We start from the raw sequence: 115,343 nt of genomic DNA, 5'->3' as shown, positions 1-115,343 counted from the left end.
AGGTTTTAAAGGAAATGAACATTGCCGATCAAACGGCTGTCCGAAGAATGATTGTGGGCGGGGAAAACTTAAGCACCCGGTTAGCCCGCAGCATTCACGAACAGTTCGAAGGCCGGATTGAAATATGCAATGAGTACGGACCGACGGAAACCGTTGTCGGCTGCATGATTTACCGTTATGATGCCGCAAAGGACAGGCGGGAATCGGTACCGATCGGAACCGCTGCGGCAAACACGAGCATTTACGTTCTAGATGAGAATATGAAACCCGCACCGATCGGTGTCCCGGGAGAAATCTATATCAGCGGCGCCGGTGTGGCAAGAGGATATTTGAACCGTCCCGAATTAACGGCGGAAAAATTTGTCGATGACCCGTTTGAACCCGGAGCGAAGATGTATAAGACCGGAGATTTGGCGAAGTGGCTGGCGGACGGAAACATTGAATATGCGGGCAGAATAGATGAACAAGTGAAAATCAGAGGCTATCGTATCGAATTAGGCGAGATCGAGGCGGCACTGCTTCAAGAAGAAGCGATCAAGGAAGCTGTCGTTACAGCCAGAGAGGACGTCCACGGATTTAAACAATTGTGTGCATATTACGTGAGCGGCGGGCAAACAACGGCAGCCCGGCTCCGGAAACAATTGTCTCAAACCCTTGCAAGTTATATGGTTCCGGCTTATTTTATCGAGCTTGATGAAATGCCTTTAACTTCTAACGGAAAAATAAACAAAAAAGGGCTGCCTGCTCCGGATTTCGAGCTGCAGGACAGAGCAGAGTATAAAGCTCCCCGAACAAAAGCGGAAGAAATATTAGTTTCTGCCTGGGAATCGGTATTAGGCGCTGAAAACGTCAGTATTCTTGATAATTTCTTTGACCTTGGCGGAGATTCCATTAAGTCCATTCAAGTATCCTCCAGATTAAATCAGCAAGGATACAAAATGGAAATCAAAGACTTGTTTCAATATGCAACAATTGCAGAATTGAGTCCGCATATCAAGCAGAATCTGCGTATAGCCGATCAAGGTGAGGTCAAAGGAAAAGTCAGCCTGACTCCTATTCAGCATTGGTTCTTTGATCACATAACGACAGATCAGCATTATTACAATCAAGCCGTCATGCTGCATGCGCCGGAAGGTTTTCAGGAAACGCAGCTTCGTCAAACCCTGCAAAAGCTTGCTGAACATCACGATGCGCTCCGCATGACGTTCCGGACTACAGAAAATGGCTGTGAGGCACAGAATGAAGAAATCGCCCAAAGCGGACTGTACCGCTTAGACGTCCTGAATCTGAAAGAAGATTCCGATCCGGGACGGACAATTGAAGCCAAAGCTGATGAGATACAAAGCAGTATGCGTTTAAGTGATGGGCCGTTAATGAAAGCCGGGTTGTTTCAATGCGCAAATGGAGATCATTTGCTCATTGCCATCCATCATTTGATTATAGACGGGATTTCATGGCGCATTTTACTGGAAGATATCGTTAGCGGCTACAAGCAAGCCGAGAACGGGCGAGTGATTCAACTGCCGCAAAAAACAGACTCTTTCCAATTATGGGCTAAGAGACTTTCAGAATATGCGCAAAGTGAAACCATAAAACAAGAACAGGAATATTGGACAAAGATCGAACAAACCGAAGTCAAACCGCTGCCTAAAGATTTTCATGAAACCCATACAACTGCAAAAGACAGTGAAACAGCAACTGTGGAATGGACGAAAGAGGAAACGGAGCTCTTATTAAAACAAGCGAATCGCGCTTATAACACGGAAATAAACGATTTGCTCTTAACTTCTCTGGGTCTTTCCATATCGCATTGGTCAGGACTGGAACAAATTCCGATTCATTTAGAGGGACACGGCCGAGAACAGATTATACAGGATATAGATATCTCCCGCACGGTCGGGTGGTTTACAAGTCTGTATCCGGTTGTGCTGCACGCGCAGCCGGGCAAAGAAATCTCTGATTATATCAAGACGACCAAAGAAGGATTGCGTCAAATTCCGCATAAAGGGATCGGATATGGAATAGTAAGGTACTTAAGCGGCGGAATGCCATCGAAACTCAATCCTGAGATCAGCTTTAACTACCTGGGACAGTTTGACCAAGATTTACAGCAGCATGGGGTTCAATTATCTTCTTATTCTTGCGGTTCAGACTCAAGCGGAAATCAAGAAAGACCGTATGTATTGAATATAAACGGAATGATCACCGAGGGCCGGCTGAAGCTTACGATCAGCTACAGCAGCAAACAGTACGCAAAAGAAACGATCATGCGGTTATCGGAAACGATTCAAAGCCGCATGCGGACCATCATTACGCATTGCGTTCATAAAGAACAATCGGAACTGACGCCAAGCGATATTTTGTTAAAAGGCATGTCCATTGACGAATTGGATCAGCTCCTCATTCAACTGCCGCATGCAGGTGAGGTTGAAAACGTGTATCCGCTCACTCCGATGCAGAAAGGAATGCTCTTCCACAGCCTGCTGGACGAGGCCTCAAGTTCTTATTTTGAACAAGCATCGTTCGATTTGCAGGGAGAGTTAAAGACTGATTGGTTTAAAGCAAGCCTTGAACGATTATTTGAAACATACGCCGTGCTCAGAACCCGTTTTTACAGCGGCTGGAACGATACTCCTTTACAAATTGTCTATAAAACGCAAACACCGCAAATTCATTTTGCAGATTTGCGTGACATAGAGGAGCACCTGCGCGAGGATGCAATCGCAGCCTATCAAAGAGAAGATAAGGCAAAAGGATTTGACTTGGCTCGGGATCGGCTGATGCGGATAGCGATTTTCCGTATGGAAGACCGCAAATATCATTTGATTTGGAGCTTCCATCATATTGTGATGGATGGCTGGTGCCTGTCTCTTATCACGAAGGAAGTGTTTGATCATTATAGCGCCTTACAGGAAGGCAGGGAACCAGAACCGTCATCGGCAGCTCCTTACAGCGACTATATCGAGTGGCTTGACCGCCAAGATCAGGGAGCGGCAAAGCGGTACTGGAGCGGGTATCTTGAAGGATATAAAGGTGAAACCACGCTTCTTCATAAAATAGAGCAGCATGAACAAAAAGAATACGCCTATGCCAATGTGATCTGCCGATTTAATCACGAACAGACAAAACAATTACAGCAGATCGCAAATCAGCATCAGGTTACATTAAATACATTGATCCAAACGTTATGGGGAGTTTTATTACAGAAATACAGCGGGTCCGCAGACGTTGTCTTCGGCAGTGTTGTGTCGGGAAGGCCGGCGGAAATTCCTGATGTGGAACAGATGATCGGCCTGTTCATCAATACCATTCCGGTTCGCATCCGCTGCGATGAAGACAGCACTTTTGCTGATACGATGCAAATGGTTCAACAAAACGCGCTGGCTTCCCAATCGTACGATACCTATCCTTTATACGAAATTCAGGCCCAAACGGAACAAAAGCAAAACTTAATTGATCATATCATGATCTTTGAAAATTATCCGATAGGGCAGCAAGTCGAAGAGGGTCATGATGCTGCGGATTTAAATATCGTGAATTTCCATATAGAAGAACATACTCATTACGATTTTAATGTAGTTGTCATCCCTGGCGAACAACTCACCATTCATTTTGATTTCAATCAAAATGAATATGGACAATCAGAGGCAGAGCGGATTCGCGGACATTTTGAACAGCTCATTCACCAAATTTTGCAGCAGCCGTCTGTCAAAATAGAAGAAATGGAACTTCTGACGCAGCAAGAAAAAGAACAGCTGCTCACTCCGCTTTCCGGGGGAACAGAGAAGCCTGAATATGAAACGATTCATACTATGTTTGAACGCCAGGCGGCACAAACGCCGCAAGAAATCGCAATTCAATACGAAGGGGCGGAGATTTCTTACAAAGAGCTGAACGAAACGGCCAATAAACTGGCGCGGATTCTCCGTAAGCGAGGTGTGAAGCGTCAGGAGCCGGTGGCTGTGATCGCCGGGCGTTCACCATCATTAGCGATTGCTGTTTTAGGCATTTTAAAAGCGGGCGGTGCCATTGTTCCGATTGATCCGAGCCATCCTGCCGAACGAATCCGCTATATCATTGAAAACAGCAGCTGCACTCATGTTGTGACAGAGAAAGACCGGTCAGTCCCCGAGGCAGCAACGCAGATTGTCACATTCATAGAAGAAGCGGAGACAGAACCGGACGGGAGCAATGTGCAGACGATAAACACGGCGGAGGATCTGCTTTACGTTATTTATACATCAGGAACGACGGGGAAACCGAAGGGTGTGCTGCTTGAACATAGAAATATGGCCAATTTGCTGTATGACCAATTTACAAACTCAGGCATCGATTTCAAAACCAATGTGCTTCAATACGCATCTCCGGCATTTGACGTCTGCTATCAAGAGCTGTTTTCAGCCCTGCTCAGCGGCGGCACACTCCACATCGTGCCTGAATCAATAAAGCGGGACGCGGCTCAGCTGTTTTCGTTTATTAATAAACATCAGACGGACATCGTCTTTTTCCCGACTGCTTTTGCCAAAATGCTTTTTAACGAAGAGAGCTATGCATATTCATTTCCGCGCTGTGTGAAGCATTTGATTACAGCAGGAGAACAATTGACAGTATCCCGTTTATTTCAGCAAGTGCTCCGCACACACGGCTTGCATTTGCACAATCATTACGGTCCGTCAGAAACTCATGTAGTGTCGACGTATACCATTCAACCGGGAGATGATATTCCTGAATATCCGCCGATCGGCAAACCGATATGCCATAACAATATGTATGTCATCAGCAAGAACAAACAGCTTCAGCCCTTGGGCATTGCGGGAGAACTGTATATTTCCGGAGCAAATACCGGGAGAGGCTATGTGAATAACCCGGCTTTAACGGGAGAGAAATTTTTGCCTGATCCGTTCAGAGAGGGAGCCGTTATGTACCGCACCGGAGATTTGGCAAGGCTGCGTGAGGACGGGCAAATCGAATACCTCGGCCGCATTGATGATCAGGCGAAAATAAGGGGCTACCGGATCGAACCGAAAGAAGTTGAGGTCATATTGGCCAATCACCCGGCGGTGAGAGAAGCAGCGGTCCTTATTCAAAAAAACGCTTTGGGTGAAAATGAATTGTGCGCGTACTGCAGCGTCTCAAAAGCGACTGATCCTTCAGCATTACGGAAAGATCTGGCCAAAAACCTTCCTGACTATATGATTCCCGTGAAATGGGCTTTTGTTGAATCGATTCCGCTCACGGCAAACGGAAAAGTCGACCGCAAAGCATTGCCAGAACCAGAAGGAGGCGTGCAAACGGGGGGCGAATACGTTGCTCCCCGTACAGCGGCGGAAGCGCAGCTGGCGCATATCTGGAAAGAGGTGCTTGGACTTCCGCGTATCGGCGTGAAAGACAACTTCTTCGACATCGGCGGTCACTCGCTGCGGGCAACGACTCTGACGGCGAAACTGCACAAAGAGATGGGGGGCAGCCTGCCGCTGCGGGAAGTGTTCCGATCGCCAACAATTGAAGAAATGGCAGAAACGATTACCGGAATGAAACACACAGCATATACATCGATCCCGACCGTTGAAGCAAAAGAATACTATGCCGTCTCCTCGGCGCAGAAACGGCTGTACATTTTGAATCAGCTGAAAGGCGGAGAACTGAGCTACAACATGCCGAGTGTCATGAGAGCCGATGGAGCTCTGGATCGGGAACTTGTCGAGAAGGCGATCCGCAAGCTGATTCAGCGCCATGAAACGCTGCGTACCGGCTTTGAACTGATAGATGGAGAACCGGTGCAGCGGATTTATGACGACGTCCCATTTGCAGTGGAATTCACTCAGGCGAAAGAAGAACAGGCGGAAGCCCTCGTTCATGGGTTTGTGCGGGCATTTGACTTGGAGAAAGCGCCGCTGCTGCGGGTAGGACTGATCGAGCTTGCAAAAGACCGCCATTTGCTGCTGTTTGACATGCATCATATCATTTCCGATGGCGTATCTATCAAGAATTTGATTGAAGAGTTCGTTTCATTATATGAAGGAAAAGAATTGCCGCCATTAAGGGTTCAGTATAAAGATTATGCGGCGTGGCAGCTGTCGGATATGCAAAGCGAACGGATGAAGAAACAGGAAGCGTACTGGCTGGATGTGTTCAGCGGAGAGGTTCCGGTGCTGGATATGCCAACCGACTACGGAAGACCGGCTGCGCGGAGCTTTGAAGGAGGACAAATCGAGTTTGTCATCGGACCGGAGTTGACGGAACAGCTGAAAGGCTTGGCGGTGAAGAGCGAAAGCACGCTGTACATGGTGCTGCTGGCTGCTTATACGACCATGCTGGCCAAATACAGCGGGCAAGAAGACATCGTAGTAGGCAGCCCGATTGCCGGAAGAACCCATTCGGATTTGGAAAGCTTAATCGGCATGTTCGTGGGCACACTGGCGATACGAACGAATCCGGTCGGGGAAAAAACATTCCGGGAATACGTGCAGGAAGTCAAAGAGCATACATTAAAAGCGTACGAAAACCAGGAGTATCCATTCGACGAACTGGTGGACAAGCTGAATGTGTCCCGGGATTTCAGCCGCCATCCGCTGTTTGACACGATGTTCATATGGCAAAACACAGAACGGGGAGAATTGAGCCTCGATGATGTGCGTTTTACCCCTTATCCGGACAACCATGCGATGGCGAAGTTCGACCTGACGTTCCAAGCAGCAGAAAATGAAGACGGAATTACAGGTATGATCAGTTACGCGGCAGCGCTGTACAAGCAGGAAACTGCGGAACGCATGGCAAAGCACTTTATCCAATTGATCGAGGCGATTGCGAATGATCCGAAGGCGCCGCTTTCATCGCTGGAGATGATCACCGCGAAGGAGAAAGAGCAGATTGTGGAGAGATGGGGTCAACCGGCGATAGACTGCCCAAGGGACAAAACAATTCACCAATTGTTCGAGGAGCAGGCGGAGCGCACGCCGGAACATACGGCCGCAGTTTACGAGAAAAGCCGATTCACATACCGTGAGCTGAATGAGCGGGCCAACCGCCTGGCGCGGATTTTAAGAAGCGAAGGCGTGCAGCCTGACCAGCCTGTGGGTATTCTGGCAGAACGTTCTCTGGAAATGATCGTGGGGATTATGGCGATCCTGAAAGCCGGGGGCGCGTATGTGCCGATGGATCCGGACAGCCCGCAGGAACGCATCCGCTATATTCTGGAGGATTCAGGAGCAAAGGTTCTGCTGGCACAGCCTCATTTACAAGATCGTGTATCCTTTGCCGGAGAGATTTTACTGCTGAATGACGAACGAATGAACAGCGGGGACGGCTCGAATCTGGTGACGGCAGCCGGACCGGATCACTTGGCGTATGTGATCTACACATCAGGCACAACCGGCAAGCCAAAAGGCACGCTGATTGAGCATCGCCAGGTCCTTCATTTGATGGAGGGGCTCCGCGGACAAGTGTACGGTGCTTATGATTCGGGATTGCGTGTGTCTCTGTTGGCACCGTACTATTTCGACGCATCGGTCAAGCAAATTTTCGCGGCACTGTTAGGGGGACATGCACTGTATATTGTCCCTAAAGCATCAGTATCAGACGGTTATGCCTTGTCAAACTATTATCGCACCCACCGCATTGACGTAACAGACGGAACACCGTCACATTTGCAATTGCTTATCGCTGCAGACAGCCTTCATGGGGTAACGATCCGGCACATGCTTATTGGAGGAGAGGCGCTCCCGCAGGCGACGGTGGCGCAATTGCTTGAATTGTTCGCTTCGAACGGGTCATCAATGCCGCTCATAACCAATGTATACGGTCCGACGGAAACCTGTGTGGATGCATCGGTCTTTCATATCGTACCGGAGATGTTGGCATCCGCTGACGACGGCGGTTACGTGCCGATCGGCAAACCGCTGGGCAACAACCGTGTGTATATTGTTGATTCCCATGATCGAATGCTGCCTATAGGTGTAAAGGGTGAGCTGTGCATCGCCGGAGACGGAGTAGGACGAGGGTATCTGAACTTGCCTGAATTAACGGGGGAAAAGTTTGTGGCCGATCCGTTTGTAATCGGAGAGCGGATGTATAAAACAGGCGATCTTGCCCGTTACCTGCCGGATGGAAACATTGAATATGCCGGAAGAAAGGATCATCAGGTCAAAATTCGCGGTTACCGGATCGAACTTGGCGAGGTGGAAGCCGCTCTTCTCAACATCGAGCATGTACAAGAAGCGGTGATCCTGGCCAGAGAAAATGCAGAGGGGCAAAGCGATTTGTATGCCTATTTTACAGGGGAGAAGTCACTGCCGATCAATCAGCTTAAAGAAAAACTCTCCGATCAAATACCAGGCTACATGGTTCCTTCATACTTGATGCAACTGGAGCAAATGCCGTTAACCTCCAATGGAAAAGTGAATCGCAGCGCGTTACCGCTGCCTGAAGCAGGCTTGCAGACCGGGATTGACTATGTTGCTCCAAGGACAAAACCGGAAGAGCAGCTGGTTCACATCTGGAAAGAAGTATTGAAGGTAGAACAAGTCGGCGTCAAAGATAACTTTTTCGATCTCGGCGGGCATTCGTTACGGGGGATGACGCTCGTTACCAAGATCCATAAGCAATTCGACAAAAGCATTTCATTGAGAGAAGTGTTTCAATACCCGACGATTGAAGAAATGGCGAGGGTCATTGCAGGCGCGGAAACCAGCGGACCGGATGAAATCCCTGTTGCAGAAGCCAAAGATGTTTATCCTGTATCTTCTGTACAAAAGATGGTTTACCTGTCTACACAAATTGAAGGCGGAGAACTAAGTTACAACATGCCGGGGATTTTGACATTGGAAGGCAGGATCGACATGAATCGTTTACAATCTGCGTTCCAAAGTCTGATCCAGCGCCATGAATCGCTACAAACCGGATTTGAAATGGTCCGCGGAGAGCTGGTGCAGGTGATCAAGCCGCAGGCGGATTTCTCTATAGAAAGGTACAAAGCAGCTGATGAGCAGGTCGAGGAGCTGTTCCGCAATTTCGTGCGGCCTTTCGATCTCAGTCAGGCTCCGTTGCTTCGGGCCGGACTCATCGAATTAGAACAGGACAGACATGTTTTCATGTTTGACATGCATCATATCATTTCAGACGGCGCTTCTATGAATATTTTTGTTGAAGAACTGATTCAATTGTATGACGGCAAAGAATTAACCCCGCTCCGGATTCAATACAAAGATTACACTGTATGGCAGCAGCAGGCGGAGCAGAGGGAACGCATCAAAAGGCAGGAGAACTATTGGCTGAACGTATTTCATGAGGAACTCCCGCCATTTGAGCTGCCGAAAGATTTTGCCAGACCGCGAATTCGAAGCTTTGAAGGCAAGCGATACAATTTCGCTCTCGATGAGACCGTGGTCCAGGGGATAAAACAGATGGAAGAATTGACCGGATCGACCGCTTACATGATCTTGCTGTCAGCCTATAACATACTGCTGGCCAAATACAGCGGTCAGGAAGATATCGTCGTCGGTACGCCTATTGCGGGAAGAATGCATGAAGATTTACAGCATATTATCGGGATGTTTGTGAATACGCTGGCCATCCGTACGGCCCCGGCTGGAGAAAAGACCTTTATGGACTATGTAACGGAAACAAAAGAAACGATGCTGAAAGCTTATGAAAATCAAGAATATCCTTTTGAAGAATTAGTTGAGAAATTGGGAGTGAAACGGGACTTAAGCCGTAGTCCGTTATTCGATACGATGTTTGTTCTGCAAAATACGGAACAAACGGATATCGAATTGGACTCTCTCGCGGTGAGACCATATGAACAAACAAATACGGCGGCCAAATTTGATTTGCAGCTGACCTTCGTGATGAATCCGCACGAGATACAAGGAAGCTTTGAGTACTGCACGAAGCTGTTCAAACAGAAAACCATCGCTACGCTGAGCAAGGATTACGCCATGATTCTGTCGGCGATCATAAAAGACCCATCGATTCCTTTAAAAGAAATTCAATTAAGTGAGAAAGTAAACAAAAGTGAACACTTTGCAAGCGAAATCGAATTGAATTTCTAAAAACGGCCGGTACCGGCTGTCCCCGGCATGGTGTTTTTACGGGGACAGCCATCAGCCGGCTAAAACTTACTGGAGGGATATTAATGTCAGAATTTAAGCAACAGGAGTTGTTCTGGAGCAGCATGTTCGATGCGGAAGATCGTCCCAGTGCAATCCCTTCGTTTCAAATGTCGGACTCAACAATAGAGCACGATGTGTCGAGTGCACCCAACCGTATTCACAGTTCATTGAGCTCCGATGTATCCCTGCGCATCATGAAGATGACGAATAAATCGCCAATGGCCGTTTATATGGTTCTCCTGGTCGGAATCGAGTGTCTTTTATACAAATATACGGGGGAAGAGGGCGTTATTGTAGGTGTTCCGACCTTTGAAGACGAAACCGATGAAGACCTTCGTTTAGATCAAGTCATGTTAATCAAACAAAACATAAATGCGGACGGCACATTTAAATCCATATTTAATGAATTCAAGCATACGCTGAACGGAGCCATCTTACATCAGCACGTTCCTTTCGATAAAATGGCCGGTCCATTAAATCTGAACTACGATTCAAATCATTTGCCAATGATCCACACGATCGTATCACTAGATCAGCTTCACCCCATTCGTTTTATAGAAACGGCCGCTGCTGATACGTTATTTCAGTTTTCCATAGAAAATGATTCGATTCATTTAAAGTTAACTTATAATGAACAAGCTTATGATCGTCAGTATATGATGCAAGTGATCGAACATGTAAACCGGATTTTTTCGATCTTGTTATTCCAACCCGACCTTATGATCCGCCAGCTTAATATTCTGTCAGACTCAGAGACAAATCAACTCATCGCCTATAATCAAACGGCTGCAGAGTATCCAAGAGAAAAAACGATTCATCAATTTTTGGAGGAACAAGCGGGACGTACCCCTGATCAAACGGCTGTTGTCTACGAGGATAGCCGTCTGACGTACCGTGAATTGAATGAAAGGTCGAATCAACTCGCTCGGACACTGCAATCTGAAGGCGTGCAGCCGGATCAGCCGGTCGGGATTATGGCCGAACGCTCCCTGGATATGATTGTAGGGATCTTCGGGATCTTGAAAGCCGGCGGGGCGTATGTACCGATTGACCCGGGCTATCCCGAGGAACGGGTTCGATACATATTGGAGGATTCGGATACGAAGTTGTTACTCGTGCAGAATCAATCGCAAGAGAGAGTACCTTTTACGGGAAAAGTGCTGGATATGAAAGATCCGCAAAACTTTTGTGAAGACGGGTCGAATGTAGAGCCGGCTGCTGGTCCGGATCATCTGGCCTATGTTATTTATACATCGGGTTCAACGGGCAAGCCGAAAGGGGTTATGGTTGAGCACCGGTCGGTCATCAATCGGCTGGTGTGGATGCAGGAAAAATACCCTCTCGATGAGCGGGATGCGATTCTGCAAAAAACTGCGATCACCTTTGATGTATCAGTGTGGGAACTGTTCTGGTGGACGATGGCAGGTTCTAAACTGGTGCTGCTGCCAAGCGGAGGAGAAAAGAATCCCGAGCTGATTTTAGATACAATTGCACAAAAAGGTGTCAGCACAATGCATTTTGTACCGGCGATGCTGCATGCCTTCCTGGAATCCATGGATCAGAAGCCAAGCGGGATGTTGAAACAAAAATTAGCGTCATTAAGACATGTGTTTGCAAGCGGGGAGGCTTTGAAGCCTGTACATGTCGCAGGCTTCAAACGCATCATCACGTCGGTGAGCCAGGCTCAAATCATCAACTTGTACGGACCGACTGAGGCAACAATTGATGTATCATACTTTGATTGCCAGACGGAAGAAACGTATGCATCGATTCCGATAGGCAAACCGATTTCCAACATTCAATTGTATATATTACACGCTGATTTGGAACATATGCAGCCGATCGGTGTGGCGGGAGAACTGTGCATAGCGGGCGATGGGCTTGCAAGGGGCTACTTGAATCGTCCCGAACTGACGGCCGAGAAGTTTGTAAACCATCCGATTGCAGCAGGAGAACGGATATACCGGACGGGAGACTTGGCAAGATGGCTGCCGGACGGCAATATCGAGTATTTGGGCCGGATTGATCACCAGGTGAAAATCCGCGGTTACCGCATTGAAATCGGCGAAGTCGAAGGCGCTTTTTTTCAGCTGCCGGCGATCAAAGAAGCCATCGTTATCGCCCGGGAAATCGATGGGGAAACATCCTTGTGCGCCTATTATACCGCACAACATGCTTTAACTGCAGGCGAACTCCGTGAAGAGCTGTCCCGGCAGCTTCCATCCTATATGATACCTGCGTATTTCGTTCAGCTGGAAGAGATGCCGCTTACTTTCAACGGGAAAATAGACCGTAAATCCCTTCCTTCTCCAAGAGAGAATCTTACAGGCATGAACTATGAAGCTCCTCGAACAGAACTGGAAAAAATACTGGCCGCGGTGTGGGAGTCGGTCTTAGGCTTAGAACGGGTCGGAATCTCAGATCATTTCTTCGAATTGGGGGGCGATTCCATTAAGTCGATTCAAGTGTCCTCAAGATTATACCAAGCCGGGTATAAGTTTGAAATCAAACACTTGTTTAAATACCCAACGATCTCCGAGCTTGTTCCATACGTAGAGCCGGTAACCCGAATCGCAGAACAAGGAGAAATTAAAGGCCGGGCGCTGCTGACACCGATTCAGCATTGGTTTTTTGACCAGAAATACCCGGAATTACACCATTATAATCAAGCGGTTATGCTTTATTGGAAAGAGGGACTGGATGAATCAAAGCTTCGGGACGTCATGAAGAAGATTACAGAGCATCACGATGCTTTGCGCATGGTCTATGTTCCGACAGAAGATGGATATGAAGCCCGAAATCGGGGGATCGAAGAAGGTGATCTGTTCAGCCTTGAAGTGATCTCATTAGGCGAAGAAAAAAATGTGTCCCAGACGATAGAAACCATTTCCAATGAGATTCAGCAATCCATTCATTTAGCCGAAGGACCGCTCATGAAACTGGGATTGTTCCGGTGTCAAGAGGGAGATCATTTGCTGATTGCGGTTCATCATCTGGTCATCGACGGCGTATCGTGGAGGATTTTACTTGAGGATATAGCGGCAGCTTATGAGCAGCTCCAAAACGGCGAAGCGATCCGGCTTCCGAAGAAAACGGACTCTTACCTGTTATGGGCTGAACAGTTGAATCGTTATGCAGAAAGTCAGGAATTCGAAGCGGAAAATCAATACTGGTTCAGACAGAAACATAATCCGCAGCATACATTGCCAAAGGACAATGAACAGGAGACCGGTCTGGCCAAAGACCGGGAAACGGTCATCGTTCAATGGACCGTTGAGGAAACCGAACGTTTATTAAAAAACGCTCACCGGGCTTATTCGACCGATATGAACGATTTATTACTGACCGGTCTGGGAATTGCTATTCATCGTTGGACCGGACATGAAGACATTCTCATTGATCTTGAAGGACACGGCAGAGAGCCTATCATTCCGGATCTCGATATTTCGCGTACGGTGGGATGGTTCACAAGCCTATATCCGGTTTCGCTTCAAATCAAAGCTGATCAGGATATCCCGCAGCGGATTAAAACAGTGAAAGAAAATTTGCGTCAGATCCCCCAAAAAGGAATAGGTTACGGCCTGATCAAATATTTGTCCGATCACCCGAAGGCACATGAATGGACCGGACATCCGGAAATACGTTTCAATTATTTGGGTCAATTTGATCAAGATGTCCGGAACGGCAAGATGGAGGTATCCCCTTACTCAAGCGGGAAAACAGCCAATCGTCCCTTGACCTATACACTTGATATCAACGGCATGATTTCAGACGGCCGATTGTCGCTGGCCATCAGCTATTGCGGTAAACAATATCAGAGAGAAACAATGGAAGCCTGTGCCGATCTCTTAAAAAACAGCCTGCAGCAAGTCATCGCACATTGTGATGCTCAAGATCAAATTCACCTGACGCCAAGCGACATTTCGTTAAAAGGTATAACGATCGGTGAATTGGATCAATTTGTGCAGCAAACGAGTCATCTCGGTGACATTGAAAATATATACCCATTAACCCCGATGCAGAAAGGAATGTTGTTCCACAGCTTGATCGATTCGGCTTCCGAAGCTTACTTTGAACAAGCCGCTTTTGATCTGAAAGGATTCTTGGATATCGATGCATTCAGGATGAGTTTGGCGCATCTGGCCGAAAAATATGACATTCTTCGGACTCTTTTTTATACAGAATGGAAAGATCAGCCTTTACAGATTGTATTCCGGCAAAAGCCGATTGAAACGGCCGTTGAAGATATTCGCAGCATGAACAGTCATCAGCGCAGCGAGTTTATTGCCGATTTTGCAAGAAGAGATAAGGCGCGGGGATTCAATCTCACCCGGGATGCTTTAATGCGCGTATCGATCCTGCGGACAGAGGAAGACCAAGCGCGATTGATATGGAGCTTTCATCATATTTTAATGGACGGCTGGTGTTTGCCTCTTGTTACGAAAGAAGTGTTTGAAACCTATTATGCGATACTCGAGCAAAGGCAGCCGAAGCGGGGAGCCGTCACTCCATACAGCCGATATATCGAATGGCTGGATCAACAAGACCACAAGCAGGCGTCAGCCTATTGGCGTAACTATTTAGAAGGTTATGAAGGGCAGACTGTTTTGTTACAAGAACAATCTTCCGGCCAGGCGAAAGGATACGAAAAAGGTGAGCATGAGTTTCGTTTAGGAAAGCGGCTCACAGACGAAATAAAACGGGCCGCAAGCCGCCAGCAAGTCACCGTCAATACATGGATACAAACCGCATGGGGCTTATTGCTGCAAAGATACAACGGGAGTCAGGATGTCGTCTTCGGCACGGTCGTATCCGGCAGACCGGCAGAAATTCCGGGAATTGAAACCATGGTCGGTTTATTTATCAATACCATTCCCGTACGTATTCATACGCAGCCTGAAATGACAGCTGCACAAGTATTGAAAATGAATCAGGAGCGGGCACTGGCTTCTCAAAAATATGATACATTTCCGCTGTATGACATTCAGGCTCAAACTGAGCAAAAGCAGCAGTTGATCAATCATATTATGGTATTTGAGAATTACCCGGTTGAGAAACAAATAGAACATATGAAGCAGGATGACAACGCATTAGACATTCTCGATTTTCATATGGAAGAACATACTCATTACGATTTTACTTTTATCGTGATGCCGGATGGAGAAATTGACATTCGTTTTGTATACAATCGCGATGTTTTTGATCAAGCAAGTGTCGAACGGATGCAGACGCATTTCATGCAAATCATGAAGCAAATGGCGGACGATCAGGAAATTCGCGTTCAAGACCTTGATATCGTAACAGCGGATGAACGTTCGCTCCTGATAGATAAGTTCAACGATACGGCGGCGGAGTATCCAAAGGAAAAGACGATTCATCAATTGTTTGAAGAACAAGCGGAGCGAACGCCGGAGCACGTGGCGATTGTTTTTGAAGATAAGAAGCTGACGTATCGGGTAGTAAATGAACGCGCCAATCAGCTGGCCCGAACCTTGGTTGCCAAAGGACTTCAGGCCGAGGATCTTGTCGGCATTATGGCGGAACGTTCACCGGAGATGGTGATAGGCATCCTTGCTATTTTGAAAGCCGGGGGCGTTTATGTACCGATCGATCCGGATTATCCGAAAGAACGCATCCATTATATGCTTGAGGATTCTAACGTCTCTATCTTATTATTGCAGCATCATCTTCTGGAAGATACCGATTATCAAAGTCATACTGTCTTCCTTGACGATCCGTCATCATACGGCGCCGAAGCATCTAATCTCAATCTGAACGTGATGCCAAATCAATTAGCCTACGTTATTTATACATCAGGAACAACGGGGAATCCGAAAGGCACGCTCATTGAACATAAAAACGTGGTTCGTCTGTTATTTAACAACAAAAATGTTTTTGATTTTAACGCATCGGACACTTGGACTTTGTTTCATTCCTTCTGCTTTGATTTTTCAGTATGGGAAATGTACGGAGCGCTGCTGTATGGGGGCAAATTAGTGATTGTTCCGAAACAAATAGCAAAAAACCCGGAAAGGTATTTGCAATTGTTAAAATCGGAAGCTGTGACCATTTTAAATCAAACGCCGAGTTATTTCTATCAACTGATGCAGGAGGAGAGAGAAGATCCCGAATCCAATTTAAACATCCGAAAAATCATATTTGGCGGAGAGGCGTTAAATCCATCCTTCTTGAAAGACTGGAAGCTTAAATATCCTTTAACCCAATTAATCAATATGTACGGCATCACCGAAACCACCGTTCATGTCACATATAAAGAAATCACGGAACGAGAAATCGACGAGGGCAGAAGCAACATCGGACAACCTATTCCTACTCTGCAAGCGTATATTTTGGACGAATATCAGCGCATTCAGGTAATGGGCATACCGGGCGAGCTCTATGTGGCAGGAGAGGGACTGGCCAGAGGATATTTGAACCGCCCGGAATTAACGGCTGAGAAATTTGTTGAACACCCGTTTGCCGCAGGCGAAAAAATGTACAAAACGGGAGATGTCGCCCGGTGGCTGCCTGACGGCAATATCGAGTATTTGGGAAGAATTGATCATCAGGTGAAAATCCGGGGCTACCGGATTGAAATTGGCGAGGTCGAAGCGGCTCTATTGCAACTGGAATCTGTCAAAGAAACGGTCGTCATCGCAATTGAAGAAGAGGGCTCAAAGCAGCTGTGCGCCTACTTGTCAGGAGACGATTCATTAAATACGGCGCAGCTGAAGCGTCATTTACTGAACAAACTGCCCGCTTATATGATACCGGCTTACTTTGTACAAATGGAGAAGATGCCGATAACCGCAAATGGAAAAATCGATCGAAAAGCTTTGCCGGCTCCTGAGGGAAATAGACTCACCGGAACCGAATACGAAGCGCCCGGAACGTTAATTGAAAAGCAGCTGGCCAAGATATGGAAGAACATTTTAGCACTCAGTGACCCGGGAATTAAAGATAACTTCTTTGACGTTGGCGGCCATTCGCTCAAAGTATTGCAAGTTATTCATCAAATCAACGACCGTATGGGAATCAAAATGCATTATCAAGCCGTATACGATTTTCCTACCATCGAAACAATGGCACGCGCCATTCAAGCGGCAGTTTTCGAGTCCAAGACGGATAACGTATTCGTCAAGATGAATCAGAACGGTTCAATCCCTGTGTTCTGTTTCCCGCCTTTAATCGGGTACGGGCTGGTCTATAATGAAATGGCGAAAAGACTTGACGGCCGCTGCACCGTCTATGCCGCTGATTTCCTAGAAGAGCCGTCTTACGAGCAAGAGATCGTTGACCGGTATGCAGAAAGCATGATAGGCATTCAGGAACAAGGGCCCTTTGTTTTACTCGGTTACTCCTCGGGATCGAATTTGGCTTTTGAGGTCGCCAAAGCCTTGGAGAAGCGCGGACGCATCGTATCGGACATTATAATGCTTGATTCTAAAAGAGCCGTTTCGGTGAATTATTTTTCGGAAGAGGAAACCGAAGAGATCATTCATCGGAATCTGGATATCATTCCGGATTATTATAGAGAATTATTAACCATTCCTTCCATTAAGGATAAAATCAGAAGCTATCTCACATATCACAATAAACTGATCAATTCCGGCGCGGTGAACGCCAACATTCATCATTTTCTATGCGGCGAGTTGACCGATAGAGGATGGAAGCAATCAACCGCACAGCATTACCTTGAGTACAAATTAAAAGGAGACCATGTGACGATCTTTGACCCTCACAATATCGAAGAAAATACCGATGCAATTCGATCTATTATCAAAAGGATTGAAGAACGGCATCATCACGGACTTGTTCTTGAAGAACAACTGTCAATAGGATCGTTTGCTGGCGACACGAAGTTTGACAAAATGTAAATGATCCAGGGCAAAATGCCGCTGACTGCAATCAGCGGCATTTTTCATAAAAGAGGGTCAGATATTTGCAGCGTTTTCACTCTAAAAATCATTCATTTTACACATTCTTCATGACCTGTTGTTATCATATTTTTTAAAAACCTAATATGCGGAAACAGGAGGATGTTAAGCTGATGAAAAAGTGCAGCGTATGTTTATTGATTCTTGCTTTATTATTGAGCTGTTTACCTGGGGAATATGCGAATGCGGTAAGCACTCCAATTGCAAAACATGCCGGGAATTCAAATCCGCTTATCGACCATCATCTGGGCGCAGATCCGTTTGCGCTGACCTATAACGGAAGAGTCTATATCTATATGTCAAGCGATGACTATGAATATAATAGCGACGGCACGATTAAGGATAATTCATTTGCCAATTTGAATAAAATATCCGTCATATCTTCAGCGGATATGGTGAACTGGACAGATCACGGAACGATTCCCGCAGCGGGTGCCAATGGGGCGAATGGCGGCCGGGGGATTGCCAAATGGGCAGGAGCATCATGGGCCCCGTCAGCCGCGGTGAAAAAGATCAATGGTAAGGATAAATTTTTCCTTTATTTCGCAAACGGCGGCGGCGGAGGTATCGGGGTTCTCACCGCAGACAGCCCGACCGGCCCATGGACAGATCCGATCGGAAAAGCGCTGGTAACGCCAAATACGCCAGGAATGTCCGGTGTTGTATGGCTTTTTGATCCGGCAGTATTCGTAGATGATGACGGTACCGGTTACCTATATGCCGGCGGAGGCGTTCCGGGCGGTTCAAATCCCGCACAGGGGCAATGGGCCAATCCTAAAACGGCAAGAGTCATGAAATTAGGGCCTGATATGACGAGTGTTGCCGGAAGTGCGTCTACGATTGATGCGCCTTTTATGTTTGAAGATTCGGGAATGCATAAGTATAACGGAAAATATTACTATTCCTATTGTATCAATTTCGGGGGCGCGCACCCGGCCGATAAACCTCCAGGTGAGATCGGCTATATGACCAGCTCAAGTCCTATGGATTCTTTTTCGTATAGAGGGCACTTTCTGAAAAATCCGGGAGCATTTTTCGGAGGCGGCGGGAACAATCACCATGCTGTTTTCAATTTTAAAAACGAGTGGTATGTGGTGTATCATACTCAAACTGTCAGCTCCGCTCTTTACGGGGCCGGCAAAGGATACCGTTCTCCCCATATTAATAAGCTTGTGCATAATCCAGATGGCTCCCTGCAAGAGGTAGCGGCAAATTTTGCAGGTGTCAAACAGCTATCCAACTTGAATCCGTATCACCGGGTAGAAGCGGAAACGTTTGCCTGGAACGGACGGATTTTGACAGAGGCATCCTCAGCACCCGGCGGGCCGGTCAATAATCAACATGTCACAAACATTCATAACGGAGACTGGATTGCTGTTGGAAATGCAGACTTCGGGTCAGGCGGTGCCAAGACGTTCAAAGCAAATGTAGCGTCCGCTCTTGGCGGAAAAATAGAAGTGCGGCTAGACAGTGCAAACGGTAAGCTTGTCGGAACCTTGAATGTCCCTTCGACAGGCGGAACGCAATCCTGGAGAGAAATAGAAACTGCGGTAAGCGGCGCATCCGGTGTTCACAACGTATTCTTTGTATTTACCGGAACTGGTACAGGAAACTTGTTTAATGTTGATTACTGGCAGTTTACACAAAGATAAGCAAAGGGAGACAAAAGTACGTTTTCTATGTCCATAAACGACATATGAAGGAGAGGGAAAAATGATGTCGAGCGTAAAAAAAACAATTTGTGCATTATTGGTATGTTTCACAATGCTGTCCGTCATGCTCTTAGGACCGGGAGTTACTGAAGTTTCAGCAGCAAGTGATGCAACAGTTAATATATCTGCAGAAAGACAAGTGATTCGCGGTTTTGGAGGAATGAACCACCCGGCTTGGATTGGAGACTTGACTGCAGCCCAACGGGAGACCGCTTTTGGCAATGGACAGAATCAGTTAGGTTTTTCGGTCTTAAGAATTCATGTAGATGAAAATAGAAACAATTGGTACAAGGAAGTGGAGACTGCAAAGAGTGCGATCAAACATGGAGCAATCGTTTTTGCTTCCCCTTGGAATCCGCCGAACGATATGGTTGAGACTTTCAATCATAATGGTGACACATCAGCTAAGCGGCTGAGATACGATAAGTACGCCGCATACGCGCAGCATCTTAACGATTTCGTTAATTTCATGAAGAGTAATGGTGTGAATCTGTATGCGATTTCTATGCAAAACGAACCTGATTACGCTCACGAATGGACATGGTGGACGCCCCAAGAAATCCTGCGTTTCATGAGAGAGAATGCCGGTTCGATTAATGCCCGTGTGATTGCGCCAGAATCATTTCAATACCTGAAAAATATATCGGACCCCATTTTGAACGATCCGCAGGCGCTTAGGAATATGGATATCCTCGGAACCCACCTGTACGGCACTCAGGTCAGTCAGTTTCCTTATCCTCTTTTCAAACAAAAAGGAGGAGGGAAAGAGCTATGGATGACGGAGGTATACTATCCGAATAGTGACAACAATTCAGCGGATCGCTGGCCTGAAGCTTTAGGTGTTTCAGAGCATATTCATCATTCAATGGTAGAGGGAGATTTTCAAGCTTATGTGTGGTGGTACATCCGCAGATCATACGGCCCTATGAAAGAAGATGGGATGATCAGCAAACGCGGATACAATATGGCTCATTTCTCAAAATTTGTGCGCCCTGGCTATGTAAGGATTGATGCAACGAAAAATCCTGAACCGAATGTTTACGTGTCAGCCTATAAAGGAGACAATAAAGTCGTGATTGTTGCCATTAATAAAAATAACACAGGGGTCAACCAAAACTTTGTGCTGCAGAATGGAACTGCTTCGCAAGTATCCAGATGGATCACGAGCAGCAGCAGCAATCTTCAACCTGGAACGGATCTCAAAGTAACGGACAATCATTTTTGGGCCCATCTTCCGGCTCAAAGCGTGACAACATTTGTTGTAAAGCGTTAAAGGCATCAGCATCGCAATAAGCCAATTTTCTTACTCGAAAAAGAAAATTGGCTTATTTTCTGTGGGAGAGAAGTGTTGATTTTTTTAACGATACACGGACATTGGGTATAATAATGACAATGACTTCAAGGAGTGATCAATATATGTCACGGCTTCACAGCAAAGTATTAATCATAGACGATGAAAAAGAAATTTTGGAACTGATCAAAACCGTATTAATAAGAGAAGGCATTGATCGCGTAGTGACCGCTTCGACTGCCCGTGACGGATTGGCTCAATTTCATCAAGAAAATCCCGATCTGGTGATATTGGATATCATGCTGCCAGACGGTGAAGGCTATGATATCTGCAAGCAAATAAGAGACATTTCAAACGTTCCTATTATCTTTTTGTCTGCAAAGGGGGAGGAAACGGATAAAATTGTAGGACTTGCCATCGGCGGGGACGACTACATTACAAAACCCTTCAGCCCTAAGGAAGTTGCATATCGAGTCAAAGCGCAGCTGAGACGGGTCTCTTACTTACAGCCTTCTCAAACCGGAACCGTGATAAAAAAAGGGCCATTTGAATTAAACCAACAACAAGCCGAGCTCACCAAAAATGGAGCGGCTATTGAGTTAACACCTAAAGAACTTATGCTTATGACCTATTTTCTGCAGCATCCCAATCGGGTGATCAGTAAAGAAACACTCTATCAAGCTGTATGGGGAGAAGATTTCTTCGGTTCTGACAACACGGTGATGGTTCATATACGCAGGCTCCGTGAGAAAATAGAAAACACCCCATCAAAACCAGACTTTCTCGTCACTGTGAAAGGTTTAGGCTACAAATTTGTTGTAAAGGATGCGTAAGGATGAATTGGCGATTAACAGGCAGATACATGGTATCTGTCATCATAGTGACCATCATTACAGTCTTCATTAATTTATTTATTTTTATGTTTTGGCTCGTTTTCCAGGCGAACAGCCAACATGACGAAGAAAGTACACCGGAAACTTTCACAAGATCATTCCGGCAATATGTCACGTTATCGAACAATGGTATCACAGTAAACAAAGAGGGCCAAAAAGCTTTAAAAGAGCAGAATGCATGGATTCAAATATTAGATGAAAACGGACAGGATGTTTATCATGATAGAGAACCTAAAGGACTGAAGAAAAAATATACGCCTATTGAAATTGTAAATTTACATAAATATAAGGATGAACAATTATTATCAACCATTTACGCCGGCGGAAAAAAAGTGAACGGCAAGGAGTACAGTTATTTTATAGGGTTTAAAAATCCTTCTCTCGGAAAGTATGTCCTCTCATATGATACCAAGGAATTTGTGACGAAGTTCAATGCAGGGACCATCATATTATTATCAATAGATGCATTGATCGCGTTACTCATCGGCTATCTATTCAGCCGGCAGCTCACAAAACCGCTCGGCCGTGTCATTCAAGGAATCCAGCGGTTAGCTAATGGAGATTATACGATCAAAATGAAATCCAAAGGCATTTATAAAGATGTCTTCTATAATGTCAATCATTTATCGGAACAACTATCTTCAAGCAAAAAAGAAAAAGATAAATTAGAGCAAATGCGTGAAGAGTGGATCAGTCATATTTCTCATGACATTAAAACACCATTAGCATCTATTCAAGGCTATGCAGAAATCATCCAAGATCCGAATTACCATCTCACAGTCGAACAGATCAGAGAGTACGCTCAGATCATTGAGAGTAAATCCCTCTATATGAAAGATGTGATGGAAGATTTAAATTTAACGACAAGGCTGAAAAACAACGATGTGATGTTACATACAGAGCGGGTAAACCTTGTATCGCTGCTGCGGGAAACGTTAATTGATATGTTAAACGATTCTAGATATGCGGATAAGTCCATTGAGCTTCAAACGAACCTGGAAAAGCTGATGCTGAATCTTGATGCGATATTGATTCGGAGAGCGGTCACGAATCTCATTTTAAATGCCCTCGTTCACAATGATCCTGATGTGAAGATCGTTGTACGGCTTCAACAAAAAGAACGGACTCATGTGATAATTAAGGACAATGGCAAAGGGATAGAAGAAGAGGAGCTGGAAAAAGTGTTTGATCGCTATTACAGGGGGACAAATACAGGAACGACGCATGCAGGCTCTGGTCTTGGAATGGCCATAGCAAAGGATATTATCCAAAAGCACGGAGGGGACATCACCATTCACAGCACCGCGGGAGAAGGGACAACGATAGATATACAATTATCATAATGGCTATACAAAAAAAACGGTTCTGCTGATTAATAACAGAACCGTTTTTTCCTATTGCTCCGAAAATACTTTGATTCCTTTGACAATGTTCCAAATGAAAAAATAGATCGCCACAAGGAATGTAACAGCATACGTCGCAAGCAGGAAAGGCCCGGCGTGCCTGATGTCATTCATACCAAGTAAACCTGAAGCGATGATGCCAATTCCAAAAATCAAATAAGGAATCAGATGCGTCCACAAAGATTTTTTCGCATGATATTTCACATCGTCCTGACCTAAGAAATAGACGATAATCGGAAACAGAAACGGCGCAAAAAATATACTGAAGTAACATAATGAAGACAAAATTTTATTTTCTCTCAAACCTTTTCACCTCTATGATTTATTGAAGGGGGAATTCTTCTGGCTGAATCCCTCACTGAAGTACAATCTTATTGTACAACTCCAACCTTAACCCGTATTAATCCAAACCTTACATCAACCTTACATTAACAAGGACGGGCAAGGGCTCGTCTTCTTACAGCAATCATAAGATTCAATGCCATATTGAGACTCATCACATTCAGCGTGTCTACGTTGGAAATACATTTAATTTTTCGATTCGATTGAAAAATGACGTGTAAAGTCCCGATTCAGTCCGGTTTTCTTTGTTCTATATGTGTCAGGTGTGTCTTATTCAATAGAGATAGAGCAAATTGACAGGCTTTTACACCTCTCAAAAACAAGAAATTAGGTTGATAGACAATCATGAGAAAGATTTTTACAATGAGTTCGAGCTCATAAGAAGTGAAGAGCCAAAATGATGCGAAGGAGGAAAAGATCAGATATGAAACGGTCAATTTCTATTTTTATTACGTGTTTATTGATTGCGGTATTGACAATGGGCGGCTTGCTGCCTTCGCCGGCATCTGCAGCAGGGACAAAAACGCCAGTAGCCAAGAATGGTCAGCTTAGCATAAAAGATACACAACTCGTAAACCGAGACGGCAAAGCGGTACAACTGAAAGGGATCAGTTCACATGGATTGCAATGGTATGGCGATTTCGTCAATAAAGACAGCTTAAAATGGCTGAGAGACGATTGGGGCATCACCGTTTTCCGCGCGGCGATGTATACGGCAGATGGCGGTTATATTGACAACCCGTCCGTGAAAAATAAAGTAAAAGAAGCGGTTGAAGCGGCAAAAGAACTTGGGATATATGTCATCATTGACTGGCATATCTTAAATGACGGCAACCCAAACCAAAATAAAGAGAAGGCAAAAGAATTTTTCAAGGAGATGTCAAGTCTTTACGGAAACACGCCAAACGTCATTTATGAAATTGCAAACGAACCAAACGGTGACGTGAACTGGAAGCGTGATATTAAACCGTATGCAGAAGAAGTGATTTCCGTTATCCGCAAAAATGATCCAGACAACATCATCATTGTCGGAACCGGTACATGGAGCCAGGATGTGAATGATGCTGCAGATGATCAGCTAAAAGATGCAAACGTCATGTACGCGCTTCATTTTTATGCCGGCACACACGGCCAATCTTTACGGGATAAAGCAAACTATGCACTCAGTAAAGGAGCGCCTATTTTCGTGACGGAATGGGGAACAAGCGATGCGTCTGGAAATGGCGGTGTATTCCTTGACCAATCGCGGGAATGGCTGAATTATCTCGACAGCAAGAACATCAGCTGGGTGAACTGGAATCTTTCTGATAAGCAGGAATCATCCTCGGCTTTAAAGCCGGGAGCATCTAAAACAGGCGGCTGGCCGCTTACAGATTTAACTGCTTCAGGAACATTCGCAAGAGAAAACATTCGCGGTACCAAAGGTTCGACGAAGGACGGCCCTGAAACGCCAGCACAAGATAACCCCACACAGGAAAAAGGCGTTTCTGTACAATACAAAGCAGGGTATGGGCGTGTGAACAGCAATCAAATCCGCCCGCAGCTTCACATGAAAAATAACGGGAATACCAAGGTTGATTTAAAAGGTGTCACTGCCCGTTACTGGTATAACACGAAAAACAAAGGCCAAAACTTTGACTGTGACTACACGCAGATTGGATGCGGCAATCTGACCCACAAATTTGTGACGCTGCATAAACCTAAGCAAGATGCAGATACCTATCTGGAACTGGGGTTTAAAACAGGAACGCTGTCACCGGGAGCAAGCACAGGGAATATTCAGCTTCGTCTTCACAATGATGACTGGAGCAATTATGCACAAAGCGACGATTATTCCTTTTTCCAATCAAATACATTTAAAACAACGAAAAAAATCACATTATATCATCAAGGAAAACTGATTTGGGGAACAGAACCCAATTAGTAAGCTTTAGGCGGACATCAGCAACGATGTCCGCTTTTATCATCTTAAACAGCAATACAAGGAGGTTTACGTGGCGGATGAAACTCTGAAACAGCATATGGGCCTGTACAAATGTTGTTAGCAATCTCAAGAAAGCCAAGGAGTAGATGTGATTCACTGAACATATGATGTAATGAAAAGCGTTTGTAGCGCAATGTATGTATTTCACATCCGCCACTTTTATTACGTAAGGGGGAACAAGAGAATGAAAAAGTATGACGCATTTCCAGAGCCAATTGGCGGCTATACTGTCGGCCGAACCCAGATGGATTTTGAGTACACGGCATCAGATCATACAAAAAGAGAACTGACGGTGTTTGTGTACTATCCGTCCGACAGCAGCGAAGGGAAGGCTACATCAACGTACATGTTTCCTGAAGTCTGCGAAATGCTTGATGAGCAGCCGCTTCTCACTGCGTTGAAGGATGCTTACTCTATAGATATCAAGACCCAATGTTACGACGACCTTGCTCTCTCCGGGAAGGAAAAGCGCTATCCGGTGTTATTCTATGTTTGCGGCGGGGGCGGTTCTCCAGAATGGGGTACAGTGATCTGTACAGACTTGGCAAGCATGGGATATGTTGTGGTAAGCATCGGCCATCAGAATAGCACGATGTATAAGCGTAAAGATGGGCGAATGTTTAATGTATCAAAGGATTTTTCGGATGTCATTATGGCGTTTTCTGAAGATCCGGAGATGATGGCTTTGGCTGGTAAGATGGAGATGCGGCCCGACGATGAAACTGCCATTGAGATGTGCCAAAACGTGCTTACACTTCCGATACTTGACAAGTTAACAGAGTATAGTGAATTACAGGCAGAAGAAGTAAAGTATGTAGCCGATTATCTTGTCAAACTGGACTCTGGAGAGCTTAATTCCATCTTTAAGGGCAGATTGTTGCTTGACATCGGCATGGGCATAGTCGGACATTCTTATGGAGGGCCTACGACGGCGATTGTTTGCCGGGACGACGAACGGTTCACCTGCGGGATTGGCTTGGATAGCGGTGCGTTCGGCCTTCAGGGCAGCGACCTTAAGAAACCCTTTTTGCTGCTGTTTTCTGAACCTAACTACAACATGAATGCGATCATTGGCGCTAACAATAGCATGGATACCTATTATTTCTCTGTTGATCGTGCTGCGCATTTAGATTACTGCGACATCGTGTTTACCAGTGTGAATGAGGAACTTAGAGGCGAACGGGATGCCATGGAGATGCGAAATCTTGTTACAGACTATACGAAGAACTTTTTTGATCATTACATACTGCAGAAGGCTGCAAGTGTGGAAAGTCTAGCATACGATGGCGTGGACTTGATCAAGAAGACCAGCAACAAGTGACATAACCGATTAAAATACTCAAACTGAAAAACCTTTATGACCAATTTAATTTATTAAGGACGTAGAGGTTTTTTAATATTACACTACAAAAAGGGAATGCTGTTAGAATAGATCTACTTTTATATTCTCTTCACAATTCCTAGTTTACATAATATATATTCTAGGAAGTTAAATCTTTAATGAAAATTCTGTCTCGTTATCTTAAGTATACTTAGTTGATGAGACAGAATTAAAAAATAGGATGTATTACGATAGTTTTGCCATTGGATAATCTTGTGTACACATAAACCCAATTTTCACCGTCTCTTTTGAAGTAATCAAAATCGTAAGCATTCGGATATTTATCTCTTACCCAAATTAATCCTGGCAGAGTCTCCGCCATTGCTGGTGATCCAGATACTAGTATGGCGCCGACAAGTGCTGTAGCTCCTACTATCTTTTTGAGTTTACTTTTTAACATTTTTATTGCCCCCCTTTTGATTTGTTGCCTGCTGCTAACTCACTTAGCAGGTAATATGATTTTATCACCTTGCAAAGAGGAAATTTGTCATATTTTGTATATAGAACTGTTATGTTCGGAAAAAATACAAAATTATGTTAATTATTTTCCCATTCTTGAATTCTGAAACTTTTCGGAGGGCTTCTGATAGCGATCCTCTTTGCAAATGTGCTTACATAAAAAAACCGGCGTGTTGGCCGGTCCTTTCTTCTAGACAACATGTACCCTTCTTGATTACTTCGTGAGGAAGCATTAAAGCCTTTATTAAGCCTCGTAATTTCTGCTGTTTGATCCTAAATTCCTAAAGAGTAAAGAAGAAAGCAGAGCTAACACAAAATAAACAACAACGAATCCACCCCAGAAGATTATTGCTTGATCAAAAGGTAAGCCAAACATTCTAAAGATTACTCTGTGAACGATTCCTGTAATAATAATCAGGACACTTGTAGACAGTGCAAAAGTAATATGTTTCATTTAGAACCTCTCCTTATGAAAGATTGATCACTCTATCCGAACCATTGGCGATTTCTTGATCATGAGTAACACAAATAATCGTTTTCCCCATACCTTTTAACTGATGGAACAAAGACAAAATAATGCTTTTGTTATATTTGTCTAAGTTTCCTGTCGGTTCATCAGCCAGAATAATATCACAAGGCTTCAAAATAATTCTTGCGATAGCCACACGCTGCTGCTCTCCGCCACTCAGTTGATAAACCTTTTTCTTTAAAAAGCTTTTATCCAGGCCAACCATTTCTAAAGCTTCTGTCAACTTTTCTTTCTTAAAGTCTTTTGCATAAGCCGTCGAAAGCTGTAAATTTGTTAATACTGTTTCATTGTCCATAAGCACGTAATTTTGAAAGATATACGCTAAGTTCTCTCTCCGTAGTTTCATCACGTCGTTAGATTTAGGGTTTCGAAAGCCTAAAATTTCAATATCTCCTGAGTGTGGAGTATCAAGAAGACCTATGATATTTAGAAGGGTTGTCTTTCCTGAACCACTCTTACCAACAATTGAAACAAATTCATTTTCTTTTATCTGAAGAGAGAAATTCGAAAGAACAGGTTTTTCATCAAACGTCTTTGATATGTTGTTGAGTGTAATCATATTCTATCTCCTTTTAAGATCCTATTCATGTTTTTCCTGTTCAAATAGACACTCAGAAAATAAAGAATAAGCAGCTCGATTACAATAAACAGCGCGATGAAAATTGTTAATTCAAAGATTTTGTAATAAATACTGCATCCTAAACCTATAAGGCAATTGGTTAAAAGGGAAAAGATGATTAAATTTTTATTTCTGGCCCAATATGAATATCCAAAAAGCTCTTTAAGGTACAGCCGATATGCATTTGCGCTGTAATACGACCAAATATAAGCAACAAGAAAGGCTATGGAGAGGATAACTGTTATTGTTAGTCCAATTAAATTCTGCAAGAATTGATTCTGAATTCTTGCTATACCGTCGCTTAGCTCTTGATAGACCGAAATTGATGAATCAATTAGATCTCTCGTATTGGTCTTCTCCAAATAAGGAACTATGCGGTCATACGCCATGCCTTTTGAAGAATCTGAAAAGAATAAACATGAGGTTGAGTAAGCACCTATAACAGATGGATCAACGTTGTCCGTGAAAATTGCAGCTATTGGATCAACAATGTTATTTTTATTGCCGGCATCACCAAGCTCACTATTAAAGGTGAAATACTCCTGCCTATTTTTAGTATAAATGATGTTGATTTTCAATTCATCTTTTTTAATGGTGTTTAATGGTTGCTTCATCTCCTTGTTATACATATTATCTAATTCAACTTTATCAAAGAAAAAGTGATCCCTATATGCTTCTATGATGTCTTCTTTATATTTTGCATACTTTTGTGGCACAAGCAGGTTCAATGTATTTGAATCAACCCTTAATTGCTTTTGGCTTATGGCTTCCCCATTAGCGCTGATAATGGGATTCACCTTTAAATAATTAGGGCTGATTGTAATGCTTCGTCCAGAAGGAGAGTAAATTTCATTTTTCTTTGTCGTATTTAAGGTGTAAAAATAAACAGGTTTTTTTCCATCTTTCCTTAGTACAGCATAGTTATGTGCATCAATGACGAACGCGTTCTTATGCTTCTCTAATTGATGATACAACGCGCGAACTCTAACATTTTTCTCCCTGTCTAATTTTAAATCACTATAGTCTATCCCGGTATATGCAAAGCTTGTTTTATAAGTGTTTTGTGTCTTTTTCCAGTACGATTGATTATCAAGCTGCTGTTTGAGATCGAATACGTTAGAAAGTGAAAACGCAACAATATTGAAAAGCAATATCGTGATAACAATTTTAAAGCCTACAGATAACCATTGGAATTTTTTAATCGGTGTGCTGCCTTTGATCGAGCCACTAATGTCGCTGTTGTTATACAAGACGAGGGTAACCATGATGGTGTATACCATCATGATAAGCGCGCCAATCACCGCGTTTCTAATGTAAATTCTAAGATATACAGCCAACCAGTCATTTAAACTGAAAGAAAAGGCTAGCAAAGCCACAATAATTGCGCCGCAAAATATGATTATAATTAGAGGCTTCAAAAACATTGCTGGGTAAGAAAGCAGTGTTTTAACCTTGGAATACCCCCATAACTTTTGCAGCAGAAGCCGCTTGCGATTTTTAATTACAAAATAAAGGATGCCAATAAACAAAATCAGCATAGAAAGCAACACTAGCATAAGCAAAGTTTTGTTAAACATAAAAGCAGTATTCTCAGTGATGTCCTCATAACTTACTTCACCATAGTCAGCAAAAAGATTTTGTGCTTTTTCCAATACCTTTTCATCGTTAGACGAAATATAAAATTTGCTTCCTATGCCTATATTCTTTATTTGATTGAAATCAAAATATCTGATTTTCCATGTCGAAAGTGGAAAGGTAATGCTGCCGATCATCTTCTGCTCTGAATGGCCTCTTAGAAAATTTGACACAAGTTTATTGCCGTTATGTATTGATGGTTCATTTTCAGGGCTAGTAGAATAGATGTTTAAGCTCTTTTCATCCAAGAAATTGTATTGAGAAATGTTCACTTTGTTTTCTTTGGAGAAGGCGACCAATCTCTTTATAAAGTCCTCACTTTTAATTTCTGAGGTATAAACGATTATCAATGCTTCTTTATTGGAGAATAAAGTGTAATAGATTTGTTTGTTAAGAGTGTAATGATAGCTTGACATATTCATTGAGAGCAAAACCAGAATGAACAATAAATAAATCGTTTTCTTCATTGGACAGCCTCCATAAAAAGAAATCCGGTGCTGTCTTGTATTCAAGTTTGACCACACCGGAAGAAAAATTTAAAAATCACTTTGCTTTATTTTGTATTCAAAAAGCCTTGTTTCCGAAAAGGGTTTCATACACAGAAGCGTAAGTATACCCTTCATCTTTTTTCTTCCATTCGGTTACCTGCGGAAGCGTGAGTGATCCGATAATGTACAGTTAAAAATTTCAGTCCGAACAGCCACATATGATGAACGGCCTTCAGGCTTGTTTCGCTCTGGGCTGAAATAAGAAATGTCTCTGCCAGCGGAAGATGACACGCCCCCCATTTCGTCTGGAGATAAATCCCTTCATCACCCGCTCCGCTTTTTCGCCGTCTGCTTGTCAAAATAAGATTCTGCTTACGCGCATAAGGTTTTAAAATGCCCGTCATTTGGCCGTACGGCAGCGGAAGAGAGATATTCATGTATCCTTCCCCTTTTGACCTGTACGCTGAATACAGCGCAGTAAAAACGGTTTCCTGCTTTTCATTTGTTCTGATCCACGCACGGACATTTTTTCTGCCGTCTTTGTCAGAGTCAACGCCTATGATATCACTGTGCATAATATACCAATCCGGATTCATGGACAGGTGAATCTGCCCCGCTCTTCTGCTGAACGGCTCGTACACGCGCGCGAACGGACGAAACCATCTGCTCCACGTCACTTTTGCCATGATGTCATAATCAATTGTCTCTTCATAAAAGGAAATAACGGCCGGCGCCAGTTTTTCAGTTGAAAAGTCTTCAGAATGCAGTTCTCTCATCTGATCCAGAAGGCCGGTATAATGGATGTCATTTGCTGCATGAATATCAGTCAAAAATTCTTTGCCTATCGTTCTCTTCCCGTAAATACGGCTGAACGTTCTATCACTGCCCTCATCAAACGGTCTCGGATTTTCCAACCTCCACCCCGCCAAAGCCGGCAGGATAACGCCGAATGCATTGACGGCCCCGTGAATCCAAATCATCTGGCTGATCGTGAGCGTTGCCTCCTCGCGGTAGACACCGTACGAATATATCAAAGAAAAAGCAATTGTGATCATTAACACAGCCGAAGAACTCCTGATCAAGATCCTGCCTGTTTTCGTAACAAACGGCGCCTTAAAGACGAGATATGCATTTACATACAGACCCGCCAGATACAGAGCGACAGCAATCACATCAAGTGTCTTTGAAAATGTAATCCCCAAGGCAATAAGGATCGGCGAAATCAAAATAATGACCGTGCTCCACCGGTAAAGTTCGCGTTTCTCCCGTATGATCCTGCCGAGCAATCCGTTAAAGATCGGAATGAGAAAAGCGGAATAGTGAAAGTGCACCGCCGTCAGCAGAACGATAAGCGGGCCGAAATTCATGACGGGAATCTCAAGGACATATGCGAAGAACCAGAATCCGCCCCCGGCCAAATAAATGAAACCCGCCATAACAGACATCTCTTCTGTTCTGTGAATATTTGTTTTCATCAGCCGCCGGACAGCATACAGTGCCAGCCCAAACGTATAAATGAGCCACACAACGGCAAAAAAACTGAAGTCTGTGACAAGCGCAAGCACCGCACATAAAGCGGCAACAGGATAACTCCGTAACAACACATTCTCTAAGGTCTTTGACGGCCGAAAAGCAAAATCGAATACAGCAGGAACGAAAAAAAGTACAGAAAATAAAACAAACGTCTCAGCAGCTGATATATGCGGAGCTTCAGCCGCCGCAAATCCCAAAAAGCAAATCACGCTTACCATGAGATGACGCTTCAGCATGTTTCTCCCTCTGTTTCCCGGAAAGTCCCCCGGTAAGAGAAAAGCGTGCCGAGTATCCGATTTTTCACATGAACCTTTATGCTGAAGCTATTCATTTCCTCATCATAAGCCTCATAAACGGTTGAACTGCCGCACAGCCATGCCGGAAGCGGGATTTTCTTTCCGCCTATCAGGAGCCACTGCCTTCCGGATGTAATAACAAGCCCTCCTTCTGAAGACGCTTCTAAATGCAGTTCAGACAGTAGGATGTGAGGTTTGCCGAAGTAATCAAGAATTCTGTTTTCCCGCTCATCATATTCCATGACCGCATCAAAAAAACGCGTTTTGCCTTTAAAGAAAAAGGTACGATTCCATTCCACGCCATTTTGCCTGTTTTTGTTTTCGATAGTGAAAGGGATATCGTTTCCCCTCTCTGAGAAAAAACATCTGAAAAAAACACCTGTCTTTAAAAGCATTCTGACAAGAAAAGAACCTCCCTTTATTTCTGACATAACGCCTTCTCCGCAAAACGTGCGTGATCCGTCAAATCTGTACCGTTTCTGCAGCATCGGGTGCAGTGATTGATAATGAGTAATCGCTTTTTCATACATTGAATCCGTCATTTCACTTCTCTCTTTCGTTTTGTATGCCAGGCGCTCGGCAGCTTGAGCTTAAGAATCATGCCGGCTATCGTAAGCACTCCTAATGAGATCACGAATCCGCCGCCGGAATATAGCAGTGCCGTTACACAAAAGAAGACTGACTGCCCGGTGTGAATCAGCCACTTTCTCCGCATGGGAAGCAGCCATAATACCCCTAACCCTGTCTCCAGCGCTCCCCTCACGATCTCTGCATCGGCACAGCCATCATGAAAGCCTTGAAGAAACCAATACAGACTGAATACGAGACACATACAGACATAGACAAATCCGAAACGGACTGATATCTTCGGATGTCTGTTTTGTTCTATCCAAAGCCGCAACGCATCAAAGCTCCATGCGGTAGCCCAGCTTAGCAGAGGACGAAATAAAAACCGGTCTATCCAACTTCCCGGCAGACCGCGGGCCGTTTCATATTGATATTGAGTCAAAAATGCGGTTTGTCCGTTATCCCGCTCTATATACTTCCAGTAGCCCCTGCCTTCTTTTATAAGTGACAGCGGATGATCAGAGGCAAAAGCGAGCGAAGACACTCTTTCTGACGAGCGAGGCCTTATGTCACCTATTGATTCGCCCGTGCCGGATACCTTCAGCCCAAAACCGATTCGTGTTTCATATAGAAATCTCTGCGGTTCATCTGGCAGCCTATGAAGATATGTAATGTCAGAAAAACGCAGATCCCATTCCTTATGAAGATGCGGGGTTTGCGTATATTCCCAAAGTGTTTCTATATCAGATGCAATATTGATTTCGACATATATCGGCTTCTGTTTCATGCCCCCTCCTCTTCCCTTCTTTTGTAAACAATTCCTATATTATCATAGGAACAGATCAAGCGGCAGAACGAAAAGGCCATCCCGTTATCGGCAGGACAGCCTCAGTGGCTTTGATGACTTACGAATAAGGTCATCGGGATATGCTGCTCATGCGATTGAATCTCCGCTTTCATTGCCGGGGCGTCTTCCGTCGGCACCGGCCGTTCTTTGACAAATTTAAACCAGATGACCGCCCAGACTAAACCGATAATCATGATCAGGACAAAGGAAACTTTCCAGCTGAACGCCACAGCAATCATCCCGACAATCGGGCCGGAGATCGCTCCGCCGAGCGGCGTTCCGCTGTTTGTCAGGCCGATGACCGTGGCGCGCTGAGACGGAGGAAACCAATTGTTGACCATTTTGCTTATGGCAGCCGACAGCGGCCCCTCCCCCATACCGAATAAAACACGGATAATCAAAAGACTTACAAATCCGAAAGCAAGCGCAACCGCTCCGCTGAAAAGAGACCAAACGATCATCGCCGTACACAATGTCAATTTAGCCCCGTACCGGTCAGATGCAACACCGCCGAGAAAGTTAAACACAGCGTATCCGACAGAGAAACTGCTGAAAATCAGCCCCATTTGGGTTGCCGACAATGTGAGATCCTGCTGTATGAACGGCGCTGCAATAGACAGCGCTGAGCGGTCTAAATAGTTAATCACCCCGGCTGAAAATAAAAGAAGAATAATAGGGAATCTATCCTTTGAGAACATAAAATCCCTCCCTCTTATTTCTTAATATTCAGATATTAAAATTGCCGGAGTAAACCGGTTTATGCAATGAAACCGGTTATCCGGATTGCCTTGCGAGCAGTGCCGGTTTATAGCGGTGAATCCGTTTTTCACCGCTATCTTTTTCTTGTATCTGGCGAAGAAGAAGGCTTCCCGCTTTTCGCGCCATTTCTGCCGCAGGCTGAACGATCGTCGTAATCGGAGGAGTAAAAAAACCCGCAAAAGGAACTTCATCAATTCCGATGACGGCTGCCTTATCCGGAATTGTCATATCATGCTCCTTCATATACTTCAGCACCTCAACAAGAACGATATCGTTTGCCGCCAATATCGCTTTCGGAGGCTCCTGAAGTGAGAACAGCTCTGACAAAACATTGGAAATATCAGCCGCATCGGCTGTTTTGATATATTCGTTCCGCACCATCATTCCGTGGCGGTCAAGCGCCTTCTTATACCCCTCAATCCTTTCTACCCTCGGACTGATTTCCCGAATAATGGACGTCGTAATAATCGCGATTCTCTTTATGCCGCTTTCGATAAACCGGTCAACGGCAAGACCGGCTGCATGATGATTATCAAGCATCACTGTCGGAATCCCGAGTTCTTCAATGGTTCTGTCCATAAACACGACCGGAAACGTATCGCGTTTCATCTTTTCATATAAAGAGAGATTTTCGCCCGTCGGAAAAATAATAATTCCGTCCACCTGCTTGGCCCGCAGCATTTCAATATATTTCTTTTCTTTTTCCGGTTCATCATCCGCATTGCAGACAATAATATGAAATCCTTGTTCATGAAAATAGTCTTCCACCGCCCTGATGACCTGAGTGGAAAAGGTGTGAAGAATATTAGCCACCACCACACCTACTGTAAATGTTGATTTCTGTTTTAAGCTGCGGGCGACGAAATTCGGCTGATAGTTCAGCTCTTGAATGGCCGCTTCTATTTTTTGTTTCGTTTTCTCGCTCATATAGTCATAGCGCTGATTTAAAAATTGAGATACGGTGCTTTTAGATACGTTTGCATATTTCGCCACATCAGAAATTGTAATGGTTTTCATAGACTCATCCCCGTCTGTCTTCATTTTTCACTAGTATAAGTCAGAAGTAAATAGTTTACAATCTGACAGGGACATGGATTCTGTCACACTCCGGAATAAGCCATAAAACCTCCGTCGACGGGAACGGTGACCCCTGTGACAAAGCCTGAGCATGAATCATCCGAAAGCCACAGGAGCGTTCCCAGAAGGTCTTCCGGTTTCCCGAAACGTTTCATCGGTGTATGTGCCATAATCTTATTGGATCGGTCTGTCAGACTTCCATCATCCTGTAATAACAACTCACGGTTTTGCGCTGTCAAAAAGAAACCCGGAGCGATGGCATTCACCCGCATCCCTTTTTTTGCGAAATGAACAGCCATCCACATCGTAAAATTCTGAATCGCCGCCTTGGCCGCGCTGTAGGCAGGCACCTTTGTCATCGGTGTATACGCACTCATAGAAGAAATATTAATAATCGCGGGACATTCCGCCTTCAAAAGGTCTTTTCCAAACACTTGCGATGCCAGAAATGCACCGGTAAAGTTGGTTGAAAATACGCTGGAAAACCCCGTTTCGTCCATATCAAAAAATGATGTGCCCTGCTCATCCTCTTCATACGTCTCACTGGCAGTGATCGCATCAGGGTGATTTCCCCCGGCTCCGTTAATTAAAAGATTGACAGAACCGAACCGGCTGATAATCTCGTCTTTTGCCTTTTCGAGCGAATCACGGGCTGAAACATCAGCCGGTACAGAAACCGCGGTTCCTCCAGCGTCAGCAATCTCGCCCGCCGCACGCTCTGCTTTATCAGCATTCCGGCTGACGATCGCAATTTTCATCCCCTGCCGTGAAAGCTCCTTTGCCATTGCTGAACAGAGAACACCGCTCCCGCCTGTTATGACAGCGGTTCTTTCTGATAAACGTTCATGAATCGGTCTCATCTCTTCACCCCTTTCTCATGAGACGAGAACGCATCCCACAGTCCGTTCAAGTACATAATTCCTAAGGCGCGATCATATAAACCATAACCCGGCCGGCATTGTTCGCCCCAGATATGACGGCCGTGATCAGGCCGTACATATCCTTTATAGTCTTGGCCGTGCAATTCTTTTACCACACCGGTAATATCAATGGACCCATCACTGGTAAGATGCGAAGTTTCCGTAAAATCACCGTTATCGCAGATTTTCACATTTCGTATATGGGCAAACGGCGCAGCTCCCGCATAGTGTTTGGCGATCTTCACCATATCATTGGCGGGATCCGCTCCCATCGAACCCGTGCACAACGTAATACAATTGGCGGGTGAATCTGAAATCTCTCGCAGCTTTTCGTAGCTTTTCTCACTGGTGATAATACGGGGCAGGCCAAAAATTGACCAGGGCGGATCATCCGGATGAATGGCCATTTGAATGCCGTGTTCCTCCGCTACAGGAAGAATTTCATGTAAAAAGAACTCAAGATTGGCCCAAAGCTGTTTTTCATCAACCGTTTGATAGGCCTCAAACAGTTCCTTGATCCGGGCCATTTTCTCCGGCTCCCACCCGGGAAGCGTCAAATCAGAAGATTCTTCAACCGTGCGGATCAGTTCCTCCGGAGATAGACTTTCCACTTTCTCTTTTTCAAAAAACAGTGCGGTTGACCCATCCTCCAGCGCGCGGAACATATCGGTACGCGTCCAGTCAAATATCGGCATGAAATTGTAACAGATGACTTTCACGCCGAATTCGGACAGATTGCGAATGGTCTGTTTATAGTGTTCAATATATTGTCCGCGTTCTTCATGACCAAGTTTAATGGCTTCATGAACATTCACGCTTTCCACGACCTCTGCATGAAACCCATAGGATTGAATGACTCTGACTTCCGCTTCAATGTCCTCCTTTTCCCATACTTCGCCCGCGGGCTTCTGGTGAAGAGCCCAGACGATGCCTTTGACCCCGGGAATTTGTCTGACATGTTCAAGAGTCACCGTATCATTACCTTGGCCATACCAGCGAAACGTGATATTCATGTTACACCCCCGTATATTCGTTTTTTCGGCAGACGTATTCTTTGCTGAGGGATACGGCAGCTTCATAGCCGCCCTTTTGATATGCTTTTGTCAAGTCGCTTCCCACACCGACCGCGACCGCTCCGGCAGAGAGCCAGTCATTCATGCTGTTTAATGAGATGCCCCCGGTCGGCATAATGCGGACATTCGGCAGAGGACCGTTGACCGACTTGATAAATGAAGGGTCAAACGAATTAGCGGGGAACAGCTTTACCACATCACATCCGGCTTCGAGCGCCAAAGCCATATCAGACACGCTCATGCATCCCGGAAGATACGGTACGCTGTACTGGTTGCATAGAGATGCTATCTCTTTTACAAAATGAGAGCTGACGATAAATGAGGCGCCTGATAAAATGGCGTGTCTCGCCGTTTCTGTATCCATTACAGAGCCGGCTCCAAGAAGAATATCTTGATGCCGGAGTTCCTTAAAGACATCTTCCACTTCAGGAGTTGTGTATGTAAGCTCAATGGCGCTGATACCTCCTGAAATGGCCGCTCTTGAAACTTCAAGCGCCTCTTGGCTGTTTTGTCCCCTTATGACAGCCACCACTTGTGCATGCAGAAGTTTTTCGTAAATAGCGTACTTAGGCAGCATTCTCGCTCCTCCTTTAATCAAACGTAATGATTGCTTTTCCCACCTTGCCCGGGTGCTGTTCGATCAACTGAAATGCTTGATGGACGTCATCTGCTGAAAATGTATGTGTAATAAGACCGCCGTGCGTTAACAGGCCTTTATTCAGTAAGTCTGTAATGTACGGAAACTGATTCGTCTGCAATCTTGAACCGGTTATCGTGACTTCCTTTTTTGTGATCGGAAGCTGAGAAATGCCGGCAGTCCTCTCATCAAAACCAAGCACAACCACATGACCGGCCGGAGACACCGCGTCAATAGACGTTTCAAACGTTGAGGGGAGACAGACGGCATCAATGACGACATTGGCGCCTTCATTTTTTGTCCATTCGTTCACCCGCAAAACGGGATCTTCTTTTTGCGCGTTGACGGTAACGTCCGCACCGTTTTTTTCGGCGAATGCCAAGCGTTCATCATTCAAGTCGGTTATCATGACGGAAGCGCCTTTGAACTTTGCCATTTTTAATATGCAGATTCCGATCGGTCCCGCCCCCTGAATCAAAACGGTATCTTCCTTCTCGACACGGCCTCTCCAAACGGCCTGGGCGCCGATCGTATATGGTTCTGCCATGACCGCTTCCTCCCAGGGCAGATCGGGCGAAACGGCATGCAGCTGCTTTTCCGGAAGCACGATATATTCCCGCATCCCGCCATCTTCATGAACGCCGAACACCGAAAGCGCTTTGCAGACGTTCGGACGTCCTTTCCGGCAGGCATAGCATGTTCCGCAATAAGATATCGGTTCAATCACTACCCGGTCACCCGGCTTGAAACGCCGGACAAGAGAACCGGTCTTTGCGACTTCCCCTGTGACTTCATGACCGATTACTCTCGGCAGGGACGCTAACGGATTTGTCCCATGATAAATATGCAAATCTGATCCGCAAATTCCGACCCGCTTCACCTTGACAAGAACATCATCCGCATGGGCAACAGACGGTTTCTCACATTCCGTCACCACCAGATCAAATGCTTTCCGTACTAGAACCGCTTTCATTTTCTCACCCGCTTTTTAAGTTGTGCTTGCTAACGTTCAATCACAGTCTCTTTGTTTACAAATGACAGAACCTCTTCTAGATAGGGAAGCCCTTCATTGTCACCGGAAACTGTGGTGACGAGCGCACCGACCGCATTGGCAAACTCCAGACGTTTTTCCGGTTCAAAACCATGCAGATAACCGTACAGGTAACCGGCATTAAAGCCGTCACCCGCTCCTACCGTGTCAACAGGCGCAACCGGGAAAGCCTCTTTGTGAACCCACTTATGATCATGATACAGCGCAGAACCTGCTTCACCGTCTTTTATGACAAGCTGACTGATTGAATAGGTCTCTGCAAACCGGGCTAATGCTTCATTTTCCCCTAGACCTGTCAGCTGTTTCATTTCGCCCCGGCCCGCCAGAAGAATATCAGTATGCGGAAAGATTTGATGAAATGCCGCACGCGCCTCCTCAATCGTCCACAGCTTCAGCCTGATATTCGGATCAAAAGATACGGGAATCCCCCTTGCTTTGGCGATGGAAAGCACCCTTTCAGCAATTTCAAGGTTTTTCTTATCAAGCGCGAGGAACACACCGGTAAGATGAACGATGTGAATGCCGGCAAACATATTCTCTGTTATATCTTCCGGTGCAAGAGTCAGAATTGGTGAATTGAAACGGTAATAAAACGTCTTGCCTGAACCGTCATTTCTGATCTCTTTGACATTTAAAGATGTAGGAAAGCCTTCAACATAGGAGACGTCAGTCACATCAATTCCTTCTCCTTTGGCAAACTGATAAATCACTCTGCCGAACTCATCCTTCCCCAGTCTGCTGACCCACTTTGAGTGCAGATTCAATCTGGCGCACGCAATCGCAAAATTCAGTTCAGCTCCTCCTGCTTTTCGTTCAAAATGGGTAACAAAACGCAAAGGCCCTGTGCTTGCGGGATTTAAGGTGATCATCGCATCACCGATCGTAAAAATGCCATAATCAGAAGCCACATTAATACTCCTTTCCTTTAAGACTAAATCGGTTTGGTAAACCGGTTTAGTTAAACTTTATATGAAAGCCCTTACACACACAAGAGAAAAATACAACAAATTCAAAAAAATCTGTTTTCGGCAAAAATAACCCGGTTTTTCACATGAAAAAACCCCTCACAACAAAATGTAAGGGGTTTTTTGAAAATTGTATGCATGTTTCCTCAGTTAGCAGTCTTACGTTCGGGGCTTGTACCTTCTTCTTCCGCCCATGTTTCAATATGCCTGAGCTCCGGCGTATTCTCGGCTTTGAATACAGGATCAAGACCTTTTTTGCGCTGAGCGGCATAATCCTTATAGATCTTGTAGGCTACATTACTCAGCAGTAAGATTGCCACTAAGTTAATGAGAGCCAAGAGTCCCATAAACAAGTTTGCCATGTCCCAGACGATCTGGAAGTCAGCCAAACATCCGTATACCACCATCACTACAACGAATACGCGGTAAATATTAAGCCATGTTTTGCTTGTTTTAATAAATTCAATATTCGTTTCACCATAGTAATAGTTGCCGACGACAGAACTGAATGCGAATAAAAACATCGCAATCGCAATAAATGTCGGCGCCCATCCGCCGAGGTGGTGCTGCAGTGCGGCTTGCGTCACTTGAATGCCGTCTCCTTTAGGCGTAAAGCTGTACAATAAAATGATAAAGGCAGTCGATGTACAAACGATAAATGTATCAAAAAACACGCCGAGCGTCTGAATTAATCCCTGCTTAGCCGGATGCGACACATGTGCAGCCGCTGCGGCATTCGGCGCGCTTCCCATACCCGCTTCGTTTGAAAACAGGCCGCGCTGCGCACCGATAATAATGATGCTTCCTAAGCTTCCGCCGACGATCTGTTCAAGACCGAACGCATTTTTCACAATCGTAACAAACAGCTCAGGTACCGCTGTAATATTTACAATCACGACATACAGCGCGATCAGAATATACATACCCGCCATGACCGGAACGATTAATTGCGAGACGGAAACAACACGTTTCAGACCGCCGAATATAATGAAAGCCGTTAATACAGCTAAAATGATTGCGATAACTGTTTTATTCACATGGAATGCTTCGTCAAACGCGACAGAAATCGTATTTGACTGCACGGCGTTAAAGATAAGTCCGAAAGAAACGGTAATCAATACGGCGAATAAAATACCGAGCCAGCGGGCGCCCAGTCCCTTTGCCATGTAATATGCCGGACCGCCGCGGAATTCGTCACCGGAACGCACTTTATACAGCTGCGCCAAGGTGCTTTCCACAAAGCTGGAAGCCATACCGACAATCGCTACGATCCACATCCAAAATACTGCGCCGGGACCGCCTGTTGCAATCGCCAGCGCGACGCCGGTCAAGTTTCCGGTTCCGACACGAGAAGCGGCTGAGATAAAGAATGCCTGCATTGAAGACACTCCTTTATTTCCTTGCGGCTTCTCCCCGACGATTCTAAACATTTCTATAAAGTATTGGAATTGAATAAAGCGAAAACGGAACGTAAAGTACAAACCGATCCCGACTAAAATATAAACAAGATACTTCCAAATAAAATCATTTGGAACATTTATGATTTCACTGATGAAAGCCTCCATGTTTAACCTCCCTTTTACATATCTTTTACTGTCATTTTTGCTGCATATGTTAGATCTTTTAACACAACGAGTATTATTATATCACAACAACAGTGGTTGAGAAGTTTTTTTAAGAAAATGTTTCGGTTTCTTCATCACGTCTTTTGCTGTCATGCCCCGTTTTTTATCTTACAGCCCGAAAAATGTTGTCACGTCATAAGGAATGCGTGCATATCATAACAAATAGGTCTTTAAGAAAAAAGAGATGAAAAGATGGATGAAATGGTATATACTTAACCAGGATAATAATTTTTTAAATTTAATAAATATGTTTACTTTACATTTAAATTAGGGTATTATAATAAAAATATTCAGAATTATGAAGGGGGGAGAACATTTGAAAAAAATCTTGTTTTTAAAAGCTTCTATTTTATTTTTAGCGATTGCAAGCTTTCATTTGCTCTCCATTCCCCATGCGTTTGATACTGCTCATCATTTTAAAGCGGTAGCCGACCAGCAGGAAATGCACGAAATGAAGGCCGGCCAAAATGCTGATGATGAGAAAAAATCGCTGACGGGCTCATATATCTTGACGGCGCTTTTTGCCGCTTCTGTCTCACTGATCGTGATATCAGACAGGAGACGCCCCGCTTCCCGGAGAAGACAGCGAAAGAAAAGCTTTTTAATCGCTAAATTTTATCAGTCCTCGTATTTCGATGAGCTTCATGTTCAACATCGCCTATCTATGTAACATAAAATGAGGAGGTTGTTAAACATGTTGTTTATCTTACGAATGGTGATTTTAGGGTTGTTTTCATTCACTGCATTGAATTTATTTGTATGGCAGGGAATCGAAGTCATTCACGCTATCACCGACTTATTCGGCAGCCATGAAAGCTAAATAGTAAAACCTCCGCTCAATGAGCGGAGGTTTTTTTATTTTATTTTTACTCTTAAACATCAGACGCGGGGATACGCCATACATCTGTTACCGGCCCTGTCTCAGCTTCATCGGTAAAGAAGGAACCGTTGCTGTATCGGTCATTCGCCCGCAAGGACTTCACGGCGATTTCGATTCTCTCGCCTTTTTCTGTTTCCGCAGCGATCATGTCGGCTAAAGCGCACGCGAATACGCCGACTGCGCGATGCGGGTTCTTTTTAAGCTCACGCAGCATGATGACACCGCGCTTCGCCCTGGATGTTTTTTCGAATTCAGATAGGTTCATCCGCTTGATTGCTCCCCGCTGTGTGACGAGGACAAGCGAATCTGTCTCATGCAGGATTTGTCCTGATACGACGGTATCACCGTCTTTTAGATTTATGCCCTTTACGCCGGCCGCACGGGCACCGACTACATTTACTTCATCTTCACCGAACCATAAACCGTACCCGAGGCGGGTGGCGATAAACAGCTGGCTGCCGCCGTCTGTGACATGAACATCAATCAGCTCGTCGTCCCCTTTCAGATTAAGGGCAACAAGCGCTTTCGAGTAACGCTGCGCTTTGTAATGCGTCATTTCAGTTCTTTTCACCATGCCGTTTTTCGTCATAAACAATAAATATGAAGATGGATCAAACTCTTTTACCGGTATAGCTTTCACGATGGTTTCATCACGGTCAATCGTGATGATGTTCGTTACGTGCTGCCCCATGTCTTTCCACCTGATATCGGGAAGCTGGTGAACCGGACAATAAACATAGCTTCCCTTATTGGTAAAGAGCAGGAGAACATCCGTTGTATTCATTTCAAATTGGTGAATCAGCCTGTCAGTATCCTTCATACCGAAATCCTGGCCGTTAGAAGCGGCAAATGACCGCTGGCTTGTTCGTTTTACATAGCCGTCTTTTGTGACTGTCACATATACGTCCTCAGAGGCTACCATGACTTCAAGATTGATTTTAATTTCCTCAATCTTTTCTTCAATGACAGACCGTCTGCTGTCAGCATAGGTCTTTTTCAATTTTTTCAAGCTGCTTGTAATGACTTTTAACAGCTTTTTATCATGACTTAAAATGGCTTCGAGCTCCTGAATTTTCTTGCTGAGCTCTTCCGCTTCCTCTTTTAACGCCGTAATATCCGTGTTTGTCAGACGATACAGCTGCAAGGATACGATCGCTTCAGCCTGCGGCTCCGTAAATGCGAATTTAGACATTAAGTTTTGTTTCGCATCTTTCTTGTCGCTGCTTGCCCGGATGACCGCTATGACCTCATCTAACACAGACAGTGCCTTCATCAGTCCTTCAACGATGTGATGCCGCTCTTTTGCTTTTTGCAATTCAAAGACGGAGCGGTTTGTCACTACTTCCTTCTGGTGGGAAATATACGCATCCAGGATGGCTGTAAGACTCATCAGCATCGGCCGGCGGTTATGTATGGCGACCATATTAAAGTTATATGTTGTCTGCAGATCAGTGTTTTTATATAAGAAATTCAAAATGCCTTTTGCATCGGCTTCTTTCTTTAACTCAACGACCACCCGAAGCCCCGTGCGGTCAGTTTCATCCCGGACTTCAGAAATGCCTTCGACTTTTTTGTCTATGCGGTACTCGTCCATTTTCTTTACGAGATTGGCTTTGTTTACTTCAAACGGAATTTCTGTAATGACGATCTGCTCCCGTCCGCCTCTTACGGATTCCACTTCAGCCTTGCCGCGGATAATAATTTTGCCTTTCCCGGTTTCATAAGCCTTCCGAATGCCGTCGACTCCTTGAATAATGCCTCCTGTCGGAAAGTCAGGCCCTTTAATCACCTGCATCAAGTCATCGACGGTGCAATCCGGAGATTCAATCCGTTTAATGACGGCATCAATGACCTCACCCAGATGATGAGGGGGAATATCAGTCGCATAGCCCGCTGAAATCCCGGTTGATCCGTTGACAAGCAAGTTAGGGAACATGGCGGGGAAAACAACCGGTTCTTTACTAGTGTCATCAAAGTTCGGAACGAATTCAACCGTATTTTTATCAATATCACGCAAAAGCTCTGACGCGATAGAAGATAATCTCGCTTCCGTATAACGCATGGCAGCCGGCGGATCACCGTCAATGCTTCCATTGTTGCCGTGCATCTCAATCAGCACATTCCGCACTTTCCAATCCTGGCTCATCCGCACCATCGCTTCATAAACGGAGCTGTCACCGTGCGGATGATAATTACCGATAACGTTTCCGACCGTTTTCGCCGCTTTACGGAAATTTTTATCGAATGTATTTCCGTCTGCGTGCATGGCGTATAAAATTCTCCGCTGCACCGGCTTTAAACCGTCACGAGCGTCGGGCAGCGCCCTGTCTTGAATAATGTATTTACTGTAGCGTCCGAAACGGTCGCCGATTACTTCTTCTAACGGTAAATCATGAAATAATTCTGGCTGTGCCACTATTAAACCTCCTCAGCGACCGACAAGTTTTCATTTTCTAAAATATTGCTTTCCTCATCTAATCCGAAGGCAACATTCTTTTCAATCCATTTTCTTCTCGGTTCTACTTTGTCTCCCATTAATGTCGTTACACGGCGCTCTACCCTTGCCGCATCGTCGATCTTGACTCTGACGAGAGTTCGCGATTCGGGATTCATCGTCGTTTCCCAGAGCTGGTCTGCGTTCATTTCTCCCAGACCTTTATAGCGCTGGATGGTATACCCTTTGCCGACTTTCTTTAAAACGCCGTCCATTTCTTCGTCGGACCAGGCATATTCAATAATCTCTTTCTTACCGCTTCCTTTGCTCACTTTGTAAAGAGGCGGAAGGGCGATGAAGACTTTTCCGTGCTCGATTAAAGGTTTCATATAGCGGTAGAAAAACGTTAACAGCAAGACTTGAATGTGCGCGCCGTCGGTATCCGCGTCCGTCATGATGATGATCTTGTCATAGTTGATGTCGTCTATATCAAAATCTGCGCCGACACCGCCGCCGATCGCATGAATAATCGTATTGATTTCTTCATTTTTGAAGATGTCTGCAAGCTTTGCTTTCTCTGTGTTGATGACCTTTCCGCGAAGGGGCAGCACGGCTTGGAATTTCCGGTCTCTTCCCTGTTTTGCAGAGCCTCCCGCAGAGTCTCCCTCCACCAGATACAATTCATTCTTCGCCGGATTTCTGGAACCGGCCGGTGTGAGTTTTCCGCTCAGCGTCGCTTCTGATTTTTTTCGCTTTTTGCCGCTTCTCGCTTCTTCTCTCGCTTTACGGGCCGCTTCACGGGCCTGGCTTGCTTTAATCGCTTTTTTGACAAGCAGGGTCGCCGTATCGCGGTTTTCTTCCAAGAAATAAGCAAGATTCTCGGAAATGACGGCATCCGCGGCTGATCTCGCCTCACTTGTGCCAAGCTTCCCTTTCGTCTGGCCTTCAAATTGCAGCAGTTCCTCCGGGATACGCACGGAAATGATTGCGGACAAACCTTCCCTGATATCGGCGCCTTCAAGGTTCTTGTCTTTCTCTTTTAAAAGGGCAACCTTTCGCGCATACTCGTTAAACGCTCTTGTCATTGCCGTTTTGGCTCCTGATTCGTGGGTGCCGCCGTCCTTTGTTCTGACGTTATTAACGAATGACAGCATATTTTCTGAATACCCGTCATTAAACTGAAACGCGAAATCGACTTCAATGTCATGATGCTCGCCTTCAAAGGAAACCACTTCGCATAAAGCGTCTTTTTCCTCGTTTAAATAAGCGACAAATGCTTCAATTCCGTTCTCATAATAAAATACTTCTTTTACGCCGTTCCGTTCATCAATTAATTCTATTTTCAAACCTTTTAACAAGAAAGCTGATTCGCGCAGACGTTCTGACAGCGTGTCAAAATTATAAACCGTTGCGCTGAACATTGACGGATCAGGTTTAAAATGGGTAAGCGTTCCCGTTTTTTTGGTCGTTCCGATTTTTTCAAGTGAAGTCACGGGCTTGCCGCCGTTTTCAAATCGTTGTTTATAAACATATCCGTCACGCTCAATAGTAACTGTCAGCCACTCCGATAACGCGTTTACGACAGATGCGCCGACACCGTGCAGACCGCCGCTTGTTTTATAGCCGCCCTGTCCGAATTTCCCCCCGGCATGCAGCACGGTGAAAATAACTTCCGGCGTCGGCTTTCCGAGCTTATGCATCCCGGTCGGCATTCCGCGTCCTCTGTCCTGTACAGAGATGCTGTTGTCCTTATGTATCGTTACGATAATATGATCTCCGTAGCCGGCAAGAACTTCATCGACGGAATTGTCGACGATCTCATATACCAGATGGTGCAGGCCGCGTGCGTCCGTCGAACCGATGTACATTCCCGGTCGTTTTCTGACGGCTTCCAGGCCTTCAAGCACCTGTATGGCATCTTCGTTGTAATCAAATTGCTGTTTTCTAGCCAAACGTACAAACCCCTTTCAAAAAACCTGCTCTTAATCATTCTCTTTTTTAAATGTTTTCATGTCTTTGTTTTTCAGTATGCGCAAGCTTCGGTCCAATTCTCCTCGGACTCACAATTATAACCAATATGCTTGATTTCGCAACATATTTAAGCGAATGGCTCGTTTTTTAGGCCGCAAGACATACATTCGAACGGCTTTTCATCTTTTTGGTGCCCTTTTCGGCGGATAAGAACATGAGTTCGCTTTCTATTATATAGCTTTATGCCGGCCATCGCAAACAGACTGTAAACCCCTGTATAAAGGGGTTTCTAAAAAAGCTGTTCATGCTTTATTGTATCTGTTTCATCATCATACGCAAAGAGTATTCTTTCAATAAAAAAGCAAAAAACCCCTGATTTGCCAAGGATTTTTGCCTTTTTTGTTCCTATTTTATAACAGCGCGGGCGACTTTTATACATAAATCCATAACAGCCGTCCGTCCTTTGTCTGTAATCATGCGATACGCTTCTTCATTTGCAAGACCCTGCTGCGCCCAAAAAACGGGAGCGTCCGTCTGTAAAAATTCTTCAGCGACGCCGGGAAGCTGCTCAGAGCGTCTGAACACATTCACGATATCAATCGGTCCCTCCACGTCTTTTAATGAAGCGACGGCTTTAACGCCAAGCGCCTCATCAATCGTTGGATTGACGGGAATAATTTCATACCCTTCATCCTGCATCGCTTTGGAAACCATGTAAGAAGTCCGGTCGGGACGGTCTGACAGCCCGACGACTGCGATCCGTTTGCTCCGGTCCAGAATTTCTTTAATCTCTGATTTTGAAGGATTTTGCATCTTTACCATCTCCTTTTGATATATTGTACATGACCGCTTCGCCGGAATCAAAAAAAGCGCTTTGTCAGCTTAATTCTCAAAAAACTTGTCATCAGACGGTAACAACTCGTGTTAAAATAGAGTGAAGGGACATTGAAAAGGAGAAATGTAGATGTTGATTGCTTTATTGATTATTTTGGCCTATGTAATAGGCAGCATCCCGTCAGGTTTAATCGTAGGCAAACTTGCGAAAGGGATCGATATTAGAGAACACGGAAGCGGCAATTTGGGCGCCACAAATGCTTTTCGCACGCTTGGCGTTAAAGCGGGATCTGTCGTCATCGCAGCCGATATTTTAAAAGGCACCTTGGCCGCGGCGCTCCCATATTTGCTGCACGTCCCCATTCATCCTCTTCTCGCAGGGGTGGCAGCAGTAATCGGCCATGTATTCCCCGTGTTCGCAAAGTTTAAGGGAGGCAAAGCCGTAGCCACATCAGGGGGCGTCCTGCTGTTTTATGCTCCGCTGTTATTCGTTACGATGGTTGCAGTATTTTTCGTATTTTTATTCCTTACGAAATTTGTTTCTCTGTCTTCAATGTTAACAGGGATTTATACGATTATTTACTGTCTGTTTGTAAAAGACCCTTATTTATTAATCGTAGTGACGCTCTTGACCGCGTTTGTTATCTACAGACACAGGGCAAACATCAAACGGATTATAAACAAAACAGAACCGAAGATCAAATGGTTTTGATGAAACTTCAATTTTGACATCAAAATGCCATATGCGTTTATAATAGAGATAATTTCTTTATATGAGAAACAAAAAGGGAGTGTTCCGGATGAACATGAAAGTAACGAAAGGCGCGCTGGATTGGTACAAAGAAGAGCTCGATCTGGAAACAGGCGACCATGTCCGTTTCTTTGTCCGTTACGGGGGATGCAGCAACGTTCAGAAAGGCTTTTCTCTCGGCATTTTAAAAGACCGGCCGATGAACATCGGCACCAGCACGGAAGTTGAAGGCATTACCTTTTTTATTGAAGAAAGCGACTTATGGTACTTTGATAATCACGATTTGTCAGTCACATATTCAGATCAGGCAGAAGAGCCGGTATTTGATTATGTGTAAAAAAAAGAACGCAGCGGATGCGTTCTTTTTTTTTACAGCCTGAACCTTTTGAGATGATCAGTCAGATGTTCTTTTTCTAATATGCTTCTTTGCGTATCACCGAGCAGGTCAAAGTGGGGAAATTCATTTTTATGGTGAATCCACTCCGGCTTCAGCCCGTACTCCGCTCCCCATCTGATCAGTTTATTGAGATCGCTTGAACCGGCCTTCGTCACGGTCTTAGCCTCCGGAAAGCGGTCGTCCAGCCAGTAATGCGTTAAAAAAGCGATTTTCCCTTCCGATACATCCCGCTTCCATCTTTCCAGTTCCTTACGCGTAATTCCAAATGCCATAACTGCAGCCGCTCCTTATTTTTTTGCCTTTTGGTAAGCGGCATGCCAATCAGGAAAAGCCTTGCGAAACTGAATCGGTTTGAAGCTCTCTTTATCAACGCATATATGAGAGGATGTCGCTTTGATGGCAAGTTCTTGATCCGGATTATAGATGTGGTAGCCGTAAACGGTTTTAAATCCGTTATATTCTTCAATCCAAGTATGTACGACAGCCGTTTCTCCGTAGCGGAGCGGCTTTTTATAAGAAATGCTGATATCCAATACAGGGGACAGCACTCCTCTATCTTCCATATCCTTGTAAAGGAATCCGAGTTCCTTAATCAGCGCCGTTCTGCCGACCTCCATCCAGACTAAGTAATTGGCATGATAGACGATGCCCATTTGATCTGTTTCCGCATAACGCACTTCTATTTCTTTTTTTGACACATGCAACGTTCTCTGCTCCCTTATTATCAGATTAGCCCCATTTTATCACAACGAGCCGGAAAGAGAAAAAAACCAGGTTTCCCTGGTTTTTATTATGATTGATAGCCGTTTTCTCTTGCAGCCGATTCATCCTGGATTTCACTGCGGAACGATTCAATGCTTTCATTGCGTCTGGCATTCTTCTCTTGAATGCGCTGTTTTTCCTCATCTGTCGCAAATTCCATTGATTCTTTGGCTTCTTCTATATTTTCAATTGTATTCTGCACCATATCCTGCAGCTTTTCAACGTTATCGGAACGGTCATCCGGATTCGGTTTTTGATAATTGTTTGTCATAATGTCTGCTCTCCTTTGATGATGTTATTCGCCTTTCGTCTGCATGACAATCGGATGTCCGTTTGACTTGTCATGAAACTTTTCCCCTTTGTTGCGTTTATATTTAACGGGTTTTGTCCCTAAGTGGCTCGGAGCGTATTGCGGCTGGCCGTCTTTCTTGTTTATGCCCATGTTCATCCCTCCTTAAGAGTATATTTTGCAAAAGGAGGTGCAAACATGACTGCAAATTAAAGGTTATTTTTGTTTGAACCGCTGCTCCAGCTTTTCTTCAAGCTGATTCAAATATTCCGTATTGGTCATCAGCTCACGTTTATTTTCCATAACCAATTCATGAAAAGAACGTTTTCGCATTTTTTTCAATCTTCTCACCTCCGTGTTTTCATTCATTTTTTCCAATTTTTCAAAACCTAAGTCCTCCATAATAAAAAAACTGAATCTCTATTTGAGATCCAGTTTTTCTTTCATTTCTTTTTTTGTCATCGTGCCTACGCGAATATGCTGAATGGTTCCTTTTTCGTCTAATATGTATGTTGTCGGATAAGAAAGCACGTTGAAATCTCCGTTAATTCCGCTTTTGTCAATCAGAATAGGAAATGTCAGCTGATAATGATCAGCAAATGATTTCACAGCCTGTATATTTTTTTCAGAGGACGTAAAATTAACGGCTGCTACCGCAATATCAGGATATTCTTTCTGCAGCTCCTGCATATCGGGCATTTCCATTCGGCACGGCTTGCACCACGTCGCCCAGAAATTGAGGAGCACTTTTTTTCCTTTATAATCAGAAAGGGAGATGCTTTTTCCTGACAATGTATCAAGTGTAAAGTCAGGGGCTTTCATCCCTTCTTCTGTCCCTTCTTTCGGACTTTTTTGTACAGAATAAATGTTCCAGCCCGCATACACTAACAACCCGATAAGTAATATTCCGCCCAGCCATTTCGCAAGCATCTTAAGGCCTCCCGCATAAAAAGAGAGAAAGCAGACTGCTTTCTCTCCTTTGTTCATTCTGCTACTGTTTCATTTTATCGCGAAGCACCATTTGTAAAATGCCGCCGTGGCGATAGTAATCAATTTCCACTTCACTGTCAAAACGGACAACAACTTCAAATGTTTTTACCGTACCGTCTTCACTGATTGCTCTGACAGTCAGCAAGTCGCGCGGACGTACAGATTCATCAACATCCACCTCGATGACTTCCTTACCGGTTAAGCCGAGTGTATCCGCGTTTTCACCCTGTTTGAACTGAAGCGGCAGCACACCCATGAAGACGAGGTTGCTTCTGTGAATTCTTTCAAAGCTTTCGGCAATGACTGTTCTGATGCCGAGCAGGTTTGTTCCTTTTGCAGCCCAGTCACGTGAAGAGCCCATTCCGTAATCTTTTCCGGCCAGGACGACAAGACCCGTTTTATCTTCTTTATACTGCATGCAGGCATCATAAATAGATGTCACTTTCCCGGTAGGCCAATGTGTTGTGTATCCGCCTTCTGTACCCGGTGCGATTTGGTTTTTAATGCGGATATTGGCGAATGTTCCTCTCATCATGACTTCATGGTTTCCGCGGCGTGAGCCGTAAGAGTTAAAGTCACGAGGAGAAACGCCTTTTTCCTGCAGGTATTTGCCCGCCGGTGTGTCTTTTCCGATCGCTCCGGCCGGAGAAATGTGGTCAGTCGTCACGGAATCGCCGAATTTGCCGACAACGCGAAGTCCTCTTAAAGGCTCAACTTTTCCCGGCTCTACAGACATTTCCTCAAAGAACGGCGGGTTTTGAATGTAAGTGGAATCCTGATCCCACTTGTACAGCGCTTCATCCGTCGTTTCGATTTCGTTCCAGCGCTGGTTGTCGTCAAATACCGTTTCATACTCTTTGCGGAATAATTCCGGCGTAACAGTCTGTTTAACGAGAGAATTGATTTCATCCATGGACGGCCAGATGTCATCGAAATAAACATTTTGTCCGTCATTTCCGACACCGATCGGATCCGTTTTCAGGTTGATATTCACAGTGCCTGCTAATGCGTATGCGACAACAAGCGGAGGTGACGCAAGGTAGTTTCCTTTGACAAGCGGATGGATCCGGCCTTCAAAGTTTCTGTTACCCGACAAGACAGAAGTGATCAAGAGATCATTTTTAGCAACCGCTTCTTCAATCTCTGGAGAAAGCGGGCCGGAGTTCCCGATACATGTCGTACAGCCATACCCTACGAGGTTAAAGCCGAGCTCCTTCATGTAAGGAAGCAGGCCTGAGTTGACTAAGTATCCAGTAACAACCTTAGACCCCGGTGCAAGTGACGTTTTAACATAATTCGGCACTTTCAAGCCTAATTCTACCGCTTTTTTGGCTACCAATCCGGCACCGATTAATACATAAGGGTTTGATGTATTCGTACAGCTTGTAATAGCGGCGATTGCAATCGCCCCTGTTTTCATAACCGCATCTTCGCCGCTGTTAAGTTTAAATGAAATTTCTTTGTTCTCTTCAGCAGCATCCGCTCCGAATCCTTGGTTGCCGGCCGGGCTGACAAGATGTTTTTTAAACGTTTCCTGCATAACGGAAAGCGGGATTAAATCCTGCGGACGTTTCGGTCCTGAAAGGTTCGCTTCGATTTTTGACAGATCAATTTCCACAACGTCTGTAAAAATCGGCTCTTCCGCGTCAGGCGTATAGAATAAACCGTTGTTGCGGCAGTATGCTTCCACAATATCGATCTGCTCTTCTTCACGGCCGGTCAGACGCAGGTAAGAAAGTGCTTCCTCGTCAACCGGGAAGAATCCGCAAGTCGCTCCGTATTCCGGCGCCATATTGGCAATAGTCGCACGATCCGCAAGCGGAAGCTCAGCAACACCAGGACCGAAGAATTCAACAAATTTATTGACTACGCCTTTTTCGCGCAGCACTTGAGTGACTTTCAGCGCCAAGTCAGTCGCCGTCGTTCCGTTAGGCAATTTTCCGACAAGTTTCGCGCCGATGACCTCAGGAACAGGGAAATATGAAGGCTGGCCGAGCATTCCCGCTTCCGCCTCAATACCGCCGACACCCCAGCCGAGGACGCCGATTCCGTTAATCATTGTTGTATGGGAATCTGTTCCCACCAATGTATCAGGATATGTCACAAGTTCTCCGTCTTCCTCTTTCGTATGAACGACACTTGCCAAAAACTCAAGGTTTACCTGGTGAACGATACCTGTTGCAGGCGGAACAGCCTGATAATTGTTAAACGCTTTCTTTGCCCAGCTTAAAAATTTATAACGTTCTGCATTTCTTTCGAATTCTAAGTCCATATTAATGGCTAACGCGTCTTCCGTACCGGCTTTGTCGACTTGTACGGAGTGGTCAATGACCAGGTCAACCGGAATTTCAGGATTGATTTTATCAGGGTCTCCGCCGACAGAGGCCATGGCTTTTCTTAAAGATGCCAGGTCAACTACGGCCGGAACGCCGGTAAAGTCCTGTAGAATAACCCGTGACGGTTTAAACGGCACATCGATATCTTTTAATTCAGCAGTACCCCATCTTGCTAAATTTTCAACATGTTCTTTTGTAATGACACGTCCGTCTACCTGACGCAAAACAGATTCCAAAAGAACCTTAATAGAATAAGGAAGTTTTGAAACATTGCCGACCCCTGCGTCTTCCAATGCTTTTAATGAATAGTAGTTGTATGTTTTCCCATTTGAAGAAAATGTTTTTCTTGCTTGGAAAACGTCTTGTGTTGCGACTTTTTGCTGATTTGTCATTCTCCAAAATCCCCCTTCAATGATCAAGATCGTTCTTTAGATGAATGTTCACATTCCATCACAATTTTCTCACAATTTCATCTTAGTATAAAATCATACATAAGTAAATATCAATGTTTTTATTAAATACAATAAGATCGTCTTATCAGTATGATTTTCGGTAAATTTTGTCCGATTTTCCGCCTCATACAACAGGCTGTAAAGAGCCATATTAATGTTGAGGTGATGATCATGGTAAAACGGAAAGCCAATCATGTAATTAACGGCATGAATGATGCGAAAAGCCAAGGCAAAGGCGCGGGTTATATAGAAAATGACCAGCTCGTCCTGACGGAAGAAGAACGGCAGAACAATAAAAAAAGAAAAACAAACCAATAGCCGGAACACCTTAAAAAGGAGGCTTTAACATGACAAATAAAAATACGAGTAAAGATATGCATAAAAATGCTCCGAAGGGCCATAACCCCGGCCAGCCGGAACCGCTGAGCGGAAGCAAAAAAGTGAAAAACCGCAACCATACAAGACAAAAACATAATACAAGCCACGATATGTAAAACAGACCCCGGTGTCTGTTTTTTTGTGCCATTCACCCATTCAAAGCTTCTGCATACGTTATAGCAAGGCTTTTTAATATGGAGGGATGCTTCCATGAATCACTCAAAAAACGCTGAAGAATTTGATGATACGGAAGAATGGCTGCGGCAGTTTTACGAGGACCCGTATGCTTGGTATGACGAGACGCTGCCGATCGATCTATATGAAACAAGCCGTCAATATATCATTGAAGCCGACCTGACGGCGCTGAAGCAGGTGCAAGCGATAACCGTCACTCTTTCGGGAAATGAGTTTATGCTCTCTGTTAAAACGCTTGAACGGACGTTAAACAAACAAATGATGCTTCCTTTTTATCTGAATGACAAACATATTTTCACTGATTTCACCAACCATATTCTGACCGTCTCCATGAACAAGGAGCCAAATGAGACTCCTGCCTCTTTTTCCTTTCAATTTCCTCTATAACATAAAAAAGCCGCTTTCATCCCTCAATGGAAGCGGCTTTTTTGTCCGGTCATATCAGTCATATACCCTCAAAGTGAATCTCCCATGGCCAAATAGCAGAATCACTATACGATAGAATATGTTCTAGCAACCGGAATGACTGGACATCTATCATTTTTTCTATTCTTTTTTTCATGTGTTCTTCTATTCTGTCTTCGTTTACAATATGGTTAAAGTAAGGAGGAGATAGAACAATGCTGGAAGGCTGGTTTATGTGGTTTATTTTATTTTGGGTCATCGTGATGATCGGATTGCTGTCTATCGGCGGGTTTTTTATGTTTCGAAAATTTTTAAAACGCTTACCGAAAGAAGACGGCCGGTCAGAACTGGATTGGCAGGACTATTATATTGAAAAAAGCAAGCACTTATGGAATGAGGGTGACAAGGCGTTTTTGGATGAACTGGTCGCCCCCGTGCCGGAGCTCTTCCGGGATGTAGCCAAAGCGAAAATCGCCGGAAAAATCGGTGAACTTTCCTTAGCGGAGGAAGCTGAACAAATAAACCGTGATTTAATCATCAGGGGTTACATACTGGCCACTCCTAAGCGTGATCATCAATTTTTAAAAAAGCATCTCCGTGAAAAACAGATTGATCTTACTCCTTATCAAGCCCTGCTCAAATAAAAAACCTTTCCGGCGGACGGAAAGGTTTTAATTCATCTGAATATCAGCGGTCTTCAGTTCATTCGAAAGTTTGCGGTAAGACAAAAACATCGCGATGCGCCACGGGACAATCATTCCGAAAGCAAGAATCCAAAACATCCCGCTTAAAGCTCCGTAATCAATCGTCGTGCTCAAAATGGATTTCATAGCGATTCTGATAACCAGCAAACCAATCAGGATAAACACAAACGCTTTTGACCGTTTTAAATAGATTTCATTATTTTTAATCTCAAATTTAGATGTTTTAATCAGAAAAATAGAGAAGATTACGCCCAGCGTAATGGCTTCCAAAAATTCTTCGCCCGTCACTCTGAAAATCGGAAAAAGGAACATAAGCGCTCCCGTACTCATGAAAATCGGCGGGAGAATTATTTTTTTAGGTGAAGCGGGCTTGTCGGAGGATTTAATCCTGACGATCATCACGGAAATTGCCATGGCCGCTGCAATAACGGATGAAATTATAATCATCATCTTTATCATTCCTTTGCTTGCACGGAGTTTGATACTATATACTATACTCCAAAAACATAAAAAAAACCAATTTGAAAAGAGAACACGTTTACGTTCCCGTTACCCGCCCTACTGCTTCCAGCACTTTAGATGCTTCAAACGGTTTAACGATAAAGTCTTTAGCGCCTAATTCAATCGCTTCCAGAACGATCCGCTGCTGCCGCATGGCGGTGCACATGATGATCCGGGCTTTCGGGTCAAAAGCTAAAATATCCTGCAGCGCCTGTATACCGTTTCTGACCGGCATGGTAATATCCATTGTCACCAGGTCGGGACGGATTTTTTGATATACTGCCAGAGCTTCCTCACCGTCAGCCGCTTCCCCGGCCACTGTGTAATTCGCCGATTCCAGAATCTCTCTGATTTTCACCCTCATGAACTTGGCGTCATCTACAACTAAAACTCGTGTCATATTCCCCTCCACATATTTAACATTAACTAGTCTTATTGTACCAAAAACAAAAGGGTATATAATAGTTCAAAAGTTATTAATCCGTTACAGACCCGTAAATCCTCCGAAAAGATTTGACAGAACGATCAGAATGTAGCTCATCCAGTTAAAAAACAGCATAACTCCGATCAGAATCATAAGAATGCCGCCGATTTTCATGATAAGCAGCTGATGCTTGCGAATCCAATTCATTCTGGTAATAAAAAATGAAAGAACAAGAAAAGGAATCGCAAATCCGAGAACATATAAAAACATATACGGCACTGCTGAAGAAGGATTTGTATTGGCCAGCGAAAATACCGCTCCTAAAATGGGCCCGCTGCACGGCGACCAGCCGGCTGCAAACGCAAGACCGATCAGAACCGAACCGATAAACCCCTCCGGACGGCGCTTAAAGTGAATGCGCCGCTCTTTCATCATGAATTTCGGCTGAAACACACCGGCAGTAATCAGCCCGAAAAGGATCAGCATGATAGCGCCAAACTGGCGGATCGCTTCATGATATTGGGTAAAAAAACTGCCGATAAACGAAGTTCCATATCCCAATGCGATAAAAATCACGGAGAAACCAAGCAAAAAACAAAGTGTATGCACGAGGCCGCGCTTTTGCAGCATCACTTTTTCTGTTTTCACCTCGTCCATACTGACACCAGTTATGTAAGATAAAAAGGCGGGGTACAACGGCAGACAGCATGGAGAAATGAAAGACAGAAATCCGGCCCCAAACGTCAGAAAGTAATTAAAACTCACGATGACACACTCCCTTCGAGTTATGACAAAATCATTTCATTTTTTTAACACTTTCCCGAGAAGGATTACTTTTTATAGAAAAAGCTTATATAATTTAATTTGACATCGAGATATTATACTCCTTCTTATTTGAAAAACAGTATAAATGTGGATATAATAATAGCGACTCAGGTGAAAGATTTATGTATGAAAGGATATATCCCTGTGATTAGAGAGCATCTATTAAATGAAATTGAAAAAAAACGGGCAGAGCTGCTTAAAATCGTCATGACAAACGGAATGACATCAAACATTACGATAGAACTCAGCCAGGAGCTTGACCACCTTCTCATACAATACCAAAAAGAACTGCACACCGGCAGTTGGGGTGAAACATGACGCCAAAATAAAAAACCCTCTCCGGGTTTTTTATTTTTATAACCATGTATCTCTATATCATAATCTGTACGTATTATTTCGCTTGATTATTCATGGCTTTCATCATTTGATTAATTTTCTTTTGAGAAGGTTTCATTCCCATTTGCATCATCATCATGCGTAACATTTGTTCATTAATAGGCGGATTCTTTTTCAAATAGCTCATCATATATTTACGAGCAATAAAAAACCCGAGTGCAACACCTATGAGCAATGCGACAACGCCCACTAGGATGCCAACCCATAAAGTCATTTTATTTCCTCCTTCATGTTGTCTAGTTTAAAGTGTACTAAACCAAAGGCTATTATACAACATTTACATCTCTTTTTCCTCGTTTTTAGACAAAATTTCTTTCTCTGACCGGATTTAACCACCCGTAGCGCCGTGTCTTGAAATCCATTGCAAGAAAACAGGGGCTGATTTTACGCAGAATCTCAAAGAAAATCGTTTCCGCCTCATAATCTCCCGAAGCTGCAATCTCAATTAAACTGTCTTTCATCATGAAGGTGGCGCGGCCCTTTTCTCCGGGCAGTGTAAGCCGGTAAATGGAATCCAAACGGCTGTAACTCATTCGGTTTAAATGCAGCTGGAGACGCTGATGCATATGTATCACCGGAATCGGTTCCGTTATATATTGAACTTGCTTTTCTGTCATTTGATATTCCTGGGGTGTCAGATCTGTCCAATGATAGTCTCGAAACAACTCAAACATAGCCGTTTCCCGCCCGAAGTAGTGGTTCGCAAACTCATCCTTTATCAGGTGCGTATAGTAATGACGTTCCATTTCCTCATCCCCTTTTACAGCGCTTCGTTATTGCTTTCTATTATACAAAAGGAGAAAAGAAAGAATTGTCTATTACTGTTACGCCGCCCCTTCTATTTTTGTCACATAAACAGGAAAAAGAGGATGATTTGACTCATCCTCTTTTGTCTCGTTATTTGTTTAAAAGTTTTTTCACGCGGTCAACCACGTTTTCTGCAGTAAACCCGTATTCTTTCATAATTGTTTCTCCCGGAGCTGAAGCACCGAAACGGTCAATTGCGAGAACGTCTCCTTCAAGACCGGTAAATTTGCCCCATCCGAAGCTTGAACCCATTTCGATCGCAAGACGTTTCGTCACATTCGGAGGAAGCACGCTGTTTTTGTACTCGGCCGATTGTTTTTCAAAGCGGTCCCAGCTCGGCATGCTGACTACAGATACGTGAATGTTTTCTTCAGCCAGTTTCGCTTGAGCTTCGATCGCAAGTCCGACTTCAGAACCTGTCGCTAAAAGAAGAGCGGCCGGTGATTCTGTTTGGGCTTTGGAAACGATATAAGCCCCTTTATCCACGCCCGCATACGCTTCTTCAGCCTGCTGATCAATCGTCGGCAGGTTTTGGCGTGTCAATACAAGAGCTGTCGGATGATCTTGGCTTTGAACGGCAACCTTCCATGCAGCTGCGGTTTCATTTCCGTCAGCAGGTCTGATCACAGAAAGGTTAGGAAGTGCGCGTAAAGAAGCAAGCTGCTCAATCGGTTCGTGAGTCGGCCCGTCCTCTCCTACGGCAATACTGTCATGTGTGAATACATAAGTGACGGGAAGACCCATCAATGACGCCAGACGAATGGCAGGTCTTAAATAATCAGAGAACACAAAGAATGTGCCGCCGAATACGCGGAGGCCGCCGTGAAGCGCCATTCCGTTTAATGCAGCGCCCATCGCAAATTCACGGACACCGAACCAGAAGTTTTTCCCGGCGTAGTCTTTGGCCGTGAAGTCTCCTCCATTTTTGATTGTCGTTTTATTTGAACCAGCAAGGTCAGCAGATCCCCCGACAAAGAAAGGAATTTTCTTGGCGATCCCGTTCAGCACCTCACCTGAAGATGCGCGGGAAGCAAGGCTGCTGCCTTTTTCATAAACGGGAACTTCCTGATCCCAGTCTTTAGGAAGCTCGCCTTTCATGCCGAGTGACAGCTGTTCAGCAAGCTCAGGATATTTTTCTTTATAAGCCGCGAACAGTTCATTCCATTCCTGTTCTTTTTTCGAGCCGGCTTCTTTTACAGCTTGATTGAAATGCCCGTATACTTCTTCCGGAACATAAAAATCTTCTTCAAACGTCCAAGCATACGCTTCTTTTGTCAGCTTGCTCTCTTCTTGTCCTAACGGAGCGCCGTGAACGCCGGATGTGCCCGCGCGGTTTGGAGAACCGAAACCGATTGTCGTTTTCACTTCGATCAATGTCGGTTTTTTATCATTCTGGCGCGCTTTTTCAATTGCAGCCGTCAATTCAGCGATGTTGTTTCCGTCCTCAACATAAAGAACTTCCCAGTTCATTGCTTCAAAACGCTGCTTTACATTTTCAGAGAAAGAACGGTCTAAATCGCCGTCTAAGGAAATGTCATTAGAATCGTATAATACGATCAGGCGGCCTAATTCAAGATGGCCTGCAAGAGAAGCTGCTTCGGAAGAAATGCCTTCCATTAAATCGCCGTCTCCGCAAATACTGTATGTATAATGATCAACTACGTTGAATGAATCACGGTTATATGTCTCAGCCAGATGGCGTTCTGCAATTGCCATTCCCACTGCCATTGCAATACCCTGTCCAAGCGGCCCGGTCGTAGCGTCTACTCCGCCTGTGTGCCCGAACTCCGGATGTCCCGGTGTTTTGCTTCCCCATTGACGGAACTGTTTCAAGTCTTCAATGCTGAGGTCATATCCGCTTAAATGCAGCATGCTGTATAAAAGCATTGAACCGTGGCCTGCTGATAAAACAAAGCGGTCGCGGTTAAACCAGCCCGGATTCTGCGGATTTACATTCATAAATTTCGTCCACAATGTATATGCCATCGGAGCGGCTCCCATCGGCATGCCCGGATGTCCGGAATTCGCTTTTTCAATTGCGTCTATAGATAGTGTACGAATGGTGGCAACTGATTTCTTTTCAATTGTATCCATTATAATCCCCTTCCTTATTGTTGTACCTTTTCATCATAAAGCGATGCTGACTTTTTCTCAACTCTTTCAGCTTAAATTTGAGATAAACTTGTTGAAAATTGTCGTAAAGCACATCCTGATATTAGTATATACGAAAAAAGAATACGTATTGCCGTATTCTTTCTGTTTAATGAAGATTATTTTTCTGTTGTTCTCTTTTTAATTTTTCCGGGGTGACATCGTTGCCTTCCGGATCAATCACTTTTACGCTCTTTAACGTATTTTTCATTGAGGAGCGGAATCCTTTCAAATATTCCTGGCGAAGCTTTTGCTGTTCAGCTTTTTCCTCATCCGTTATTGTGTTTGATTTAGCTTTTTGAGCCAATTCGTTAATTCTTGCGATTTTTTCTTTAGAAATCATAATAAGCTCCTTTGGTGCGTGTTGATTATATACTACTAAAACGCAGTCTTTTTTACAACTGATGCGCGTCAGCTGCCTTCTGTGTCTGCGGTATATTCCTGAAACCGCCGGTGAACCGTGGCTTTGGACACATCATAGCCGAATCCCCTTAAGGTCGCTGCGATTTCTGCAAAGGTAAGCTTGTTGGCTCTCAGCCTGATAATTTCCGAAACCGGAACCTCTTTTTTTTCTTTTCCGCTGTTTTCATGTCTGTTTTTCAGATTCCGTTCAGGTTTGTAGCCGTTTTTCACGGCTCTTTTCATTCCCCGCCGGATTTTCATATTGTGAATTTTCCTTTGATATTCCTCAACAATACTGACGATTTCAAGTACCATCGTATCAGCTTCGGAAAGCTCCAGTTCACCTTTATGAGCCGTCGTATATATCTTTACGTTCTCCCTGTAAATGCAATGCAAAAGCGCTATCTTGGCGTTTCCTCTTCCCAATCTCGTTTCGTCCTGCACCAATATCGCGTCAATATGTGATTTTTTAATTTCATCAAGCATTTCAAATACTCCGTCGCGGTCCATTTCGTAACCGCTGGCTTTCTCAGAAATGACTTTCACGACTTCCATGCCGTTTGCAGCAGCGATCTCACTGAGCTCCTCTTCCTGTCTTTTTAATGACGTTTGCTGCTGTTCTTTGTTTGTGCTTACGCGGGCATAAATGAGCGCCTTCATTTCTCTCTTTCCTCTCTAATTGACAATGGCCAGCTGATATACGGCCGGATGCTTCTTCTTAACCGGAAGAAAAAGTTCGTCTCCAGGCTTTATATCAGCAGTTTGGAGATGATTATTCTCCGTCACCCACTCAATGAAATCTTCTTTATTAATGTGTTTCTTTTCTGCTACATGATCCGCAAGTGACCAGAGTGTATCGCCGTCCTGAACCTTTATTTTAACATATTGGCTGAGGGACTGATCATTTCCCGCACATGAGACAAGTAAAATAGCGGCACTTAAAATCGCAGTAAACAGTCCGACAAATATGATAGATTCTTTCGCCATGTAAACAACCTCCAATAAGAATGTTTGTTCGCTTTTTATACCTTTCAGTATATACGAACAAACGTTTCTGTCAATCGTTTTTTTCGAACCTATGTTTGTACTGTCAGGAAAATCATGCTATAATCTACTTAAAATCGACGTTTTGAGGTGCGAAATATGACGAAGCTATCAAAAAGGCAGCTTGATATCCTGCGTTTTATTAAAGAAGAGGTAAAAACGAAAGGATATCCGCCTTCTGTAAGAGAGATAGGAGAAGCAGTAGGACTGGCTTCCAGTTCAACCGTGCACGGCCATTTGGCGCGGCTGGAGACAAAAGGCCTGATCAGACGGGACCCTACTAAACCGAGAGCGATTGAGGTATTGGATGAAGAAGAAGTCCAAATTCCGAAAAGCCAGGTCGTAAACGTTCCGGTCATCGGGAAAGTGACGGCGGGTATTCCGATTACGGCTGTTGAAAATATCGACGAGTATTTTCCGCTTCCCGACCGGATGGTTCCTCCCGGCGAACATGTCTTTATGTTAGAAATCATGGGAGAAAGTATGATTGACGCCGGCATTTTTGACAAAGATTACGTCATCGTCAAACAGCAGAACACGGCCAATAACGGAGAAATCGTCGTAGCTATGACCGAAGATGATGAAGCGACGGTCAAGCGCTTCTATAAAGAAGACAATTATGTGCGGCTGCAGCCGGAAAATCCGACGATGGAGCCGATTATCCTGCAAAACGTAAGCATTTTGGGGAAAGTTATCGGCGTATTCAGAGCCGTACATTAATTCTATTAAACTTCATTTATCGTAAAAAACCCCTTACAGAGGGGTTTTTTTGCATAAAAAAAGCAGATTCGCCCTGGCTTAAGAAACGAATCTGCTAAGGAGGAAAAACTTACATTCTTATTATCCGACATCACACTTTTGAAGTCAACTAATAATGTTTCCCTCAAGAAACTTTTCATCCATTTTTCAACTTTGTATATTTGTGCGTTATGAATTTGTTTTTGTTTATCTTTTCTTTTGGGCGGGTGCATCAAAATTTATATATGAATATTTAGTACATAGTACAATAAGTTATATTTAAATATAAAAAAACCCGCTGCCTTTAGCGAGTATCTATTTTCAATCAAAATGATAATATTCTACACCGTATAACCCTTTAATATAGACGGGGCCACAGACGTTTGAAGAACTTTCAACCAGAATCCTGTATTTGTGATACGGATCAATTGATTTTTTATCCTGGGCACTGAGGTTTAACCAGCTGCCGCTGTAGTTTTTAGAACTTAATGTATAAAAATTTCCGTTCAGCGCCATCCGCTGGAGTTTCATGCTTAAACCGCACGAAGAGTTGTTCATTATGGTGAACTTATATCCTAAAAAGTAATCGTCGGCAGCTACAGCCCCAGGATTTTCAATATGAAACTCTTTTGCATTTCCCTCCAAAGTGAAGCTTGTTTTTGATCCGAATTCAGTGGTAGCCGCTTTAGCTGAGTGTATTCCGCTAAAACATAATAAAAAAACAGCAATACAAATCCAGTATTTTTTCATTTGCATCCCCCTTTTTACATATTTTAACTTGTGAATCCTGTGATGTCTATTCACATTTTATTAAAACGTATACTTTATAACCACTATATACCAGTTTAAAAATTTGCGGATTGCTTACAATGAAGACTAAACGAAATAACGAAGGTGGTTCAAATGAAACACGTAATTGCTTTCGCTTCTAAAACGGCGCTCACACTTGCTTTACTGTACATTGTTCTGGATCTTATGTACCAAGTAACCTTTTTAAACGTTCTGTTTATTACAGTGATCTTAAGTTTAATCACTTATTTTGCGGGTGATTGCATGATTCTGCCGAGAACAAGCAATTTCACAGCCGTTGCAGCTGATTTCGGAATTTCATTCATTGTATTATGGATATTCCTTATGAACATTGGCGGATTTAATGTCTCGCCTGCCGCGGCATCGGTTATCTCTGCACTTTGCATTTCTGTTTTTGAGGCATTTTTTCACCGGTATTTGCAGCAATATGTACTTCCCGAAGATTATCAGGACACAACAGAGACGGATAGCACGCTATGGAGCTATCAAACCGAGGCGTCTGAAGAATTAGTGCCGGAAAAAGACCCTCAGGAAAAAACATAAAAAGGAGGCAATCGCCTCCTTCTCTTTTTATTTTTGCTTCTGATCGTCCAGCGGCAGCTGCAGCAGTGAGTCTGTGCCTGTCGCTTTCGGCGTTTTTCCGTCCCATTTTTCAATCCATTTATATTTGATCATTTCATCGGACATTGATTTCTTTATGATTTCGTTATAATCAGCGATCCCTTCCGCTTCAATTTTTTTCTTTTTCGCTTCAGCTTCGGCTATTTTAATTTCAGTTTGTGTCCGTTCAAGTTCCTGTGAAGACTTCACCCTTGCATCGATGGCTTCCTGTGTGGCTTTATCCGGCTTCGGTACGCCAAGCGTCAGATCATCAATTAAAAATCCAAGACTCTTCATATCATCAGCAAATCTCTTTTGAACATCGGCAGCGGCTTCTGCAGATTTTTGCCCGTATGTGTCAATAACCGAGTATTTGCTGATTGATTTTCGCGCCGCATCCCACAGCCTTGTTTTTAAATATGTATTTTCAATCGTTTCAACGTTTACCGCGCCGAATTTGTTAAACAGATCGACTACTTTATCAGGCTGCACGACATAGTTGTAAGCGATATCCATTTCTATATTTTTACCGTCTGAGGTTGCCACTTTTATATTTTCATTATTCACTGTCTGCATACGCACCGGATATTCCGTTACTTTATTAAATAAACCGACTAAGTGCCAGCCTTGGTCCAATGTGTCGGATTTTACCCCGCCATTCGGTGAGTATACAACCCCGACATAACCGTTCGGTATTTTTTCAATGAATAGTGACGCTGTAACGCCCGCAATTAAAAGGGCTGCACCTATAATCACACCGCCGAGAATTTTTTTTGTGTTTCCGCGCTTATTTTCGCTCATGCTGATCTTCTTCCTCCCATGACTTTTTGAATTTTTTGGCTCTGCTTCCCACTTGTTTAAAGATTGGACTAAGCATCAGCCATAAACCGAATCCGATGATGACAAGAAGAATGATAGACCCGATCATCACTTTCATTTGCCCACCTCTTTTCTTTCATCCTGTCAATTATGTATACGATCTTAAGAACTTAAAGTTTCATAAATTTCAAAAGAAAAAGCCCCGCCGACAAAATAGGCGTGCTTATTCATAATTGTCACTGATAAAATCAGAAATCGTTTTTGTGAATTGATAAAAGGTCCCGTTTTGTGTGGATGCTCTGCTTTTCAGCGTAAAAGTGTCAAATAGTGATTTTCTGAAGCCGGTGCTCATTTCGATTTGAATACTCAATCCGGATGAAGATTGATTGGCAAGGTTGTTCGGACTGACGCCTGCATATTTATCATTTATGCCAAGAAGAACGGCAGGATACCCGTGCCGTTTCAGCACATCGGTCAAAAGTTCGGCCCGTTCTCTGTCTGTACCGCCGATTTTTATCTTTTTATCATCACTGCCGTAACCGTGCAATGAAATGACATTAGAGTGCTCTTTCACCATTTGCACGGCCTTAGGTTCATCGAAATGCGAACTTGTCAAATGCAGAGCCGCATTACCGGCTGATTTTAACCCTTCAAATAAATATAAACTCCGGTTTTCGGCAATTTCTCTGGCTAACTCACTGGTCCCCGGCTCTATGCCTCCGCCGTGTATAGCTAATATGAGGACAGAAGGGTTATGCTCTCGCGTTGAAATGGAAAAATCGGAAGGATTTTCATTCAACTTTAATTCCTCGAAACTGCCGTAAATATCTGAAGCGGCATTAGCCCGAAAGAACGGCAGAAGCAAAAATGGTAAAATCAAAACTAAAATTCCTTTTTTGGTTATTGATGGCATTTGTATGTTTATGTTACAATACAAATGCTTCAGCCTTTGAAGCGAACGGCAGAACAGGGTGACTTTGGACGGTTTCTTCTGCTCTGCCTCTTTGCCAGCTGCTTTATGGTCTACTCTTCTAACCCTTTTTGCCATAACATCATCCTTTCTTTTGTTTACACTTTTGTCACAATATTATATACGTTGGACAAAACCTCCGTTCATCTTGAAGAATAAAAACATCAAAACAACTTCTATCCTTTAACCTAAAAAAGTCTTTCTGTTCAAAGAGACGGAAGGCTTAAATATTTGCTCTTGGCATAGACGGTTACGGAGCGGCCGCTTATTTCGAAGTCAAATTCGAACGTGACGTATGATTTCCCAATTCAAGAATCCCCGAAACAAATTGAATGTTACTGCTGTTTCCATAAAAAAAAGACTGCTGTTAAGCAGTCTTTTTTCGTTTTATTTCGTGCCTGTTGATCCCAGTCCGCCGCGGTCATTGTTCCCGAGCTTGTCTACTTCGATCAGCTCCACTTCAGGCATTTTCTTCATGATTCTGAATTGGCAGATCCGCTCCCCCTTGGAAATGTCGGTATCCCGAAGCGCGAATGCAGGAAAAAACCAGAAGTCATTGTCGCCTTTATATGATTCATCAATGACTCCCATTGAATTTGTCTGAATGATACCGAAATGCTTATATGTACTTGAACGCGGAACGACATGGGCCTCATATCCTTCCGGCAGTTCCATCGCAACTCCAAGCGGGATAAGTTTGAATTCACCTTTTTTGATTGTTATATCTTCAGCTGCCCGCAGATCAATCCAATCGCCCTGTTCAATTTTACTGATTCTCGTTTGCGTATCATCTGAATATTTAATTTTGATTTGTAAAGTCATGTTCGCTGCTCCTTTTGCTTCCCTATTTCAGTCGTATTAATGACCAATCCGTGCCCCATTATACCATTTAACTGATAAGAATGTTGATTTTGGTGTATATGCAGCCGAAGAGGAGGCACGGCGAAGTCAATGAGAATAAACCTAAAATGAGGGCCCTTCCTATCAGTTTTTTCCTCCATTTTCACATGACAGCTTCACTTACAACAATGCAAAGCTTTATATCCGTTCTTTCAACAGAGCTTTTTTTAAATTTCACCTTGGTTTCAAAAGGAATTTCGTTCTGAATAAAGAATTTGAAGAATAAGCGCTTTAAAGGGCGCGCGACTCTTTTCTGTCCCCTGCCTCAGGCGCTTATATCAAAAGAAAGAGGTGTCTTTAGAATGGTTCAATTTAAAAACTTTCCTGATCCGTCTTTAAACGCCCCATTGCAGTCTCGCCCTGCACATCCCTCTGAATTGGAGCATCTCAAAGCAAGGATGCAGAATTTTATTAAGCATTCCGCAACGGATGATAATCTTGAGATCGCAGATGCCCGGGTGACGGCGGAAGGAATGGTCACCTCACTTTTAAAAGAACGGCTTGATACAGAATACGAAATGCTTATGAATAAAATCACCCGGGAAGTGAATGTGGAGGACTACGGAGCGGTCCCTGACGGCCGGGACAATACGGAAGCCTTTCGGAGAGCGATCGGGAACGGCCGGGTCAAAGTAAATGTCCCCGCAGGAGAATTTTTGGTTCAAGGGATAAAACTCCCCTCATGGACTACCATTTCCGGTGAGGGACAAGGGATTACCGTGCTTAAGCTTCATGAGGACACTCCCGCATACGAATGGGTCATTACTAACGATGATTACGATAATGGAAACCGTAATATTTTTGTCCAGAACATGACTTTAGACTGGAATCCTGATCGTCAATGCGGGGTCAGGAACCCCGGAGGACAGTTTTCCAGCTGTTTAACGTTTGCTAATGTGCAATACGGCTGGATTAAGAATGTTGAAACGGTTAACGCGGGTCTCCATGGTATTGATATTACATCTCCGACTTACGATCATTTGCCTGAAACAGAATGGACGAAAGACGGCTGCCGATATATATGGATTGATAACTGTGTGGCATACGGCGCCGGAGACGACGGCATTACCACCCATTACAGCGAGTATATTTTCATTTCCAACTGCCATTCCGGAAACCCCCGCGGCACAGAGCATGCTGAGGGCAGCGCAAACTCGAACGGCATTGAAATTGACGACGGCTCTAAACATGTATGGCTTTTAAATAACTATACGAGCGGAAATATCCGCGGGATTGAGGTAAAGGCGCACAGCCTGTGGCCGGCTTCTCAAAATGTTCATATTATCGGTCATGTTTCGTATCGTGATGTACGTTCATTTGATATTCGTCATATCGGCCATCATCAGGCCTCAGACCCCGAAAGCACGACGGCTTATGATGTTACTTTAACCGATTGCACCGCGATTGAACCGGTATTCAATGCTCTCTATGACGGTGTGACCCCGAGGGCGCTGGTCATCTCTGCCTATAAAAACGTTAATGTAAACGGATTCACAGCTATTGGTGATCCCTCATACGACTATGGCGGGAATCCAGTCGTGGCTCTTCAATACCGCAGTCAAAATATTACGATTAACGGCATTAAAATACGCGGCTTTACACAAGCCGGTGTTGACATCAATATATCCGGCGGATCAAATAAAACCGATTATGTTAAAATTTCAAATTTTGATATATACAAGTCTTCTCCTAAAGGCATCTCAATCGGCGGAGGCCAATATAACGTAAATATTATGAACGGTACGATGATCGGAGACGGCGGTTCCGTCGGAATTACGTCCCCTAACAGTCAGGCCGTCATTCTCGGGGTGCAAGCGGAAGGTTACAGCGCGGCCGCATCTATAAAAGGACAGACTTATGAGCAGATCCCCGTCAATTTAAAGGGAGGCGCACAGCTCGCGACCAGCTCCGGTTTTGCATTCAACCCGACAAGCGCCGTTATTGCGGGAACAGGCGATATTACGGCCAGAGGTGACAGAAATGCGATCATCAGCTCTTCCGGAGGTTCAAGTTCTGAAGGTTCAAGGGCATTTATCGCCGCTTCAAACAATGTCCATATTACGGGCAGCAAAGTCTCCAGAACGATTCTATCATCAGAAAGCATTACATTGGAAGAACCATACACGGTTGCCGGAGGGCATCAGTCCATCAAATGGAAACTGGATTCAGCGGGCGGCCACGGTACGTTCGCCGGAGCTGTCACCTCTTCCCTGTCAGGGTACGGAGAATATTTTGAAAGTGTAACCGGCCAGACAATTCCCGCCGGGACGATCGTCACAGTGAAAGGCGAAAAAATTGAATCGGCTCACGTCGGAGATTACATGCTCGGCGTCATTTCAGAAACAGCCGCTTTTATCTCAGGAGCCGCAAGCTTCGGATGGCAAAGCCGCTTTTTGACAAACGAGTTCGGCGGTTTCATATACGAAAATGTGACTGACGAAGAAACAGGAGAAACGGTACGCGTGCCGAAACAAAACCCAGACTGCAGTCCGGCTCTTGAAGCTGACTATGAAGCACGCGCGGCCAGAGACGAATGGCACATTGTCGGACTCAACGGCCGGCATTACGTACGGGTCGACGGTACGGTCAGCCCGGGAGACTATATCACGGCCCATAACGGAATCGGGACTAAAGCCGCGGAAGGCTGGAAGGTATTGAAACTGACAGCCTTGTACAGTTCTGAAAAAGGGTACGGCATTGCAATTGCAGTTATCAAATAGGGTCTCAATATCAGGATCATCTCCTCTCTTTTCTATCGGGCGGGTATGATCCTGTTTTTTTATACCGAATGAGATGCCTCTTTTTCAGCATACCGTTTCATTTGTCCAAGCCATCCATGCTTTCTGTCATAGAATACTACCGTCAGATGAAAAAAGGAGGAATATGAGTATGGATATGGGTATGGATATGAACGGACATTATGATCACCACCCAAAGCAGCCTAAACAAAAAAAGAAGAAACAAGATAAAAAGCATCTTGATTATGATTACATCGTTGTTTATAAAAGAAAATGCAAAAAATGTAAAAAATGCTGCTAACTTGACATATCAACACTTTTTACACCCGGTAAACTCCGGGTGTTTTTCTTATTATATGGCGTTTCTCCGGGCTATTTTCACCCAAAATCCGGTCATCCTATCACAATACATAAAAAGACTCTATTATTTTCTTCCCTTTTCGCCTAATTAAAAGTATTTCATTTACAGAAAACAACACAAATAGAATGACATGACTTTTGAGAAAATCTACTCTTTGCTTGGTCAATTTTTCTGCGATACCATGAATTTGCAACAATTTTAAAAAATTTCCTCAGGAGGTCATAGCCATGAAAATCGCCAGAACGGTAGTCGGATCATGCTTAGCTTTATCTCTAACAATTCCTTTCACAGCCAGTGCCTCAGCAGCCAGTCAGTCTGAACAAGCAAACGCGCCTCACGTTTCACCCGTTGCAAATCCGCTAGAAAGTAAATTATCCCAAACAGCAGACCAAAACGTAAAAGCAGCAGGTGTTGATGCCGGGCTGAACGTAAACGTAGATGTTCTCGGAATCTCAGATCGCATTGCTGAAGCAGTTAAGTCAGATCAAAACCGAACCGGCTGGGTAAAAAATGTCATGGAAACAACATTTTACGCATCAGGACAGAAGTACAACGTCATGGTGTTCAATTTAAATCAAGAATATGAAGACCGCTTTAACGGCGTTCAGTTTTACGGATCAGCCGTTTATGACGGCATTACTTACGGAATCTGGGTCTTCGAAGACGGGTCCTTCGATAACAAAGGGGACGGGGGCTGGATCAATTGGGCATTCAGAGGGTGGTTCGATCGTGATAATCAGCATATTGAATTCCACAGACCTTAATACGGAGAAAACTTGCGGCAGCGCCCGCAAGTTTTTATTTTGATAACGGGATACTGCACATTTTTCACCGTTATAACGACTATACTTGAAGTGCGGGCTCCGATCGCAGCCCCGGTAAAGTCTTTCAAAGTGAGGGTATGCCATGTCAAAGTCTTTAAAAATAATGTTGTGGAGCATATTGGTGTTCATCATCTTGTTAGTGATTATCGGAATCGTTTCTTACAATCAAACACCGTCTGCAGAAAGCGCAGCAGAAAGAATGCTTTACAGCGTCTAATCAATGTTAAGCCTTCATCGGCTTTTTTTATTTACCGCAGAACACTTGAAGCTCTTCTATTTAGATCGTTAACGTTCCCATTCGGAATGGAGTATACGCGTGTATCATCAGGCAATCCGTTTTGATACATGGTTCCGATTATGCCCTTCGCATCTTTTTTCTCGATTCCTCATCACATTCCCTTTTTTCTTGCTACTGCTCTTGAAACCAACCAAAAGGTTCCAATCCTAATAGCTTGTTACTTTTTCATTTTAAAAAAAACGAGCAAACTGCGCATCCTCTTCGCAACTTCTCAATGTATGAGCATATCCGTTTCTATTACAGGAAGCAGTACGATTCCTCCTTTTACTCATTTTAACGGATGGTCATGTAAAGGAAATATAGACTAAAACCCTTTTTTCAAAAAGTAAACTAGCATCCCTATCAAACTTTTCATTTCGGCATAATATGTATTAATCCTCTTTAGGAGGTGAGATTATATGGGATTCTCAGGTGGTTATGGTAGCTCCTTTGCGTTAATCGTGGTGCTATTCATTTTATTAATCATCGTTGGGGCTTCTTTCCTCGGCGGTTATTAAGAATCCTCTTACCTCCGCATCCATGTCAGCAGCACCTCCATGATCGTACGGCGCCATAAATGAAATGTTTATGGCGCTCTGCTGTTTTTCCCCTTTTCATTCACACATAAAAACTAAAAAGATCGGCCGATGTATCAACATGCAGCCGATCAGTAATTCATAGATTATTGTGTAAGGTTTACATCGATGACGTTATAGAAGGCATTGGAAGTATCCGCAACGTCCCATACCCCTAAAATGACATGATACCCGCTTCGATCAGTCGGCACAAAAATCTTATGAGTCAAATTCGTATCTGCCTTGGAACCGTCGTGGTTTACCGTTCCGATTAATTCGAATTCATCTCTTGACAAAGGTTTATTCGGATTCCAGTTTTTCTTGGTGATATAATAGTGCCACTTTGATGTCGCATGAGGGGCCGTGTAGTACCAAGTAAAGGTGTTAAAACCGCCGCGGATGTTTTGTTTTACCCAATAATCTGCAGTCTGCTTGTCTAAACCGAAGTCAATTTGTCCTGATCCCCCATTTGCAGACGCAATTCTTCCATCCGGCGGACCTGCAGCCGGAAACCCTTTTGGCCCTTCTACAGACTGAGGATTATCAATGACGGAGCCATATTTCTGCGCAGCGGCCGTCCAGCCCAATGTTTGTTTCTCTAATGCCCCCATGTACGCTCTGCTGACGGGCTCTTTTATATACCCGTGCGCAGATGCATCACTTGAATAGAAAGCGCCTCCAATACCAAGAGTAACAGTTAAAACTGCAGCTTTGACTAAACCCTTCATTACTGCATCATCCTCCCTCTTTTGTTAATAAAAACCTTTCGGTATATACACTTCACGATGGAGGATGAAATGACCTTCCTTTTCTTGATAGGAAAAAGCAATGAGGTTCGCGCTTTCCCCTTTGTTTTTTATAATCATAAAGAAAAAGCCGGGCCGATTCTGTTGTCGAATCCGCGATTGCCAAAAACCGGCCCGCCCCTTTTGCTCAGAACTTCATTCGCTGGATTTGCCGGTTTCTTTTCGGATAACCGGTGCTACTTCCGCTGCTAATCGTTCGATGTTTTCCGCGGCTTTTTTAAACGGCATACCTCCTATATCGATTTGCGCGAGAAATCGCTGATGTCCGAATAACTCGTATTGATGCATGATTTTTTCAATGATCTGCTGTGAGCTTCCCACAAATAAAGCTGTTTCTTTTCCGGACGCCCGTTCAAAATCTTCCTTCGTTAAAGGCTCATCGATCCCGTGATATGAATGAACATGAGACCAGTAATTTGAATGGTACGGGTAAAATTCTTGTATTGCCTGTTCATTCGTTTTTGAAATGAACATATGTCCGGTTACGGCAACCTTCACATTTTCCGGAGGATGACCGGCTTTAGAAGCCGCTTCCCGGTATTTGTCAACAAGCGGCTTAGATGACACCGGATCACCGCTCAGTACAGCTAATGCCAAACCCGCACCTGCACGCCCGGCCCGTTCTGCGCTTTCCGGAGTCCCCGAAACACCTAACCATAGCGGAATGCTTCCGCGAAAAGGCCGAGGAGAAATTTCTGCCTCTCGCAGCGGCGGCCGGTAACGTCCTTTCCAGGTAACCGATTCTTCCCCGGAATTTAATTTTAAAAAAAGGTCAATGTGTTCTTCAAACAGTTCTTTATAATGGCCTACGTCATAACCGAAAAGAGGAAACGAGTCTAAAAATGCGCCCCGTCCCGCAATGATTTCCGCCCGGCCGTCTGAAATCAGATCAAGCGTTGCAAAATCCTCAAATAAACGGACGGGATCTGCGGTGGATAATACAGTCGTGGCACTGGTCAGCTTAATATTTTCAGTGATCTGTGAAATCGCTGATAAGATGGCCGGCGGCGAAGATACCGCATAATCAAGACGATGATGCTCGCCTACACCGAATACATCAAGCCCTGCGTCGTCAGCCAATTTCGCCAGCTTCATCAATTCATCTATCCGCTGCTTTGCGCTGACTGTTTTCCCTGTCAGAGGATCGGGATATAATTCTGCAAATGAATAAATTCCAATTTCCATACAATCACGGTGTTCAGCCCTCACATTTCTCTCCTCCTGCACTGTGTAAAAAAGCTTTTATGTTATTCTATTCAGCCGTTTTACAAATAGGAATTCGTTCAAAATAAATACAGAAGCTTAACATGCAGAAGGTCGGTATGAGAGGAAAAAAAGTTTCCGGCGCCCTTCAATTCAGCCCATTACACTCATGCAGCCGGACTAGGCAAGAACAAAGCCGGCACAAGCGGATTCGAATTCATGTGTTCATTTTCAGTCCAATTCAATCCAATCGTGATATTGATCATAAAGCTTTCGTATTCTTCCGGCATCAAGAGCAATGACTTCACACCCTCTGTCATCATACAGAAAGAAAATAATATCTTTTGTCATATTCACAAAGAAAACATCAGGATATCCAACGGAACAGCCCCCGAACCTTGGCTTCAGCGGAAAATCTTCGTGGACGGCTGCCTTAAGTAATTGGGGGATACGCAGATCTTTCCGTTTACATAATAAAGAAAACTGCTGCATTTCATATTCTTCTTCGACCGGGCATTGACAGGTCTTCACTTGAATCCGATATAAATCATCCTTACACTTCAGAAACGGCTGATAAACCTTTAATTTTCTCGCGTAATTACCTTGAGTTTTGTGCTTATACACGTTTGCAACAAGAAACAAGTCATCGCTATGTTCAAACAGCTCATTGAAAAGTGCGGCGGTTTGATGATGAACAAGCTGAAAATACTCAAGATTCAAAGCACCGCTTTCATTAAATTGATACATATTGCCGCCGAGAGAAAAATGAATTCCCACATCCCATTGATGATAAATGCCGGGCACTAATTTTAAAGTCGGGAACCTTTCCTTCAGATAATCATTTATTTTCATACAAACATCTCACTTTCCGTTTCCCGCTCAAGAAGCAGAAGAAGCCGAAAACATTCCGCTTATTTCTTTTTCACCCTTGTAATATTATTCCGATTGGAATACAATGAAATGGAACACTGTGAACCCCATTGATCAGGGTGGATGCTGGTCACATTCATCCTGATCCTTTCTTTTACACAAGATCGCCCCAACTTTGAACCCCTCCGTTTCCAACCTTATTCATTGATGTTACATATATTTCAATGGTATTATTTTCTTATACATAAGCATCAAGAGGTATCCGCTTTGAACAACATCAGAAGATTAAGAGAATATTTCCGGTCTCACCGTAAAATAAGTCTGGCTGCAGACTTGCTTACGGCTGTATTGCTTATCTCATTATCCATTCTTTTTAACGGACGCCGGCAGGGAGCTGTTAATGGTTTCTTTATGTATGTCTTAGTAAGTAATTTTATCGGCTCCAATGCCTCTTTTATCGACTTCAGCAAATCGAGGAAAAGCAAACAAAAATAAAGGCTCTGGTCAAAAAGAGGGTTATACCGCCCTCTTTTTATTCTTTCAGTCATACCAATGCGTTCTTTTCAGGTTGAATTTTTCTGAATAGGACTCATGATCGGTTTTCCATACTGCTTCAACAGTGATTTCATGACCGATCACTTCATTTTCCGGCATATATTCAAACGTCTGAATATGGTCTTCTCCCGTTCCGCCGCCTTCTAATTTCTCTCCGGTGTATTCTGAAAGATGATAGTCTTTATCTTCACCATATTTCCGGCCGTCAACAAATAATGTTAATCTCTTAATCACCGTGTTCTTTTCATTCACTTTATTACCTCTGTAATACAAATTCAAGACATAGTTAGGGCCGATAGAGGTCTTGCCTGATTTTTCGATTGACGCTTCCCACGTCTTGCTTTGGCTATAGCCGATATATTTGACTTTTTCTCCTGAAATTAAAGAAAACAGTGCACATCCGGCTGCTATTATGAGAACAGTGATAATAACCAGCAATGTTTTAATGACTTTACGTTTTTTCATGACATCCCGCCTTTATCATTTAGAACGTATGAATATTAGAATTGTTACATTTAATTTGAAAGAATAATAAAAAGGGATTCTAATCCCAGGAATAAAAAAATACTAAGAAGATCATATTCCCCTTAGCTTCACATCCCAGATTGCCATGCAATAATGATAAAAGTCGTCCAAAAAGTTGTGACTAAAATAAGCATAACGGTTACAATCATTAAAATGAGACAACTTATTGTTAGAATTGAATCTTTGTTTTTGTTAAGAATCAGAGTAACCACTGATCCTGCAGCAAATAGATACGACAAAACCGCACCGACCCAATACCACAACATAGAGTCATTGCTCCAGTAAGCCATTGACTGCATATAAATACTGAATATAAATCCTGACAATGCTAATAGAAACGAAACTAAATTTGATTTCAAGTTAGAGTTCCTTTCTTCATAAGTTTTATTTTTAGGCACGGTCATACATCTGATAACACCTTTATGCGATATGCTTCGCCGCTTTGTCTGCATATTTTAATTCTTATTTCGTTTTTAAATATGTTTACTAAAACAGAAATCATATAAAGTTCACCTGAAACGCCGATTTAAAATTAAATAGATGTTTTATACGCGTTAATGGCTTGATTTCTCAAAAGCATATTATCTTTCGTAACCATTCCGAGATTGTATGCTTGTTTGATGATATCCAGCACTTGATTATCGGTTTCAGTTACAGCTCGTCCACCAGTTATTCTGGATTTCCAGTAATCAAACTGGTGATTTCATTCTGAACTGCTTTTAAGGTTTTGATTATCAACCACTTTTCCATTCTCGAGCGCTTCTTTCAATTCATCAAAATGAATTGAACATTGCTGATTCGAATGACTTCCTGCACCTTCTGTCGCTAAACTGCAAAACGCTAAAAACTTCGGACTTTCGTGGTATTATTCATCCTCTCTCAAATTTTACAACGTTACTATAAATGATTTTCATTTTTTCCAAGCCCTTCAACTTGAATCTCATTTGAAGGAAGTTCGTTCATTGTAATTTCAATGTCTATCACTACCCTGTTTTGCCCAAGTATAGCATCATATTTGTATATGTTTGCTTCACCTTTGTATAACAAATTCCTTCCGCCTTTGGCTTTAATGACGGTTGAATTTGAGCCCATAAAGGGGCCTTTAAGATGTAACGGAAGAATCTGAAGACTGAAGCTTCAGCAGCTTCTGTATCAAAGTGACAGCTAGTGCAAGTATTACACACCTAAGCATTTTTCAATTCTGTAACTACCTGGTATTATTTCTCACGTTATTTATCGGTAATTCTATTGATAAATTCAACTCAAATACAAAAAGAACCTGTCTCTAACAAGGTTCTTTTCGTTTTGGTAACTGTATATTGTTTTTAACGACATATAAATGGAACTAGTGTATAATGTTTTCTGAATATTAGGCGTTTACGCTCAAGGGAGTCTTGCTCATCCCCTATGGAAAGGAGGTGATGCTTATGTCAACATTTCAGGCATTAATGTGAATGCTTGCATTCGGGTCGATTATAATCGCCCTGTTGACGTATATAAATAAAAAATAGACCTCCCTTGAGCCTGGAAACTTAAAGGGTTGGGCAACTTTTTGTACAGAGCCGGGGTGCTGCCAACACCCTGGTCTTTTTATTATGCATTTCTTATTAAAGAAATACACTGTACCATGGAACCATTGAAATGATTTGCAATACTTTTGTTTATTGGATATCACCGTTATTTTATTTAGAGCCTAGAAGAAGCTTTAATGTATCAATGTGCTTCAACACTTTCCAAATACTTTTCATGTTGTCTTTCTAAAACATTAATATCCTTTTTAATGATCTCAACTTTATATTCTTCTTTAACTTCCTCAGATAAGTTATCGTTTAAATAGCGCCGTAATTCTTCTTCACTTTTTGTTTTATCCATACCAATTGATATGACTGGGTCTGTTTCTCCAATCCCAAAGCTAAATAAGTCAAATTCATCCCATGCGCTTTCTAATACTTCCTCAGTGGATTTTTGATGTTTAAAAGAATGTGTAACTGCGCCATACATGAACACAGAAAAACAAACAATGATCAAGACCCCAATTAATTTCTTTTTCATTGTCTCCTCCTTTCATTTCAAGAATACCACAAAATACAATACATGGAAAAAACAATTCCTCAACCAACAGTATCCTATTTCATTACGGGTTGGTTTTGAGAGAATAAATGCTAATCCGCATCTTAAATAACGATCCAATTAGATTAGTTTAAGTTACCGTCTATCACCGTTTGTGAAACTAACCTCCCACACATTCACCATAATTCTCGGGAATTTTATTTTAATACTTTAAGGAGTTTTACATATTCACCATATTCATCTTCACCAAGAAATAATACGGTTGTAAAGCCCTTCTTTTCATATAGATGTCTTGCGTTTAAGTTATCTGTATCTACACCAAGTGTTATTTCCTCAAATCCAAGTTGTTTAGCATAATCAATCAAATAATCAACAATAATACCGCCTATCCCGCAATTTCGATATCCTTCTTTAACAATCATACGAGATAGATAAATGCGTTTATCCGGAATGGTATAATCTGGGTCATCGTTTTGAAAAACTAACGATCCTTCTCCTATAAACTCGTCATTCACTGAGTAAATAAAAGTAATTCTGTTTCCGCTTACTAATTCGTCATAAAACACCTTAGCCATTTTCTTTTTCTTTTCCATGTCCCAAATATTATTACACTTATGGTATTCTTCGGGTTTTAATTTCTTTATTTGGTACGAATCCATAACCTCTCTCCCTTTTTATAATTAGTTTCTATCGAAAATAAAAAAGCTCTTTTTCTGAGAGCTTAACTTTGCAATACTTTTCCTAAAAATAAAAGCTAATTGTCCTTACCAAAGAGCAATTTTCCAAAATCATTGTCTAAAATCTCAATTTCCACATCACTCCCATGTTCATTAGTTTCAATTGGTTCATCTACTAAACTTAGAATAAACTCTTCAAAAGAGTTGGCAATAAGGAAAAAGTCTTTATCGGGGTGACTTAATTCATGATCCCAAAACAATATCTTTTCATTATCGATATCCATGCATATTTCATTCCCACCTGCCGAGCTTGCTATAGGAATAATATTTCTAGGAAAGCGATCAGAATATGTATCGATTGCTTTCTGAAGACTGCTATGATCGTTCGCTAAACCATAAAAACCCTCTAACAATTGTGTATCATCTCCCTTACCCATCCAAGGATCTTTCTCTATAGGTTTGTAGCAAACGTCATACTCAATCTCATCTGTTGTTTTTTTACTTTCTAAATAACAGCCTCCATATCCCTTCAAAAAATCCTTATAGTCGGAAGGCAATTGATTACCTAAATTTCTTTCAATTTCTTTGAGCTGCTCGTTTGTATTAATGCTAGGATCTGTGCCAGCATTAATCGTAAACTCTTTCAACTTTTGTTTGATCTTAGTGAAGCTCATTTTAATACTCCTTCATATGCTATGGAAAAACAGATATAGACCTTCTTTTTAGTTTTAATCGTCCCAGTCCTCATCATCGATCCAGTCGTCTTTCGATTCTTCAAGCTCTTCTATTAAAAACTCTTGGAATGTCCTAGCAACTTGTTTACCATATCCCTCTTGGTTATCCCAAAGAATGACTGGGCATTCTCCATCTGTCATCTTGTTAGTGTCAAGACAATAAGAAAATTCATCTACATATTCGATCACTACAAGACCATCGGAAAGGTTATAATATTTTTTATATTCATTGGTCTGCTCGACAACTTCAGCGCCGTGAGAGTCATATCCGAGAATCATTGTTCCGTATGCTCCCCCTGAACCATACTCAGTTAAAAACCATTTATAGCTGTCTGGAAGAGTTACATTGAGATCCTCTTCTATTTCTCTAATCTGATCTTCAGTGACTCCCCCCGTGAGAATTGAATTTTCTTTATTTTCATCAAAGAAAGTTTTTATTTTCGAATAATCCATTAAACTTTCACCTCTTATTCTTGATTCTCAAATTGCTGAGCTCTCCATCTCCAATACCTTCTTCTGAAACTTTTATATTGTTTATCAAGCACAGGAGCATTTCTAAAACTCTGTCCATTCCCTTTTAATCCATGCAAAACATCACTGTACTTATTATGCCAGCTTTCAGGTATCTCCAGCATAGTACCAGGCTCTTCTTGAATTAAGTGATGTAAATTTATTTGCGTGCCATCTTTAGCAAAAGGAGCATTACCATTTTTCATCAGTTGAAGATTCGTAAAGCCTTTACGATTTTTTTGATTAAGGTCAATATCTTTCATTGTGTATACTCTACGGCTTACATCTCTAGGCTCTCCTTTAACTTTTACCTTGCCGTCTATTTCATAGGCCTCATACTTCTCTTTATTTAACCAAGGGACATTTACTTTCTGACCAGTAAATGGCTTTCTGCTTTCATCCAATTTCTTTGCATTGGACAAAAGTCCATTTTTAAGGTTTTGGCTGTTAACCACATTGTATGGTACGTTATCAGCCAGAGCAAGATCATACTTAGAGTTATAAGGAAGCAAATCTGAAATCTTAATGTCCTTAATTTTCTGACCTGCCTGTCCTGCCTTGTTTATGACCTTCCCCGCCGCATCAGCTTTGTTAACGGCTCCTGCGCCTTTTGTTCCGACGACAGCCACAGCCACTGAACCGACCGCATATGTCACCCATCTTGATCTGGAATACGCATCTCCATTTACCATATCCTTTTGATATGATTCCTCAATAGCTGTTGAAATGGAATTATACGTGTTAATCGGATGAGCAACTGCCCCTATGATACCTTCAACAACTTCATCAGGCTTGCTGATCAGCTGCCATAAACCTGTTACCGTGTCTTTCCCGACATCATAAAGGCCGACACCAGCTCCTTTTAAAATATCCCAAGTCACTTCTCCGGCTTCTTCCATCTGTTTTGCTTGTTCAAGCTGAATGACATATTGCTGTTGGGAAGGTTCAAGGTTTTCATAGCCGATCTTCTTCGCCATTTCCAAATATTCATCCGGATCGGTGACACCAGCGGCCAGCTTTTTCTTCAGATCCTTGATTTCCCGCTCCTTCGCTTCTTCCTTTTTAATCGTCAAATAATCATCCGAATGTCTTGCAATCTCGCCTTTTTTCTTATGTATGTCACTTTCCCTGTATGCCTTGGCGTTATAGTGAAGCGGAGTGGCGTTTTTTCCTTGGCCTGTTGCGTTTTGGAGCTGCTGAAAATCTGCCTGAATGAAATGTTCGTTTGCCTCGGTTTCTGCGTATTCTTTCGTTAGATCGTGATCAAGCTTGCCGAGCTTATGTACAGTATCGTCCCGTTTTTTGTCTGCTGATTCCAGCTTTTGATCGACATCTTCTGTCGAGAAAACTTCTAGATGAATGATATCGCTGATTTCATCAAGGATACCTTTCATTTCATTGCGCTGCTCCTGCATGATGGCTTGTGATGTATTCTTCGCATGAATCAGCTCATGTTCTAAAAATGACTCTTCCACAAACGAATCAGCTAATCCGGCATCAGCCACTTTTCCTGAAATACTGTTAAGAAACGCAATCTTCATATCGATCAGATTAAGCCAGCTGTCTGTGACACCGGCGTGGTCTTGAAAAAAGGCTTTGATGTTATCAGCACCTTTACCTGAAAACTCACTGTCGTCTAGATCAGCCATTCCCTGAAACGCTTTTCTGAGATTGATAAATTGTTCTCTAATCTGATCGTATTCTTTTGCTCGTTTCTCCGCTGCTGAAATGAACGAGGATGCTTCAAATACCTTCATTTACGTCTCCTTTCCGCTTCTTTCTGTCTAAATTTTACCATAGGATATAATGCCTGAAGAACTTCTTTTTTGTTGCGTTGAACTTTCTCCGTTCATAAAAATAACCATCAAACTGATGTTTTCTCCCGCAAGTCAAATCGGGGAAAATGCATCGGCTGATGGTTATAAAGAATATGGATCCCAGTCTTAAATGCAGGGAAGTGAGATAACGAATACACCTAGATGCCTTCATATGTGACAACCCAATATTATTCATGCCAAAAACAGCTAACAGCGCAGTAAAGGCATTACAGAATTCATTTCCCTCGAAGTTATTCTTAAGATAGTTTAAATTAAGCTATTGAGTATTTTTTCAAACTTATTCACGCTCATCATCTCATGAGTGAGAAATATCCCATTATAAAACACGCTGAAAGTCGTCCAAACTGCCGGGGATTTTTGCGCCATATCTTTTGACGTTATTCGCCGGGCCTGAAAATGTAGTCCTTTCTTTTCAGTCAGTTCCTTTACATCCTTTAACAATCCGACTGCAAATGGGCATTGAGCTGTATAAAATATTGTGATTCCCTCATCATTAACGGAATTACTTTTCACCTGTTTTTTAAATACAGGAGGATGTGCATGTTCATTCCACGTCAGTGACACCAACTGAAAATAGGGTTCTGCTTCATCTTGCACAGCAAATCCCATATGCTCGAAGAAATGCTTATCACTTAAATAAGGGAGTTTTTTCTTCCCCACTATATGAACTATCCCATCCATACCGCGGGGTTTTGCATTTGACACACATTTTTCTAACAAGTGTTTGGCATGTCCGTTATTCTTATATTTACCTGAGACCCACAGGCAATTAATAAACATAAAATTAGGTGCGCTTACCGGAATCCACGCTTCTTCTGCAGGTAAATATTCAATAAAAACATTTGCCCGTTCGTTTAGGCGATAGAACACCAAGCCATCAATCATTCGATCTTTGAGCCAGCTCTTCTTTTCATTTACCGCATCCTCATATTGTTTCGTGCCTAATGCACAGCAAATATGATTGTCATCAATATTGCCCCTAGTCAACTCAATGTATTCCATTTTTCCTCACCCACTTTCTGGATTCATCACATGAATTTCAATTTGAACAATGCAGACTGGGCATGGCGCTAGTCGGTCTTTTTTAGAACATCAGCTTTACTTCTGGGGAGTATTGTAATTTCTCAGAAATATAGAGTCCCAGAACCAATATATGAACGCAGCAACAATGCTCATTATGTAATAAATGAAAGTGCTGAAAACTGCGAAATCAATTGGCGGATTATCTATGTACCAGAACAAGAACACAGCTAAAAAAGCGACTGCTGTATAAATGAAAAGATGAACCAAACTAAACTTTTTAGGCTTCTTTCTTAGCCATAGTTGCACAGGAACAGCAAACAAAAGGTAAGTAATAAATGCGTAAAAAGCAATGATAACCACAGTAACCAATGCAAATGGCACAAAACCCGAGTATACAAACATATATAGCCCGAAGATCAAACCACTTGAAAAAGCCAATGTGTAGGTACAGCTTTGACTTTTGCTCCAAGACGCTGCTTCCATATAGTTCACCTACTTTTTATCAAAATACATTTCTCATTTTTTCCTACTGTTTAAAATCAATATATATCCATCACTTTAAAAGATCTATGTTTTTTGGCAGATCATCAATTCACTATCTTAATATCCAGAAATTTTATTGCCATTAAAAAAAGGTCAAGGAAATACCTTGACTGTGTATCGCTCACCAATCTGCATCCGGTTCATCGTGTTCGAATTCGTAAAAGCCTTTAATCCACACTTCTCCGCAGCCGGCTCCTTTTGTGATCAATAAGTAATGATTTCTGTTTGCATCACCATTCACCTTATCAGCCGCGCTCAAGTTCAAATGATTACCCGTGAAATTCTTTTCACTAAGGGTAAAATCATATCCTGCCAGTGTAATTCTCTGCAGTTTAAGCTCAAATATCGGCAGAAATATTATGACCACAAATTCAAAGCAAGAAACGACAGCCCCCATGCAGATAGACCAAACATTACAAAGAACCTAAGCAAAGCTTCGAATTTTGTAAGTCTTCGCTCCCTTTTCGTTTTACCTAATTTCCAATAAACGGCGTAGCAGGAAAACACCAAAATGAGTTGTCCAAGTCGCGACACAGATTCTAAGAATTCTATACCATTCATTGATTTTCACCTCGTTTATTTAAACAGAAAGTCTTTCTTACAGCGTTTATCCAAAGCACTGATTTCTTCGGTTATAAAAACCGCTTGAGGAATTTGTTTGTAAAATGGTTTGCCTGCCGCTTGATAAAAACAGCCCATCCTTACTCCCCATGTATCAATCAATATAAATTTTATTATCTCAGATGGAAAGACGATTTCCAACAGTTATGTAAAAATAAGTAACTGTAATATGCTAATTGTATAAGAAAAGTTGTCTGTTCCAGCAGAACCACGAGTGCTGCATTTCCCATTAAAGCGCTAAAGGAAAATTATAAAAGAGCCGATTTTAGGCTCATTCGCGAAGCTTTATCATTTTATTTTTATGATTGTATACTCCTGTCAGTCTTACTGGAATAAATTTGCGGGAAGATTAGTTTTAATCCGCCGCCCTGCTCACCTTCGAACCTTCTTGCAGCTTCCCCACAAATAAATATCCAGATGAACAGCTTTCACCTCTTCCCTTTGTGAATCCCTGTGTGAAATCTGACTCTTCCCAAAACTTATCTGGCCTTGCATCGTGGAGCGCCAATTCTCATGCATCAATTTAATTAATCCAGGATATTCGTATTTTGCTTTTCTGTTAGCTGAATAACGCTTTATAAGAAGCGGGGAATTCTTGATTTACGCGCTGCACTTCCAATGTAAATTCACGTTCCTCTTCTGTCACTCGTCTGAGTCTGTCAGCTTTTTTTGTGTATCTATGTCGGCACCTGGAGGAACGAACCGATTCGGTGCAATTCGTACACCATTTGTGATAACAGCATTATTTTAGGGTATCTTTGAACCGGATTAAATGATGTAACAGGGTTAGGGCTGATAAAGGGCAAAAACTTAGTGAGCCGGTGATTGTCTCCTTTGAAAACGTATCTATTTATGTATATATGTAAATTCTGTGCATTTGGAGATGACAAATCATCAATAGAATCCTCCCTGCACAGCTCCCTCAATTTTTGTAGAGACACTTATCCGCAAAAATGTAAGGGTTTTCAAAAGCGGAGCAGTGTGCTAAATTGTAAGATAAGTAAAAATTTTCTGCGAATATTTGAAAGGGGTGTATGATTTGAAAGCAGTAGTAGCAACAAAAGACAAAAGTATAGCGATCGTACAAAAAGAATTACGTCCTTTGCGACATGGTGAAGCCAAAGTTAAGATGGAATACTGCGGTGTATGTCATACTGACTTACATGTTAAAAATGCTGATTTCGGGGATGTTACTGGCGTCACTTTAGGTCATGAGGGAATAGGCATTGTAACTGAGATCGGTGAAGGTGTAACAAGTCTGAAAAAGGGCGACCGCGTCTCTATTGCCTGGATGTTTGAAAGCTGCGGCTGCTGTGAATATTGCTTAACTGGCCGTGAAACCTTGTGCCGGGATGTAAAAAATGCCGGCTATACAGTTGACGGCGCAATGGCTGAAGAAGCAATCGTAGCGGTTGATTATGCAATAAAGGTGCCGGAAAATTTAGATCCTGCAGCAGCAAGCAGCATTACTTGTGCAGGTGTAACAACTTATAAAGCGGTTAAAGTCAGTGAAATTAAACCAGGTCAATGGATCGGTGTATTTGGAGTCGGCGGTTTAGGCAACTTGGCTGTTCAATATGCAAAAAACGTCTTTAACGCTAAAGTGATCGCTTTCGACATTAGCGATGAAAAATTGAATTTTGCTAAGAGCTTAGGCGCTGATGCGGTTGTAAACAGTTTAAACGAAGACCCCGTCGCTAAGGCAAAAGAAGTGACTAACGATTCAGGGCTTGATGCTGTGGTCATCACGGCTGTCTCTAAAACCCCTTTCAATCAAGCGATTGATGTTGTAAAAGCAGGAGCCCGTGTAGTCGCTGTCGGTTTACCGGTGGACAAAATGGATTTAGATATTCCCCGTCTCGTGTTAGATGGGATTCAGGTAGTAGGTTCATTAGTAGGTACCAGAGAAGATTTGAAGGAAGCTTTTCAATTTGCTGCAGACGGTAAAGTTGTACCTAAAGTGACAAAACGCCCGATCGAAGATGTGAATGATATTTTTGAAGAAATGGAGCAAGGTAAAGTGACCGGCCGCATGGTTATCGATTTTACTTCCTAATCATTAAGGCTGCCGGGAATGATACGGCAGCCTTTGATCTCGATTCTTGCTCAGCGCCTCACCCAGACTGAATGAGACTTTGGCATTTTAGTTCAGGAAAGAAACTTTACAGACCATTCGGCGGTTATTCATTTTGCAAGTATTCTCTGAACTAATCCTGATACCAATATAATGCAAGGTCATTCATTGCCGAAGCGTAGCCCTGCTGTCTTAACATAGTTGTTATGCTGCCCCGATGATAAGTTCCGTGATTGGCAACATGGAATAAAATTTCTGAGTAAGCAGTTTCTCTGTAACCTAACCAAGGATTATTTAAGTTCATTTTTTGTTCTAAATCTGTTTGGCTATTCATCCATTCTTCAAACTGTGAAGCCAGTTCTTCATAAGACGCCGCAAATTCATCTGCAGAATATAAATGAGTCCTTTCTGCATAAGCCATAGAACCTTCCAATGCTTCCTGCATGTCTATTCCTTTAAGTACTTGCAGCCACATAACATCCACCGCGCAAATGTGACTGAACGTTTGAGCAATTGTAGGATATGAACTGTGAACCTCTTCATAAAGGACATTACTTGGTAATTCCTTTATTCTTTCTAATAACGCTTTATTCGCCCAAACATGGTACTGATACATGTTTTTCACATGGTTCATTTAACATCTCTCCTTTAAAGTTGATACTTGTGATTATAAAAAAAGATATATGACAGCAGATTGTCATACATCTTTATAAATTTTCATTATTTTTTCAGCTTCATCCATTAAAATTGATTGCAGTTCCACCGGTTTTATAATTTTAGCGCCACTGCCAAAGCTCAAAAGAATTGATTTAAGCCATCCGGCATGCTGAGGCCGATACACAGAGATTGTAAACGTCATACTTCCATCTCTGTTCATGACTTTTGAAGCGTTCTGAAATTGATCTATTACTTTAGCTATGGAATTAGGATTAACCCAAATGACTACATCCGCAAACCCTCCCAGGTCGGATTCTGAATAAGATGGTTCATCTTTCACTTTGTGACTGCGCAAAAACTCTTCTTGAGTAAGCGTTATATTCATCATACGTGATACTCTAAATTCTCTATCATCTTGACGTTCTCTGCAGAAGCCATATACATACCAATTACGAAACTTATAATGAAGGTGGATAGGTTCTACTTCACGTGATGTAAATTCATTTTTATTACTGACATAATCAAAGCGTACTGCCTTTTTTTCCTGTATAGCTTTTCGCAGCCGGATTAATGAATTCGGTTCTGTTCTAAGGCTTTCCAAGTTAACATACAAAGTCCTGCTGCTTTCGCTTGTATCCAGAGATTTTAATCTATCTATCGTGTGTTCAACTTCCTTATCTTCAAAAACACTCGACAAACTGCTTAATACTGTAATTAAATTCAATACATCATGAGAACCGATTAAACTTTTATCAAATTTGTATCCTCTCATTATCCCAAAACCGCCGTTAGCCCCTTGGTATGAAACGACTGGTATTCCAGCTGCACAAATCGCTTCGATGTCTCTATAAATTGTCCGCGTTGATACTTGAAATTCATCAGCTAAACTGGAAGCAGATAAAATTTCATTATGTAAGAGCTTGAATATGATTGATAACAAACGTTCTAATTTCAATTCTCAATTCCTTTCCTTATTAGAGTTGGAAGTGCTCTTTTTGCTCTCTGACACTGCCGCTCACCTCCTGTCACTTCAAGAAACCACGCAGAAAGCTTAATTTTTCCACCTAACCGCATAATACGCGAATACCATATGCTTTATACTTTGCAACCCCGATAAACCCTTCTATCGCTTCATCTGATATTCAATAAAACGCCTGTTAAACCTTTGCTTATGTATACAGCTTCATCTTCACTGAGTAATTTGAGGCCCAATTAATCTACATAATAGTTCACTGAATCTCTCAACAATTTTAGAAGAGATGTTCGTTCAATCGACATCCTTGTGATATATATGGTATGGTAAAATTTATAAAAACAAACAAAGGAGTGTTGTTACATATGAGTCTTATCATTTTAGCATCCATGCTTTTATGGGGTGCAGTGATCCACGAGCTAAACAAACCTTCAAAAAAACAAAGTAAACGAAAAATGATCCCTTTGGTATCCCTCAGTTCTTTATCTACTTTAATCATCACAATTTCGCTTTTTTCTAATTTAATTGGTTGATATTTGTTATGAGGAAACCCGCCAGAGGTTCCTCATAACACTAAAAACCTACTCACTGCACTTTTTACAGCAGACCTTATCAGAGTGTTTGCTTAACACTTTGTCCATTCTCCCCACAGGCATCTTCTTCTCACTCGGAAGTGTAAGATAAGCTGTTATCTCATCCCCTGATTTTAATGTTTTTCCGCAGATAGAGCATGTTAACTCAGTATTAAAGAAATTTTTTAATCCCATTCAGAAGCCTCCTTACTTACCTTTATAAAAGTAATACGTTAATGCTTTATAAAAGTTTCACGTTAAAGAAATACTCCTTTGCTTGGGAATATACTTCGTTTCAGTTGATCCGCATCCGCCCCGGTCATCGTTGCCTATAACTTTATCTACACCACAAACCCGCAAGCAGCCTCCTTGTATCGTACCCTCCGTCCCTTTGTGATTTGTTTTGATTTGTCGTATACTGCGCTTTCCCGGGAAATGATGAATATTTTCGTTAACTATAATTTCCCTGTACCTCTTCGTATGTGGCTCTGCATGAACTTCATGGCCCACCACTTTCATACACAGTTTTATTGCATGTTTAGCCATATCCCTCCTCTATTATTTATTGTCTTAGAAGCTCTTCATTTTAGACATAACATCCATTTTTTCTTATTTAGACTTAAATCTATGTCGAAATTTATCGTCCGGCATATTATGTACTATCCTAACAACAGGAGGTGGCAATAATATGGGGAACTACGGTGGAAATTACGGTGGAAGCTCTTTCGTATTGATCGTTGTGCTGTTCATTTTGTTAATCATTGTAGGTGCTGCATTCCTTTTCTAGCACATTGACGATTTATATTCGTCTCCCAAACATTGCATCCCTTAGTTCGGACAGACGCCATAAGAAGTTTTATGGCGTTTTTACTTTTTGAAAAAATCCATCTAAGATAAACATTTTTTATTTTTACTCTGGTAAGCGGGAGAGTTTCCTCCCCTGCCTGCGCCAATATTGCCGCTATGAAGGATGAGGCGAACAATCCAAAAAGCATTGATCCATTCTTTAAAAACGATTCCGAAAATCAACAATTCGTAAGCAGTTCCATATAAAATAGCTAAACCAGTGATTGCCCATTGGCTAATATTCTTATCGCCTAGACAATCTGATACATATCCAGTCCAACACTTAGCACTCAGCATGTTTGATGATGGGCCCGTTGTATCTTCTGCAGACTTTTCTGATTCAAAGACACCAGACTTATCTTCATCTTTAACGCCATTAATCCAATATGTCATTTCGTTTTGAATAAAGACTTGTTCATGAACATAGCCCCTAAATAGTTGTTACTAAGGCGTTTTTAAAATTCATCAGTGTTACAGATGTTGTGAACTTAAAAAGGATATTACTCACCTTCATAAAATTGTCATTTGTTAGATTTAGTCACTGAATCTTTTTGTTTGGTATATTAGCGGCCTTCCACACTCATATAAAAAGGGTTCACCCACAAAATGCGGTGTTCACACATTAAGTCATTTTCACATAAAAAAACCGGATTCCTCCTCTAAGAGGTTCCGGCTTTTCTTAGTAAAATGCGGGAAATATCTGGTGACGTGCTGCACACCCCCGCTATTATAATATTTCAATAGAGCCTTCTGTTCCATGAACGCGGATTCGCTGCCCATCTTTTATCAATTGGGTTGCATTTTCAACTCCAACAACTGCAGGTAAGCCGTATTCACGCGCGATAACCGCTCCATGGGTCATCAGTCCGCCAACTTCAGTGACCAGGCCTTTTATGGATACAAACAATGGCGTCCAGCTGGGATCAGTATAGGAGGTAACTAATATATCTCCATCTTCCAAATCGGCATCTTCCATGTTTAAAATAACCCGTGCCCGCCCCTCTATGACTCCCGAGGAAACGGGCAGCCCTGCAATCGCTCCGGCCGGGAGGTTTTCTCGTTTGTACTCGCCTGTAACGATTTCACCGTCAGACGTGATAACACGCGGCGGAGATAGTTTTTCATATACTTTATACTCGCCTTTTCGTGTGCTGATGATTTGGTAATCCAATTTATGTGTGCGTACGACTTCCTGAAGTTCTTCAAAAGTGAGATAGTATATGTCTTTTTTTTCATGAATAACGCCCGCTTCTGCGAGTTGTTCGGCTTCTTTCAGTAAAGCCTGCTTATAAACGAAGTAGCGGCTGATCATGCCGTATTTTGGATATTCTCTGAACCCGCTGAAGTTCCGGATGATGCGGATCATTCGTTTGGTTTCTTTGGCTTTTTGTTCACCATCCGGTAATTGCTTCAATCGGTCTAATAACTCTTGTTCTTTCTTCAACGCCTCCTGCCGCCCTTGCTCAAATTTCCGCTGGCTGGCATTTGGCTCAAAGTTTTTGAGATTATTAAGAATCATAGGGACAAGTGCAGTTGGTTTTTCGCTCCATCGAGTTCTTGTCATATCAATTTCTCCGGCACATCGCATTCCGTACTTGTTGAGATAAGCATAGATAGCGTCATGGGTTTCCCGCCCGCCTTCAAACGTCACCAGCCCATCCAAAAAGTGATCATCTTTTACATTCTCTAAATAGGCAATTACTTCTGGATAAGGGCGGATCACATCGGCGACGTCCAATAGCGCAAGCCCCATTTCTGAGGTAATATTATGGGGTACAGATTGAGAAAGCGTATCTGCTGCGTTTTTTTCACCTAACCACTCGTTCATTTTTTCGTTAATCCATGATGAAGCATCCATTGCAGTTCGAATCAACACCGAACTTTTCGGGTTAAATAGAATCTTCTTTAATTCCTGGATATCTTCCAAAATAAAACGAAATAAATCAGATCCTGATTTCGTCTGGATGTTTTGTTTTAACTCTTCTATCGATGCTTGACTGCTCTTAATCAAATCAGAAACAATTGCCGGATCGTTTCCAGCTTGTTCCGGCATATCTGCATTGCCTTTGCCGGGAATCGGTGCCGTTTTATCAGGTATCGGCTTAATGAAATCATCTCGCTCTATTATGGTCATAAGTGCGTCTTTTAAGAGCGGATCGTGCTGCCCCATGCCTTTTAAGAAAACTTCTCTGACATTAGGAGATGCCAGTTGATGTGTGACATCAACGAATAGCCTTCCGCCGGCTTTACGCATGGGTGCAGCAGTCGTCAACAGAAAAAAAGACAATCCAAGGGGTTTTATGGGATCCGTCATCATTTGCTGATGACCAACAGAGATATAGACGTGATTTTCTTGATCGTTCGCTTCAGGAACGGGGTATAACGTTGTGATCGGACGACTTTGGACAATATAAAAAGTATCGCGGTCCAAACACCATTCGATATCTTGCGGCTGGCCGAAATGAGCTTCGATCTGTCTCCCGATACGTGCCAGCTGTAAAATTTGTTCATCAGTCAGTGTTTGAATCTTTTGCTGATCAAGAGCGATCTCCTGTGTTTCTGTTCCGCCTTCTTTTCGTCCATAGATAGCCAATTTTTTAGTTTCTATTCTCTTATCGACGATTTGCCCGTCCTGTACTCTATAACAATCGGCAGAGACTAAGCCGGAGACAAGTGCTTCACCAAGTCCAAAACCGGCATCGATGGATAGCAGCTTTCGGTTTCCGGTTATCGGATCAGCGGTAAATAAAATTCCCGAAGCCTGAGGGAACACCATCCTTTGGATGATAACGGATAAATAAACTTGGCTGTGATCAAATCCATTTTGCATACGGTAAATGACCGCGCGATCCGTAAATAGGGACGCCCAACATTTACTGATATGCTGCAAGATCGCATCGACGCCGGTAATATTTAAATAGGTGTCTTGTTGACCGGCAAAAGAGGCATGCGGTAAATCCTCAGCTGTCGCACTGGAACGTACGGCATAGGCATGTTCTTCGCCGAACCGGGAGAGATGGCAAGCAACTGCTTTGACTACATCTGAAGGAATTTCTGTTTCCATAATGGTTTGCCGGATTTTTTTGCTGACTTCACCAATTTGATCCCGATTCTCCACTTTCAGCATGGTCAGTTGATCCAACAGCGCTTGTAATGTTTCATTTTGTTCAATGGCTTTTTGATATCCTGCGGTTGTGACACAAAATCCTTCCGGTACTTGTATTCCTTGAATTTTTGATAATTCCCCTAAATGTAACCCTTTTCCTCCAACGAGCAAAGGCTGTGTTTTTTCAATTTCGTGAATGCCGAGAACCAAAGAACTCATTCTATATCTCCCCTTCAAAAAAATTTGACAAGAGCTTTTCAGCATGATATAATCATAATATATGATGGATAACTATGACTTTTCACACAAAAAGCACGCGTGTTCTGATTATATCACCGTGTCTGTTTTTGTGCAATATAAAAAGAACCTGGCCAATTTGGCGAGGTTCTTTCTTCATTTTTGTCTAAAGCTCTTTAAAGCTGTATTGAGATCTTTTGTGTGAACGTAAATGTTCTTATACAACTCGAATAGTGTTTTATATTTTTGAACATTTTGTTCTTTTGGATAAAATGCAGCTGCTTCATGAATGAACTGCTCTGCACATTCTTCAAGAGAGTCAAACCACCCGCTTCCGAAGGCAGCTAACATCGCAGCCCCCATGGCGGGACCTTGTTCATTCTCTAACTTAACCACCCTCGTATTGAAAATATCAGCTTGCATTTGAAGCCACGTTTCATTTTTAGCTCCCCCGCCAATAGAGACAACCGTATCAACTGATTTTCCCGCTTCGCGGAATAGCTCAATTGATTCATATAAAGAGAATGTGATGCCTTCCATTATCGCCCTCAAAAAGTGCTCTCTTTTATGGGCTCCGTCCATTCCGATCAAGCTTCCCCGAATAGATGAATCAGCATGCGGCGTTCTTTCACCGACTAAGTAAGGAGTGTACAGCAGTCCATTTGCTCCTATCGGAACAGATTCCACCCCCCGCAATAATTGTTCAAACGATTCGTTTGGCGCAAACGTTCTTTTAAACCAGTCCAAGCTGTACCCTGCAGCGAGCGTGACCCCCATCGTATAAAAAGAATCCTTTTTTCCATGATTAAAAAAGTGCACTTTCCCTTTAAAATCTCTTTCTTTGTCTTCTTCACAGGAAAGTATGACTCCTGACGTCCCAATGCTGCATAATGTTTTTCCGGAAGAAAGAATACCGGCTCCGACAGCACCACAAGCATTATCTGCTCCCCCAGCGTACACTTTTGTTTTTTCCAACAGCCCTGTCTTCGCCGCAACGCTCGGAAGCAGCGATCCTACACAGTCATGGGATTCAACAAGCGGAGGACAAATTTCCGCTGAAATACCAAATTGATTGCAAATCTCATCGCTCCACTCTTTGCGGGTCATATGTAAAAGTAACGTTCCCGCCGCATCGGAGTATTCGGTGTGAATGGCGCCAGTCATGCGGAATCTCACATAGTCTTTCGGAAGCAAAAAAACAGCGGTTTTGTTAAAAAGTTCAGGCTCATGTTCCTTCACCCATAACATTTTAGGTAATGTAAACCCTTCAAGAACACGGTTTTTTGTGATATCAAGCAGATGATCGCCAAATGTCTCGGTTATCCTGCTACATTGAGGCGTCGTTCTGGTATCATTCCATAGAATCGCATGACGCAGCACCCGCCGATCTTGGTCAAGCAGTACTAACCCATGCATTTGTCCCGAATAGCTAATCCCGTCAATATCCCCGGCTTGAACGTTGGATATCGAAATCAATTCAGCCAATGCTTCAATTGTTTGCTGCACCCAGTCTTCAGGATTTTGCTCACTATATCCCGCCTTCTCTTGGATGAGCGGGTAACTTTTGGACGTTTCTGCACAAACCTTGCCGTTTTGATTGACTAAAATGGTTTTAACGGCACTCGTTCCAAGATCTATTCCAATGACATACTTCATTTTTTCACTCCTTCCTCTCTAAATAGATCCCCATTGAAATGACCCGCCATAACAGTAACTTCATGACGGGCAATTCCGGGAACTTGGCTGCCTGCATCTTTTTACAGCGGGATCTGGAGCTTCTTTTTTCATTATACCTGTAAAATGTATTGGTTTAATATCGCTTTTAACCGCTCCTGTCTCCCTGATTCGTTTTTAATTGGCTGATTGTTCAGCGCATATTGCTCAAGTGTCTTAAAATCAGCTCTTCCTTCTGCAATTTCAAGACCAATCCCTTCAGTAAAACTGCGGTAACGGTGTTGAATCACATCTTCAAACACACGATCTTCGATTAATTTGTGGGCGGCTTTCAACCCTCTTGCAAATGTATCCATCCCTGCAACATGGGCATATAGTAAATCATCAGGCTCAAAAGAAGATCTTCTGACCTTTGCGTCAAAGTTTAATCCGCCGCTTCCAAGACCGCCATTTTGCAGGATTTCGTACATTGCTAATGTCGCAGAATATAAATCTGTCGGAAATTCATCTGTGTCCCAGCCTAAAAGGGGATCACCCTGATTCGCGTCAACAGAGCCAAGCAGGCCATGCACTCTCGCCATGCGTAATTCATGTTCGAATGTATGCCCGGCTAATGTGGCATGATTGGCTTCGAGATTTAATTTAAAATGATTGTCTAAGCCATATTGCTTTAAAAAGGCAATGGTTGTTGCTGCGTCCGTATCATATTGATGGGTGGTCGGCTCTTTTGGTTTTGGTTCAATCAAAAACTGCCCTGTATACCCGATTTCCTTCGCATAATCCACTGCCATATGCATAAATCTGGCCATATTATCAAGCTCAAATTTTAAATCGGTATTTAACAAAGTTTCGTACCCTTCACGTCCGCCCCAAAATACATAGTTCTCCGCGCCAAGCTCTTTTGCTGTTTCTAATCCTTTTTTTACTTGGGCTGCGGCATACGCAAATACATCTGCATTACAAGAAGTCGCCGCACCATGGACGAAACGGGGATTCGTAAACATGTTTGCAGTATTCCATAATAACTTAACGCCGCTGGTTCTCATGTAGTCTTTTATCATGTCCACGATTATATCCAGATTTTGATTTGTCTCTTTTAACGTACTTCCTTCCGGTGCGATATCCCGGTCATGAAAAGCAAAAAATGGCGCATCCAGTTTTTCAAACAGCTCAAACGCTGCATCTACCCTCGCTCTCGCCAGATCCATGCCTTTATAGTGATCCCACGGTCTCTGCATCGTAGCTGCGCCAAAAATGTCTGTTCCGTCAGCGGTAAATGTATGCCAATAGGCAATAGAAAATCGCAAATGCTCCTTCATCGTTTTTCCGCCAATTACTTCTTGAGAATTATAGTATTTAAATGCTAAAGGATTCGTGGATTCTTTCCCTTCGTAAATCACTTTGTTTGCGCTTTCAAAATAGTTGACTGAACCGGAATGAGAGTGAGCCATGTGTGATTTCCCCCTTAAAAATAAATTCTAAACATGATCATTCAAATACAAATGCTTTTATGTCATGTTGCACATTAGTTTGTTGCCCAAACAAACTAACTTATTTTCATCTTATATAACCTCATCAGTATTTTCAATATTTTTTTTAGTTTTTTACGAACACATTAGATATAATAAAGGTTGGATTCGCTATGTACTGCGTTTCGCACGATAACACAGAACGTTCAACTTAATTTAAAGATTATACAAATGGAGTGGATGAAGTGGATATCGCTGATCAAGCCTTTGTCAAAAAAGTTAACCAAAAGTTATTACTAAACGAAATACTTAAGAATTCTCCTATTTCAAGAGCAAAATTATCTGAAATGACCGGATTAAATAAATCAACTGTTTCGTCACAGGTAAACACTTTAATGAAAGAAAACCTCGTATTTGAAATAGGTCAGGGACAATCCAGCGGCGGCAGAAGACCTGTCATGCTTGTTTTTAATAAAAAAGCAGGATACTCCGTAGGAATAGATGTTGGCGTGGATTATGTTAATGGCATTTTAACAGATCTTGAAGGGACGATCGTCCTTGATCAACACCATCATTTGGAATGCAATTCTCCAGAAATCACTAAAGATATTTTAATTGAGATGATTCATCACTTTATTGCAAATATGCCGCAATCTCCATACGGTCTTATTGGTATAGGGATATGCGCGCCCGGGCTGATTGACAAAAATCAAAAAATTGTTTTTGCTCCGAACTCCAACTGGAGAGATATTGACTTAAAATCTTTCATCCGAGAGAAGTTCAATGTGCCCGTTTTTATTGAAAATGAGGCAAATGCCGGCGCATATGGAGAAAAAGTATTTGGTGCGGCAAAAAATCACGATAACATGATTTATGCAAGTATCGGTACAGGAATAGGAATCGGCGTTATAATCAACAATCATTTATATAGAGGGGTTGGCGGATTCTCTGGAGAAATGGGACATATGACAATAGACTTTAAGGGTCCTAAATGCAGCTGCGGAAACCGAGGCTGCTGGGAATTGTATGCTTCAGAGAAGGCTTTATTAACATCTCTTCAGACGAAAGAGAAAAAAGTGTCCAGCCAAGATATCATAGACCTCGCCCATCTGAATGATGTTGGAACTTTACAGGCATTACAAAATTTTGGTTTCTATTTAGGAATAGGCCTGACCAATATTTTAAATACATTTAATCCGCAAGCCGTCATTTTAAGAAACAGCATCATTGAATCGCATCCTATGGTTTTACATTCAATTAAAAGTGAAGTGTCTTCCAGGGTTTATTCCCAACTAGACAATAGCTATGAATTATTACCATCTATCTTAGGAAAAAATGCCCCTGCTCTAGGAATGTCCTCAATTGTGATTGATCATTTTCTCGACATGGTTCATAACTGAAATGTACATACTTCTATGTTTTACGCTCATCTTTAAAGATGGGTTTTTTTATTCTATGAGTATTTCTGAATCAATACTGACATAGGCACCTTCTAATATGAAAAAGGAGTTCTAAAATAGAAATCTCCTTTTTCATGTGCTAATTATTTTTCTTTATAACTGAAATATCTGAAGTCGGCCGGAATATGATTACCGCTCGTATCTTGGCATTGCATCCCTACAAAAGCTCCTGTAAAGAATCCCCCGCCGCGGATGTAATCATCTGATAATTTTTTCGATTCCAATGCAATGTCAATTTTGTGCCAATCTTCGTTGTTAAATGAATAGAAATAATAATATTTTTCGTTTTCAATATTCACTTTTAAATAGACATACTTGACTTCACGAGGAATCACAATTTTATTTTTTAACGGTTGTGAAAAAGAGAAGTTATCACATATCGTTAATTCAAGAATACGGCCAAGTTCTTCATCATACGTGACTTGAAGAGCCGTCCAGTTCTCTGTATTGTAATAGTTCACCAATCCAGCGGCTTGTTGAAAATTTTCCGGATAGAACGCAACAGCAGTTTCGGCTTCAAAATGGAGACTTTGCCAGCGTCTGGCTACAAATGCCTGAGTAAATGTCGAAGTTAAGGATTCATGGCCGTATAATCGTAAATGATTTGGCACTTGAGTTAATGATCCTAATTTCTCCGTAAACGGAATTCTTAACGTTTGAAAATTAATATTTAATGTTGCATCCTCAAATTCATCAACTTCCGGATACGTGTCTTCAAACATTGTTTCAGGTATAGAAGGCGCATCCACCTCCAAGCTCCCTTCTTTTCCGCCTTTTACATAAGGCCAGCCATCTTTCCAATAGAGCTTTTGAATAGCAGTTTCTCTGCCCAGAGGACAATATCCTCTCTGCTGAAAAATTGAATCATTGTCCGGATGAATGGGACGTCCCGTTAAATGAGCTAAATACCACTCATCTGTATGTGTTTGTACAATGGATGCATGTCCGCATTTTTGCAGCGGATTTTCCGGCGCATGCCATGACGTTAAGATAGGATTATCAGGATGAACTTCATATGGACCCTCAATATTTGCAGAACGGGCAATTGTAGCAGCATGTTCGAACCGCGTTCCTCCTTCTGCGGTTAATAAATAATAATAGTTCCCGATACGGTAAAGGTGCGGCGCTTCTGTCAGCTTTCTTTCAGTTCCTTTAAATATCACTTTCGGTTTACCGATTAGTTTTTGCTCCTTATCAGAATATTCCTGCATGACAATACCTCCAAAGGAGTGCCGATCAATACGCTGATCCCATAACATATTTAATAAATATTTTTTTCCATCCGTATCATGGAACAAAGAAGCATCAAAACCCGAGCTGTTTAATGTGATCGGCTCCCCCCACTCACCATTAATCGTGTCACAAGTCACTAAATAATTGTGGCAATCTTTCCAGGCGCCATCTACGACCTTAACATCCGTATAGATCAGCCAAAACTTTCCGTCACTGTAACTTAAACATGGCGCCCAGACCCCGCCTGAATTAGGATTTCCTTTCATGTCTAATTGCGATACTCTCTGTAATGGATGTGCAACTAAGTGCCAATTGACTAAATCTTTTGAGTGGTGTATCTGGACTCCCGGAAACCACTCAAATGTAGATACAGCGATATAATAATCCTCTCCAACCCTGCAAATACTCGGATCGGGGTTGAATCCTTTAAGTACTGGATTGATAATCTTCATTTTGAACTCCTCCTCAGCTATTTTCTGTTGACTCATCATGTTTTAAGCTTTGAAATCGTCAATATGATCCAAATAAACTTTATCTCTATTCTCTAATTCTCGAACCATGCTTTTATATTTTTTCTCATCTAAGTTATAGAAATTAATATCAATCATGGCCAGAACCAGTAAGAACACGGGAATAATGGTTGTTGTAATTAAAATTCCCGTCAATGCCTCCGGCGTTTGCACCTGATTTGCCACATATCCAAACTGATCTAGAACCAAACCCGGTACAACCCCTCCCAAGGCCATGCCGAATTTAAAGAAAAATCCGATAATAGCGTATATGAGACCGCCCATTCTTTTCCCGGTCTTATACTCTCCATATTCTATTGTTTCAGGAATAAGCGCCCACATATATCCCCCGGCAGTGAGACTTCCGGCAGCGGCCAGTAATCGAAAGGAAAGTATGAGGAATACATTACTTGACGGAACGAAAAGTAAAGCTAAGAGGCCGATCATATTCAGTAATAATGCATAGTTTAGTAATTTCTTCTTCCCTAATAATTGATGAAGCTTTGGAATAAACGGTAAAATGACCAAAGCAGGCAAACTTCCCAACAAACCGTACCACTTCACCAAATCCGCTCTTTCTAAATTATACGTTACGTAATAGATGCCAACCGAATTACTGATTGAATTCACTCCAAAAATAATAATAAAGAAAATACTTAATACAACTAGAGGACGATTCACACGAAATTGCTCAAATATATCCGAAAATTTAATTTTTTCTTCGGATTTTTGAAGCGTGACACGCTCTTTTGTGCTTTTAAAACAAAAGATTAAAAGGCACCCGCCTATAACTCCCATAATACCCATGGTTAGCTGCCAGCCAAGAGATTCGCTGCCGGAAGTATCGCTTAAATAAGCAGCCAGTAAGGGAACAAAAAATGCAACGACAAGTCCCCCAAGATTCGCAAATAACATACGGACAGACGTTATACTAACAACTTCTTGATTATTTCTGGTCATTGCAGATGTTAACGCGCCATATGGCACGTTTATCATTGTGTATGTAAGCGATAAGCCGACATAGGTGATATAGGCATATATTAATTTCCCCATATCCGAAAAATCCGGGGTTGTAAAACAGAGTATTGCCAATATGACAAAGGGAAAAGCTCCGAATAAAAGATACGGTCTAAAGCGGCCAAACCTGCTATTTGTTCTGTCAACTATTGTTCCGATAAAAGGATCAGCGAGAGCGTCGATGATTCTAACCACTAAAAACATCGTACCGGCTGCTGCTGCCGATAAACCAAAAACATCTGTATAGAAGAACAAAAGATACGTAGACACTGTTGCATAAATTAAATTACATGCAAAATCTCCAGACGCATATCCAACTTTTTCAACCATGCTGATCTTCTTTACATTTTCACTGAGCATGATTTCCTCCCCTTTTCGATCCTTTACATAAGGAACATGATGAAATGGTATAACATTTCTTCAATTTTATCGGCCAGTGAGCGGCATATAAAAGCGCTTTCAAAAAATGACAGCGGTTTACTTTCACAGAGCATTTTCAACATCCAAATGGTGATCAGATAGCAGTGAACAGGATAAAAGCTTGGCTTTCGCTTTTTATATACCTCCAATTAAATCGAGCCTCTTATCCCCTCCCATTTAAGACCTTTACATGATGGATAATTAAAGCGGGTTTCATTAGTTTGTTGACCGAACAAACTAACTTGATTTCATATTATAAAATCTTTTCTGCTTTTTCAACTCTTTTTTCAGAGAATTTAAAACCGACCAAAGGACATACCATGTTGTAATTGCCGACTGCTTCGACAGACGTTAAGTAAAAACCCCCTGTGTCACCTGACTGACTTATAAAATGATAAGCACTTCCATCATCTTGTGGGTGTTTTGTGGGTGATACTTGATTTATATTAAGATATTAAACTTGTTAAGAAACCAAAAAATCCCCTGACACCAATAGTGCCAAGGGATTGAGAGATTAATACTGAGACATATACTGTTCGCGCTCCCACGGATGAACCTGTGTGCGGAACATATCCCATTCGATTTCTTTTGCTTCGATGAAGTGTTCGAACAGGTGCTCGCCGAGCGCTGCAACCATGACTTCGTTTGATTTGAATTCGTCGAGAGCTTCCGCCAGTGTCGCCGGAAGATCTACGATGCCGTTTTCCATGCGCTCTTCTTTGCTCATGACGTAGATGTTGCGGTCAATCGGAGCCGGTGCTTCAAGTTTGTTTTTGATTCCGTCAAGGCCTGCTGCAAGCAATACGCTTAACGCCAGGTACGGGTTTGCCGCCGGGTCTACGCTGCGGACTTCAACACGCGTGCTGATGCCGCGGGAAGCCGGGATACGGATCAGCGGGCTTCTGTTTTGCGCGCTCCAAGCCACGTAGCAAGGTGCTTCATAGCCCGGAACAAGGCGTTTGTAAGAGTTCACTGTCGGGTTTGTGACAGCCGTAAAGCTTGTCGCGTGTTTTACGATACCGGCAATGAAATGTTTTGCTGTTTCACTCAGCTGAAGATCAGCGTCTTTATCAAAGAATGCGTTAACGCTATCTTTAAAGAGTGATAGGTTACAGTGCATACCGGAACCGTTTACGCCGAACAGCGGTTTTGGCATGAATGTCGCATGCAGACCGTGTTTGCGGGCGATCGTTTTGACAACCAGTTTGAAAGTTTGGATGTCGTCACAAGAACGGATGGCACCGGCATATTTAAAATCGATTTCGTGCTGACCCGGAGCAACTTCATGGTGAGATGCTTCGATTTCAAAGCCCATTTCTTCAAGCTCAAGCACGATATCGCGGCGGCAGTTTTCTCCCAAGTCAGTCGGAGCCAGGTCGAAGTATCCGCCTTTATCGTTCAATTCAAGCGTCGGTTCGCCTTTTTCATCTAATTTAAACAGGAAGAATTCAGGCTCAGGTCCAAGATTGAAATCGCTGAAACCGAGTTCTTTCATTTCTTTCAGAATCCGTTTGAGGTTGTTACGCGGGTCACCTTCGAACGGCGTGCCGTCCGGATTGTAAATGTCACAGATGAAGCGTGCTACTTTACCTTTTTCAGCAGTCCATGGGAAGATTACAAATGTGTTCAGATCAGGATATAAGTACATATCAGACTCTTCGATACGGACGAAACCTTCGATGGAAGAACCGTCGAACATGCATTTATTATCAAGTGCTTTTTCAAGCTGGCTCACAGGAATTTCCACGTTTTTAATCGTTCCGAGAATGTCTGTGAACTGAAGGCGGATATACTTTACGTTTTCCTCATTTACTAATTTTACGATGTCTTCTCTTGTGTACTTTGCCATTTCGTAAAACTCCTCCTCTAAAAGGTAAATGTATATAGCAAAACAGTTGCTAACGGATTAATGAAAGAATCGGGACATGTCACCTTGGCGGAAAGTATTTCCCCGCTGGAAACGGCCTGCCTGCATCAGTTCGTTTTTCAGAAGCTTTCTGAGTTCGTCATCAGACAGATCGTGCTTCATCGGTTTGGCGGTTTTTTCGGATTTTTCTTCCGGTTCGGCAGATGCCTTATCCAGAATTTGTTTGATCCCCGCCATATTGACGCCTTGTTCAATCAGATTTTTGATTTCTAACAGTTTATCTACATCATGGAATGAAAATAATCGTCTATTTCCTTCGCTTCTCGCTGGAAATATCAATCCATTTTCCTCATAATATCGAATTTGCCGGGCAGAAAGTTCTGTTAACTGCATGACAATCCCAATTGGAAATAAAGGCATTGAGCGGCGAATGTTATCACTCATCTCAATTTCCTCCTTTTCTTATCTTAGTCTCATTATAGGTGATGTTATATTTTGTGTCAACACAATGTAAGGAATCTTAACATCAAATTCTTTGAAAATTGCAAACGGCCTAGATCAGCTCTTTTTCCATTAAAGCATTTACGGCGCTGCAAATCGCATTTTTCACGTGCGCGTAGGTTAATCCTCCTTGGACATACGCCACATAAGGCGGTCTGATAGGTCCATCTGCTGATAATTCAATGCTTGCTCCCTGTACGAAAGTGCCCGCTGCCATAATGACATCGTCTTCATATCCCGGCATATAGCTCGGATAAGGCGTCACATGCGCATTAATCGGTGAAGCATATTGTATCGCCTGGCAAAAAGCGATCATCTTTTCAGGGTCCTGAAACTCAACTGATTGAATCAGATCCGTTCTCGGCGCATTCCATGCAGGGTTTGACGTAAAGCCGAGCTTTTCAAGAAAACGGGCGGTAAATACCGCTCCCTTCAAGCTTTGCGCCACTACATGCGGAGCGAGAAAGAAACCTTGATACATTTCCTGCAGTGAATAAAGCGAAGCCCCGGCTTCACTTCCGATTCCCGGGGAGGTCATCCGGTAAGAGCAGGCCTCAATCCACTTGGCTTTCCCTACAAGATAGCCGCCCGTTTTAGCAAGGCCGCCGCCCGGGTTTTTAATCAGGGAGCCGGCCATAAGATCCGCTCCGACGTGGCAGGGTTCCCGCTCTTCTGCAAATTCTCCGTAGCAATTGTCCACAAAAACAATGACATCTTCTTTGATTTCCTTTACGAAACGAATCATCTCTTCAATTTCATTTATTCTGAAAGACGGACGATTCGCATATCCTTTTGAACGCTGGATGCCGATCACTTTTGTATTCGGCCGGATTGCAGCCCGGACCGCTTCAAAGTCCACTCTGCCTTCTGATGTTAAATCGACTGCATTGTATCCGATTTGAAATTCCTTAAGCGAGCCTGAATACTCCCCGCCTCTTACTCCGACGATTTCCTCAAGTGTATCGTAAGGCTTGCCTGTAATATAAAGCAATTCGTCCCCGGGTCTCAGCACACCGAAGAGCGCGATTGAAATCGCATGCGTTCCGGAAATGATTTGAGGCCGCACGAGTCCCGCCTCTCCTCCGAACACATCAGCATAGATCTTCTCCAGTGTATCTCGTCCGATATCGTCATAACCGTATCCGGTTGAAGGCGTAAAATGCGTATCGCTTACTTTATGTGTTCTGTAGCTTTGCAGGACTCTCCATTCATTCCGTTCACTGATTTCTTCTATTCTTTTATGAACGGCGGAGATTTCCGCTTCTGTTTCTTCGGCGGTTTTTTGTAAAAGAGCGCCGTGGGTCAGTGTGTCAAACATGTTGTGTATACCTTCCTTACATGAATTTCTTCAGTTCTCCGAGTATGCTTTGTTCTTCCTGTACATAACCTGAGACTTCGTAGCGTTCATTTTCTTCATTAAAATAAAGGCTGTCGATCATGGTCTCTGATTTGATGCGTGACATCAATTTGCCTTCGGCGGCAGGCACATGAACTTCATACGGCGTCATCAGCTCCCGGCGCAAATAAACTTCGATTTCCGCTTTTAGTTTTGCTTCATCCCCGGCGATTCTGGCGCTGATCATGATGTGGCCTTCTCCCGCTGTCGGGATGAAGTCAGGAAGTGTCTCATCACGTTTGTTATAAGCGGTCAGCACCGGAATATCATCTGCCTCAAGCTCTTTTAACAGACCGAGGACCGTCTGTTCATGTCCGGCATAATCTTCATTGGATGAATCAATGACATGAATGATCAAGTCTGCTTCCTTCACTTCCTCAAGCGTTGAGCGGAAAGCGGCAATCAGCGTCGTCGGCAGATCCTGAATGAAGCCGACCGTATCAGACAAAAGGACGCTGTAGCCGCTTGGGAGCGCCATCTTTCTCGTCATCGGATCAAGTGTTGCAAACAGCAGATCTTCTTCATAGCTGTCTGAGCTTGTTAATTGATTGAACCATGTTGATTTTCCGGCATTGGTATACCCGACGAGTGCAGCCTGAAGCACGCCGTTCTTTTTTCGTCTCTCCCGATAACGGCTTCTGTGGCGGATAACCGTTGAAAGCTGCACGTTAATTTCGTGTATGCGGTTTCTAATGTGGCGCCGGTCTGTTTCAAGCTTTGTCTCACCGGGCCCTCTCGTCCCGATTCCGCCGCCTTGTCTTGAGAGATTGATTCCTTGTCCGCTCAGACGCGGCAGCGCGTATTGAAGCTGGGCCAATTCGATCTGAAGCTTTCCTTCTCTCGTCTTCGCCCTTTTTGCGAAAATATCCAAAATAAGCTGCGTGCGGTCGATGATCTTCGCTTCAATTGCAGTGGCAAGTGATTTAAGCTGGCTCGGTGACAGTTCATCATTAAAAATGACCAGATCCGCTTCAAGCTCTTCACACAGCGCCTTCAGCTCGTCTACTTTCCCCTTGCCTATATATGTAGCGGCATCCGCTCTGTTCCGTTTTTGCGTAATCCGGGTCAGCACCGTTCCGTCAGCCGTTTTTGTCAATGAAGCAAGCTCTTCCATGGAATGTTCAAAGTGCTCATCCGTCATGTGCGGAAGCTGGCAGCCGACCAAAATGACCGTTTCTTTTTTTCCTTCCTGTTCGTTCAAATGGATGTTCCTTTCTGTGTCGTATTGGGCAGTAGTACTATCATACCAAACCCGCAGGGCGTATACCACACATCCGGCGGGTTTTAAAGAGAGAAATAAAAAAGAGACCCCTCAGACCGGCTGAGAGGCCTATTCGTGAGCTGCCGCCTCATCTTTTATAAGTAAATCCTGGCTCTTGATCGTCATTAAATCGTTTTTTAAGTATTGGTCTCCCATTAAAAGTCTCATAGCCTGAGCGCGGATCGATTTTTCAATCACGTTTCTGACAAAGCGCCCGTTGCTGAATTTAATGGGGCTTGTCGTGCTTTTCACTGTCATTAAGTAATCTTTTAACTTCCACTCGGCTTCCTGGCTTAATTGATACTCCCGCTCTGCTATCATGCGCTTTGCGATGTCCATCAGCTGAGTGACAGAGTAATCCGGAAAATCGATGCTGATAGGGAAACGCGATTGCAGGCCGGGATTTAATGACAGGAAATGTGTCATTTCTCTCGAGTACCCTGCCAGGATCAGAATAAATTCATGCTGTTTGTCTTCCATATGCTTGACAAGCGTATCAATCGCCTCTTTACCGAAATCCTTTTCTCCGCCCCTTGCAAGTGAGTATGCTTCATCAATGAATAAAATGCCGCCGAGCGATTTTTTAATCAGATCTCTCGTTTTTTGCGCCGTGTGTCCGATGTATTCACCGACCAGATCGGCACGTTCCGCTTCGATCAGATGTCCTTTGGAAAGCACGTTCATTTCGAAGAAAAGCTTGCCGATCAGTCTCGCGACGGTGGTTTTCCCGGTGCCGGGGTTCCCTTTGAACATCATATGAAGAGCTTGTTTTCCGACTTTCAGCCCTTGTTCGGCCCGTTTTTGGTTGACGAATATCCACGCGTAAATTTCTTTAATGTTGCGTTTCATTTCTTCCATACCCACTAATGTGTTCATTTCTTTTTCAATTTCTTTCAGAATGCTGTGCTTGGCTTCATTTTTTTGCAGGGCGGCCTGATATTCCGCCTCAGCTTCCGCATTTGTCAGCACTTGCTTTTGTCCATTAAGAATGATGTTAATTTGTCCGTTATTTTTATAGGTTACAGCGCGCTCCAACATGCTCACCTCTCTGTTCTCTCTTTATCTTACTCATGATGAAGCGGTTCCGTGACATCCGCCTATCATCATGAGGTCCGTTTTCCTCTTTATCTGTCACTTTTTCCGTTCTCTTCGGGAATGATGTTGAATCCTGCGCTTTCCCGAGAAATATTTTTCATTTCTTATTGTATTCAACAGAAACGGGAGGACAAACCATTTATTTTTATTTTCCGGGAAATGTTGGGTGTGTTTCTCATTTTTTTCATGAATGACAGCCGTACAAGCACCTTTTGAATATCATCATATGCTGTAATGAGGTGATGGAGAATGGTTAAAATTTTTATAGACCCCGGTCATGGCGGAACTGATTCAGGTGCAACCGGAAACGGACTTCAGGAAAAAGCGGTCACGCTGGAGATCGCGCTGGCTTTGCGCACGATTCTGACGAATGAGTATGAAGGAGTTTCTGTCTTGATGAGCAGGACAAGCGATAAGACGGTCAGCCTGACGGAAAGAACGGATGCCGCCAACAGCTGGGGCGCAGATTATTTTTTATCCATTCATATTAACTCAGGAGGCGGAACCGGATTCGAAAGCTATATTTACCCCGGTGTCGGAGCGCCGACCTCGACTTACCAATCAGCCGTCCACACGCAAGTGATTCAAGCATCAGGTTTTAATGACCGAGGAAAAAAAACAGCTAACTTCCATGTGCTGCGGGAGACAAGTATGCCGGCGATTTTGACGGAGAATGGTTTTGTTGATACGTCAGCTGATGCAAACAAACTGAAAACAGCCAGTTTTATTGAAAGCCTTGCAAGAGGACATGCAAAGGGCTTGGAGCAAGCTTTCGGTCTAAAAAAAAAGGCTGACTTATATAAAGTGCAAATCGGCGCATTCAAAGTGAAAGCAAATGCTGATGCGCTTGCCGCCGATGCGGTGTCTAAAGGTTTTGACGCGATTGTGCTTCCAAAAGGCGGCTTATTTAAAGTGCAGATCGGCGCATTCTCTTCCAAAGATTATGCTGAAGCGTTGGCAGCACGGGCCGAAAAAGCCGGATTTGATGCCTTCATTGTGCAAGACTAAATGAAAAAACCCCTGCTCTCCCTTTTTTGGGACGAACGGGGGTTTTTTGTTATTGAAGTATATCGGCGACAAACTGAGACCAAGCTTCAAGACGCTGATACACATTTTCCTCTTTCAGTTCGCTCAGTTTCATCCAGCGCCCGGCGATTTGATCTTTTTCTTTCACTTCGACTTGTGCCGCAGACGCTAACTGGAGCGCAGAAAGGATGCCGATATGCACCTTCCCTACATCGTTTTCATCATCATTGATCAGGCCGAGTGTGACAATGTTTAGTTTGTCCTCCTCGCGAATGTACAGTTCTTCCGCCAGCTCCCGGTCGGTATTCTGTTTCAGCACTTCCGAAAACGAAGCCGCCCCTTCCATAGGGTTCATGTGTCCGCCGAAACCGAGAGAAAGCTTATTATGGAGGCGCGATTCCCCTCCGCCCGCAAGCCGTTCATACACAAACACCTCATCATCGCGGCGGATGACGACATACGGAATCGGCTGTTTAAATCGCGGGTCCTCTTCCGCGTCGCCTCTTCTGATTTCAAAAAAATGCGCCTCAATTTGAGCCATAATGTTTACGATACGTTCATCCTCACTGTTGACTCCCTGAAATGTCAGCATTTCGTTTTGAAAGACGTCACTCCGCGGTGCAGCCAAGATGATTTCATCCATTTTATTCATGCCCGTTCCTCCTGTCTTACCTCTCCATTCAAGCCAAAAGAGCAGATATTATATCTGCTCTTCATCTTGGCCAAAATAAAAATCTTCGTCCTTAATCGGTTCTACCGTCGCCTTTTTGTAGCCGTTCCCTTTCATGGAGAAGAAATCATGTGATTTTGTTTTGGTGTTTAATCCGTTTAATACGATCGGATTGATATCCTCTTCTTCAAAGTAAGGATCGAACCCTAAGTTCATCAAAGCTTTATTGGCGTTATAGCGGATGAATTTCTTTACATCGTGTGAGAGTCCGACTTGATCGTACAAGTCCTCTGTATATTCAAGCTCATTTTCATATAACTGATTCAGAAGGTCAATCGCAAATTCACGAAGCTCTGCTTTTTTCTCTTCTGTCTGTTTATTATAAATTTCCTGAGCAAGGAGACCGACATACACGCCGTGAATCGCTTCGTCACGAAGGATCAGGTTAATGATCTCACCGCTTTGCATCAGTTTTCCTTGTCCGTAGAAATATAACGGATAATAGAAACCGCTGTAGAAAAGGAAGCTTTCCAGATAGACGGAAGCAACCATCGCTTTGAACAGTGAAATTTCATCATCTTTTTGAATGGCTTTGTAAAGCCCGACAATCATTTGCGCTTTTTTCTGCAAATATTTATTTTGTTTAACCCATTCAAATACTTCATTAATCGTTTCAGTCGGAGCAAGCGTCATAAAAATATTTGAATATGATTTTGCGTGCACCGCGTTTTCCATCATCGCCATGAAATTAAGAACCGCTTTTCGCTGATGGCCTTCGACGTGCTCGGCCACAATCGGCATGCCCGTGTTCCCCTGCTCTGTATCAAGCAGTGTCAGGCCGGCGAGCACCTTCATGTACGTATCCTGCTCATTTTTTCCCAAATACTTCCAAGTGAGAAGATCGCCGTTTAATGCGATCTCTTCCGGAAGCCAAAACTGCTTTACGTTTTGGTTGTAAAACATTTGGGTGAAATCATCTTCATGCTTTGACCAGTTTGCTGCGTCATAAATTTTTGTCACTGTAAACTCTCCTTTAATCAAACGACACAAGAAAGACAGCTGTCCTGCCCGGTATCTTTCGTTCTTGCATAGTAAATGGTTTTGATGCCTCTATGGTGGGCATACAGATCAATACGGTTCAGATCACGAGTTGTCATCGTATCTTTCAAAAACAGGGTAAAGCTGATTCCCTGATCGATATGCTGCTGGATTGTCGCGATCATATCCACCACTTTGAACATGTCCATATCATAAGCTTCTTTGTAGAAGAACCAGTTATTAGACGCTAACCCCGGCATCGGGTAATACGTTTTTGAATTTCCGTATGTTCTTTCTTCGATCCGTTCCATGATCGGCATAACGGACGCCGTGCTGGATTGGACGTAGGAAATGGAGCCTGTCGGCGCGATGCACAGTCTGTAGCTGTGGTACATGCCGTTTTCAGCGACAAACGCCTTCAGCTCTTTCCAGTCTTCGATTGTCGGAATGTGCATGCCTTCAAAGAGCGCAGCGATTTTTTCGTATGCCGGTGAGAATTCTTTTTCGATGTATTTATTGAAATATTCTCCCGTTGCATAAGTGGAGCCTTCATAATGCTCAAACGTTTCGCCTTTTTCTTTCGCAAGCTCAGTTGAACGCTGGATGGAATAAAAGTTCACCATCATAAAGAACGTATTCGCGAAATCTCTTGCTTCCGGGCTTTCATACGCGATGCCGTTTTGGGCCAGGTAGCCGTGAAGGTTCATGGCGCCTAAACCGATCGACTTCATCGCTTTGTTCGCGCGTCTGACTGCCGGCGCGTTGCGGATATCCGTCGTCTCAGATACATGAGTCAGGGAATCCGTCGCGAGTTTCACCGTGCGCTCAATCGATTTATGTTTCATGACATTCAAAATATTTAATGAACCAAGGTTGCAGGAAATGTCCAAGCCGATTTCGTCTTCCTCGTCATAATCTGTGTAAGCCGAAACCTGTGACGCCTGAAGCACTTCAGAGCAAAGGTTCGAGAATTTCACTTTTGATACGTGGTTATTTGCGTGCTCTTTGTTTACGTTATCCTGGAACATAATGTACGGATAACCTGACTCAGAACGGAGAACGGCAAGCTTTTCAAGCAATTTGCGTGCATTCACTTTTTCTTTTTTGACACGCGGGTTGTCGACAAGCTCTTCATACATCGCCGTCATGTCCATTTCGTCCATATGCTGGCCGTATTCTTTATAAATCGTATGCGGATAGAATACATAAGCCGCTTTATCCTCACGTGCAAGCTCAACGAACTTATCCGGAATGACGACACCGATAGAAAGCGTTTTGACGCGCACATCTTCATCCGCAGAAATCTTTTTCGTATCAAGAAAATCATTGATATCGCGGTGGAAAATATTTAAATACGCCGCGCCTGAGCCTTGTCTTTGGCCCATTTGGTCAGCGTAACGGAACGCATTATCAAGAAGCTTCATGACGCCTACAACACCTTTTGTGGCGTTTTCAACATCTTTAATCGCTTCGCCTTTCGCGCGAAGCTTGGACAGATTAAGAGAAACCCCGCCGCCCAATTTAGACAGCTGCATGGAAATATCGATCGCCCGTGAAATATCGTTTAAGGAATCATTGACTTCGAGCAAGAAGCAGCTCACCAGTTCTCCGCGGCGTTTTCTGCCGGCATTCAAAAATGTCGGTGTACTCGGCTGATATTCCTGGTTGATCATCAGGTTTACATATTCTTTTGCTTTCTCAGTGTCGCCGTTTGCGAAGAACAGCGCGACGATTGAGATTCGGTCCTCATAACGCTCGAGAATTCTTTTCTTGTCATTCGTTTTCAAAGCATAGTCATTATAAAATTTAAACGCACTCATGAAGGAAGGAAAACGAAACTTCTTTGCGTAAGCTGTCTTAAACACTTCTTTAATGTCTTCAAAAGAGTAAAGGCTTAAGAATTCCTCTTCGTAGTATTGGTTTTCAATCAAATAATCCAGCTTCTCTTTTAAATCGTGAAAGTAAACTGTGTTTTGATTGATATAGTCAACAAAATAGCTATGTACAGCCTCTTTATCTTTATCAAACTGGAATTTTCCATCTTGTTGGATCATGATTTCGTTATTTAACTGGATCCATTTTGGCACTTGATTTTGTGACAAGTCTTTCTACCTCCTGAGTAAACAATTCAACGTCTTTAGATGTGCCGCTGAGTTCAAATTTGTGCAAGATCGGCACCTGATATTGTCTTGAAATGGTATCGGCGCTTTTTGCAAAGTTATCGCCCCATACTTTGTTGCCGCTCGCAGCGACTCCTAATAAGAGATGGGCGTATTTTTCGAGAAATGATTGTGTTGATGCCGGTACCTGGCCGAAGTTTGTCGTGTAGGTGACCAAAACAAACGGAGTGTCCACGTGGTCCGTTTCGTCCACCTTGCGGATCAGCTGAAAGTCTGTTTTATTCACAAAACGCTGAACATTCCCTGTCTTTGAATCAAATATGATTTGAACCATCCTTATCACGACCTATCAAAAATAATGAATCTCTTAACACTATATATAGTATACTAACCTCTCAGAAAAACACAACATATTGAGATCGATTTATAAAAAATTCATATTTTTGAAAGAGCGGACTTTGGCTCTGGCCCGATTAACGCCCAAAAAAGAGAGCAGAACGAGAATCATCTCTCATCCTACTCAAGGTGTCATGTGTAAGCCGATGTCTATCATAACATGAAAAAAAACTGCTTAGTAGTCTAGACTTTTATTCTTATTTTTTGTAAGAATCACATTTTTTTTCGCTTTCAACGGTTTCTTCAATCTCCACATCAGCACCGATTTCTTTCAGCACGGCTTTCAGAGCGCTTGTGATGGAAGCCTCTCTGATCAGTTCTTTGCCGTCAACGATGATGCTGGTTCCATATTCATAGCAGGAATCATCTTCACAAGTTTCTTCCCAATGGTTGATTATCACCTTGTGTTTCAATCGTCTCACCCTCTGCATGATCAATGTCAGTACTTAGTGTAGCTTGTGCGGCCCGCTTTGTAAATTCGAACGCTTGTGAAATTTATTCAAGCTCATCCAGCGCCGTTTCTTTTTTCAGTTCGATTTTATTCGTTTTTTCATCATAGCGGTATATTTTTAAGTAACCGTCCTCAACGATGCCGAAACGATTATGTTCCAGCTGCACCATGCCTTCTGTCTGCGGTTCGGTATCCGCCAAGCCGCCGTCATCATCCGTCACCACCGTCTCATGATTGCTGCAAGCTCCAAACAGCAAAAAAACAGCGATCCAAACGAGCGTAATCCTGATTCTTCTCAGTTCATTTTCACTTTCGAACACGATTTTCCGAACCCCCTTTTATGTTTCCGATATACAGCCTGCAATATACAGATGCGCATAGAAAAAGACCATTGTTCATGGTCTTTTTCAAAAAGTCTATTCAAGCTCAAGCTGGACGTTTTTTTGCGGGGCGAACGTAGAGATGGCATGTTTATAAATAAGCTGCTGCTTCCCCTCCGTTTCGAGCAAAACGGTAAAGTTGTCAAAGCCTTTTACCTGGCCGCGAAGCTGGAAGCCGTTGAGTAAAAACACCGTGACGAACGTATTGTCTTTTCGGATTTGATTCAAAAACTGATCTTGAATATTAATCGGTTTCATGTTTCGTCCTCCTTGGTTCTCAATACAATACTGTTTCGATTAAATTTCCAGTTTTCCTGCTATGCACTCGAAAATTTCCTTTTTTTTCTGCTCAATATCAACAGGCGGCGTCATATCTGTCCATGAAACGGGCATTTTATTGCGAAACCAGGTCAGCTGACGTTTCGCATATCGCCTAGAATTTTGTTTTAATTGCTCCACAGCCTGAGGGAGCGGCACTTTTCCATCAAGATATTCATACAGCTCTTTATAGCCGATCGCCTGAATCGATTGGCTGTCCCGGATATTCATATCATACAGCCGCTTTACTTCGTCAAGAAGGCCGGTTTCCAGCATCAGGTCAACGCGCTCGTTAATCCGGCCGTACAGCACTTCTCTGTCCATTGTAAGACCGATAAGAACCGCATTGTAAAGCAGCTCCCGTTTTTGGGTTTTAAGATGCTCTGACATTGTTTTTCCCGATACATGCAGGATTTCGAGCGCGCGGATGACTCTTCGCGTATTGTTTTGATGAATGGCTGCCGCCGCTTCCGGGTCGGCTGCCGCAAGCTTGGCATGAAGCGCTTCCGCCCCTTCTTCAGCCGCCAGTTTCTCCATGCGCTCCCGGAATACAGGGTCGCCGGAGTTTTCCGTGAACGTATAGTCATACAGCACGGACTGAATGTACAGACCCGTCCCCCCGACAATCATCGGCAGCTTTCCTCTATCGGCAATCTCGGTGATTTTTCCTCTCACCATTTTTTGATAATCCGCCGTTGAAAAAGTGTCGGACGGCTCCAAAATATCAATCAGGTGATGCGGCACGCCTTCTGTCTCTTCTTCGGTGACTTTGGCCGTTCCGATGTCCATCCCTTTATATACCTGCATGGAATCTCCGCTGATGATTTCCGCATTCAGCATTTTCGCGAGTCCGATGCTTAGTTTTGTTTTTCCGACTGCCGTCGGTCCGACAAGTATGACGACAGGCTGTTTTTTATTTTTCAATATGTATCACTCTCTTTTATAAATCTCCCCCTAATTATAGCATTCATTTCTTCAGGCACCTATCCATTTTGCCCTTTTTCCTGAGCGCTAAACGTCCACTACCACCCGATCGGCTCGTTTCCGACAACCTCTCTCGTTTTTCCTTTGAGTGTATGGCGGTGCGTTTTCCGTCCTTCCTCCCGCGGATCGTAAACGACGCCGCCGTGCTGGATCTGAATCGGCTCATTGTAGGCGGCAAAGGTGGTCTCTGAAAGCTCATGGTAATGTGTTCCGTCAACCCTCGGGATGGCAGGGCCGGAAATGCCGTAATACCTATGAAAATGGCCGTTTTCAAACGAGGTGATGCCCGTATAGAAATGTGTATGCTCATCTGTATTGCTGCCGTTCTCCGGCTGCGAAAAGCCTTCGATCAAATGGTAATGCCCCTGCACTACATCCGTAACCGCCCGGTATGCGTGTGTGTGCGGAGGTTTTTTTGACCAATCGGACTGATACAGACCCACAAAAGCTCACTCCTTTATTTTTTTGATAAACGCCCAATCAAAAATTGGTGGGCTGAATACTCTGTTATCATCTCAAATTTATTCTTGGAGGTACCTTAATTATGAATGAAGAATACACATACGCAGTAGATAGTGATATGAGACCGTTTGGGCGGCCTGGATTTGGGTTCGGACGGCCGGGCTTCGGATTCGGACGGCCCGGATTCGGATTTGGATTCGGACGGCCGGGTTTTGGATTTGGCCGGCCTTGGTTTGGTTATGGATTCGGACGGCCGTTTGGTTTTTACGGCGGACCGTTTTTCGGAGGGCTTGTCGGGGGGCTTGTCGGAAGCGCTTTATTCAATCCGTACTTGTACGGGGGTTACGGCTACGGCTATCCGTATTTCTATTGACGAATCAAAAAGGCTCCTCCCCGGGGGCCTTTTTGTATAGGCCTAATGTCTTGACTTGGCGGGCAAAGTTCGGATATTATTTTATTTTACTGCCTTAAACAAAAGGCATATGGATTATGATGAGAGGGGGATTTGATATGATTCTGGGTTATATCTTCCTCACAATTGCTATTTTATCAGAGTCAATCGGCGCGGCCATGCTGAAAGTCTCCCGCGGATTTACGCGGTTTTTGCCGAGCGCGCTTGTAGTGGCAGGCTATTCATTGGCCTTTTATATGCTTTCACTGACACTGAATCTCATTCCGCTCAGCTTATCCTATGCAACATGGAGCGGAGCCGGAACGGTGCTCGCATCCATTATCGGAGCGAAATGGTTTCATGAAAAACTGGACAAGCAGGCCGTCATCGGACTCTTTTTCTTATTGGCCGGTGTCATTTTGATGAATTGGTAGAAAGGAGAGGCATGCTGATGAAAGGATTACTCTGCCTGGCATTAGCCATTGTATCAGAAGTGTTCGGGAGCACGATGCTGAAGCTGTCGGACGGTTTTACGCACCTGTGGCCCGCTCTCGGCGTCATTGCCGGAATCGGAGCCTCTTTTATGTTTTTGAGCTTCTCATTGAAAAGCCTTGATTTATCCGCCGCATACGCGACATGGTCAGGTGTCGGCACAGCTTTAACGGCAATTGTCGGCTTTTTTGTTTTTAAGGA

110 protein-coding genes and 5 pseudogenes (2 of these 115 cut by a window edge) are annotated in these 115,343 nt (G+C 43.2%); 34 read left to right on the top strand and 81 right to left on the bottom strand.

Going from position 1 to position 115,343, the window contains the following annotated elements; genetic code table 11:
• From bamB to RUW00_RS03255, 6 genes are all read left to right on the top strand, one after another.
• Window positions 1-10,049 carry the 3' portion of a bacillomycin D non-ribosomal peptide synthetase BamB gene (gene bamB / locus RUW00_RS03280; protein WP_315956489.1) on the top strand. Its footprint begins 6,043 nt before the window's first position, so only the last 10,049 of its 16,092 coding nucleotides appear in the window; the start codon falls outside the window, past its left edge; its stop codon occupies window positions 10,047-10,049.
• 83 nt (window positions 10,050-10,132) lie between these two features.
• Window positions 10,133-17,986 (top strand): bacillomycin D non-ribosomal peptide synthetase BamC, encoded by a 7,854-nt coding sequence (gene bamC / locus RUW00_RS03275; protein WP_315956488.1) that lies wholly within the window; start codon window positions 10,133-10,135, stop codon window positions 17,984-17,986.
• A gap of 170 nt (window positions 17,987-18,156) precedes the next feature.
• Window positions 18,157-19,698 carry a glycoside hydrolase family 43 protein gene (locus RUW00_RS03270; protein WP_280145441.1) on the top strand — a complete coding sequence of 514 codons (1,542 nt, stop codon included), beginning with the start codon at window positions 18,157-18,159 and terminating at the stop codon, window positions 19,696-19,698.
• Window positions 19,699-19,759: 61 nt separating this feature from the next.
• Window positions 19,760-21,031 carry a glucuronoarabinoxylan endo-1,4-beta-xylanase XynC gene (gene xynC / locus RUW00_RS03265; protein WP_061862250.1) on the top strand — a complete coding sequence of 424 codons (1,272 nt, stop codon included), beginning with the start codon at window positions 19,760-19,762 and terminating at the stop codon, window positions 21,029-21,031.
• 143 nt (window positions 21,032-21,174) lie between these two features.
• Window positions 21,175-21,882, top strand: coding sequence for a response regulator transcription factor (locus tag RUW00_RS03260; protein ID WP_280145132.1), 708 nt, complete (start codon window positions 21,175-21,177; stop codon window positions 21,880-21,882).
• A 2-nt stretch (window positions 21,883-21,884) separates the two neighbouring features.
• The gene (locus tag RUW00_RS03255; protein WP_063636651.1) at window positions 21,885-23,285 is read left to right on the top strand and encodes a sensor histidine kinase; all 1,401 of its coding nucleotides are present in this window, start codon (window positions 21,885-21,887) and stop codon (window positions 23,283-23,285) included.
• Window positions 23,286-23,336: 51 nt separating this feature from the next.
• Here RUW00_RS03255 and RUW00_RS03250 read toward each other — a convergent pair whose 3' ends face one another.
• Window positions 23,337-23,648 carry a magnetosome magnetite crystal formation protein family gene (locus RUW00_RS03250; RefSeq protein WP_017417895.1) on the bottom strand — a complete coding sequence of 104 codons (312 nt, stop codon included), beginning with the start codon at window positions 23,646-23,648 and terminating at the stop codon, window positions 23,337-23,339.
• Window positions 23,649-24,111: 463 nt separating this feature from the next.
• Here RUW00_RS03250 and RUW00_RS03245 point away from each other — a divergent pair, with 463 nt between their 5' ends.
• Window positions 24,112-25,611: a cellulase family glycosylhydrolase gene (locus tag RUW00_RS03245; RefSeq protein WP_280145131.1), complete on the top strand. Its 1,500-nt coding sequence runs from the start codon at window positions 24,112-24,114 to the stop codon at window positions 25,609-25,611.
• Between the two features lie 244 nt (window positions 25,612-25,855).
• Complete coding sequence (locus RUW00_RS03240; protein ID WP_280145130.1) at window positions 25,856-26,992, top strand: alpha/beta hydrolase; 1,137 nt, start codon at window positions 25,856-25,858, stop codon at window positions 26,990-26,992.
• A 229-nt stretch (window positions 26,993-27,221) separates the two neighbouring features.
• Here RUW00_RS03240 and RUW00_RS03235 read toward each other — a convergent pair whose 3' ends face one another.
• The 15 genes and pseudogenes from RUW00_RS03235 to RUW00_RS03165 form a co-directional block, all read right to left on the bottom strand.
• Window positions 27,222-27,452, bottom strand: a complete 231-nt coding sequence (locus RUW00_RS03235) for a hypothetical protein (RefSeq protein WP_095272209.1) — start codon at window positions 27,450-27,452, stop codon at window positions 27,222-27,224.
• Window positions 27,453-27,755: 303 nt separating this feature from the next.
• Window positions 27,756-27,965, bottom strand: coding sequence for a bacteriocin-like WGxF protein (locus RUW00_RS03230; protein ID WP_029973839.1), 210 nt, complete (start codon window positions 27,963-27,965; stop codon window positions 27,756-27,758).
• Window positions 27,966-27,978: 13 nt separating this feature from the next.
• A complete protein-coding gene (locus RUW00_RS03225) occupies window positions 27,979-28,599 on the bottom strand; it encodes an ATP-binding cassette domain-containing protein (protein WP_280145129.1) in 621 nt (206 codons plus the stop codon).
• Window positions 28,596-30,761, bottom strand: coding sequence for a DUF1430 domain-containing protein (locus RUW00_RS03220; protein ID WP_280145128.1), 2,166 nt, complete (start codon window positions 30,759-30,761; stop codon window positions 28,596-28,598). The genes RUW00_RS03225 and RUW00_RS03220 overlap by 4 nt, the downstream gene beginning before the upstream one ends.
• 152 nt (window positions 30,762-30,913) lie before the next feature.
• Window positions 30,914-32,551, bottom strand: a complete 1,638-nt coding sequence (locus tag RUW00_RS03215) for a YndJ family protein (RefSeq protein WP_280145127.1) — start codon at window positions 32,549-32,551, stop codon at window positions 30,914-30,916.
• On the bottom strand, window positions 32,545-33,153 hold the full coding sequence (locus RUW00_RS03210; protein ID WP_021493403.1) for a DUF4166 domain-containing protein: 609 nt from the start codon (window positions 33,151-33,153) through the stop codon (window positions 32,545-32,547). The genes RUW00_RS03215 and RUW00_RS03210 overlap by 7 nt, the downstream gene beginning before the upstream one ends.
• Window positions 33,150-33,965, bottom strand: a complete 816-nt coding sequence (locus RUW00_RS03205) for a hypothetical protein (RefSeq protein WP_280145126.1) — start codon at window positions 33,963-33,965, stop codon at window positions 33,150-33,152. Before RUW00_RS03205 ends, RUW00_RS03210 begins: the two co-directional genes overlap by 4 nt.
• A gap of 107 nt (window positions 33,966-34,072) precedes the next feature.
• Window positions 34,073-34,723: pseudogene (locus RUW00_RS03200) on the bottom strand (MFS transporter); the annotation flags it as partial.
• 76 nt (window positions 34,724-34,799) lie between these two features.
• Complete coding sequence (locus RUW00_RS03195) at window positions 34,800-35,801, bottom strand: substrate-binding domain-containing protein (RefSeq protein WP_204529484.1); 1,002 nt, start codon at window positions 35,799-35,801, stop codon at window positions 34,800-34,802.
• Between the two features lie 83 nt (window positions 35,802-35,884).
• Window positions 35,885-36,721, bottom strand: coding sequence for an SDR family oxidoreductase (locus RUW00_RS03190; protein WP_280145125.1), 837 nt, complete (start codon window positions 36,719-36,721; stop codon window positions 35,885-35,887).
• Window positions 36,718-37,794, bottom strand: coding sequence for a mannonate dehydratase (uxuA, locus tag RUW00_RS03185; protein WP_280145124.1), 1,077 nt, complete (start codon window positions 37,792-37,794; stop codon window positions 36,718-36,720). Before uxuA ends, RUW00_RS03190 begins: the two co-directional genes overlap by 4 nt.
• A 1-nt stretch (window position 37,795) precedes the next feature.
• Window positions 37,796-38,431, bottom strand: coding sequence for a bifunctional 2-keto-4-hydroxyglutarate aldolase/2-keto-3-deoxy-6-phosphogluconate aldolase (locus RUW00_RS03180; protein WP_014418028.1), 636 nt, complete (start codon window positions 38,429-38,431; stop codon window positions 37,796-37,798).
• A 13-nt stretch (window positions 38,432-38,444) separates the two neighbouring features.
• A complete protein-coding gene (locus RUW00_RS03175) occupies window positions 38,445-39,464 on the bottom strand; it encodes a zinc-binding alcohol dehydrogenase family protein (protein WP_280145123.1) in 1,020 nt (339 codons plus the stop codon).
• A gap of 29 nt (window positions 39,465-39,493) precedes the next feature.
• The gene (locus tag RUW00_RS03170) at window positions 39,494-40,450 is read right to left on the bottom strand and encodes a sugar kinase (RefSeq protein WP_280145122.1); all 957 of its coding nucleotides are present in this window, start codon (window positions 40,448-40,450) and stop codon (window positions 39,494-39,496) included.
• 203 nt (window positions 40,451-40,653) lie between these two features.
• Complete coding sequence (locus RUW00_RS03165; protein WP_100261812.1) at window positions 40,654-42,072, bottom strand: alanine/glycine:cation symporter family protein; 1,419 nt, start codon at window positions 42,070-42,072, stop codon at window positions 40,654-40,656.
• A gap of 376 nt (window positions 42,073-42,448) precedes the next feature.
• Here RUW00_RS03165 and RUW00_RS03160 point away from each other — a divergent pair, with 376 nt between their 5' ends.
• Both RUW00_RS03160 and RUW00_RS03155 read left to right on the top strand, forming a co-directional pair.
• Entirely contained in the window at window positions 42,449-42,802 is a 354-nt protein-coding gene (locus RUW00_RS03160; RefSeq protein ID WP_003153956.1) for a hypothetical protein, read from the top strand.
• 24 nt (window positions 42,803-42,826) lie between these two features.
• Entirely contained in the window at window positions 42,827-42,952 is a 126-nt protein-coding gene (locus RUW00_RS03155; RefSeq protein WP_003153957.1) for a hypothetical protein, read from the top strand.
• A 52-nt stretch (window positions 42,953-43,004) separates the two neighbouring features.
• Here RUW00_RS03155 and parC read toward each other — a convergent pair whose 3' ends face one another.
• The 3 genes from parC to RUW00_RS03140 form a co-directional block, all read right to left on the bottom strand.
• A complete protein-coding gene (gene parC / locus RUW00_RS03150) occupies window positions 43,005-45,428 on the bottom strand; it encodes a DNA topoisomerase IV subunit A (RefSeq protein ID WP_280145121.1) in 2,424 nt (807 codons plus the stop codon).
• A 2-nt stretch (window positions 45,429-45,430) separates the two neighbouring features.
• A complete protein-coding gene (parE, locus tag RUW00_RS03145; protein ID WP_014305073.1) occupies window positions 45,431-47,398 on the bottom strand; it encodes a DNA topoisomerase IV subunit B in 1,968 nt (655 codons plus the stop codon).
• 424 nt (window positions 47,399-47,822) lie between these two features.
• Window positions 47,823-48,230, bottom strand: coding sequence for a CoA-binding protein (locus RUW00_RS03140; RefSeq protein ID WP_007410316.1), 408 nt, complete (start codon window positions 48,228-48,230; stop codon window positions 47,823-47,825).
• A 151-nt stretch (window positions 48,231-48,381) separates the two neighbouring features.
• Between RUW00_RS03140 and plsY the strand changes: the two genes are divergently transcribed.
• Both plsY and RUW00_RS03130 read left to right on the top strand, forming a co-directional pair.
• Window positions 48,382-48,963, top strand: a complete 582-nt coding sequence (gene plsY, locus RUW00_RS03135) for a glycerol-3-phosphate 1-O-acyltransferase PlsY (RefSeq protein WP_014418024.1) — start codon at window positions 48,382-48,384, stop codon at window positions 48,961-48,963.
• 88 nt (window positions 48,964-49,051) lie between these two features.
• Window positions 49,052-49,339: a HesB/YadR/YfhF family protein gene (locus RUW00_RS03130; protein WP_007410318.1), complete on the top strand. Its 288-nt coding sequence runs from the start codon at window positions 49,052-49,054 to the stop codon at window positions 49,337-49,339.
• A 32-nt stretch (window positions 49,340-49,371) separates the two neighbouring features.
• On the opposite strand, the gene RUW00_RS03125 is transcribed toward RUW00_RS03130, so the two are convergent.
• From RUW00_RS03125 to acnA, 7 genes are all read right to left on the bottom strand, one after another.
• Complete coding sequence (locus RUW00_RS03125) at window positions 49,372-49,671, bottom strand: hypothetical protein (protein WP_007410319.1); 300 nt, start codon at window positions 49,669-49,671, stop codon at window positions 49,372-49,374.
• 15 nt (window positions 49,672-49,686) lie between these two features.
• On the bottom strand, window positions 49,687-50,103 hold the full coding sequence (locus RUW00_RS03120; protein WP_017417881.1) for a YbgC/FadM family acyl-CoA thioesterase: 417 nt from the start codon (window positions 50,101-50,103) through the stop codon (window positions 49,687-49,689).
• Between the two features lie 86 nt (window positions 50,104-50,189).
• Window positions 50,190-50,432 carry a small acid-soluble spore protein Tlp gene (gene tlp / locus RUW00_RS03115; RefSeq protein ID WP_007410320.1) on the bottom strand — a complete coding sequence of 81 codons (243 nt, stop codon included), beginning with the start codon at window positions 50,430-50,432 and terminating at the stop codon, window positions 50,190-50,192.
• 24 nt (window positions 50,433-50,456) lie between these two features.
• Window positions 50,457-50,603 carry an acid-soluble spore protein N gene (locus RUW00_RS03110; RefSeq protein WP_003153977.1) on the bottom strand — a complete coding sequence of 49 codons (147 nt, stop codon included), beginning with the start codon at window positions 50,601-50,603 and terminating at the stop codon, window positions 50,457-50,459.
• Window positions 50,604-50,666: 63 nt separating this feature from the next.
• Complete coding sequence (locus tag RUW00_RS03105; RefSeq protein WP_012117651.1) at window positions 50,667-50,792, bottom strand: FbpB family small basic protein; 126 nt, start codon at window positions 50,790-50,792, stop codon at window positions 50,667-50,669.
• A gap of 78 nt (window positions 50,793-50,870) precedes the next feature.
• Window positions 50,871-51,380 (bottom strand): TlpA family protein disulfide reductase, encoded by a 510-nt coding sequence (locus RUW00_RS03100; protein ID WP_014418022.1) that lies wholly within the window; start codon window positions 51,378-51,380, stop codon window positions 50,871-50,873.
• Window positions 51,381-51,441: 61 nt separating this feature from the next.
• On the bottom strand, window positions 51,442-54,168 hold the full coding sequence (gene acnA, locus RUW00_RS03095; protein WP_060561638.1) for an aconitate hydratase AcnA: 2,727 nt from the start codon (window positions 54,166-54,168) through the stop codon (window positions 51,442-51,444).
• A gap of 231 nt (window positions 54,169-54,399) precedes the next feature.
• Here acnA and sspO point away from each other — a divergent pair, with 231 nt between their 5' ends.
• From sspO to RUW00_RS03075, 4 genes are all read left to right on the top strand, one after another.
• Window positions 54,400-54,546: an acid-soluble spore protein SspO gene (sspO, locus tag RUW00_RS03090; RefSeq protein WP_003153982.1), complete on the top strand. Its 147-nt coding sequence runs from the start codon at window positions 54,400-54,402 to the stop codon at window positions 54,544-54,546.
• Between the two features lie 29 nt (window positions 54,547-54,575).
• Window positions 54,576-54,722 (top strand): small acid-soluble spore protein P, encoded by a 147-nt coding sequence (locus tag RUW00_RS03085; RefSeq protein ID WP_003153984.1) that lies wholly within the window; start codon window positions 54,576-54,578, stop codon window positions 54,720-54,722.
• 94 nt (window positions 54,723-54,816) lie between these two features.
• Window positions 54,817-55,188 carry an Hsp20/alpha crystallin family protein gene (locus RUW00_RS03080; protein ID WP_007410324.1) on the top strand — a complete coding sequence of 124 codons (372 nt, stop codon included), beginning with the start codon at window positions 54,817-54,819 and terminating at the stop codon, window positions 55,186-55,188.
• Between the two features lie 233 nt (window positions 55,189-55,421).
• Entirely contained in the window at window positions 55,422-55,850 is a 429-nt protein-coding gene (locus tag RUW00_RS03075) for a DUF2621 domain-containing protein (RefSeq protein WP_014418020.1), read from the top strand.
• A gap of 27 nt (window positions 55,851-55,877) precedes the next feature.
• Here the strand turns inward: RUW00_RS03075 and RUW00_RS03070 are convergent, their stop codons facing one another.
• From RUW00_RS03070 to RUW00_RS03060, 3 genes are all read right to left on the bottom strand, one after another.
• Entirely contained in the window at window positions 55,878-56,369 is a 492-nt protein-coding gene (locus tag RUW00_RS03070; RefSeq protein ID WP_007611735.1) for a CcdC family protein, read from the bottom strand.
• Window positions 56,370-56,448: 79 nt separating this feature from the next.
• The gene (locus RUW00_RS03065; protein ID WP_095272172.1) at window positions 56,449-56,811 is read right to left on the bottom strand and encodes a response regulator; all 363 of its coding nucleotides are present in this window, start codon (window positions 56,809-56,811) and stop codon (window positions 56,449-56,451) included.
• Window positions 56,812-56,895: 84 nt separating this feature from the next.
• Window positions 56,896-57,603, bottom strand: a complete 708-nt coding sequence (locus RUW00_RS03060; protein ID WP_088056486.1) for a cytochrome c biogenesis protein CcdA — start codon at window positions 57,601-57,603, stop codon at window positions 56,896-56,898.
• Between the two features lie 201 nt (window positions 57,604-57,804).
• Here RUW00_RS03060 and RUW00_RS03055 point away from each other — a divergent pair, with 201 nt between their 5' ends.
• The gene (locus RUW00_RS03055; protein WP_012117647.1) at window positions 57,805-57,978 is read left to right on the top strand and encodes an aspartyl-phosphate phosphatase Spo0E family protein; all 174 of its coding nucleotides are present in this window, start codon (window positions 57,805-57,807) and stop codon (window positions 57,976-57,978) included.
• 73 nt (window positions 57,979-58,051) lie between these two features.
• Here RUW00_RS03055 and RUW00_RS03050 read toward each other — a convergent pair whose 3' ends face one another.
• The 6 genes from RUW00_RS03050 to yneA all read right to left on the bottom strand — a co-directional run bounded on the left by RUW00_RS03050 (window position 58,052) and on the right by yneA (window position 62,403).
• The gene (locus RUW00_RS03050) at window positions 58,052-58,270 is read right to left on the bottom strand and encodes a YneF family protein (protein ID WP_003153994.1); all 219 of its coding nucleotides are present in this window, start codon (window positions 58,268-58,270) and stop codon (window positions 58,052-58,054) included.
• Between the two features lie 85 nt (window positions 58,271-58,355).
• A complete protein-coding gene (sirA, locus tag RUW00_RS03045) occupies window positions 58,356-58,802 on the bottom strand; it encodes a sporulation inhibitor of replication protein SirA (protein ID WP_003153995.1) in 447 nt (148 codons plus the stop codon).
• A gap of 151 nt (window positions 58,803-58,953) precedes the next feature.
• On the bottom strand, window positions 58,954-60,957 hold the full coding sequence (gene tkt / locus RUW00_RS03040) for a transketolase (RefSeq protein WP_095272169.1): 2,004 nt from the start codon (window positions 60,955-60,957) through the stop codon (window positions 58,954-58,956).
• 166 nt (window positions 60,958-61,123) lie between these two features.
• Window positions 61,124-61,357 (bottom strand): DUF896 domain-containing protein, encoded by a 234-nt coding sequence (locus tag RUW00_RS03035; protein ID WP_003153997.1) that lies wholly within the window; start codon window positions 61,355-61,357, stop codon window positions 61,124-61,126.
• Window positions 61,358-61,425: 68 nt separating this feature from the next.
• A complete protein-coding gene (locus tag RUW00_RS03030; protein WP_021493418.1) occupies window positions 61,426-62,076 on the bottom strand; it encodes a YneB family resolvase-like protein in 651 nt (216 codons plus the stop codon).
• A gap of 15 nt (window positions 62,077-62,091) precedes the next feature.
• Window positions 62,092-62,403, bottom strand: a complete 312-nt coding sequence (yneA, locus tag RUW00_RS03025; RefSeq protein WP_061862240.1) for a cell division suppressor protein YneA — start codon at window positions 62,401-62,403, stop codon at window positions 62,092-62,094.
• A gap of 156 nt (window positions 62,404-62,559) precedes the next feature.
• On the opposite strand from yneA, the gene lexA reads away from it, so the two are divergent.
• Complete coding sequence (gene lexA, locus RUW00_RS03020) at window positions 62,560-63,180, top strand: transcriptional repressor LexA (RefSeq protein ID WP_007611720.1); 621 nt, start codon at window positions 62,560-62,562, stop codon at window positions 63,178-63,180.
• Window positions 63,181-63,519: 339 nt separating this feature from the next.
• Here lexA and RUW00_RS03015 read toward each other — a convergent pair whose 3' ends face one another.
• Window positions 63,520-63,948 (bottom strand): hypothetical protein, encoded by a 429-nt coding sequence (locus tag RUW00_RS03015; protein WP_038458127.1) that lies wholly within the window; start codon window positions 63,946-63,948, stop codon window positions 63,520-63,522.
• A gap of 153 nt (window positions 63,949-64,101) precedes the next feature.
• Here RUW00_RS03015 and RUW00_RS03010 point away from each other — a divergent pair, with 153 nt between their 5' ends.
• Window positions 64,102-64,551, top strand: a complete 450-nt coding sequence (locus RUW00_RS03010) for a YndM family protein (RefSeq protein WP_017417873.1) — start codon at window positions 64,102-64,104, stop codon at window positions 64,549-64,551.
• Between the two features lie 27 nt (window positions 64,552-64,578).
• Here RUW00_RS03010 and RUW00_RS03005 read toward each other — a convergent pair whose 3' ends face one another.
• From RUW00_RS03005 to RUW00_RS02990, 4 genes are all read right to left on the bottom strand, one after another.
• On the bottom strand, window positions 64,579-65,409 hold the full coding sequence (locus tag RUW00_RS03005) for a prohibitin family protein (protein ID WP_022553287.1): 831 nt from the start codon (window positions 65,407-65,409) through the stop codon (window positions 64,579-64,581).
• The gene (locus RUW00_RS03000) at window positions 65,396-65,545 is read right to left on the bottom strand and encodes a hypothetical protein (RefSeq protein ID WP_014418013.1); all 150 of its coding nucleotides are present in this window, start codon (window positions 65,543-65,545) and stop codon (window positions 65,396-65,398) included. The genes RUW00_RS03005 and RUW00_RS03000 overlap by 14 nt, the downstream gene beginning before the upstream one ends.
• A 105-nt stretch (window positions 65,546-65,650) precedes the next feature.
• Window positions 65,651-66,475: a poly-gamma-glutamate hydrolase family protein gene (locus RUW00_RS02995; protein ID WP_021493419.1), complete on the bottom strand. Its 825-nt coding sequence runs from the start codon at window positions 66,473-66,475 to the stop codon at window positions 65,651-65,653.
• Window positions 66,476-66,784: 309 nt separating this feature from the next.
• A complete protein-coding gene (locus RUW00_RS02990) occupies window positions 66,785-67,219 on the bottom strand; it encodes a dUTP diphosphatase (protein WP_003154017.1) in 435 nt (144 codons plus the stop codon).
• A 380-nt stretch (window positions 67,220-67,599) separates the two neighbouring features.
• Between RUW00_RS02990 and RUW00_RS02985 the strand changes: the two genes are divergently transcribed.
• The 5 genes from RUW00_RS02985 to RUW00_RS02965 all read left to right on the top strand — a co-directional run bounded on the left by RUW00_RS02985 (window position 67,600) and on the right by RUW00_RS02965 (window position 72,015).
• Entirely contained in the window at window positions 67,600-70,017 is a 2,418-nt protein-coding gene (locus RUW00_RS02985; RefSeq protein ID WP_280145120.1) for a peptidase G2 autoproteolytic cleavage domain-containing protein, read from the top strand.
• Window positions 70,018-70,186: 169 nt separating this feature from the next.
• Entirely contained in the window at window positions 70,187-70,336 is a 150-nt protein-coding gene (locus RUW00_RS02980) for a hypothetical protein (protein ID WP_014721286.1), read from the top strand.
• 287 nt (window positions 70,337-70,623) lie between these two features.
• Window positions 70,624-71,160: a stress protein gene (locus tag RUW00_RS02975; protein WP_095272158.1), complete on the top strand. Its 537-nt coding sequence runs from the start codon at window positions 70,624-70,626 to the stop codon at window positions 71,158-71,160.
• 142 nt (window positions 71,161-71,302) lie between these two features.
• Window positions 71,303-71,437 carry a hypothetical protein gene (locus RUW00_RS02970; protein WP_257722394.1) on the top strand — a complete coding sequence of 45 codons (135 nt, stop codon included), beginning with the start codon at window positions 71,303-71,305 and terminating at the stop codon, window positions 71,435-71,437.
• A gap of 479 nt (window positions 71,438-71,916) precedes the next feature.
• Window positions 71,917-72,015, top strand: a complete 99-nt coding sequence (locus RUW00_RS02965; protein ID WP_003154022.1) for a YjcZ family sporulation protein — start codon at window positions 71,917-71,919, stop codon at window positions 72,013-72,015.
• A gap of 164 nt (window positions 72,016-72,179) precedes the next feature.
• Here RUW00_RS02965 and RUW00_RS02960 read toward each other — a convergent pair whose 3' ends face one another.
• The 3 genes from RUW00_RS02960 to RUW00_RS02950 form a co-directional block, all read right to left on the bottom strand.
• A complete protein-coding gene (locus RUW00_RS02960; RefSeq protein ID WP_003154023.1) occupies window positions 72,180-72,800 on the bottom strand; it encodes a lytic polysaccharide monooxygenase auxiliary activity family 9 protein in 621 nt (206 codons plus the stop codon).
• Between the two features lie 213 nt (window positions 72,801-73,013).
• Window positions 73,014-74,087 (bottom strand): LLM class flavin-dependent oxidoreductase, encoded by a 1,074-nt coding sequence (locus RUW00_RS02955; RefSeq protein ID WP_014418008.1) that lies wholly within the window; start codon window positions 74,085-74,087, stop codon window positions 73,014-73,016.
• A gap of 225 nt (window positions 74,088-74,312) precedes the next feature.
• A complete protein-coding gene (locus RUW00_RS02950; protein WP_095272154.1) occupies window positions 74,313-74,933 on the bottom strand; it encodes a DUF3885 domain-containing protein in 621 nt (206 codons plus the stop codon).
• Window positions 74,934-75,218: 285 nt separating this feature from the next.
• Between RUW00_RS02950 and RUW00_RS02945 the strand changes: the two genes are divergently transcribed.
• Entirely contained in the window at window positions 75,219-75,446 is a 228-nt protein-coding gene (locus RUW00_RS02945; protein ID WP_095272150.1) for a hypothetical protein, read from the top strand.
• Window positions 75,447-75,491: 45 nt separating this feature from the next.
• On the opposite strand, the gene RUW00_RS02940 is transcribed toward RUW00_RS02945, so the two are convergent.
• The 4 genes and pseudogenes from RUW00_RS02940 to RUW00_RS02925 form a co-directional block, all read right to left on the bottom strand.
• Window positions 75,492-75,971, bottom strand: a complete 480-nt coding sequence (locus RUW00_RS02940) for a DUF4944 domain-containing protein (RefSeq protein WP_280145119.1) — start codon at window positions 75,969-75,971, stop codon at window positions 75,492-75,494.
• A 128-nt stretch (window positions 75,972-76,099) separates the two neighbouring features.
• Window positions 76,100-76,435, bottom strand: a complete 336-nt coding sequence (locus RUW00_RS02935) for a DUF3902 family protein (protein WP_050496162.1) — start codon at window positions 76,433-76,435, stop codon at window positions 76,100-76,102.
• A gap of 128 nt (window positions 76,436-76,563) precedes the next feature.
• Window positions 76,564-76,815: pseudogene (locus tag RUW00_RS02930) on the bottom strand (hypothetical protein).
• 113 nt (window positions 76,816-76,928) lie between these two features.
• On the bottom strand, window positions 76,929-77,078 hold the full coding sequence (locus tag RUW00_RS02925; RefSeq protein ID WP_223257613.1) for a hypothetical protein: 150 nt from the start codon (window positions 77,076-77,078) through the stop codon (window positions 76,929-76,931).
• A 374-nt stretch (window positions 77,079-77,452) separates the two neighbouring features.
• On the opposite strand from RUW00_RS02925, the pseudogene RUW00_RS02920 reads away from it, so the two are divergent.
• Window positions 77,453-77,542, top strand: a pseudogene (locus RUW00_RS02920) (putative holin-like toxin).
• A 202-nt stretch (window positions 77,543-77,744) separates the two neighbouring features.
• Here RUW00_RS02920 and RUW00_RS02915 read toward each other — a convergent pair.
• The 11 genes and pseudogenes from RUW00_RS02915 to RUW00_RS22940 form a co-directional block, all read right to left on the bottom strand.
• Window positions 77,745-78,083: a YolC/YozM family protein gene (locus tag RUW00_RS02915; protein WP_017417859.1), complete on the bottom strand. Its 339-nt coding sequence runs from the start codon at window positions 78,081-78,083 to the stop codon at window positions 77,745-77,747.
• A 215-nt stretch (window positions 78,084-78,298) separates the two neighbouring features.
• Window positions 78,299-78,760 carry a GNAT family N-acetyltransferase gene (locus tag RUW00_RS02910; RefSeq protein ID WP_017417858.1) on the bottom strand — a complete coding sequence of 154 codons (462 nt, stop codon included), beginning with the start codon at window positions 78,758-78,760 and terminating at the stop codon, window positions 78,299-78,301.
• Window positions 78,761-78,855: 95 nt separating this feature from the next.
• Entirely contained in the window at window positions 78,856-79,452 is a 597-nt protein-coding gene (locus tag RUW00_RS02905; protein ID WP_017417857.1) for an SMI1/KNR4 family protein, read from the bottom strand.
• Between the two features lie 54 nt (window positions 79,453-79,506).
• Window positions 79,507-79,965: an SMI1/KNR4 family protein gene (locus RUW00_RS02900; RefSeq protein ID WP_095272146.1), complete on the bottom strand. Its 459-nt coding sequence runs from the start codon at window positions 79,963-79,965 to the stop codon at window positions 79,507-79,509.
• Window positions 79,966-79,979: 14 nt separating this feature from the next.
• Complete coding sequence (locus RUW00_RS02895; protein WP_017417855.1) at window positions 79,980-81,779, bottom strand: T7SS effector LXG polymorphic toxin; 1,800 nt, start codon at window positions 81,777-81,779, stop codon at window positions 79,980-79,982.
• A 327-nt stretch (window positions 81,780-82,106) separates the two neighbouring features.
• Window positions 82,107-82,862, bottom strand: a complete 756-nt coding sequence (locus RUW00_RS02890; protein WP_095272128.1) for a GNAT family N-acetyltransferase — start codon at window positions 82,860-82,862, stop codon at window positions 82,107-82,109.
• Window positions 82,863-82,958: 96 nt separating this feature from the next.
• Window positions 82,959-83,366 carry a UPF0715 family protein gene (locus RUW00_RS02885; protein WP_280145118.1) on the bottom strand — a complete coding sequence of 136 codons (408 nt, stop codon included), beginning with the start codon at window positions 83,364-83,366 and terminating at the stop codon, window positions 82,959-82,961.
• 181 nt (window positions 83,367-83,547) lie between these two features.
• The gene (locus RUW00_RS02880; RefSeq protein WP_223204375.1) at window positions 83,548-83,691 is read right to left on the bottom strand and encodes a hypothetical protein; all 144 of its coding nucleotides are present in this window, start codon (window positions 83,689-83,691) and stop codon (window positions 83,548-83,550) included.
• 92 nt (window positions 83,692-83,783) lie between these two features.
• The gene (locus tag RUW00_RS02875; RefSeq protein ID WP_017417852.1) at window positions 83,784-83,987 is read right to left on the bottom strand and encodes a hypothetical protein; all 204 of its coding nucleotides are present in this window, start codon (window positions 83,985-83,987) and stop codon (window positions 83,784-83,786) included.
• Between the two features lie 435 nt (window positions 83,988-84,422).
• A pseudogene (locus RUW00_RS22945) lies at window positions 84,423-84,542 on the bottom strand (hypothetical protein); the annotation flags it as partial.
• 64 nt (window positions 84,543-84,606) lie between these two features.
• Window positions 84,607-84,791 (bottom strand): annotated as a pseudogene (locus RUW00_RS22940) (carbonate dehydratase); the annotation flags it as partial.
• Window positions 84,792-85,086: 295 nt separating this feature from the next.
• Between RUW00_RS22940 and adhP the strand changes: the two are divergent.
• Window positions 85,087-86,103 carry an alcohol dehydrogenase AdhP gene (adhP, locus tag RUW00_RS02870; RefSeq protein ID WP_014417995.1) on the top strand — a complete coding sequence of 339 codons (1,017 nt, stop codon included), beginning with the start codon at window positions 85,087-85,089 and terminating at the stop codon, window positions 86,101-86,103.
• A gap of 151 nt (window positions 86,104-86,254) precedes the next feature.
• On the opposite strand, the gene RUW00_RS02865 is transcribed toward adhP, so the two are convergent.
• On the bottom strand, window positions 86,255-86,755 hold the full coding sequence (locus RUW00_RS02865; protein WP_280145117.1) for a DinB family protein: 501 nt from the start codon (window positions 86,753-86,755) through the stop codon (window positions 86,255-86,257).
• Between the two features lie 63 nt (window positions 86,756-86,818).
• Window positions 86,819-87,733 (bottom strand): helix-turn-helix transcriptional regulator, encoded by a 915-nt coding sequence (locus RUW00_RS02860; RefSeq protein WP_280145116.1) that lies wholly within the window; start codon window positions 87,731-87,733, stop codon window positions 86,819-86,821.
• Between the two features lie 383 nt (window positions 87,734-88,116).
• Here RUW00_RS02860 and RUW00_RS02855 point away from each other — a divergent pair, with 383 nt between their 5' ends.
• On the top strand, window positions 88,117-88,284 hold the full coding sequence (locus tag RUW00_RS02855) for a hypothetical protein (protein ID WP_012117628.1): 168 nt from the start codon (window positions 88,117-88,119) through the stop codon (window positions 88,282-88,284).
• A 48-nt stretch (window positions 88,285-88,332) separates the two neighbouring features.
• Here RUW00_RS02855 and RUW00_RS02850 read toward each other — a convergent pair whose 3' ends face one another.
• Window positions 88,333-88,518, bottom strand: a complete 186-nt coding sequence (locus tag RUW00_RS02850) for a hypothetical protein (protein WP_280145115.1) — start codon at window positions 88,516-88,518, stop codon at window positions 88,333-88,335.
• 493 nt (window positions 88,519-89,011) lie between these two features.
• Here RUW00_RS02850 and RUW00_RS02845 point away from each other — a divergent pair, with 493 nt between their 5' ends.
• On the top strand, window positions 89,012-89,110 hold the full coding sequence (locus RUW00_RS02845; protein WP_003154037.1) for a YjcZ family sporulation protein: 99 nt from the start codon (window positions 89,012-89,014) through the stop codon (window positions 89,108-89,110).
• 101 nt (window positions 89,111-89,211) lie between these two features.
• Here the strand turns inward: RUW00_RS02845 and RUW00_RS02840 are convergent, their stop codons facing one another.
• The 4 genes from RUW00_RS02840 to xylA all read right to left on the bottom strand — a co-directional run bounded on the left by RUW00_RS02840 (window position 89,212) and on the right by xylA (window position 95,637).
• The gene (locus RUW00_RS02840; RefSeq protein ID WP_280145114.1) at window positions 89,212-89,562 is read right to left on the bottom strand and encodes a hypothetical protein; all 351 of its coding nucleotides are present in this window, start codon (window positions 89,560-89,562) and stop codon (window positions 89,212-89,214) included.
• 334 nt (window positions 89,563-89,896) lie between these two features.
• Window positions 89,897-92,494: a phosphoenolpyruvate synthase gene (gene ppsA / locus RUW00_RS02835; protein ID WP_280145113.1), complete on the bottom strand. Its 2,598-nt coding sequence runs from the start codon at window positions 92,492-92,494 to the stop codon at window positions 89,897-89,899.
• Window positions 92,495-92,668: 174 nt separating this feature from the next.
• On the bottom strand, window positions 92,669-94,168 hold the full coding sequence (gene xylB / locus RUW00_RS02830) for a xylulokinase (RefSeq protein ID WP_095272113.1): 1,500 nt from the start codon (window positions 94,166-94,168) through the stop codon (window positions 92,669-92,671).
• Window positions 94,169-94,299: 131 nt separating this feature from the next.
• Complete coding sequence (xylA, locus tag RUW00_RS02825) at window positions 94,300-95,637, bottom strand: xylose isomerase (RefSeq protein WP_021493439.1); 1,338 nt, start codon at window positions 95,635-95,637, stop codon at window positions 94,300-94,302.
• A gap of 263 nt (window positions 95,638-95,900) precedes the next feature.
• Here xylA and xylR point away from each other — a divergent pair, with 263 nt between their 5' ends.
• Complete coding sequence (xylR, locus tag RUW00_RS02820) at window positions 95,901-97,055, top strand: transcriptional repressor XylR (protein ID WP_095272110.1); 1,155 nt, start codon at window positions 95,901-95,903, stop codon at window positions 97,053-97,055.
• A gap of 143 nt (window positions 97,056-97,198) precedes the next feature.
• Here the strand turns inward: xylR and xynB are convergent, their stop codons facing one another.
• The 7 genes from xynB to spoVK all read right to left on the bottom strand — a co-directional run bounded on the left by xynB (window position 97,199) and on the right by spoVK (window position 106,357).
• On the bottom strand, window positions 97,199-98,800 hold the full coding sequence (xynB, locus tag RUW00_RS02815; RefSeq protein ID WP_095272108.1) for a xylan 1,4-beta-xylosidase: 1,602 nt from the start codon (window positions 98,798-98,800) through the stop codon (window positions 97,199-97,201).
• Between the two features lie 42 nt (window positions 98,801-98,842).
• Complete coding sequence (locus RUW00_RS02810; protein ID WP_021493442.1) at window positions 98,843-100,234, bottom strand: MFS transporter; 1,392 nt, start codon at window positions 100,232-100,234, stop codon at window positions 98,843-98,845.
• A gap of 574 nt (window positions 100,235-100,808) precedes the next feature.
• The gene (gene glnA / locus RUW00_RS02805) at window positions 100,809-102,143 is read right to left on the bottom strand and encodes a type I glutamate--ammonia ligase (protein WP_007410365.1); all 1,335 of its coding nucleotides are present in this window, start codon (window positions 102,141-102,143) and stop codon (window positions 100,809-100,811) included.
• Between the two features lie 57 nt (window positions 102,144-102,200).
• Complete coding sequence (gene glnR, locus RUW00_RS02800) at window positions 102,201-102,605, bottom strand: transcriptional repressor GlnR (protein ID WP_007611631.1); 405 nt, start codon at window positions 102,603-102,605, stop codon at window positions 102,201-102,203.
• A 109-nt stretch (window positions 102,606-102,714) separates the two neighbouring features.
• Window positions 102,715-103,980, bottom strand: coding sequence for a methionine gamma-lyase family protein (locus RUW00_RS02795; protein WP_095272105.1), 1,266 nt, complete (start codon window positions 103,978-103,980; stop codon window positions 102,715-102,717).
• 16 nt (window positions 103,981-103,996) lie between these two features.
• Complete coding sequence (hflX, locus tag RUW00_RS02790) at window positions 103,997-105,259, bottom strand: GTPase HflX (protein WP_280145112.1); 1,263 nt, start codon at window positions 105,257-105,259, stop codon at window positions 103,997-103,999.
• Between the two features lie 129 nt (window positions 105,260-105,388).
• Window positions 105,389-106,357: a stage V sporulation protein K gene (gene spoVK / locus RUW00_RS02785; RefSeq protein ID WP_015417523.1), complete on the bottom strand. Its 969-nt coding sequence runs from the start codon at window positions 106,355-106,357 to the stop codon at window positions 105,389-105,391.
• Between the two features lie 306 nt (window positions 106,358-106,663).
• On the opposite strand from spoVK, the gene RUW00_RS02780 reads away from it, so the two are divergent.
• Window positions 106,664-107,422: an N-acetylmuramoyl-L-alanine amidase gene (locus RUW00_RS02780; protein WP_095272100.1), complete on the top strand. Its 759-nt coding sequence runs from the start codon at window positions 106,664-106,666 to the stop codon at window positions 107,420-107,422.
• Between the two features lie 49 nt (window positions 107,423-107,471).
• Here the strand turns inward: RUW00_RS02780 and RUW00_RS02775 are convergent, their stop codons facing one another.
• The 9 genes from RUW00_RS02775 to RUW00_RS02735 all read right to left on the bottom strand — a co-directional run bounded on the left by RUW00_RS02775 (window position 107,472) and on the right by RUW00_RS02735 (window position 114,240).
• Window positions 107,472-108,092, bottom strand: a complete 621-nt coding sequence (locus RUW00_RS02775) for a hypothetical protein (RefSeq protein WP_088056504.1) — start codon at window positions 108,090-108,092, stop codon at window positions 107,472-107,474.
• 48 nt (window positions 108,093-108,140) lie between these two features.
• The gene (nrdF, locus tag RUW00_RS02770) at window positions 108,141-109,130 is read right to left on the bottom strand and encodes a class 1b ribonucleoside-diphosphate reductase subunit beta (protein WP_012117608.1); all 990 of its coding nucleotides are present in this window, start codon (window positions 109,128-109,130) and stop codon (window positions 108,141-108,143) included.
• A gap of 17 nt (window positions 109,131-109,147) precedes the next feature.
• The gene (gene nrdE / locus RUW00_RS02765) at window positions 109,148-111,250 is read right to left on the bottom strand and encodes a class 1b ribonucleoside-diphosphate reductase subunit alpha (protein ID WP_315956466.1); all 2,103 of its coding nucleotides are present in this window, start codon (window positions 111,248-111,250) and stop codon (window positions 109,148-109,150) included.
• Window positions 111,210-111,602, bottom strand: a complete 393-nt coding sequence (nrdI, locus tag RUW00_RS02760; protein WP_014417834.1) for a class Ib ribonucleoside-diphosphate reductase assembly flavoprotein NrdI — start codon at window positions 111,600-111,602, stop codon at window positions 111,210-111,212. The genes nrdE and nrdI overlap by 41 nt, the downstream gene beginning before the upstream one ends.
• Window positions 111,603-111,861: 259 nt before the next feature.
• Window positions 111,862-112,077 (bottom strand): hypothetical protein, encoded by a 216-nt coding sequence (locus tag RUW00_RS02755; protein ID WP_003154062.1) that lies wholly within the window; start codon window positions 112,075-112,077, stop codon window positions 111,862-111,864.
• 82 nt (window positions 112,078-112,159) lie between these two features.
• A complete protein-coding gene (locus tag RUW00_RS02750) occupies window positions 112,160-112,435 on the bottom strand; it encodes a YmzC family protein (protein ID WP_017417823.1) in 276 nt (91 codons plus the stop codon).
• A 96-nt stretch (window positions 112,436-112,531) separates the two neighbouring features.
• Window positions 112,532-112,753, bottom strand: a complete 222-nt coding sequence (hfq, locus tag RUW00_RS02745) for an RNA chaperone Hfq (RefSeq protein ID WP_003154064.1) — start codon at window positions 112,751-112,753, stop codon at window positions 112,532-112,534.
• A gap of 39 nt (window positions 112,754-112,792) precedes the next feature.
• Window positions 112,793-113,737 carry a tRNA (adenosine(37)-N6)-dimethylallyltransferase MiaA gene (miaA, locus tag RUW00_RS02740; protein ID WP_007410375.1) on the bottom strand — a complete coding sequence of 315 codons (945 nt, stop codon included), beginning with the start codon at window positions 113,735-113,737 and terminating at the stop codon, window positions 112,793-112,795.
• A 98-nt stretch (window positions 113,738-113,835) separates the two neighbouring features.
• A complete protein-coding gene (locus RUW00_RS02735) occupies window positions 113,836-114,240 on the bottom strand; it encodes a YmaF family protein (protein ID WP_014417831.1) in 405 nt (134 codons plus the stop codon).
• 137 nt (window positions 114,241-114,377) lie between these two features.
• On the opposite strand from RUW00_RS02735, the gene RUW00_RS02730 reads away from it, so the two are divergent.
• The 3 genes from RUW00_RS02730 to erbB all read left to right on the top strand — a co-directional run.
• Window positions 114,378-114,632 (top strand): hypothetical protein, encoded by a 255-nt coding sequence (locus RUW00_RS02730; RefSeq protein WP_370530899.1) that lies wholly within the window; start codon window positions 114,378-114,380, stop codon window positions 114,630-114,632.
• 137 nt (window positions 114,633-114,769) lie between these two features.
• Window positions 114,770-115,084, top strand: a complete 315-nt coding sequence (gene erbA / locus RUW00_RS02725; protein ID WP_007410378.1) for an SMR family multidrug efflux transporter EbrA — start codon at window positions 114,770-114,772, stop codon at window positions 115,082-115,084.
• Between the two features lie 17 nt (window positions 115,085-115,101).
• On the top strand, window positions 115,102-115,343 hold the 5' portion of the coding sequence (gene erbB, locus RUW00_RS02720; protein WP_007410379.1) for an SMR family multidrug efflux transporter EbrB. 112 nt of this gene lie beyond the right edge of the window; 242 of the gene's 354 nt are visible here — the first part of the coding sequence; it begins with the start codon at window positions 115,102-115,104; the stop codon falls past the right edge of the window.

It is taken from the genome of Bacillus sp. IS1, from assembly GCF_032461585.1.
Classification (GTDB): Bacteria; Bacillota; Bacilli; order Bacillales; family Bacillaceae; genus Bacillus; species Bacillus velezensis.
The sequence above is the reverse complement of the archived record's forward strand: the minus strand, read 5'-3'. Positions and strand labels throughout refer to the sequence as shown.

Coding starts and splice junctions, on each gene's coding strand:
- bamC (WP_315956488.1), top strand. CDS start 10,133: ATGTCAGAATTTAAGCAACAGGAGTTGTTCTGGAGCAGCATGTTCGAT.
- xynC (WP_061862250.1), top strand. CDS start 19,760: ATGATGTCGAGCGTAAAAAAAACAATTTGTGCATTATTGGTATGTTTC.
- RUW00_RS03260 (WP_280145132.1), top strand. CDS start 21,175: ATGTCACGGCTTCACAGCAAAGTATTAATCATAGACGATGAAAAAGAA.
- RUW00_RS03255 (WP_063636651.1), top strand. CDS start 21,885: ATGAATTGGCGATTAACAGGCAGATACATGGTATCTGTCATCATAGTG.
- RUW00_RS03245 (WP_280145131.1), top strand. CDS start 24,112: ATGAAACGGTCAATTTCTATTTTTATTACGTGTTTATTGATTGCGGTA.
- RUW00_RS03240 (WP_280145130.1), top strand. CDS start 25,856: ATGAAAAAGTATGACGCATTTCCAGAGCCAATTGGCGGCTATACTGTC.
- RUW00_RS03235 (WP_095272209.1), bottom strand. CDS start 27,452: ATGTTAAAAAGTAAACTCAAAAAGATAGTAGGAGCTACAGCACTTGTC.
- RUW00_RS03230 (WP_029973839.1), bottom strand. CDS start 27,965: ATGAAACATATTACTTTTGCACTGTCTACAAGTGTCCTGATTATTATT.
- RUW00_RS03225 (WP_280145129.1), bottom strand. CDS start 28,599: ATGATTACACTCAACAACATATCAAAGACGTTTGATGAAAAACCTGTT.
- RUW00_RS03220 (WP_280145128.1), bottom strand. CDS start 30,761: ATGAAGAAAACGATTTATTTATTGTTCATTCTGGTTTTGCTCTCAATG.
- RUW00_RS03215 (WP_280145127.1), bottom strand. CDS start 32,551: ATGCTGAAGCGTCATCTCATGGTAAGCGTGATTTGCTTTTTGGGATTT.
- RUW00_RS03210 (WP_021493403.1), bottom strand. CDS start 33,153: ATGACGGATTCAATGTATGAAAAAGCGATTACTCATTATCAATCACTG.
- RUW00_RS03205 (WP_280145126.1), bottom strand. CDS start 33,965: ATGAAACAGAAGCCGATATATGTCGAAATCAATATTGCATCTGATATA.
- RUW00_RS03195 (WP_204529484.1), bottom strand. CDS start 35,801: ATGAAAACCATTACAATTTCTGATGTGGCGAAATATGCAAACGTATCT.
- RUW00_RS03190 (WP_280145125.1), bottom strand. CDS start 36,721: ATGAGACCGATTCATGAACGTTTATCAGAAAGAACCGCTGTCATAACA.
- uxuA (WP_280145124.1), bottom strand. CDS start 37,794: ATGAATATCACGTTTCGCTGGTATGGCCAAGGTAATGATACGGTGACT.
- RUW00_RS03180 (WP_014418028.1), bottom strand. CDS start 38,431: ATGCTGCCTAAGTACGCTATTTACGAAAAACTTCTGCATGCACAAGTG.
- RUW00_RS03175 (WP_280145123.1), bottom strand. CDS start 39,464: ATGAAAGCGGTTCTAGTACGGAAAGCATTTGATCTGGTGGTGACGGAA.
- RUW00_RS03165 (WP_100261812.1), bottom strand. CDS start 42,072: ATGGAGGCTTTCATCAGTGAAATCATAAATGTTCCAAATGATTTTATT.
- RUW00_RS03155 (WP_003153957.1), top strand. CDS start 42,827: ATGTTGTTTATCTTACGAATGGTGATTTTAGGGTTGTTTTCATTCACT.
- RUW00_RS03140 (WP_007410316.1), bottom strand. CDS start 48,230: ATGCAAAATCCTTCAAAATCAGAGATTAAAGAAATTCTGGACCGGAGC.
- plsY (WP_014418024.1), top strand. CDS start 48,382: ATGTTGATTGCTTTATTGATTATTTTGGCCTATGTAATAGGCAGCATC.
- RUW00_RS03130 (WP_007410318.1), top strand. CDS start 49,052: ATGAACATGAAAGTAACGAAAGGCGCGCTGGATTGGTACAAAGAAGAG.
- RUW00_RS03125 (WP_007410319.1), bottom strand. CDS start 49,671: ATGGCATTTGGAATTACGCGTAAGGAACTGGAAAGATGGAAGCGGGAT.
- tlp (WP_007410320.1), bottom strand. CDS start 50,432: ATGACAAACAATTATCAAAAACCGAATCCGGATGACCGTTCCGATAAC.
- RUW00_RS03110 (WP_003153977.1), bottom strand. CDS start 50,603: ATGGGCATAAACAAGAAAGACGGCCAGCCGCAATACGCTCCGAGCCAC.
- RUW00_RS03100 (WP_014418022.1), bottom strand. CDS start 51,380: ATGCTTGCGAAATGGCTGGGCGGAATATTACTTATCGGGTTGTTAGTG.
- acnA (WP_060561638.1), bottom strand. CDS start 54,168: ATGACAAATCAGCAAAAAGTCGCAACACAAGACGTTTTCCAAGCAAGA.
- sspO (WP_003153982.1), top strand. CDS start 54,400: ATGGTAAAACGGAAAGCCAATCATGTAATTAACGGCATGAATGATGCG.
- RUW00_RS03085 (WP_003153984.1), top strand. CDS start 54,576: ATGACAAATAAAAATACGAGTAAAGATATGCATAAAAATGCTCCGAAG.
- RUW00_RS03080 (WP_007410324.1), top strand. CDS start 54,817: ATGAATCACTCAAAAAACGCTGAAGAATTTGATGATACGGAAGAATGG.
- RUW00_RS03075 (WP_014418020.1), top strand. CDS start 55,422: ATGCTGGAAGGCTGGTTTATGTGGTTTATTTTATTTTGGGTCATCGTG.
- RUW00_RS03070 (WP_007611735.1), bottom strand. CDS start 56,369: ATGATAAAGATGATGATTATAATTTCATCCGTTATTGCAGCGGCCATG.
- RUW00_RS03065 (WP_095272172.1), bottom strand. CDS start 56,811: ATGACACGAGTTTTAGTTGTAGATGACGCCAAGTTCATGAGGGTGAAA.
- RUW00_RS03050 (WP_003153994.1), bottom strand. CDS start 58,270: ATGACTTTATGGGTTGGCATCCTAGTGGGCGTTGTCGCATTGCTCATA.
- sirA (WP_003153995.1), bottom strand. CDS start 58,802: ATGGAACGTCATTACTATACGCACCTGATAAAGGATGAGTTTGCGAAC.
- tkt (WP_095272169.1), bottom strand. CDS start 60,957: ATGGATACAATTGAAAAGAAATCAGTTGCCACCATTCGTACACTATCT.
- RUW00_RS03035 (WP_003153997.1), bottom strand. CDS start 61,357: ATGATTTCTAAAGAAAAAATCGCAAGAATTAACGAATTGGCTCAAAAA.
- RUW00_RS03030 (WP_021493418.1), bottom strand. CDS start 62,076: ATGAAGGCGCTCATTTATGCCCGCGTAAGCACAAACAAAGAACAGCAG.
- yneA (WP_061862240.1), bottom strand. CDS start 62,403: ATGGCGAAAGAATCTATCATATTTGTCGGACTGTTTACTGCGATTTTA.
- lexA (WP_007611720.1), top strand. CDS start 62,560: ATGACGAAGCTATCAAAAAGGCAGCTTGATATCCTGCGTTTTATTAAA.
- RUW00_RS03015 (WP_038458127.1), bottom strand. CDS start 63,948: ATGAAAAAATACTGGATTTGTATTGCTGTTTTTTTATTATGTTTTAGC.
- RUW00_RS03010 (WP_017417873.1), top strand. CDS start 64,102: ATGAAACACGTAATTGCTTTCGCTTCTAAAACGGCGCTCACACTTGCT.
- RUW00_RS03005 (WP_022553287.1), bottom strand. CDS start 65,409: ATGAGCGAAAATAAGCGCGGAAACACAAAAAAAATTCTCGGCGGTGTG.
- RUW00_RS03000 (WP_014418013.1), bottom strand. CDS start 65,545: ATGAAAGTGATGATCGGGTCTATCATTCTTCTTGTCATCATCGGATTC.
- RUW00_RS02995 (WP_021493419.1), bottom strand. CDS start 66,475: ATGGCAAAAAGGGTTAGAAGAGTAGACCATAAAGCAGCTGGCAAAGAG.
- RUW00_RS02990 (WP_003154017.1), bottom strand. CDS start 67,219: ATGACTTTACAAATCAAAATTAAATATTCAGATGATACGCAAACGAGA.
- RUW00_RS02985 (WP_280145120.1), top strand. CDS start 67,600: ATGGTTCAATTTAAAAACTTTCCTGATCCGTCTTTAAACGCCCCATTG.
- RUW00_RS02980 (WP_014721286.1), top strand. CDS start 70,187: ATGGATATGGGTATGGATATGAACGGACATTATGATCACCACCCAAAG.
- RUW00_RS02975 (WP_095272158.1), top strand. CDS start 70,624: ATGAAAATCGCCAGAACGGTAGTCGGATCATGCTTAGCTTTATCTCTA.
- RUW00_RS02970 (WP_257722394.1), top strand. CDS start 71,303: ATGTCAAAGTCTTTAAAAATAATGTTGTGGAGCATATTGGTGTTCATC.
- RUW00_RS02965 (WP_003154022.1), top strand. CDS start 71,917: ATGGGATTCTCAGGTGGTTATGGTAGCTCCTTTGCGTTAATCGTGGTG.
- RUW00_RS02960 (WP_003154023.1), bottom strand. CDS start 72,800: ATGAAGGGTTTAGTCAAAGCTGCAGTTTTAACTGTTACTCTTGGTATT.
- RUW00_RS02950 (WP_095272154.1), bottom strand. CDS start 74,933: ATGAAAATAAATGATTATCTGAAGGAAAGGTTCCCGACTTTAAAATTA.
- RUW00_RS02940 (WP_280145119.1), bottom strand. CDS start 75,971: ATGAAAAAACGTAAAGTCATTAAAACATTGCTGGTTATTATCACTGTT.
- RUW00_RS02935 (WP_050496162.1), bottom strand. CDS start 76,435: ATGACCGTGCCTAAAAATAAAACTTATGAAGAAAGGAACTCTAACTTG.
- RUW00_RS02915 (WP_017417859.1), bottom strand. CDS start 78,083: ATGAAAAAGAAATTAATTGGGGTCTTGATCATTGTTTGTTTTTCTGTG.
- RUW00_RS02910 (WP_017417858.1), bottom strand. CDS start 78,760: ATGGATTCGTACCAAATAAAGAAATTAAAACCCGAAGAATACCATAAG.
- RUW00_RS02905 (WP_017417857.1), bottom strand. CDS start 79,452: ATGAGCTTCACTAAGATCAAACAAAAGTTGAAAGAGTTTACGATTAAT.
- RUW00_RS02900 (WP_095272146.1), bottom strand. CDS start 79,965: ATGGATTATTCGAAAATAAAAACTTTCTTTGATGAAAATAAAGAAAAT.
- RUW00_RS02895 (WP_017417855.1), bottom strand. CDS start 81,779: ATGAAGGTATTTGAAGCATCCTCGTTCATTTCAGCAGCGGAGAAACGA.
- RUW00_RS02890 (WP_095272128.1), bottom strand. CDS start 82,862: ATGGAATACATTGAGTTGACTAGGGGCAATATTGATGACAATCATATT.
- RUW00_RS02885 (WP_280145118.1), bottom strand. CDS start 83,366: ATGGAAGCAGCGTCTTGGAGCAAAAGTCAAAGCTGTACCTACACATTG.
- RUW00_RS02875 (WP_017417852.1), bottom strand. CDS start 83,987: ATGAATGGTATAGAATTCTTAGAATCTGTGTCGCGACTTGGACAACTC.
- RUW00_RS02865 (WP_280145117.1), bottom strand. CDS start 86,755: ATGAACCATGTGAAAAACATGTATCAGTACCATGTTTGGGCGAATAAA.
- RUW00_RS02855 (WP_012117628.1), top strand. CDS start 88,117: ATGAGTCTTATCATTTTAGCATCCATGCTTTTATGGGGTGCAGTGATC.
- RUW00_RS02850 (WP_280145115.1), bottom strand. CDS start 88,518: ATGGGATTAAAAAATTTCTTTAATACTGAGTTAACATGCTCTATCTGC.
- RUW00_RS02845 (WP_003154037.1), top strand. CDS start 89,012: ATGGGGAACTACGGTGGAAATTACGGTGGAAGCTCTTTCGTATTGATC.
- RUW00_RS02840 (WP_280145114.1), bottom strand. CDS start 89,562: ATGACATATTGGATTAATGGCGTTAAAGATGAAGATAAGTCTGGTGTC.
- ppsA (WP_280145113.1), bottom strand. CDS start 92,494: ATGAGTTCTTTGGTTCTCGGCATTCACGAAATTGAAAAAACACAGCCT.
- xylB (WP_095272113.1), bottom strand. CDS start 94,168: ATGAAGTATGTCATTGGAATAGATCTTGGAACGAGTGCCGTTAAAACC.
- xylA (WP_021493439.1), bottom strand. CDS start 95,637: ATGGCTCACTCTCATTCCGGTTCAGTCAACTATTTTGAAAGCGCAAAC.
- xynB (WP_095272108.1), bottom strand. CDS start 98,800: ATGAAGATTATCAATCCAGTACTTAAAGGATTCAACCCCGATCCGAGT.
- RUW00_RS02810 (WP_021493442.1), bottom strand. CDS start 100,234: ATGCTCAGTGAAAATGTAAAGAAGATCAGCATGGTTGAAAAAGTTGGA.
- glnA (WP_007410365.1), bottom strand. CDS start 102,143: ATGGCAAAGTACACAAGAGAAGACATCGTAAAATTAGTAAATGAGGAA.
- glnR (WP_007611631.1), bottom strand. CDS start 102,605: ATGAGTGATAACATTCGCCGCTCAATGCCTTTATTTCCAATTGGGATT.
- RUW00_RS02795 (WP_095272105.1), bottom strand. CDS start 103,980: ATGTTTGACACACTGACCCACGGCGCTCTTTTACAAAAAACCGCCGAA.
- spoVK (WP_015417523.1), bottom strand. CDS start 106,357: ATGTTGGAGCGCGCTGTAACCTATAAAAATAACGGACAAATTAACATC.
- RUW00_RS02780 (WP_095272100.1), top strand. CDS start 106,664: ATGGTTAAAATTTTTATAGACCCCGGTCATGGCGGAACTGATTCAGGT.
- RUW00_RS02775 (WP_088056504.1), bottom strand. CDS start 108,092: ATGAATAAAATGGATGAAATCATCTTGGCTGCACCGCGGAGTGACGTC.
- nrdI (WP_014417834.1), bottom strand. CDS start 111,602: ATGGTTCAAATCATATTTGATTCAAAGACAGGGAATGTTCAGCGTTTT.
- hfq (WP_003154064.1), bottom strand. CDS start 112,753: ATGAAACCGATTAATATTCAAGATCAGTTTTTGAATCAAATCCGAAAA.
- RUW00_RS02730 (WP_370530899.1), top strand. CDS start 114,378: ATGAGACCGTTTGGGCGGCCTGGATTTGGGTTCGGACGGCCGGGCTTC.
- erbA (WP_007410378.1), top strand. CDS start 114,770: ATGATTCTGGGTTATATCTTCCTCACAATTGCTATTTTATCAGAGTCA.